This window comes from Pseudomonas sp. B40(2017) (assembly GCF_002112855.1).
GTDB lineage: Bacteria > Pseudomonadota > Gammaproteobacteria > Pseudomonadales > Pseudomonadaceae > Aquipseudomonas > Aquipseudomonas pharyngis.
In genome coordinates this window covers 57672-172521 of record NZ_NEIT01000007.1, presented here as the reverse complement: position 1 = coordinate 172521, position 114850 = coordinate 57672, and the positions used below count along the sequence as shown (strand labels likewise).

Genomic DNA, 114850 nt, shown 5'->3' with positions numbered 1-114850 from the left:
ACTCGCCGGCCACTTCCACGACACCTACGGCCAGGCCATGGCCAACATCTACGCCAGCCTGCTGGAAGGCATCGCGGTGTTCGACAGCTCGATCGCCGGCCTCGGCGGCTGCCCGTACGCCAAAGGCGCCAGCGGTAACGTCGCCACCGAAGACGTGGTGTACCTGCTCAACGGCCTGGACATCGCGACCGGTATCGACCTCGACGCCTTGATTGCCGCCGGCCAGCAGATCAGCGCCGTGCTGGGTCGCCCAACCGGATCGCGCGTGGCCAAGGCTCGCAGCGCACAGTGAGGGACGGTGTTACCGCCGAGCGCGAAACGTGGGCACAAGCGAGTAACACGGAAACAAATTGTCTGGTTTTGCCTGAAGGAAAAATCCTTCAAAAATCTCAAACCATTGATTTTCAAGGGTTTTTAAAAGTTGGCACGGCTTCTGCTATCTCTATGGCATAACAAGAATAAAAAGCAGCAAACCAATAAAAATAAGACGTACCGACTCTGACATAACAAAAACAACACGGCAGAGACGCAGCTAACAGATTTTTTTGGAGAAGGTGTGCTTTTCAGGGTATTCCTCGGAATGACCCGCAACCGGGCAGAGAACAATAAAACTACCTTCAGGTAGCTCCCGAATCGGTTGGATCGCTAGACGAGAAAGCAGATCAGCGCTCAAAAAAATACGTTTGCTCTTGACCCCGGATGGGGGTCGCCAAAAACAGCGGTAAAGGGCCACGGTTGCCAAAAACAACAACAGACCGCCCCTCAATAATAAAAAAGAGCACGCGACGACAAAATTAAAGGGGAGCTTCGGCTCCCCTTTGTGCTTCCTGTGATTTCTGTTTTCACCGCCCCCTTTGTGGGAGCAGGCTTGCTCGCGAATGCGTCAGGTCAGTCAACATGCTTGGTGAATGGCACACTCCATTCGCGAGCAAGCCCGCTCCCACATTCGATCTTTGTCAGGTCTGGTTTTCGCGTAATTCTTCGATACTGATCTCACGCATCCGGAATTTCTGGATCTTGCCCGTCACCGTCATCGGAAACTCCTCCACAAACTTGAAGTAACGCGGCGTCTTGAAGTGGGCGATGCGCTCCTTGCACCACGCTTGCAGCTCTTGCTCGGTGGCGCTGTGGCCGGGATGGAATTTGATCCAGGCGACGATTTCTTCGCCGTAACGCGAGCAGGGAATGCCGATCACCTGCACGTCCGCCACCGCTGGATGGGTGAAGAAGAACTCTTCCAGTTCACGCGGGTAAATGTTTTCGCCGCCACGGATGATCATGTCCTTGTTACGGCCGGCGATGCACACGTAACCCTCGTCGTTCATGCTCGCCAGGTCGCCGGTGTGCATCCAGCCCGCCGCGTCGATGGCTTCGACAGTCGCCTGCGGATTGTTCCAATAGCCGAGCATCACGCTGTAACCACGGGTGCACAGCTCGCCGATGGTGCCGCGTGGTACCGGATTGCCGGCCTCGTCGATGATTTTGCTTTCGAGTTGCGGCTGAGTGCGGCCGACGGTGGTGACGCGCAGTTCCAGTTCGTCGGATGGGCCGGTCTGCAGCGACACCGGGCTGGTTTCGGTCATGCCGTAGGCGATCTGCACTTCGCTCATGTGCATCTCGCTGATGACCCGGCGCATCACCTCAATCGGGCAGGTGGCGCCGGCCATGATCCCGGTGCGCAGGGTCGACAGGTCGAACTCGGCGCGCTGCGGTTGATCGAGCATGGCGATGAACATGGTCGGCACGCCGTACAGTGCGGTGGCCTTTTCTTCGGCGACGGTGTTCAGGGTCAGCAGCGGATCAAAGGCATCGTTGGGATAGATCATGGTGCTGCCGTGGGTGATGCAGCCGAGGTTGCCCATGACCATGCCGAAGCAGTGATACAGCGGCACCGGGATCACCAGGCGATCGGCGGAGGTCAGGTCGAGGCTTTCGCCGACCATGTAACCGTTGTTGAGGATGTTGTAGTGACTGAGGGTCGCGCCCTTGGGAAAACCGGTGGTGCCGGAGGTGTACTGGATGTTGACCGGTTGATCGAAGTGCAGACCGTCGCTGCGTTCACGCAATTGTTCTGGAGAGACACTGGCGGCCAGATCTGCCAGTTGCGACCACGGAAGAAAACCCGAAGGCGCCTGCGGGTCGAGGCTGATCAAGCCGCGCAGCTCCGGCAGACGCTCGCTGCGCAGTTCGCCGATGGATTGCTCGGCCAGTTCCGGCAGCAAGCCTTGCAACATGCCGTGGTAGTTGGAGCTCTTGAACGCACCGGCGCAGACCAGCCATTGGCAACCGGATTGCTTGAGCACGTATTCGAGTTCGGAGCTGCGGTAGGCCGGGTTGATGTTGACCAAGATCACGCCGAGCTTCGCGGTGGCGAACTGTGTGATGCACCACTGCGCGCAATTCGGCGCCCAGATACCCAGCCGGTCACCGGCCTGCAAACCCAACGCCAGCAGCGCTCTGGCATGCACGTCCACCGCGTCGGCCAGTTGCCGCCAGGTGTAACGCAGCTGCTGATGACGCACCACCAGCGCCTCGCCGTCCGGGTACTGCGCGACGGTCTCGTCGAACTTCTGCCCGATGGTCATCGCCAGCAAGGCTTTGTCCTGGGAACCACGGGTGTAGCTGCGCTGCGGGTTTGCACTGGGTTGATCCATGACGACCCCTATTGTCTTTATTAGTGGGTGTTGGACCGGAGCCATTGAGCTCCGACCATTCAGAACTGGCCCTACTCTCGCTCAAGTTGACGTTAACGTAAAGGGTGATTGACAGCCATTCGTCACAGGCTTACGTTAACGTAAAGGTGAGAACTGAAACGCCCTTCTCCCCACCCTACAAAAAAGCCAAAAGGTGACCCATGAGCTACCCATCCCTGAACTTTGCCCTCGGTGAAACCATCGACATGCTGCGCGATCAGGTTCAGTCCTTTGTCGCCAAGGAGATCGCCCCGCGTGCCGCGCAGATCGACAGCGACAACCTGTTCCCGGCTGATCTGTGGCGCAAGTTCGGTGACATGGGCCTGCTCGGGATCACCGTACCGGAAGAGTACGGCGGCGCTGGCCTGGGTTACCTGGCGCACGTGGTGGCGATGGAAGAAATCAGCCGTGGCTCGGCTTCGGTGGCGTTGTCCTACGGCGCCCACTCCAATCTCTGCGTCAACCAGATCAACCGCAACGGCAACCACGAACAGAAAGCCAAATACCTGCCGAAGCTGATCAGCGGCGAACATGTCGGCGCTCTGGCGATGAGCGAGCCGAACGCCGGTTCCGACGTGGTCTCGATGAAACTGCGCGCCGATAAACGCGGCGACCGTTTCGTGCTCAACGGCAGCAAGACCTGGATCACCAACGGTCCCGACGCCAACACTTACGTCATCTACGCCAAGACCGACCTGGAAAAAGGCCCGCACGGCATCACCGCGTTCATCGTCGAACGTGACTGGAAAGGCTTCAGCCGCAGCAACAAGTTCGACAAACTCGGCATGCGCGGCTCCAACACCTGCGAGCTGTTCTTCGATGACGTCGAGGTGCCGGAAGAGAACATCCTCGGCGTCCTCAACGGCGGCGTGAAAGTGCTGATGAGCGGTCTCGATTACGAACGCGTCGTGCTGTCCGGCGGCCCGACCGGGATCATGCAGTCGTGCATGGACCTGATCGTGCCGTACATCCACGACCGCAAGCAGTTCGGCCAGAGCATCGGCGAATTCCAGCTGATCCAGGGCAAAGTCGCCGACATGTACACCCAGCTCAACGCCAGCCGCGCGTACCTTTACGCCGTGGCCCAGGCCTGCGAGCGTAACGAAACCACGCGCAAGGACGCCGCCGGCGTGATCCTCTACACCGCCGAACGCGCCACACAAATGGCTCTGGACGCGATCCAGATTCTCGGCGGCAACGGTTACATCAACGAATTCCCCGCCGGTCGTCTGCTGCGTGACGCCAAGCTGTACGAAATCGGCGCTGGCACCAGTGAGATCCGTCGCATGCTGATCGGTCGCGAACTGTTCAACGAAACCCGCTAAACGGAGCTGTCCATGGCTATCCTGCATACCCAGCTCAACCCTCGTTCAGCGGAGTTCGCCGCCAACAGCGCGGCGATGCTCAAACAGGTCGACGCCCTGCACACCCTGCTCGCCCAAGTGGCCCAGGGCGGCGGCGCGAAAGCTCAGGAACGTCACACCTCGCGCGGCAAACTGCTGCCGCGTGAGCGGATCAACCGCTTGCTCGATCCGGGCTCGCCGTTTCTGGAAATCAGCCAATTGGCCGCTCATGCCGTTTATGGCGAGGACGTGCCGGCCGCTGGCGTGATTGCCGGGATCGGCCGCGTGGAAGGCGTCGAATGCATGATCGTCGCCAACGACGCGACGGTGAAAGGTGGTTCGTACTACCCGCTGACCGTGAAGAAACACTTGCGCGCCCAGACCATCGCCCAGCAAAACCGCTTGCCGTGCATTTATCTGGTGGACTCGGGCGGCGCCAACCTGCCGCGTCAGGACGAAGTGTTCCCGGATCGCGAACACTTCGGGCGGATCTTCTTCAACCAGGCCAACATGAGCGCCATGGGCATTCCGCAGATTGCCGTGGTCATGGGCTCCTGCACCGCCGGCGGCGCCTATGTGCCGGCGATGGCCGACGAAGCGATCATGGTGCGCAATCAGGCGACGATTTTCCTCGCTGGCCCACCGCTGGTGAAAGCCGCGACCGGTGAAGTGGTCAGCGCCGAAGACCTCGGCGGGGCCGATGTGCACTGCAAGACTTCCGGGGTTGCCGACCATTACGCCGAAAGCGACGAGCACGCCCTCGCCCTCGCCCGCCGCAGCGTCGCCAACCTCAACTGGCGCAAACTCGGCGAAGTGCAGCAGCGCGCGCCGATTGCTCCGCTGTACGCCAGCGACGAGTTGTACGGCGTGGTGTCGGCGGACGCCAAGCAGCCGTTCGATGTGCGCGAAGTGATTGCGCGACTGGTCGACGGTTCGGTGTTCGATGAATTCAAAGCGCTGTTCGGGACGACGCTGGTGTGCGGCTTCGCCCATCTGCACGGCTACCCGATCGCGATCCTCGCCAACAACGGCATCCTGTTCGCCGAAGCCGCGCAAAAAGGCGCGCACTTCATCGAACTGGCCTGCCAGCGCGGGATTCCGCTGCTGTTCCTGCAGAACATCACAGGCTTCATGGTTGGCCAGAAATACGAGGCCGGCGGCATCGCCAAGCACGGCGCCAAACTGGTGACCGCCGTGGCGTGCGCCAAGGTGCCGAAATTCACCGTGATCATCGGCGGCAGCTTCGGTGCCGGTAACTACGGCATGTGCGGGCGGGCCTACGATCCGCGGTTCCTGTGGATGTGGCCGAACGCGCGGATCGGCGTGATGGGCGCCGAACAGGCGGCTGGCGTGCTGGTTCAGGTCAAGCGCGAGCAGGCCGAACGCAGCGGTCAGGCGTTCAGCGCCGAGCAGGAAAGGGAGATCAAGCAACCGATTCTCGACCAGTACGAAGAACAGGGTCACCCCTACTACTCCAGCGCACGGCTGTGGGACGACGGCGTCATCGACCCGGCGCAGACCCGCGATGTACTGGCCCTGGCCTTGTCCGCGTCGTTGAACGCGCCTATCGAACCGAGCCGCTTCGGCGTGTTCCGGATGTGATCGGGAGAACCTCATGAGCGACTTCAACACCCTCGAAGTGCAGAGCGATCCACGGGGTTTCGCGACCCTGTGGCTCAGCCGCGAAGAAAAGAACAACGCGTTCAACGCCGAGATGATCCGCGAACTGATCCTGGCGCTGGACAAGATCGCCAGCGATGCCAGCCTGCGTTTCCTGCTGGTGCGCGGACGCGGCAAACACTTCAGCGCTGGCGCGGATCTGGCCTGGATGCAGCAATCGGCCGAACTCGATTACCACACCAACCTCGACGACGCCCGGGAACTGGCGGAGCTGATGTACAACCTCGCCAAACTGAAAATCCCGACCGTGGCCGTGGTGCAAGGCGCGGCGTTCGGCGGCGCGCTGGGTCTGATCAGTTGCTGCGACATGGCGATCGGCGCGGATGACGCGCAGTTCTGCCTGTCGGAAGTGCGCATTGGCCTGGCGCCGGCGGTGATCAGTCCGTTTGTGGTGCAAGCCATCGGCGAGCGCGCGGCGCGGCGTTATGCGCTGACGGCCGAGCGTTTTGGCGGCCAACGGGCGCGTGAGATTGGATTGCTGTCCGAAAGCTATCCGGCGGCCGAGCTTGAACAGAAAGTGGAACAATGGATCGACAACCTCCTGCTCAACAGCCCCGCCGCGATGCGCGCCAGCAAGGACCTGCTGCGTGAAGTCGGCAACGGCGCGCTGACGCCAGCCCTGCGCCGCTACACCGAAAACGCCATCGCCCGCATTCGCGTCAGCCCGGAAGGCCAGGAAGGCTTGCGGGCCTTTTTGCAGAAACGTGCGCCGAGCTGGCAAGCCGCAACCACCACCAAGGAGCCGCGTTGATGAGCGCACCTGTTCTCACCACCCTGCTGGTGGCCAACCGTGGCGAAATCGCTTGCCGGGTCATGCGTACCGCCAAGGCGCTGGGCATGGCCACCGTCGCCGTACACAGCGCCACCGACCGCGAAGCACGGCATAGCCGTGAAGCGGATATCCGTGTGGATCTGGGCGGCAGCAAAGCGGCCGACAGTTACTTGCAAATCGACAAACTGATCGCCGCGGCCAAGACCAGCGGCGCTCAGGCGATTCATCCGGGTTATGGCTTTCTGTCGGAGAACGCCGGTTTTGCTCGCGCCATCGAAGCGGCCGGGCTGATCTTCCTCGGCCCACCCGCCTCGGCCATCGACGCGATGGGCAGCAAATCCGCCGCCAAGGCCCTGATGGAAACGGCTGGCGTGCCGCTGGTGCCGGGTTATCACGGCGAAGCTCAGGATCTGGACACCTTCCGCGATGCTTGCGAGCGCATCGGCTATCCGGTGCTGCTCAAGGCCACCGCTGGCGGTGGCGGTAAAGGCATGAAGGTCGTTGAAGACGTCAGCCAACTGGCTGAAGCGCTGGCTTCGGCCCAGCGTGAAGCACAGTCGTCGTTCGGCGACTCGCGGATGCTGGTGGAGAAATACCTGCTCAAGCCGCGGCACGTAGAAATTCAGGTGTTCGCCGATCAGCATGGCAACTGCCTGTATTTGAATGAGCGCGACTGCTCGATCCAGCGCCGGCACCAGAAGGTCGTCGAAGAGGCGCCGGCACCGGGTTTGAGCCCGGAACTGCGTCGTGCCATGGGCGAGGCGGCTGTGCGTTCGGCGCAAGCCATCGGCTACGTCGGTGCCGGCACGGTGGAGTTTCTGCTGGATGCTCGCGGCGAGTTCTTCTTCATGGAGATGAACACGCGGCTACAGGTCGAACACCCGGTCACCGAAGCCATCACCGGGCTCGATCTGGTGGCCTGGCAGATTCGCGTCGCTCGTGGCGAAGCGTTGCCGATCACTCAGGATCAAGTGCCGTTGAACGGGCATGCGATTGAGGTTCGGCTGTATGCGGAAGATCCGTCGAATGACTTCCTGCCGGCAACCGGACGTCTGGATCTTTATCGCGAATCCGCCGCAGGGCCGGGGCGCCGTGTGGACAGCGGCGTTGAAGAAGGCGACGAGATTTCGCCGTTCTACGATCCGATGCTCGGCAAGCTGATTGCCTGGGGCGAGGATCGTGAACAGGCGCGGTTGCGGCTGCTGAGCATGCTCGATGAGTTTGCGATTGGCGGGCTGAAGACCAACATCAACTTCCTGCGGCGGATCATCGGTCATCCGGCGTTCGCGGCGGCCGAGCTGGATACCGGGTTTATTCCGCGCTATCAGGAGCAGTTGCTGCCAGCGCCTGCTGCGCTGAGCGATGAGTTCTGGGAGGCGGCGGCGCAGGCTTTTGCGCAGAGCCTGCCGGGGATGGCTCGGGCGGATGATCCCGCTTCGCCTTGGGCGCTTCCCAGCGGTTTGCGTGCTGGCCTGCCACGTGAAATCACTTTGCATTTGAGTTGCGAGGGGCAGGACCGGGCGTTGACGCTCGGTGCTGGCGGCAGTGCAAAACTGATCGGCGAGCAACTGATACTCGAGCACGACGGGCTGCGTCGGCAGCTGCGGGCGATTCGTCGTGAAGAGGTGCTGTTTCTGCAATGGGACGGCGAGTTGCGACGCGTTGAAACGTATGACCCGATCAGCGCTGTCGACGCCAGCCACAGCCATCAGGGCGGTCTGACGGCGCCGATGAACGGCAGCATCGTGCGGGTGCTGGTGGAGGCCGGGCAAGCGGTTGAAGCCGGTGCGCAATTGGTGGTACTGGAAGCGATGAAGATGGAGCACAGCATCCGCGCGCCCCATGCCGGGGTGATCAAGGCGCTGTATTGCCAGGAAGGCGAAATGGTCAGCGAAGGCAGCGCGCTGGTCGAACTGGAAGAAGCTTGAAAGGTGGATCGATCCTACGCTTCGCGAGGATCGATCTGACTAGTATTTGGCGGTTGCCTGAACCACGACGCCGATGATTCGGCACTCTTCGGTCAACAAAGCTTTCGGCCAGGTCGGATTGAGCGGCACCAGGTAGCGCTGGCCGCCCTCTTCGATCAGCTTGCGGAAAATCGCCTCGTCGCTGTCCGGCCACTGGGCGATCACCAGTTTGCCGGGCTCGGCTTCCAGCGCCGGGTCCACCAGAATCATCATCCCCTCGCCGATGCTCTGCCCGGTGGGCGCGGTCATCGCATTACCCGTCACCGTCAGCCAGAACGCCGGGCCACGGGCGTGGTAATCCGTCAGTTCGAAACGTCGCTTGTCCTTGGCACTCGAATACGCTGGCTGGCTTTCACGGGCCTCGACCGGCGCATTCCACTCGCTGACCGGATAGCGAAAGTAAGGGTTGTACTTCTGCGCCAGGGGCATTTCGTCGTCCGCATCGATCTGCGGTTCACGAATCACCACCGCGACCTCGAGATACTCCATGCCCAGCGCTTTCAGCACGCGGTTCATCTGCGTGATGCCGGGCTCGCGGCGCTTGTTCAGCCAATGGCCGATACCGCCCTGAGACATGCCGACGCGCTCGCCGAGCTCGACTTGAGTGACGTTGAGTTCACTCATTTTGGCCTTGACCAACTCAATCCATTTATCCATGTGCGGCACCATACGTGGACGCCTGCGGCCGGCAAAACACATATTGTAGTATTTAAATTCTGGTCACAAATACTGATAGTACTATTCTTGGGTCACGGATTTGAATCGACCAAGGAGTGACCTTTCACCATGAATATCACCAGCAAAGACTTGCCCGACCTGCAAATGGACACCACCTTCACCTCCCCGCAAGGGTGTGCCGCTGCGCAACGGGCGTTGGACTATTACTTGAAACCAGCTGTGTCAGAACCGGATGCAGAGGAACGCTTCTTCGGCGTGAACAGCAACCTGAGTGGCGAAGAATCCCTGGTCCACGCCTCCGACCTGCTGCGATGCGCAGCAGCCACGGCGTTCAAGGCTGCGGATGGCTTACAGGGCGTCAATCGGGATCTGGCGTTTTCGGTCGTGCATATGGTGGACATGGCACGAGCGATGGTCGATCACTCGCTCGATGGAGGACTTCGCTGAAGACGGGAGTTCGGACGGACAGGAAAGAACTTTCCAATCGCGCAGATAAAAACATTTGACTTGCAAATGATAATGATTATTATTGCAAGCAGCTGGTCGCGAGATCAGTCGATGGGCCAGAGACCTTAGGTCGGTCTTCTGGACTATCTCCTCATCAGGCTAATCACGGTTTTTGACCCGGCTTTTTGCCGGGTCTTTTTTTTGCCAGTTTTCTGGCTTGTGTCTTCAGGCTAATGAAGTCTGTAGGTGCCGCAAATTCGATGGCGCGGATGATATCAAAAGAATATTGCTTGGCAAGCGGCCCCCGGCCGCATTGGGGCAAAGTAATGCCAACTAGCACTTGAGAATCAATCGCACAGCCACTAAGCTGCATCCGCGTCACGGAAGACGCCCCCCGCCACAACCCGCAATTTCCCTCGGTTTCACCCCTGTCTTGCGTGTAAAGTAGCCGCCATAAAAATCATATTCAGGAACCGATTATGACCGTGGCCAAATCTTCGTTCGACATCAGCGCCAACTTCGACAGCGGCAACATCCAAGTCATCGACATCAGCAATCCGCTCAACCCGGTTCTGGCAATTCGGCCAGATACCCGCAGCGGCCATTTCCAGTGGTTCCACTTCAAGGCCAGCGGCCTGCACGTTCATCAGGAACACTGGTTCCGTCTGGTCAACGCCAGTCAGTCCTCCTACAACAAAGCCTGGACCGGCTATCAGGCGGTCGCCTCTTACGATCACGTCAACTGGTTCCGCATTCCGACCCAATTCGAAGGCGACAGCCTGCGCTTCTGCCTCGAAGCCGAGCAGACCCACGCCTGGTTCGCCTACTTCGAGCCCTACAGCCGTGGCCGTCATGACTGGCTGATCGAGCAGGCGCTGACCAAGGCCGGCACCGAACTGCTGGCCACTGGCAAAAGCGTCGAAGACCGCGACATTCAACTGCTGCGCAAAGGCACTGGCGCCGAAGGTCGCCGCAAGATCTGGATCATCGCCCAGCAGCATCCCGGCGAGCACATGGCCGAGTGGTTCATGGAAGGCGTGATCGAACGCCTGGAACATCATGACGATCCAGTGCTGAACAAACTGCTGGCCAGCGCCGATCTGTACCTGGTGCCGAACATGAACCCGGACGGCGCCTTCCACGGTCACCTGCGCACCAACGCCATGGGCCAGGACCTGAACCGCGCCTGGCAGAACGCCAGTCAGGAAGTCAGCCCCGAAGTACTTTTCGTACAACAGCAAATGGAAAAGTACGGCGTCGATCTGTTCCTCGACGTACACGGCGACGAAGAAATCCCCCACGTGTTCACCGCCGGCTGCGAAGGCAATCCGGGTTACACCCCGCGGATCGAGAAACTCGAAGAACACTTCCGCAGCCACCTCAAGCACACCACCAAAGATTTCCAGACCAAGTATGGCTACACCCGCGATGAACCGGGCCAGGCCAACATGACCCTGGCCTGCAACAGCGTCGGCCAGAAGTTCGACTGCCTGTCACTGACCCTGGAAATGCCGTTCAAGGATCACGATGATGCGCCGAATCCGCTCACCGGCTGGTCGGGCAAGCGCTCGAAGCAACTGGGCAAGGACGTGCTGACCACCATCGCGGACATGGTCGACACCCTGCGCTGATCGCCCCTGAGTTTCGCTTCACAAAAGATCGCAGCCTGTCTGCGATCTTTTTTTTTGCGCCGACTTTTACTCAATCAGGTTGCAAATCAAAACCGGATTACTTACCGTCATTAAAGTTTCAAATTGAAACCTGAAAGGAACCGGGACATGAGAACTGCAACACTCGATAAAGGTGTCGTGCTGCTTTTTGCCATCGCTTGCGGCCTCGCGGTGGGCAACGTGTATTACGCCCAGCCGCTGCTGGATGCGATGGCCGAAGCCTTCGAGATCTCGCCGGGCAGCATCGGCATCGTCATGACCTTGACCCAGGTCGGCTACGGCTTCGGACTGTTATTGCTCGTACCCCTCGGCGATCTGCTCAACCGCCGGCGGCTGATCGTCACGCAAACACTGTTGTCCGCCGCAGCCTTACTGATGATTGCTCTGGCCTCGAACAGCACCTGGCTGCTGATCGGCGTCACCCTGACCGGCCTGCTGGCCGTGGTCACCCAGGTGTTGGTCGCCTACGCCGCAACTCTCGCGGTCCCGGCACAACGCGGAAAGGTAGTCGGCGTGATCACCAGCGGCATCGTCGTCGGCATTCTGCTGGCGCGCACGGTGGCCGGCGGCATGGCTGATCTGGCCGGCTGGCGCTCGATCTATCTGCTGTCAGCGGGATTGACGCTGGTGATGGCTGTGTTGCTGTTTCGGGTGTTGCCCAAGGATGAAGAAGCACGACCGACCACGCATTACGTGGCATTGATCGCCTCAGTGTTCAGCCTGTTTCGTGAAGAACCGGTGCTGCGCCAACGGGCGATCCTCGCCCTGCTCACCTTCGCCAGCGCCATGGTGCTGTGGACGCCGATGGTGTTGCCGCTGGCCGCCCCGCCGCTGTCGCTTTCCCACAGTGAGATCGGATTGTTCGGACTCGCCGGCGCGGCGGGTGCACTCGCCGCCGCCAGAGCCGGACACCTGGCGGATCGAGGATGGGGGCAATGGGTCAGCGGTCTGTCGCTGCTGCTGATGCTGGGCTCGTGGCTGCCAATCGCACTCACCCATTTATCACTATGGGCGCTACTGCTTGGCGTCATCACTCTGGATCTGGGCTTGCAGGCCGTGCACGTCACCAGCCAGAGCCTGATCTACAGCGTCCGCCCGGAGGCGCAGAGCCGACTGACCGCCGGCTACATGCTGTTTTACTCAATTGGCAGCGCCTTGGGCTCAATCGCCTCGACGGCCATGTACGCCTGGGCAGGATGGCCGGGCGTGTGCTGGCTGGGTGCCGCAATCAACACGGTCGCGCTGCTTTATTGGTGGAGCACTGTGGCCAAACAGAAACGTGGCGAGGCGGCTTGCGCCCTCGCCACGTCGGACTGACACACGATCAACCGCGATTGCGTCCCCGCAGCATGCTGTCGAGCACCTCGTCGCGGCGCACCCAGCCATGGAACAGCGCCGCCGCCAGGTGCAGCAGCACGGTCAGGAACAGCAGATACGCCAGATACCCATGAGCCTTGCGCAGCAACGCGAACACCTGCGCATCCGCCGGCACGATCGACGGCAATTGCAGGGACGTGCCGAGCATCACCGGATCCCCCGCCGCGCTGATCATCGCCCAGCCGAGCAGCGGCAATACCAGCATCAGCGCGTACAGCAACAGATGAGAGGCCTTGGCCGCCATCACCTGCCAGCCCGGCAGATCCGCCGGCAGCGGCGGCTGACGAGTGCCCAGTCGCACCAGAATGCGCACGATCACCAAAGCGAGTATCGCGATGCCCAACGGTTTATGCAGGTTGATCAACCATTCATGCCGCGCCGACACCGAGGTCACCATACCGGCGCCGATGAACAACATCGCGATGATCATCAGCGCCATCAACCAGTGCAGCAACCGCGCCAGCGGATTGAAATGAGTCGGTTGCGTGCTCATGGGCGAGCCTCCTTTTTGCCGGTGGGCAGTTGGCTGACTTCGCTGGTGCGACGCAGGTAGGAATCGGCGTAACCGGCCGAGCGCGCGGCGAGCAGCGGATCGTCGGAACCCTGAATGCCGGCCGGCAGCACCAGCGGATCGTAGTTGATGTCACGGCATTCGCCGCTGAGCTGCGGCTGGGTCTTTTCCAGCACCAGGGTGCCGGCGTTCAATACCTTGCGACCGGCGGGCCAGGTCTTGCTCGCATCGTTCACCGGATCGTCGGCATTGGCCAAGGTGATGTTCAACTGAAAACGCAGCGGCCCCTCCGCCAGGCGCTGCACCAGGTCTTTTTCAAGGAAGTCGCTACCTTCAGGCGCGGTCGCACCGGCAGCGTCCTGGGCCAGAGGCGTCATGCTCCAGCGTACCGCCTGCTTCTTGCCGCTGGCATCCACCAGATAGAACGCGTTGACGCTGTTGTAGGTTTCCGTCGCGTAACTGGCCGAGGGCTTCGCGGTTTTTATCCAGGTCAGAAACGGCACGGCTTCCGGATGTGAGGCAAAAAATGCCGGCACCTTGGTCGGATCCGGTTTACCGGTGGCGGGATCCGGCGATTGCGCCTGCTGCAACTGATAGAACGCCTCGGGCGTGCCGACCGGGAACACCGGCATGCTGTTCATCCCGGTGCGCCACTGCTGGCCGTTGGCCTGAGTGAAACGCAGCGCCAGGCTGCGGATCGGTACGGCGCTGTCCGGCGCATACGGACTGCCGGCCGGCAACGCAAAGCGCCCGACCACCGGAGTGCGCGGCTCGTTGAACACTTGCGCGACAGAATACGAGCGAGCCTCGCCGCTGCTCTCGAAATGTCCGATCACGCACACACCTTTGGCGTGATTGCGGCGAAAGCCCGGATGCACGCCGTTGTTCTTTTCCAGCACATCGACCAGCGCTTTTGGCGTCAGGCGTTGTGGGTCAAATGAACCATGAACGTAGGCAAACGCCCCGGCCAGGGCTGCGACTACCACGGCGATTCCGCCAAGACGCAACACCAGGCTCGCGGCACTCAGTGGCGGGCGTTGTGGCCCGCCGGGCGATGAACTGCGATCAACCATGAAGCACTCCAGGGCCATCGGCCACAAGTAGGAAGAATCAGCAAGACGCACACCATCGGGATTTATTCCACGGCCCGGTATTTATTTTTCAGAACGTGGAATAACCTCCAATGCCGGGCGTCTTCCTAGTCCACAGCGTAGCGACTAGCAGAACTTCATGAGCGAATTCGACGAACAACTGCGAGAAATAATCCCCAGATTGCGGCGTTTTGCCGTGTCGTTGACTCGCAACGGCAGCAGCGCCGACGACCTGGTACAGGCCAGTCTGGAGCGCGCGCTGTCGGGTTGGGGTGACAAACGCGCCGACGGTGATCTGCGCGCCTGGCTGTTTTCGATCCTGTACCGGCAGTTTCTCGATGCGCACCGGCGTTCGCGGCGTTATGCGCGGATGCTCGAATTCTTCACCGGACGCGATGACGCCGAGCCCTCGGTGGAACGCACCGTCATTGCCCAATCGACTTTGAAGGCCTTCGACCGACTGCCCACCGAACAGCGCGCGCTGCTGCTGATGGTGTCGGTCGAAGGCCTGACCTATAAGGAGGTCGCCGAGATTCTCGGCGTCCCCACCGGCACCGTGATGTCGCGCCTGTCCCGTGCTCGCCAGGCCCTGCGCCAGCTCAGCGACGGGGAAATCAGCAGCCCTTCCTTGCGGATACTCAAATGATCAGTCTGCCCCCCAACGAACGTGACCTGCACGCCTACGTCGACCATCAGCTCAGCGAATCCGACCGTCATGTGCTGGAAACCTGGCTCGCCAGTCACCCGGACGAAGCGGCGCAGGTTCGCGCCTGGCAACAGGACGCCCAGCACCTGCGCGCCGCCCTCGGCGGCGCCTTGCAACAGCCGGCCAATCCGGACCTCGATCCGGCGCTGATCCGTCAGCGCCTCAAACGCCAATCGCGCCGCCAGTGGGCCAGCGCGGCGGTGCTGCTGATTGCCGTCAGCCTCGGCGGTGTCGGTGGCTGGAAGGCCCGGGACATGACCGTGTTTCATCCCCCGGCACCGATGACGGACGCCTTGCAGGCGTACCGTTTGATCGCCCAGCAAGGGCTTCTGCCGGCGGACTACAAGGTCGATGGCGACGGTGACATCCAGCGCTGGCTCGACCGTTATTTCACTCAGGCCAATCGCCTGCCGGACCTGACGTCGGCCGGTTTTGCACCGGTCAGCGGCCGTCTGCTGAGCACCGATGAAGGCCCGGCGGCGATGGTGATGTATGAAGACCAGAGCGGGCACAAGGTCAGTTTCTATGTGCGTCCACCGGGACCGAAAAATACCTTCCTGCCCCGGGGCAGCCGCCAGGACGGGGATCTGCAGGCCGAGTACTGGTCCGGCAAAGGCTACAACTACGCGATGGTCAGTCCGACCGACACCCCGGCGGCAAAAATGCTCAAGCAATCCCTGAGCTTCTAGCCGGTTCAGAACCCCACATCCAGCACCACATTGTCCAGGTAGGTTCCGGCGGGCGGTGTGGTCTGGTCGGTGTAAATTTTCGCGTTGTAGTTGAAGATCTGGCTGCCGGTGCCCAACCCGTTGCCGGGGTTGACCTCGGCATCGCTGCTGGCCCGGCGAGCCGCGCCGACACTGCCCCAACGGGTGGTCCCGGCACTCTTGAAAATGTCGTAGGCCAGATAGTTGCTGCCGGAAATCATCCGCCGTCGTCCGCCAACGCTCAGCGCATTCTGCCCGTCGTTCAGCCCCACGGTGTAGGCACTGCCCTTGGTGCAGGCGAGGTTGATGGTCTGCCCGGTCACCGGGGTAAACGCGCTGACCACCGGTGCGCTGCCGAAAGCGATGTTCGGCGCGGTGATGGTGCAATCGTTGGACACCGTCAGGTTGACCGTCAGTGTCGTGGTACCGCTGTTGATGTCGCGGCCCAGGCAAAGCCCGCCGACACCGATGCCCGAACAATAATTCCAGTTCCAGAAAATGCTCAGGGTCTCGGTATACACGCCGGCCGCCACGTTGCTGCCGATGGTGGTACCGAAATAGAGCGGAACGGTTTTCGGCACAGTACCGCCGAGCAAACCGAGGGCGTCGATGATGCCGTTACGGGCGAAGTCATAGGCGGTGCCCCGCGTCAGCGGGTAACTGGTGCTGTTGTTGGCGTAGATCGTGTAACCGATCACGTCGCCGGAGGGCCCGAGCAAACCGCTCTGGGTCGAGGTGACGGTGGCCCAGAAATGATCACTGTTGGTCAACAGCGACAGCAGCGAACCGGTGCAACTCAAGCCTCCGTTCAGGGTAGAACTGGGTTGCGAGGTGGTGCGCACGGCGATCGAACTGATGTTGCCGAACCCGGCCGGCGTGGTGGTCACCACCGAACACAGCGCCTGCGCCAGCCCCGGCAGCAGCAACAACAGCCACAGAGCAAGCCGCGCCCGGATCATTGGCACACCAACGGGCCGATCAGCGGCACTTCATCCTGCTGCAGATCGACGCTGAATTGCGCCTGGCAGGCCTTGCCGTCCGCGAGAGTCACCCGCAGCGAATTCTGCGCCTGGAGGTTTTCCAGGTAGACCAGTCCGTCCCAGCCGACCACCGTCCGCGTGCCGCTCTGTTCGTGCAGCACGCCACTGCCCAGCGGCAACTCCTTTTGCTGCGCATCCACCAGCACGATGCTCGCGGCAATCACCCGGCTCAGCGGAAACTCCAGCAGATAGCCGCTGCCCCGGCGCACGGCAACGCGCTGTTCGACATTCGGGCTGCGCACGTTGGCCGGCAGGTTCAACGGATCGATTTCGTACTTGCCGCGGTAATGGGCACTGCTCCACGGCACCAGCAAATGGCCGTTGCGGTCGGTCTGGCCGACCTGCTGGTTCTCGTAACGCACCGGAATGTCCGCGTAGCCGTCGGTGCTGACCACCACGAACGCATCGTCGATGCGGTTGGCGGCGAACACTTGATCGTCCATCCACACCAGCGAGCCGCTGGCATCGGCCCAACGGGTTTCCGCGTCGGACGTGCCATAGACGCCCGCCTGCAATTGCACCGATTGCAGACGCCAGGTCACGTCAGCCTGACGGTAATCGGCGCCGTCGCCCTTGGCGTAGCCGAGATTGAAGCCCACCCCGCCCTCGGACGGCACGGCGCGGCTGTAGTTGACTCGTTGCTGCGTCTGCCCGGTCTTGCTGCGTTCGCTGCTGATGGCCAGGCTGCCGCGCAGGTCGAACGGAATCACCAGTTGCGCCTGCACCGCCCAGTTGCTGTCGCCGATTTCGCGGTTGGCCGACAGGTAGAAACTGCTGTTGCGCCACAGCGGTTTGCTCCAGCTCAGATTGAGCAACCGCGTGCGGGTTTCGTCTGCCGCGCGAATATCGAAATAACCGACGCCGAGACTGCCCCAGCGTTCGAGGTTGAGGCTCAGGGTCGCCTGCTCGCTGCGCTTGCTGAGTGTGGTGTAAGGGCTGTCGACCACGGTCAGGTCGGCGTAACGGTCGCGGCGTTGCAGGCGCTGATAGGAAAAGCTGTAGCGCTGCCCGCTGTATTGATAGCCGAGGCTGAGTTGCTGACCGCCGTCGCCGTCGAAACGGCTCTGACTGATCGCACTGTTGAGCACTCCGAAATTGCCCAGCCGCAAGTTACCGCCCAGTCCCCCAAGGGTCAGGGAATCCGCCGCCTCGGCGTGACTCTCCAGAGTAAACGTGTCGCTGACGCCGTAGCGCAGACTGCCCGAGGTCACGCCCGGTCCGTAGCTGAAGTCCTTCAGGCCATAATCCCGGCGCAACGTACCGGTAGCCACCGAAAAATCGCTCAGACCCTTTTGCAACAGGCTGCTGGTGACGTAGAACGGCACCGTGGTCGACACCTGACGGCCCAGCGCATCAGTGGTCACCACCACCGCCTCGCCCGCGCCGTTGATGAACGGAATGTTGGTCAGGGTGTACGGCCCCGGTTGCAGGTCGGTGCTGCTGGACTTGTAGCCGTTGATAAAAAGATCCACCGAGGACGGCACCGCCGCTTCCCCGGCGAACTGCGGCAGCGGATAGGTCACCAGATCCGGACGCACCGCAAAATCCCTTGAGAACTGCACACCGCCCAGCCGTACCGAACTGCTCCAGGGCAAGGCGCCGCTGACCACGTCCCCGGCCTCGTAGGTCAGCATCCGTTCATCATCGGAGTAGCGCCAGGTGGTGTCGTAACGCAGATAGCCGTTGTCCAGCGTGCTGACCGCATCCCCCGACAACGTACGGCGATATTGCCCGGTGTTCGACAACGTGCCCCAGCTGTCGAACAGCCGCACCTCGTTCCACGCCGCCAGGTAAGTGCCGGCGTCGTCGGTGTCATTGAGGTAAAGGTCATAGTTGAACAACGCGCCGAAACTGCTCAGCGCCGGGGTGCGCGGATAGACTTCGCGGTTGCCGATGAACTGCTCCGGCAGCCAGTCCGGCGGCACGTCGAGCAGCAAGCGTTGGCTGACGCTGTCGTAATCGCTGTGCAGGCCCGGCTGGCCGTCGAGATCGACTTCGGCACCGGCCTCTGCCGGCAGCTTCATGCCGGTGTCGCGTAATACGCTGGCCGGCAGGAACAGGCGCCCGCCGCGTTGCTCCACCGCCACTACATGGCCGGTATTCATCTGGTTGACCACCAGTTCCAGAAACAACTGTGCATCACTCACGGCCTCCATGCCGCTGGGAGGCGGCGGCAGTTCACCGGCCCCGGATGGATGAATGAACATCAGGCACCACGCGCCGGTCATGAGCCACAACGGACGCTGAATACGTCGAGCCCATCCTGGACTCATTAGCGTGTTACGTCCGTCAATGGACTGATTCCTCCTGAAACCGCTGGCGCCGAAGCCTGATCACTTCGACATGACTCGCTATGGCTATCGCGCCGGTGGAATGCTCTGCACCTTGGCCGCGCCATTGATCCGTCCCGCCAGCTCTCCCGCCACCGGCCCCGGTGCCGGCCAGCGCATCACCGCGCCGGGCAACACGTAACCGAGCAGGCCCTCGGCCAACGGTTTGCTTTGACCACCCTGCTTGATGGCGACATCAGTCAGCCGCGCATGAACTGCGCCCTGATTGCGCACTTCCACATAAGGACGGCCCTCCACCGCCACCGTGCGCCAGCTCAATTGCGGCAGGCCGATACCCTTGGGGTCACGCTGGCGGGCGCTGTCCTCCTTGCTCCACAAACCCGCGCCATAGGCGAACAGCGGTACCGAGTAGCGCATCTGGAAGCGGATCGCCGCAGCGGTCTTGCCGTCTTCGGCGACGGGCGGCTGAGCCGAGGGGATTTCATCGATGATGATCCGATACGCCAGCTCCTGGCCTGGCGGCACGTCCTTGGTACGGGTCAGGCGCACCAGTTGCTTCTGTCCCGGCTCGATCTTCGCCACCGGCGGGCTGCCGATCACCTCCCGCTGATTGCGGTACTGCTCTTCGAAACCGCTCTGGCTCCAGCCGAACACGCGGATCTGCAGGTTGGCGGTTTCCGTGCCGCGATTTTCCAGCCACAGCGCACTGGCCTGCTGATCGGCCTCCAATACCGGGTCGATCGGCCAGATCAGCACCGAACTGGCAGCCTGGGCCTTGAGCGTCCCGAACATGACCAGCGCCAGCACGGCGCAACACGCGAACGAATAGCGTGACGTGAAAAACCCCATAAACCTGCTCCTTGTCATTTCACATCACCACGACAGCTGCACCTGCAACACATCGCTGTATGTCCCCCCGGGTTGATTGCCCGGCAATTGCACCTGCCCGTAGATCGGCAGACTGATGTTGTTCGCATCGCTGTAGGCCACCGCCACACTCTGGCCGATGCCCAGGCTCTGGCTGTACGCCGCATCGCGAAACAGCGCATAGGCCACCTTCGCGCTGCCTCCGCTGATCTGCATGCGTCGCCCGCCGCTGTTGTATTGGCCGCCATCGACCGTCATGTTCAGCGCCACCCCCGGCGTGCATTGCAGCGTCACGCCACCGGTCAACGCGACCTGTACCGTGCCGGTGGCCAGCGCCGACCGCGAACCGAAATTCAGCCCGCCATAGTTCGATACGCCCCCCACCACCAGACAGCCCGGTGTCACCGTGGCACTGACCTGAAAACTCTGACTGGTGACCGCCGCCAACGGCAGCGGCAAGCTGCCCGCACACAGCAGCAACAGCCCCGCACAGCCATGCCGGCCCATGGCGCTAAAACGTCAGTTCAACGGAAATCGTGTCGGTGTAAGTACCCGCCGGCAGCCCGGCCTTGCCGACCGCCTGACCGTAGATGTTCACGGTCTGCGCCACACCGGTGCTGGCCGCGAGGTTGATCACCCCGTCGATGGCCAGCAATTGCGAGTGCCCGGCGTCGGTGTACAGGTCATACGGCACGTAATTGGCCACTCCGTCATACAACGCGCGAGTGCCGCCCGGCGAGAGCCCGTCATGGGCGCCCGCCCGGACCTTGACCGTCGGCGTGGTGCCAGCCGAGCACAGGATCGACAGCGCCCCGCCCCCGCCGCCCAGCACCTGTCCGGTCGCCGTGGTGAACAGGCTGTTGGCGGTGCCGAAGTTCAACGCACCGAAGTTCAGCCCGGTAGAACCGCCGGAACCGTTGACCTGGCAACTGCTGATCAGGGTCAGGCTGGAGGTGATCTGGCCGGTGACCGTGGTGGCGGCATTGACGCTGGAAGCGAGCGTCAGGCCGAGCAACGACAAAGCTATCCTTGATGCAATCGTACGCATGGTGTCCGTCCTCTACGGGGTTACCAGTCGAGCGTCACCGTCAGGGTGTCGGTATAGACACCGGCCGGTACCGCACGGGTGTTCGCCACCACCGAGCCAAATACCGGAATGGGTATCTGTGCGCCGCTGGTGACAGCGAAATTGTGTTGTTGACCAATGCTGTAGCTCTGGCTGCCGGAGGCATCGAGAAACAGCTGATAGGGAAGTGTCTGGCGCCCGTTGCTCAGGCGGCGTGTGGTGCCGTCGCCATGGGTGCCGCCGTCGATGGTCACGGTGAACCCGGTGACCGAAGGGTTACAGGCGACATTGAGCTGGCCGCTGCCCGCTTCGCTGAGGCTGGCCTTGATCGGTGCATTCCAGGTCGGGCCCTGCTGGCCGAAATCGAGTGAGCCCAGCCCGTCTACCGGGCCGGCGGGGCTGGAGGCGTTGGTCACTTCGCAGCCGGCAATCAACGTCAGCCGCGCGACGATCTGCCCACTGACTGCCGCTGGCGCGACCTCGGTGAACATCAGCAGCGTGGCTATGGCGATTACCCGCCCGTGTTTGTCCATCATTGAGCGCCTACTCCTTCAGGATCACTCGAACATTGCGCTCATCACTGAACGCCCTTCCCTGCGCCACCCGGATCCAGCGGATGGCTGAAAAAACGCCGCGATCACCAGGTGACCGTCACCTTCACCAGATCCGAATACCGGCTGACCCAAGGCACTTCTGCCATCCGTTCGATCCGCCCGTATAGCGGCAAGTCCACCGTGCCGCTGTCCGGCACCCGGCCACTGACCGGCACATCCACCACCAGCGGCACCCGCCGCGCAGGGTCCTGATACAGGCGATAGGGAATCGGCTTGCTGCCGGCCTCTCCCGCCATATAACGCACCTCGCCGACGCCACCGTGCAGGCCGCCATCGACACGCAACTGGTACGGGGTGTCCGGGTTGCATTCCAGACGCGGCAGGCGCGAATTCGTCAGCGCCGCACCGAGTAGCCCGTCCCGGTCGCCGAGCCGCGCCGTGGTGCCGAAGTCGAGTACGCCCAGTTGTTCGATACCGGCCTCGCGTTGCTGGCCAATCAACTGGCAACCGCGCTGCACATCGACCCGCACCTCGACCTGAAGATCGGCGGCGTGGGCCGGTGCCGCGAGCCCGCTCAGCAATGCCCAGACCATCCCTGCTTTCACCGCCCGCTCCTTGATCGCGACGGCGTATCTGCCGTTACAGTGTTTCAGGTTAGCAACGGACGCCGATTGCGCCAGTCGATTGGATCCAGGCAACCGCCGGGATTTGTTTCGAAAGGTTGGCAACAGGTCGATTCATAATGTTGAAAAAACCTGTACATGCCGCAGATTAATGTCCGGGAAAACGATAAAGCGCAGTGGAAGCAAAACTACCCGTCTGGTTACACTACGCCGCCGCGCTCGCGGGGAGCCGGCCCGATGATGACGGAGTGATTGCAGTGCCCGCCCGACCGCCCGAACGTTCGCGTCTGACCCATCGCTGGTCAGCCTTGCGCCGCCTCCTCGGCAAACGCTCCAGTACCGCTGCGGGCCAGTGCGCTGCCAGCGCGCAATCGGTCCGCGACTACTTCCGGCAAAAGGCCCACGGCCAGGGCTACACCCTCAGCCACAGCCAGCAGCGGGTCATCGACTGCATGGCGCAGCAGGCCGGCCTGTTGTTCGGCACCCCTGCGCAAACCCCGCCCAGCCTGTATCTGCACGGGGCGGTCGGGCGCGGCAAAAGCTGGCTGCTGGACGGATTCTTCGAGGCGTTGCCGATTGCGCAAAAGCGCCGTCTGCACTTCCATGGGTTCTTCGCCCAGTTGCACCAAGGCATGTTCGAGCATCGTGACTGCGACGATGCCTTGGCCGTTACCCTCGATGCGCTGCTGCTGGACTGTCGGGTGCTGTGTTTCGATGAATTTCATGTGCATGACATCGGCGATGCAATGCTCATCACCCGCTTGTTCAAGGCGCTGTTCAAGCGCGGGATCCTGCTGTTGGTGACTTCCAACTACCCGCCCGAAGGCTTGCTGCCCAACCCGCTGTACCACGCGCGGTTCAAACCGGTGATCGACCTGATCAATGCGCGCATGCAGGTCATGGAAGTCGGCGGCCCGCACGATTACCGCAGCCAGGCGCGTCGGCATGCGCATCAGGTGTTCACCCAAGGCTATTACGTCTGGCCGGCCACCCCGGCGCAGCGCCAGGCTTTGAAGCTGCCGCCACTCGGCACCACGCCGTTGCCATTGGCAGTCGGCAGCCGCCATTTGCAGGCGCGGCTGTGCGAAGACCGGCGTGTCGGGTTTACCTTCAACGACCTCTGCGAACAGCCCACCGCCGTGATGGACTATCTGGAACTGTGCCGGCGCTTCGACCACTGGATCATCGATGAGCTGCCGGAGTTGGGCGAGTGTTCGATCGCCGCCCAGCAACGCTTCATCAATCTGATCGACGTGCTCTACGACCAGGACAAACACCTGACCCTGCTCGGCCAGCTCCCGTTGCGTGAAAGCCTCGGCGGCCAGGCGATCGATCTGGCCCGCACCCGCAGCAGGCTCGGGCAATTGCGCGAAGTGCACGAACCGGGCTGATTTGCCGTTATCATGCCGCCCATTTCCGGCGCTCTGTCGCCTTCCAGATAGCGATCCTTTTCATGCACACCCTTGCACAACTGCGCGCCGGCGAACTGTCGGGCATCACCCGGCTCGACCTGGCTGAAGGCCTGACTGAATTTCCGGCGGAGATTTTCAACCTCGCCGACACGCTGGAAGTGCTCAACCTCAGCGGCAATGCCCTGAGCAGCTTGCCGGACGACTTGCACCGCCTGACACGCCTGCGCGTGCTGTTCTGCTCGGACAATCAGTTCACCCGGTTGCCGGCGTGCCTGGGCCAGTGTCAGGCGCTGACGATGATCGGTTTCAAGGCCAACCGGATCACCCAGGTGCCCGGCGCGGCGCTGCCGCCGCAGTTGCGCTGGCTGATCCTGACCGACAACGCCATCGAAACCCTGCCCACCGAACTGGGCGAACGTCCGCTGTTGCAAAAGCTCATGCTCGCCGGCAATCGCCTGCGCACGCTGCCGCCGTCACTGAGCCAGTGCCATCGGCTGGAACTGATCCGTATTGCCGCCAACCAGTTGACCGAGCTGCCGCAATGGCTGCTGACCTTGCCGAGCCTGACCTGGCTGGCCTACGCCGGCAATCCGCTGGAAACCGAAGCCGATGCCGACGCGCTCAACAACGCGCCCCTGATCGACTGGTCGGCGCTGCAGCTGGAGCAACGGCTGGGCGAAGGCGCTTCCGGGGTGATTTACCGGGCGCAGTGGCAGTCTGCGGACCAGTCGGCCACGCCGGTGGCGGTCAAGTTGTACAAGGGTGAGATGACCAGCGACGGCTCGCCGCTGCATGAAATGAACGCGTGCATCACCGCCGGGATGCACCCGAACCTGATCCGCGTCGAAGGCCGCATCGACCAGCATCCCGATGGTCAGCAAGGCCTGGTGATGCAACTGATCGATTCGAGTTACCGCAACCTGGCCGGACTGCCGAGCCTGGCGTCCTGTTCACGGGATGTGTATGCCGATGATTGCCGTTTCAGTGCCGACGTCGCCCTGCGTATTGCCCGGGGCATTGCCTCGGTCGCCGGGCATCTGCACCGTCACGGCATCACCCATGGCGATCTCTACGGACACAACATTCTGTTGAACGATCAGGGCGATTGTCTGCTGGGGGATTTTGGCGCGGCATCATTCCATGCCACGGCGGACACGCCTGAAACCCGTGCACTGCAGCGCCTCGAAGTGCGGGCGTTCGGGATTTTGCTGGGGGAACTGCTGGCACGCATCGACTCGGGGTTGAGCGATGAACAACGTCAGGCGCTGGAGGCCCTGGAACAGCAGTGCTGTCAGCCGGACGTGCTGGCACGGCCGGGGTTCGGCGAGATCGTTGAGGTGCTGCAACAGTAATGACCGCTGCGCGATCAATCGCGAGCAGGCTCGCTGCCACAATCGACTTGTATCACCCCTGTAAAGGGTCACTGATCAAATGTGGGAGCGAGCCTGCTCGCGATTGCAGCGTTACTGACTCGAAAAATCAGCCGGCCAGACCGACGAACATGTCCTGCACATCGTCATGGTTGTCCAGGCCTTCGAGGAACGCCTCGACTTCAGCCATCTGCTCGTCGCTCAGACCGCTGACCGGGTTCTTCGGCTGGTAGCCGAGTTTGGCCGACAGCACGGTGAAGCCTTGTTCCGGCAGGGCTTTCTGCACGGCATCGAGGTCGGTCGGATCGGTCAGGAACAGGGTCGCACCCTCTTCGCCCGCTTCGAAATCCTGCGCGCCGGCTTCGATCGCGGCCATTTCCGGATCGGCGTCCGGGGTGTCCGGCGACGCTTCGATCATGCCGACATGGTTGAAGTCCCAGGCAACGGAACCGGAAGCACCCAGTTGACCCTTGCGGAACGCCACGCGGATTTCCGCCACGGTGCGGTTGATATTGTCGGTCACGCACTCGACGATCAGCGGCACCTGATGCGGTGCGAAGCCTTCGTAGGTAACGCGATGGTATTGCACGGTTTCGCCCAGCAGCCCAGCACCCTTCTTGATGGCACGGTCCAGGGTTTCCTTGGGCATCGAGGCTTTCTTGGCCTGTTCGACCACCAGACGCAGGTGTGCGTTGGTGGCGGTATCGGCACCGTTACGCGCAGCAATGGTGATTTCCTTCACCAGTTTGCCGAAGATCTTGCCCTTGGCGTTGGCTGCCGCTTCTTTGTGTTTAACCTTCCACTGTGCGCCCATTACTCACTCTCTTGATCTGTGGCGCCGAGACATCTATTGGCCGACGCATGGCGGCAAGTTTATACGGCCTAAAGTCGGCAATCGACCAAAAAATCCGCTGCGGATCGACATCTTCTACGCGCCTTGTAGGGCGATTCTGAAAAACCGGTTTGCCATGTCCAATCAACGTCGCGTTTTCGTACCCTCTGTCGCCCGTATTGCCAGAACAGAGCCTGCCCGAATGCTCAATGACAAGGAAAGTCCGTTTTCACTGACCCTGGCCGAAGGCGGGATAAGCCTGCCGGTGCTGCGCTTCAGCGGTCATGAAGCGCTGAATCAGCCTTATCGGTTTGAAATCGAGGTCATGGGCCTGGCGCCCGCCTGGTCACCCGGCACGCTGCTGCATCAGGCGGCGTTTCTGCATCTGGACGACGACCACGGAGTTCACGGCGTCATTCAAAGTGCCAGCTGCGAACATCGCGCAACGCACCGGATCGCCTACCAACTGGTGCTGATGCCGCATCTGCAAGCGCTGGAGCAACATCCCGTACGCCGGGTCTTCACGCAACTGAGCGTGCCGGCCATCCTTGAGCAACTGTTGATCGAACATCACCTGCCCGCCCACAGCTACCGGATCGAGATGACCGTCGGCCACTATCCGCCGCGTCCGTTCTGCATTCAGTACGACGAAACCGATTTGGCCCTGTTGCAACGGCTTTGCGAAGAGGAAGGCATTCACTACCACTTCGAACATCAGCCGGACGGCCATGTGGTGGTGTTCGCCGATGACAGCCTGAGCCTGCCACAGCAACTGACGGCGATTCCTTTCAACACCCAGCTCGATGCGCCAACCAGCGGCCTCAGCAGCCTGTTCCAGCGGCATGAGGCGGTACTGCCTCCGATGCCTGCCGGCGTACGAGAGCGAGGGCGACCGATCAAGGGTCAGGAGGCCGCCAATCACACGCTGGGCAGTGCCGTCGCCCCACAGGAGTCTCTGCCAACTGCGCAACGTCACGCCACCCAGCGCAGTCGCCGTCTGCTCGAGCGCCAACGCTGCCGGTCGCGCTCGATTCAGGGCCGCAGCGATTGTCTGCGCCTGCTCAGCGGGCGCCTGTTGCAAGTCACGGAGCACCCGGTAAACGCCTTCAACGAGCAGTGGCTGATCACCGAGGTGCGTCATCAAGGCCAGCAACCTTCGATTCTCGACCCAGTGCCGACGGTTCGCCGCTATCACAACGACTTCACGGCGCTGCCCTGGTCGACCCCGTTTCGCCCGCCGCCGAAACAACCGCGTCCGCGCATTCCGGGGTATCACCCGGCGCAATTGCTCGGTGCGCCGGGGCAACCGGCGCAGGTGGACGATCAGGGACGCATGGCCGTCCGGTTATGGCCGGAGCATTCACGTAACGGTGCAAGCGAAGGGCTGTGGCTGCCGTTGGTCATGCCCCATGCCGACGCCTGCGTGCCTCGGGAAAATCTTCCCTGCGCCGGCAGCGAAGTCTGGGTCAGTTTTCTCGACAGCGATCCCGACCGACCGATCCTCTGCCTCGACGCCTGCCGGCCCCAACCGGCACAACCGAGAGAAACCGAGCCCGACGAGGACCTGTTGCTCGACTGGCTGCTCAACCGCTCCACCCCGCCGCGCTGACGCTCACGCCTTGTCGGCCTTGCCCGCCGCCGCCGCGAATTTCGCCAGACGCACGTCAAGGTGCCGGGGTCGCCGACCGTGATCCTCGGCGCGCTCCTTGCGGCGAATGGCGTTGCGCACCATCAGCGAGCCAAGGTAGCGGATCGGCTCCGGCGGAAAGTAACCCAGCGGCCCGTTGACCAGCGGCGAGCGTGTCCATGGGTTGTCGAGGCCCTGCACCAGCGAAGCGAGGATCTGCCCGCCCATGTGGCACGGCCCGACGCCGCTGCCGGAATAACCGAAACCGTAGAACACATTCCCGCTGGCACTCATCCGGCCGAAGAACGGCAGGCCGGTGACCGAGCGATCCGAGGGGCCGTTCCAGGTTGCGTCGACTTTCACATCGGCAAAGGCCGGGAAGAAGTCGTCGAGGCTGCGCTTGAGCAACCCGGTATAGGGCGAGGGCTGGTCGAACACCGGCAACATCCGCCCGCCGTAAGCGAAGGTATTGCCGCCCTTGCCGAGCATGATCCGGCCGTCCGGGGTGTTGTGGTAGTAGTGCACGAAAATCCGCGAATCGAGCACGGTCACGCCGCTGGTCAAACCGATTTCCTGCAACAGATCCGGACGCGGTTCGGTGATCAGCATGTCGCTGGAGACGATCGCCACACTGCGCTCGAACTGCGGGAACGCGCGGGCCATCCACGCGTTCATCGCCAGCACCACGCGGTCGGCGGTCACCCGGCCGCGCGCCGTGTGAAGGCGCGCCGGACGGCCCTCCTCCAGCCCGGTCATTGCCGTGCCTTCATGAATCCGCACGCCCAACTGCAACGCCACCTGGCGCAAGCCGCGCACCAGTTTGCCCGGCTGCACGCTGGCGGCGGACGGCGAGAACCAGCCTTCCAGGTGTTTTGCCGATCCGGCCATGCGCTGTACATCAGCGACCGGCCGCTGGGTAAACGAGTTGATGCCGTTGCGCTCCAGCGCCGCAATCACCGCATCGGTCGAGCCGCATTGCGCGCGGTTGGTCGCGGTGTAAAGCGTGCCGTCGAGGCGGTAATCGGCGTCGATGCCGTACTGCTCGCAGAACTCGCCGATGGCGTGGATGCTGCGCTCGGATTCCTTGACCAGCCGCACCGCCTCTTCGACGCCGAACAGTCGTTCCAGAGTGAAGTACTTCGCCGACCACGACAGCGCACAGCCGCCGTTGCGCCCACTGGCGCCGGCGCCGCAAATGTCGGCTTCGATCAGCAACACATCGAGTTCGGGGTTCTGCTGCTTGAGCATGATCGCCGTCCACAACCCGGTGTAACCGCCGCCGACGATGCACACGTCGGTGCGCACATCGCATTGCAGCGGCGGGCAAGGTTCGGACGTGTCGAGCTGCAAAGCCTGCTCCAGCCAAAACGGTCTCATGAAAATTCTCCAGTCAGTCGGCCACGGCACAGCCTGCCGCGAATGCCGCAGCAGGCCGCGAGGTGAGGGTTTTCAGTTACGCAGGGGTTTGATGGTCAGGGCGCGGTTGGGCACGTAGGCACGTGGTTCCATGACGCCGACCGGGCGGCTGTTCCAGTGCGGAATCAGCACCAGCGCCGAAAACAGCGCGCAACCGGCGAACACGATGAACACCGTCACCGAGTCGAAGTAACCCGGCAGCAAACCACCGAGCACAGCACCGACCGAGCCGCAGCCGTTGACGAATCCCGCCGCCGTGGCGCCGGCCCTGGCCTTGCCGAAATCGATCGCGGCCGCGCCGCTGATCATCGAGTCCGGGCCGTACAGGGTCAGGCCCATCACAAACAACAATGCGACCACCAGCATCACGCTGCCGGTGTGCAAGGCGCCCATGAACAGCGCGAGGGTCACGGTCAGCGCCAGCAGACTCAACACGCAGGCCGGCATGCGTCGGGCGCCGAACAGTTTGTCCGAGGCCAGGCCGATCATGATCGGACCCAGCAGGCCCGCCAGTTCAAATGCCGTTGGAATGATCGCCGCACCGACCTTGCCGACCGAAGGCATCTGCTCGAACACAATCACCGGGCCCCACAGCAGAATCGCGTAACGCGCCGGTTTCAGCAGGAAATACGCCAGACCCAGCACCAGCACCGTGCGGTTACGGAGGATTTCCTTGAGTGGCTCCCAGACGCTGAGTTTGCTGTTGGCTTCGGCCTCTTCGGCGCTGATCACCGGCTCCGGCTCCACGGCGGGCAGGCCGACGTCTTCCGGTTTGTCGCGCTGAAAGATGAAGAACAACACCGCCACCACCGCGACCACTGCCGCACTGGAAATGAACGCCGCATGCCACGATCCAATCAGCGTGTACGCCCACCAGCCGGCGAACGGCGACGCCACCAGACCGCCGAATGCATAGCAGGAACTCCACAACCCGAGCACGCGCCCGCGTTGTTCGGAAGGGAAGAAACTGCCGAGGTTCTTGCACAACCCCGACCAGCCGGTGGACTGCGCCAGCCCCTGAATCAGCATGCAGGTGGCGAAGATCGGCAAGGTCGCGAAACTGCCCATCACCAGCGCCGCAGCGGCGGAAATCAGCAAACCGCCAAGGACAACAACCCGAGGACCGAAGCGGTCGGCGAGCATGCCCCAGGTGAACTGGCCGATGGCGTAGGCCGCCAGGTAAATCGCGTCGAGATTGGCCATGGCCATTTTGTCGAGGGTGAAGCTGGGGTCTTCGGCGATGCCCAGTTTGGCCACCGAAAAGGCTTTGCGGGTGAAATAGAACGCGGCGTAAGCGAGCCAGGTGACAGCGAAGATCTGCATGCGCCAACGCGCAAGGGTGCCGATGTGCTTGTTCATTGTGGTTCTGACCTCAGGGTGTGAGTGTGCCGGCAGAATCGATAAGTAAACGCCTGTGTTTTTTATTGTTGAGCACTGCGATATCACCCCGTCCCTTCGGCGATACCGGTCAGATGAGTCCTGGTGTTGCACGCACAGGCTCATGGCCAGCGTCGCTGCCCGACCGGGCAGTCAGCGTTGGCGTGAGCCGATCAAAGCAATTACTGTTTAATAAATAAAATCGATTTATCGTATTTCACACATAAGCTCAGCTTGTTACTGGAGTCAGAACATGTCGGTTTCCCATGCCCAGCTCAAAGCCTTTCACGCCGTGGCCGTGCACGGAAGCTTCACCAAGGCCGCCGAGCGGCTTTATCTGACGCAGCCGGCGATTTCCGACCAGGTGCGCAAGCTGGAAGAACGCTTCGGTGTGTTGCTGTTCCATCGCAACAAGCGCTCGGTGCGCCTGACCGATTTGGGCGAACGCTTGCTGGCGATCACCCAGCGTCTGTTTGTGGTCGAGGCCGAAGCTCAGGAGCTGTTGCAGGAGTCTCAGGCGTTGCAGACCGGCAGCCTGATTCTGGCGGTGGATGCCCCGGTGCATGTGCTGCCGCAGATCGCCCGGTTTTGTGAGCGCTATCCGGGGATCAGCGTGAAGATCGAGACCGGGAATACCGATGAATCGCTGTTTCGACTGTTCAACTATCAGGCGGATCTGGCGTTGCTTGGGCGCGACGTCAGCGATGAACGTCTGCTGTGCGTGCCGCTGCGCAACGATCCGATGGTGGCGTTCGTCTCGCGCCATCACCCGTGGGCCGAGCGTGAATCGATCTGTCTGGAAGATCTGGACGACACGCCGCTGGTGCTGCGCGAACACGGCTCGGTGACCCGCCAGACCCTGGAAGAAGAAATGGCGCGCGCCGGTTTCCGCATCCGCCCGGCGATTCAGGTCGAAGGCCGGGAAGCGGCGCGGGAGGCGGTGGTGGTGGGGATTGGCGTGGGGGTGGTGTCGGCGGCGGAGTTTGGTGCGGACTCACGGGTTTGCGCACTGCCGATCACCGATTGCACCCGGCGCTTGACCGAGACACTGGTGTGCCTGCGCGAACAGAGTTCGCGGCGGGTGGTGGCGACGTTTCTCGAAATGGTGCGCGAAAGCCTCGTCTAGATCGTTCCCACGTCGAGGCGTCGAACCGTCCGCGTGGGAACGATCTGGTGGGTATCAGTTGCGGGCCAATCCGAAAAACGCCTGAATCAACCGCAATTCCCGCCGGCGCTCCACGCAGCCGATCATGTGCCGGTTCACCAGCCCTTCTCCGGCAATGGGAATCGCGACGACACGGGGGTCATGGCTGACCTCAACCGACGACACCACCCCAACCCCCAACTCAGCCGCCACCGCTTCCGTCACCGCCTCGCGACTGTCCAGTTCGAGCAACACCCGTGGGCTGACCGATGCCTGCGCACAGGCCTGATCAAACGTGCGCCGGGTAATCGAACTCGGCTCGCGCAAGACCATGATCACCTGATCCAGCTCCTTGAGCCTGACCTCGCCACTGCGTGAAGACCATGGATGCCCCGCCGGCACCAGCGCGCAGATCCGCGATTCACTCAATGCTTGCAGATGTAGCCCTTTGCGCGGCTCGACCTCGGTCAGCACCGCCACATCGGCATGCTCGGACAACAACGCCGCCAACGTTTCCTGAGCGTTGCCCAACCGCAGATTCACCGTGATCCCCGGATAGCGCGCCCGCAGGCTGGCCAGCATCGGCATGACCATGTGCGGACCGTCCGCCGCCACCTCAAGGCGTCCGGTCAGCAACTGCCGATTGGCTTCCAGCAACGCTTGGGCCTCTTCGGCCATGCCGAACATCGCCCGGGTGATCGCCGCCAGTTTGGTGCCCTCCTCGGTCAGCTCGACCCGTCGCGCCGTGCGTCGCAACAGGGTGATCTGGTAATGCTCCTCCAGCGCCTTGATATGTCCGGTGACCGCCGGCTGGCTGATGAACAACCGCGCGGCGGCACGGGTGAAGCTGCCTTCACGGGCCACGGCGTCGAAGGCGCGGAGCTGGAACAGGTTCATGAATAACCCTCACTGATGGCTGGCATAACAACAAACAATTTGATTGATGATCCGCCCAATTGCAACGTAGGCGCCGTAGCTTCATCCCACAGCGCAATCGCGAGGACACACGAATGAGTACTGCCGCACCCATCCTGCTCACTCCCGGCCCGTTGACCACTTCGGCCCGCACCCGCCAGGCGATGATGGTCGACTGGGGTTCATGGGATGACCGCTTCAACCAACTGACTGCCAGCCTGTGCGAACAACTGCTGGCGATCCTCAACGGCGCCGCCACCCACCACTGCGTACCGTTGCAGGGCAGCGGAACATTCGCCGTCGAAGCCGCGATCGGCACCCTTGTCCCTCGCGACGGTAAGGTGCTGGTACTGATCAACGGCGCCTACGGCAAGCGTCTGGCGAAAATCTGCGAAGTGCTCGGCCGCTCGTTCAGCACCTTTGAAACCGCTGAAGACGAACCGACCACCGCCGCCGACGTCGACCGCCTGTTGTGCGCCGACAGCGACATTACCCACGTAGCGCTGATCCACTGCGAAACCAGCACCGGCATCCTCAACCCGCTGCCGGAAATCGCTCAGGTCGTCGAACAACACGGCAAACGCCTGATCATTGATGCAATGAGCTCGTTCGGCGCGTTACCGGTGGATGCACAGAAAATCCCGTTCGACGCGCTGATCGCCGCCTCCGGCAAATGCCTGGAAGGCGTGCCGGGCATGGGTTTCGTTTTTGCCCGCAAGGACTCGCTGGCCGCAGCCGCCGGCAATTCGCATTCGCTGGCGATGGACCTGTTCGATCAGCACAGCTACATGAAGAAGACCGGCCAATGGCGCTTCACCCCGCCGACCCACGTGGTCGCCGCGCTGCACGAGGCGCTGCTGCAATACAACGAAGAAGGCGGCCTGCCCGCGCGGCATGCGCGTTACGCCGCCAACTGCCAGGCGCTGATGGAAGAGATGGGCAAACTCGGCTTGCGCAGTTTCCTGCCTGCTGCGATTCAGGCGCCGATCATCGCGACCTTCCACGCACCGAAAGATCCGCGCTACCAGTTCAAGGACTTCTACGAACGGGTCAAGGCCAAGGGTTACATCCTCTACCCCGGCAAGCTGACCCAGGTCGAAACCTTCCGTGTCGGCTGCATCGGCCACGTCACCCCGGCGCAGATGCGCGAAGCCGTCGCGGCGGTGGGTGAAGTGCTGCGCGAGATGGAAGTCCTGGAAATTTAAGCAACACCACAAATCCCCTGTGAGAGCGGGCTTGCTCCCACAGGTACACCGAACGCCCAAACAACTCATTCCTGCAGGATTTCTCCATGAACTACAACAACCCTACCCAGCTGCAAGCCGCCATCCTCGACTGGGCCGGCACCGTGGTCGACTTCGGTTCCTTCGCACCGACCCAGATTTTTGTCGAAGCCTTCGCCGAGTTCGACGTCCAGGTTTCCATCGAAGAAGCCCGGGGCCCGATGGGCATGGGCAAATGGGATCACATCCGCACCCTGTGCGATCAGCCGCAGGTTGCCGAGCGCTATCGCAAGGTGTTCGGCCGCACCCCGACCGACGATGATGTCACCGCGATCTACAACCGCTTCATGCCGCTGCAGATCGAGAAAATCGCCGAGCACTCGGCGCTGATTCCCGGCGCACTGGAGACCATCGCCCACCTGCGTCAGCAAGGGATCAAGATCGGTTCCTGCTCGGGTTATCCGAAGCAAGTGATGGACAAGGTCGTGGCACTGGCCGCCACCAACGGCTACGTCGCCGACCACGTCGTCGCCACCGACGAAGTGCCGAACGGCCGCCCATGGCCTGCGCAAGCGCTGGCCAACGTGATTGCACTGGGCATCGACGATGTCGCCGCCTGCGTGAAGATCGACGACACCGTGCCGGGGATTCTCGAAGGTCGTCGCGCCGGGATGTGGACCGTGGCGCTGATCTGCTCCGGCAATGCGCTGGGCCTGGATTACGCAGGTTACCGCGCACTGGGCATCGACGCGCTGGCCAGCGAACGCAAGCGCATTCACGCGCTGTTCGAAGGTTCGCGCCCGCACTACATGATCGACACCATCAGCGATCTGCCGGAAGTGATCGCCGACATCAACAAGCGCCTGGCCAACGGCGAGATGCCGCAAAGCAGCTGATTGCATCCATCGCGGCAAACAAAAACGCCAGTGTCTGCCCGACACTGGCGTTTTTTCATGAGTGTTTTCAGCTAAATCGCTGACTCAGCTCAGTGAAAGCTTTTTTAGCCTCGGGCAAACGCGCCAAAGGGGATTACAGTTAAGGCATGCCGTCGCAGAACGGCACGCTTGAGCCCTGAACCGTGAGGAACGCCGTATGCCGTGGACAAACTCCGAGTCACGTTACAGCACCGTGTCGATCCTGTTGCACTGGCTGATGCTGGTGCTGTTGGTGCTGGTGTACGCCAGCATGGAATTGCGCGGGCTGTTTCCCAAGGGCAGTGGTGGTCGCACGCTGATCCGCGAAGTGCATTACATGCTCGGGCTGACTGTGTTCGTGCTGGTGTGGTTTCGCCTGTTCGCTCGCAGCCTGGGGCCTGCGCCGAAAATCTTTCCGGCTTCGCCACAATGGCAAACCACCCTCGCACGCTTGATGCACTGGGCCTTGTACCTGTTCATGATCAGCATGCCGATCCTCGGCTGGCTGATCACCAGCGCCGAGGGCCATCAGGTGATGTTCTACGGTTTCGACCTGCCGCTGCTGGTGAGTGAGGACAAGGCCTACGCCAAACAGGTTGAATACTGGCACGTACTGATCAGCACGATTGGCTATTGGCTGATCGGCCTGCATGCGCTGGCGGGCATCTATCACCATTACGTGGTTCGCGATAACACGCTGCTGCGGATGATGCCCAAGCGCGGCCAGGGTTAACCGTCGAATCCGCGCCGGCCCTGCAAACCGCCGGTGTGGATGAAGATCAAGCGTGAACCCCGGGCAAAGCGGCCCGCCTCGATCTGTTGTTTGAGCGCCAGCAAGGCCTTGCCGGTGTACAGCGGTTCGAGGGGAATGCCGCTGGCTTGCTCGGATTGCGCGATGAACTCAAGCAACGTCGGATCGACCTTGGCGAAACCGCCACGGCTGGCGTCGATCAGCTCAAAGCCTCCGGTGTCACCGACAATCGCCTCGACATTGGCCGCGACGCCGTGATCGTCGGGCACAGCCATTGCGCCATACACCGCACGTTGGCCTGCCTCGGCCAACACCAATCCCGCTAGCGTGGTGCCCGTGCCGCAGGCCAGCCACCAACCGTGGTAGTCGTCCCAGCCGAGCTTGCCGAGTTGTTGACTGACCTGATCCTTCAATGACGCGCAACCCTGCGCCCCCGGCAAACCGCCGCCACCTTCAGGCACCGGATGCAGCGTCTGATATTGCTCTCGCCACGGCTGCCAGAACCCCGGCTCGTGCCGCGCCCGATAACCGCCGTAACCGAGCCAGTGCAACTGCATGCCGAAATCCTGCAGATCCCTGACCGTCGGGGTGTCCTGCGGATGCCCGCGCAACAGCCCGACCGTTGTGAATCCCAGGCGTTTGCCCGCAGCCGCCAGCGCATGCAGATGATTGGAGTGCGCACCGCCCAGGCTGATGATGCCTTCGGCACCCGCGCGGTCGGCGGCTTTCAGGTGTTCGACGAGCTTGAACCACTTGTTGCCGCTGATCAGCGGATCGATGCGGTCTAGACGCAGGATCGCGACTTCAATGCCGGCGGCAGTGAGCCAGTCCAGATGAAAGGGATCGAGGGGGGCTTGAGGTAGCCAGTCGGTGGGAGGCAGAAACATGAAGGCCGGCTCTGTGCAAAGAGCCGGCATTCTAGGGTGGATCAGAGCTCGGCGGCCAGACGCGAGCCCTGATTGATCGCACGCTTGGCATCCAGCTCGGCCGCCACATCGGCGCCGCCGATCAGGTGCACGTTCTGCCCGGCTGCTACCAGCCCGTCGTGCAGCTCGCGCAGCGGATCCTGGCCGGCGCAGATGACGATGTTGTCCACCGGCAGCACTTGCGGCTCGCCGGCTTCGCCGATGCGGATGTGCAGGCCTTCGTCGTCGATCTTCAGGTATTCGACGCTGTTGAGCATCTGCACCTGCTTGTTCTTCAGACCGGTGCGGTGAATCCAGCCGGTGGTCTTGCCCAGACCGTCGCCGACTTTGGACTTCTTGCGTTGCAGCAGGAACACGTCACGGGCCGGTGCGTGCGGTGCAGCCTTGATCCCGGCCACGCCACCACGGGCTTCCAGATTCGTGTCGATGCCCCACTCTTTCCAGAACGCAGCGCGATCCTGACTGGTGGCCACACCTTCATGGACGAGGAATTCCGAGACGTCGAAACCGATACCGCCAGCGCCGATCACCGCCACACGCTTGCCGACCGGTTTGCGCTCGAGCAGCACATCCAGGTAGCTCAGCACTTTGGCGTTATCGACACCCGGAATCGCTGGCAGACGCGGCGCAATACCGGTCGCCAGAATGACTTCGTCGTAACCGCCCTCGACCAGTTTCGCCACGTCGACGCGGGTGTTCAGGCACACCTCGACGTTGGTGGTCTGCAGTTTGCGTTTGAAGTAACGCAGGGTTTCGTAGAACTCTTCCTTGCCCGGTACACGTTTGGCGACGTTGAACTGGCCGCCAATCTCGCTGGCCGAATCGAACAGCGTTACCTGATGCCCGCGCTCGGCGGCCACGGTGGCAGCGGACAGACCGGCAGGACCGGCACCGACCACGGCGATCTTCTTGATCTGCTTGACCGGCAGGTAGTTGAGCTCGGTCTCGTGGCAGGCACGCGGGTTGACCAGGCAACTGGTGAGCTTGCCGCCGAAGGTGTGATCGAGGCAGGCCTGGTTGCAGCCGATGCAGGTGTTGATTTCGTCGGCGCGACCTTCGGCGGCCTTGTTGACGAAGTCCGGGTCGGCGAGAAATGGCCGCGCCATCGAGACCATGTCGGCATCGCCTTCAGCCAGAATCTGCTCGGCGATTTCCGGGGTGTTGATGCGGTTGGTGGTGATCAGCGGAATATTCACCGAGCCACGCAGCTTGGCCGTGACCTTGCTGAACGCCGCACGCGGCACTTTGGTGGCGATGGTCGGGATCCGCGCTTCGTGCCAGCCGATGCCGGTATTGATGAGGGTTGCGCCGGCCTGCTCGATGGCTTTGGCCAGGGTGACGATTTCTTCCCAGGTGCTGCCGCCCTCCACCAGATCGAGCATCGACAGACGGAAGATGATGATGAAGTTCGGGCCGACCGCTTCACGTACGCGGCGAACGATTTCCACCGGCAGGCGCATGCGGTTTTCATAGCTGCCGCCCCAACGGTCAGTGCGGTGGTTGGTGTGGGCCGCGAGGAACTGGTTAATGAAATAACCCTCCGAGCCCATGATCTCCACGCCGTCGTACTCGGCAGTCTGGGCCAGTACCGAGCAAGTGACGAAATCGCGGATCTGTTTCTCGATGCCTTCCTCGTCCAGCTCTTTGGGCTTGAACGGGTTGATCGGCGCCTGAATGGCGCTCGGTGCGACCTGTTTCGGGCTGTAGGCATAACGGCCGGCGTGGAGGATCTGCATGCAGATCTTGCCGCCCGCATCATGCACGGCGCGGGTGACGATGCGGTGCTTGAGCGCTTCTTCCTCGGTGGTCAGCTTGGCCGCGCCGGAATACACACCGCCCTCGTCGTTCGGGCCGATACCGCCGGTGACCATCAGGCCGACGCCGCCGCGGGCACGCTCGGCGAAATACGCCGCCATGCGTTCGAAACCACCCGGTTTCTCTTCCAAGCCAGTGTGCATCGAGCCCATCAGGGTGCGGTTGCGCAAGGTGGTGAATCCCAGGTCCAGCGGGGCCAACAGGTGCGGGTATTGAGTGGCGGTCATCGTTAACTCCACAGCAAGCAATCACGGAAAATGCGGGAGCTCTGCGTCCCCCGTCAGTCATGTTCGACAGATTAGGAGTCGCCTCGCTGTCACTCAATGACCGTAACTGACAAGTTATTGATCCAAATGCGCAGCGCCTCTTGGCAAGCCGGGGCTGGCGCCCTACCCTGTCCGCACACCCTGTACCCGGTTGTTGTTGGATTTCATGCGCAAACTTCTGTACCTGACTTTTTCCATGGCGCTCATCGCCGCGCTCACCTTCTACGCCATGTGGGCGGCTGACCGGCCGGCCGGTCATTACCTGTCGGACCTGCGGATCAAACTCGCGGTCGATCAGGGCACCCCCGCCGACCGTGGCAACCTGCTGGGCATCCAGCCCGAGCTGTTTCCCACCGACTACCAAAGCCCCGAACGCCTGCACCGCAAGCTCGCCGCCTATTTGCAGCAGGCGCAGGATCAGGGGCTGTTGAATGAAAAAACCGTGGTCATCCTGCCGGAGCATGTCGGCACCTGGCTGATGATCAGCGGCGAGAAAGATGAGCTGTACCAGGCCGCCACCCTCGCCGAAGCGATGAACTGGCTGGCGGCGAGCAACCCGGTGCAGTTTGCTCGCGCCTGGCTCACCGCCAAGGGCAGCAGCCGTCTGGATGACGCGCACCTGCGCATGAAGTCCCGGGACATGGCCAAGGACTATCAGGCTCTGTTCGGTGGATTGGCCAAGGAGTTCCACATCACCCTGGTGGCCGGCTCGATCGTGTTGCCTGATCCGAACATCACCGACGGCCGGCTCAAGGCCGGCAGCGGCGCGCTGTACAACAGCACGGTGGTCTTCGGGCGTGACGGCGCCCCCCTCGGCCAGCCACAGCGGCAGATGCGTCCGGTCTTCGATCACGATGACTCCGGCACCCGCGAAGCTTCGCGGATCAATGTGATCGACACCCCGGCCGGACGCCTCGGCGTGTTGATCGGCAACGACAGCTGGTACCCGGACAACTACCGCAAACTCGACGAGCAAGGCGCGCAGCTGATCGCGGTGCCCGCGTTTGTCGTCGGTCATGGCGTGTGGGATCAACCCTGGAAGGGTTACAAAGGCTCGAGCGTGCCGGACTCGGTCAGCCTGAAACCGGGAGCAGTCAGTGTAGGCCAGGCCTGGCACCAACTGACCCTGACCGCGCAACCGCCGGCCAGCAAGGCGCTGGCCGGTATGAGTGTGTTTCTGCGCGGGCAGTTCTGGGACAAGCCGAGCGCCGGGCAAAGTTTCCTCAGTAGCAACGGCCAGCAATTCGCCGACAGCGAAGCCCGCGGCGCGCGCCTGCTGAACCTCTGGTTGTAAACCGTGAAGCCGCTGCCGATGCGTCTCGGGGATCTGTCGGTGGGCTTCGTCCACAGCCTGGCCGATGCCGTGCGCAGCCATGACGTCGATCCCCTGCCATTGCTCGAACAGTACGGCCTGGATGCCGCACGGCTGGCCGAAGCCGGGGCGCGCCTGTCGATCCCGCGCTACATGCGCCTGGGGCATGGCGCGATTCAGCTGACCGGCGACCCGGCACTGGGTTTGCGCATGGGCCGGCTCAGTCGCCTGAGTCAGGCCGGGCTGGCCGGTGTGACCGCCGCGCAGGCGCCGACCGTGCGCGAAGCCGCTCGCTGCCTGACTCGTTTCGAACCGTTGTACGGCTCCAACTATCGCGGCCAGTCGAGTTTCCACGAGGACGCCAGCGGCGCGTGGCTGCGGTTCTACTCGATCAGCCCGTACAACGCCTACAACCGCTTTGTGGTGGATTCGATCATTGCCGGCTGGCTGCATCAGCTGTCGAGCGTCAGCCCTGAGCCCTTGCGCGCCGAACGGATCGAGATCGAATTCGACAGTCCGGATTATCGCGACGCTTATGCCGTACTCGGCGAATGCCCGATCCAATTCGGCGCTGAACACAATCAACTGCGCCTGAGCCTCACCAGCCTGGCCCAACGCAACCCGGAGCATTGCCCCAGCACCTGGAAACATTTGCTCGGTTTGTGTGAACGGGAACTGGAACAACTGACTCGCACCCGCAGCCTGCGCGAACGCATCACGCAATTGCTCGGGCCGTTGCTCAATGGTGGCCGGGAACCCGACCTGGAAGAAGTGGCGACACGCCTGAAGCTGCCGACCTGGACGTTACGGCGCAAACTGGCCGAGGAAGGCACGCAGTTTCGCGCGATCCTCAATGACACCCGCCGTGACTTGGCAATGACCTACATCCGCGACACCGAACTGGCATTCGGTGAAATTGCCTACCTGCTGGGCTTTGCCTCGGCCGAAGCTTTCCAGCGCGCCTTCAAGCGCTGGAACGGCCAGACACCGGGCGAATTTCGCCGCAGTCACCGCAAGACAGGCTGACGCCTTACAGCTCGGTGGCGTCTTCCGCAGGCTCTGGTGAATCCAGCTCAAAGGCCTGGAATTCGAGCAGTTCTTCTTGATAGTCATCCATTGCGTAATCCCCCCTGACGCTTGCTTGAAAATGGCCTGGAACAAATGACCAGTGCCTCGAGCATAAAGTGCCCGTGTGAAGGAAAAATGAAACACGGCCTTCATGAAATAAACGTAGCAGGCGGTCAGGAATTTATCGCGGGAAATTTTGAGAAGGATTCATCCACATAGCACTGTGGGAGCGAGCCTGCTCGCGATAGCGAACTTTCCGACACATTGATATTGATTGTGCCGACGCTATCGCGAGCAGGCTCGCTCCCACAGGTTTACTGCCCGGAGGCAGGCATGGCCGGAATCGGCTCGGAGGGCGGCGGGATGTCCGTCGGATTGGCCGGTGGCGTGATGGTTTCCGTGGCGGGCGCAGGCTCGGTAACCGGTGCCGGGGTAATCGGCGCCGCTTCCGCTGGCGGCGCTACCGGCTCGGAACTGGCCGGGGTCGCTTCTGCAGGCGCTGGCGCAGGTGCTGCAGCGGGCTCGGCGGCCGGTGCTGGGGCCGGGGTCGGTTCAGCCGCGGGGGCTGGAACCAGCGGAGCCGGTGCCGCTTTGGCTTCCGGCACACCCAGGTCGGTCTTCGGTTTTTCGGTGATGTGCGCGGCCTTCTTCGCTTCGGCCGGCAGGAACAGCTCGACCAGCGTGAAGAAGCGCTCGTAGAACTTCTGCGACGACACGGTTTCACTGGCGACCTTGACCATCGAATCGTCAGACGAGCCGATCGGCATCGAAACCGAGCCCAACACGCCGACACCGAGGCTGGCCGAGTTGTTGGTCTTCTTCAGCGCGTAGCGGTCCTGCAGGGCATTGGCGAACACGGTGGCGTGATGGCCGGCGCTGCCATCATCGGCGCATACCACGTTGAAGCTGATCTCCAGGTGGGTTTCGCCGGTCTGCTGGAAGCTCTTGTGTCCGCTGACCAGTTTCGGGTCATTGCTGGTAATGATGTAGCCCTGGCTGAGCAACGCTCGGCGGGCCGCTTCGCAACTGGCGGTGTCGGTCACCGGGTAATTGCGCGAAAAGGTGCCGGAGTCGTCGAAATTCTCATGCTCGTAGATGGGCTTGTCCTTGGAGCAGCCGGCAGCGGCGGTCAGCAACAACGCCAACCCGATGAAACGCACGGGAATAGAATTCAACATTAAACATCCTGAGGGAAAACGGTCCGGGGCGTATTGTGCAACAGATCGCTGCCCCGCGGCGTATGGATTAGTGTCTTAAAACAGTTACAACTCTATCGACCTTCAGTGGCAGGAAAAAGTCGCGCCGATAAATGATCGATGAACACCCGCAACTTGGCGGTTGCATGCCGGCTCGACGGCCACAGCACCCAGAACTGTCCGACGTGCTCCAGATGCTCATCCAGCACGCGCTGCAGGCGACCCTGCTGCTGCGCCTCGAAGATCATGAAGTCCGGCAGACAAGCGATGCCCATGCCCGCCAGCGCTGCATGCCGCACGGCTTCGATCGACGTACTGACCAGGCGTGTCGGCAAGGTCGGCTCGGGAGCGCCCTCCTCGCGTTTGAACGGCCAGGACTCCAGTTTGCCGGTGGCGTGAAACGTATGGCGCAGGCAGGCGTGCTCCGCCAGATCGGCCGGGGTCAGCGGCTCGCCGCACTCGCGCAGATACGCGGGGCTGGCCACCAACACCATGTGAAACTCGCCCAACGGTCGTGCCATGAGTCGCGAGTCTCGCGGTTTACCCGTTCGGATCACCGCATCGAAGCCCTCCTCAACGACGTCGACCATGCGATCAGTCAGGTCCAGATCCAGTTCGATCTGCGGGTACAGCGCCATGAATTCGTTCATGACCGGCATCACCAGGTCATGCACCTGCGGCAGGCTGACCCGCAATTTGCCGTGAGGCGCCGCTGCGGCATCGCACAGTTCAAATTCCGCCGCCTCCACTTCGGCGAGGATCTTGCGGCAACGTTCAAGAAACAGCGCGCCTTCACTGGTCAGCGTGATGCTGCGAGTGGTGCGGTGAAACAACCGCACATTGAGTCGTGCCTCCAGTCGGGCAATGCTTTTGCCGACCGCCGACGAAGACACGCCCTGCAAGCGGCCGGCCTCGGTAAAGCTGCGGGTTTCCGCCACCTGCACAAACACTGAAATACTGCCCAGGCTGTCCATTCATCCCTCCCTGATTCACGACATTCTTGTCCGAGATGTTCGGAACCCTAACCTGTTTTTCCCGAATGTGCAGCGCCCTACCCTATGGCCTTCGTCTTTCTCGGCAAAAGGGATGCTGGTTCATGAACGATGCGCAACTCACCTCTACACCGCTGACCAATAGCGTCCAGCACGATGAACGACTACCGCTGGGCGCACTGCTAGCGCTGGCCACCGCCGGCTTCATCACCGTGCTGACCGAGGCGATGCCCGCCGGCCTGCTGCCGCAGATGAGCGCGGGGCTTGATGTCTCTCAGGCACTGATCGGGCAACTGGTCACGCTGTACGCCATCGGTTCGATGCTGGCGGCGATTCCCCTCACCATCGCCACCCGAGGCTGGCGTCGACGTCCGCTGTTGCTGGCGGCCATTGGTGGGTTTGCCATCGCCAACAGCATCACTGCACTGTCGGAACTGTACTGGCTGACCCTGATTGCACGCTTGATCGCAGGCGTGTTCGCCGGGCTGCTCTGGGCTCTGCTGGCCGGGTACGCGAGCCGGATGGTCGCACCTCATTTGCAGGGCCGGGCGATTACGGTGGCCATGCTCGGGGCGCCGCTTGCGCTGTCGCTGGGCATTCCGGCCGGGACGCTGCTGGGCACGGCGGTCGGCTGGCGTCTGAGCTTTGCGATCATGACCGGGCTGACGTTGCTGCTGGTGATCTGGGTGCGCTGGCAAGTGCCGGATTTCGCCGGTGAACGCGCCGGAAAACGTCTGCCACTGCGTCAGGTGTTTATCTTGCCGGGCGTGCGATCGGTGTTGTTTGTAACTTTGACCTACGTCGTCGCGCACAACCTTCTGTACACCTACATCGCGCCATTTCTTGAACCGTCGGGACTTGGCGGAGAAATCGACCGGGTGTTGCTGGTATTCGGTCTGGCGTCGGTACTGAGCCTGTGGATCGTCGGCAGCCTGATTGATCGCTGGCTGCGTCAATTGGTTCTGGTCAGTGCCACGCTGTTCCTGCTGTCGGCGATTGCACTGGGTCTTTGGCGCGAATGGCCGGGCGTGGTCTACACCGCCATCGCCGTCTGGGGGCTGGCATTCGGCGCGATGCCCTCGCTGTTGCAGACGGCCCTGGCGAAAACCGCCAGGGAGGCTGCCGACACCGCGCAATCGATGCTGGTGACCCTGTGGAATGTCGGAATTGCCGGCGGCGGGCTTGCGGGAGGCCTGCTGCTGAACAACCTGGGCGTCGGGAGTTACCCGTGGATTGTCGCGGGCCTATTGCTGTTGACCCTGTATGCGACCGTCAATGCCCGGAGCCATGGCTTCCCGAACGCCGGATAGCGCGCATAAAAAAGCCCCGGATTTTCATCCGGGGCTCGGGTCTTGCGGCTCAGCCAGGCATCAGAAACGCTTGATGTCGGCTTCGGCTTCGAGCTGCTTGCGGTACGCCGCGAAGTCTTGCTGGCCCACACGCGAGGCGAGGAAGCGACGGTACTGCGCTTTCTCTTCATCGGTCGGAGCCGCTGCTTCGTTCACGCCGTTAAGGCGCACGATGGTCAGGCTACCGTCCGCCAGCGTCACGCTGGTGAAGGTCGGCTTGTCCTTGGCGGCCGGTTTCGGCATGCGGAACAACGCTTGCAGCACCGCTGGATCAACGCCTTCCTGAGCGCGGTTCGCCGCTTCAGTGACTTTCCAGCTCTGACCGTCCACCGCTTTGTCCAGCGGGGTCTTGCCATCACGCAGACTGGCGATCAGTTGCTCCGCCTTGGTCTTGGCAGCCGCGCTGGCATGCTCTTTGGTCAACTGGGTGCGAATGGCGGTGGCCACGCTTTCCAGCGGCAATTGAGTCGGCTTGAGGTGCTCCTTGGCGCGCAGCACGATCACGGTTTCCGGATCCAGCTCGATGGCGGTGCTGTTGGCCCCCTCTTCCAGCACTTCGGTGCTGAACGCGGCCGTCACAACGGCACGGTTGGCTGCAACGCCTTCGCCACCTTCACGGCCGAACGGCTTGGAAGTGTGCACGGTCAGTTTCAGATCCTGCGCCGGCTGGGCCAGGTCGGATGCTTCGAACGAAGAGTCTTCCAGTTGCTTGGTCGCCTCGACGAAACGCTGCTCGACCTGCTGGGTTTTCAGCTCGCGGGTCAGCTTGTCCTTCAGGCTGGCCAGAGTCGGTACTTCAGGCGCCTCGACACCCAGCAGCTTGATCAGGTGGAAACCGAAGTCGGTGCGAACCGGCTCGGAAACCTGATCCTTGTTCAGCGAATACAGGGCTTTCTCAAAGGCTGGATCGTAAACGCCAGGACCGGCATAACCGAGGTCACCGCCATTGTTGGCCGAACCCGGATCCTGCGAGAACTCCTTGGCCAGCGCTTCGAACTTCTCACCCTTGGCCAGACGCGCCTGGACTTCTTCGATCTTCGCCTTGGCCTGAGCTTCGGTAGTCTTGTCGTTGACTTCGATCAGAATGTGCGCCGCACGACGCTGTTCCGACAGGTTGGCGATCTCTTTCTGATACGCCGCCTGCAGGTCTTCGTCCTTGACGGCGACCTGATCGAAGAACGAAGCCTTCTTCAACTCCAGGTAATCGATGACCACTTGATCCGGGGTCATGAACTCCTTGGCGTGCTCGTCGTAGTAAGCCTTGACCTCGTCATCGGTCAGCTTCACGGTCGAAGGGTCAGCCTTGATGCTCAGCGTGGCGAAGTCGCGGGTCTGTTTTTCCAGACGGGCGAAGGCCAGCACCTGAGCGTCGGTCACGAAACCGCTGCCCGCCACACCGGCGCGCAGTTGGCCGATGAGCATCTCCTGAGCCAGCATCTGGCGGAACTGCATGCGGCTGTAGCCCAGTTGACGGATCACCTGATCGAAACGGTCGGAGCTGAACTTGCCGTCGACCTGAAATTCAGGCGTCTGCAGGATCACTTGGTCCAGGGCCGCTTCGGAGAAAGCGAATTTCGATTGTTCTGCGCCTTGCAGCAGCAGTTTGCGATCGATCAGACCCTTGAGGGCCGATTCGCGCAGCATTTTTTCGTCCAGCAAGGAAGCGTCGAAGTCCTTGCCCAGTTGTTGCATCAGCTGACGGCGTTGCATATCCACCGCCTGGCTCAGCTCGTTCTGGCTGATTTCTTCGCCGTTGACTTTGGCCGCCTCATTCTTGTGAGTCGTGGCCTGGAAAATGGCGTCGAAACCGGTCAGAGCCATCAGTGCAACGATGACCCCGATAATGGTCTTGGCAATCCAGCCTTGTGAATTGTCCCTGATATTCTGCAGCATGCGTCCCCCAGAAACGGTTGAACTTCAAAATTAGGCAACCGTGGAGCGTGGGTAGAATCCGGATAGAAGAAAGGCGCATCCGAGGATGCGCCTTCTCGTAACTGGCGGAGCGGACAGGGCTCGAACCCTCGATCCCGGTGTGACAGGCAGCTATTCCAACCGCCTGCTCTACCGCTCCGCTGCCAAGTCAGGCATGACCCCGACCCGGATGGGTAAAAACCTGAATCAAACTTAGTTGACGGCTTCTTTCAGGGCTTTACCGGCTTTGAAACCTGGTTTTTTGGCTGCCGCGATTTCCAGAGTCTTGCCGGTCTGTGGGTTACGACCGATGCGAGCTGGACGATCAGTCACGGAGAAAGTACCGAAACCAACCAGAACAACGGAGTCGCCAGCCTTGAGAGCGCCAGTGACGGATTCGATTACAGCGTCCAGCGCACGGCCAGCAGCAGCTTTCGGGATATCAGCGGATGCAGCGATAGCATCAATCAGTTCCGACTTGTTCACTCTAAGTCCCCTTATATCTATTTGAGTATGATTCTAAGTTTTTTGGTGAAAGCAAAAACGAGTGCTGAATGGCCTACAGACACTTAAGAGCCGCTTTATAACAAGGGCTCTAAAAAGCTGTCAAGGAAGCCCCCCAGGCAAAAGCGTATTAATGCGTGCTAATTCTTTCCTTAGAGTCAGACTCACGTTTTTCGTCCTTGGCAACTATCTCCGGAGCCACATCCGGCAAGGGCTCCGGCGCGTATTGCAGCGCAATTTGCAGGACCTCGTCAATCCATTTAACCGGTTTGATCTGCAGATCCTGCTTGATATTGTCAGGAATCTCCTTCAGATCGCGCACGTTCTCTTCCGGAATAATCACTGTCTTGATTCCGCCACGGTGAGCGGCCAGCAGTTTTTCCTTCAGACCGCCAATGGCGAGAACTTGACCACGCAGGGTGATCTCGCCGGTCATGGCGACATCGGCGCGCACAGGAATACCCGTCAAAGCCGACACCAGTGCGGTACACATGCCTACACCAGCGCTCGGGCCGTCTTTCGGCGTAGCACCTTCCGGCATGTGGATGTGCGTGTCGCGCTTCTCGTGGAAGTCCAGGGGGATACCCAGGCTCTTGGCACGGCTGCGCACCACAGTCAGGGCCGCAGTGATCGATTCGACCATTACGTCACCCAGCGAACCGGTCTTGATCAGTTGACCTTTGCCCGGCACCACAGCGGCTTCGATGGTCAGCAATTCGCCGCCCACCTGAGTCCAGGCCAAGCCGGTGACTTGTCCGATCTGATCCTGCTGCTCGGCCAGACCGTAGCGGAACTTGCGAACGCCGAGGAAATGCTCCAGCAGATCAGCTGTCACTTTTACCGAGAAGCGCTTTTCCAGCGCGTGCTCTTTGACCGCCTTGCGGCAGACTTTGGCAATCTGCCGCTCGAGGCCACGCACACCGGCTTCGCGGGTGTAGTAACGGATGATGTCGCGGATCGCTTCTTCGTCGAATTCCAGCTCGCCCTTCTTCAGGCCGTTGGCTGCAACCTGCTTGGGCGACAGGTACTTGACCGCGATGTTGATCTTCTCGTCCTCGGTGTAGCCCGGCAGACGGATGACTTCCATCCGGTCCAGCAGCGCCGGTGGAATGTTCATCGAGTTCGAGGTGCACAGGAACATCACATCCGAGAGGTCGTAATCGACTTCCAGATAGTGGTCGTTGAAGTTGTGGTTCTGCTCAGGATCGAGCACTTCCAGCAACGCCGACGCCGGGTCACCACGCATGTCGCTGCCCATTTTGTCGATTTCATCGAGCAGGAACAGCGGGTTGCGGACACCCACTTTTGTCATCTTTTGAATCAATCTTCCTGGCATCGAACCGATGTAGGTCCGACGATGACCACGGATTTCCGCTTCGTCACGCACGCCACCGAGGGCCATGCGCACGAATTTGCGGTTGGTGGCATGGGCGATCGACTCGGCCAGCGAGGTTTTACCCACGCCCGGAGGACCGACCAGGCACAACACCGGGCCACGGATTTTCTTCACGCGCTTCTGCACGGCGAGGTATTCAAGGATGCGTTCCTTGACCTCTTCGAGGCCGTAGTGATCGGCGTCGAGAATGTCTTCGGCACGGGCCAGGTCCAGACGTACCTTGCTCTGGGCCTTCCACGGCACTTGAACCAGCCAGTCGATGTACGAGCGCACCACAGTGGCTTCAGCGGACATCGGCGACATTTGCTTGAGCTTGTTCAGCTCGGCAGTGGCCTTGGCCAGCGCGTCTTTCGGCAGACCGGCAGCGTCGATGCGCTTCTTCAGGTCTTCGATTTCGTTGTGGCCTTCGTCGCTGTCGCCGAGTTCTTTCTGAATGGCCTTCATCTGCTCGTTCAGGTAGTACTCGCGCTGACTGCGCTCCATTTGCTTTTTGACGCGGCCACGAATGCGTTTTTCGACTTGCAGCAGGTCGATCTCGGCGTCCAGCAAGGCCAGAACGTGCTCGACGCGGGCCGACAAATCGATGATTTCGAGGATTTCCTGCTTCTGCTCGATCTTCAGCGCCATGTGCGCGGCCATGGTGTCTACCAGGCGGCCAGGCTCGTCGATGCTGTTGAGCGACGACAGGACTTCAGCCGGGACTTTCTTGCCCAACTGCACATATTGTTCGAACTGCGACAACAGGCTGCGCACAAACACTTCGGATTCGCGCTCGGCGGCGTCGACCTCGTCGATCAGCGAGACTTCGGCACGGCAGTGGCCATCGACTTCGCTGAAGCGCTCGACAGCGCCACGCTGTTCGCCTTCGACCAGAACCTTGACGGTGCCGTCCGGCAGTTTCAGCAGCTGCAGAACGGTGGCGATAGTACCTACGCGATAGAGAGCTTCTTCACCGGGATCATCGTCAGCCGGGTTTCTCTGGGCCAGCAGCAGGATCTGCTTGTCGCCCGTCATCGCGGCCTCGAGGGCTTCGATGGATTTCTCGCGCCCCACGAACAGCGGGATAACCATGTGCGGATACACAACGACATCACGCAATGGCAGGAGAGGCAATTCGATGGTGGTCTTCATGATTTCGCCTCTACGGCGGCCATATGGCCGTAATCAGATGGAATTAAGCTTGAAACCAAGATGGGGGTTGCCTTGAAAAAAAACAAGCGCAAAGCGGATGTAAAAAACGACATAAAAAAAAAGAGGCCCGAAGGCCCCTTCCTTGTTCCGGCAGGCCGGGCGCTTACGCGTCCGGTGCAGCCTTGGCAGCCGGCTCACTGTTTTCGTAGACATACAGTGGCTTGGACGTGCCTTCGATCACGCTTTCATCGATCACGACTTTGCTCACCTCGGACTGCGAGGGGATTTCATACATCGTGTCGAGCAGCACACCTTCGAGAATCGAACGCAGGCCACGGGCACCGGTTTTACGCTCCAGGGCACGCTTGGCGACCGATTTCAGCGCGTCGGAACGGAATTCCAGATCCACGCCTTCCATCTCGAACAGCTTGGCATACTGTTTGGTCAGGGCATTTTTCGGCTCGGTGAGAATCTGCATCAAAGCAGCCTCATCCAGCTCGTCCAGCGTCGCCAGGACCGGCAGACGACCGACGAATTCCGGGATCAGACCGAACTTGACCAGATCGTCAGGCTCGACTTCACGCAGGGATTCACCGACTTTCTTGCCTTCTTCCTTGCTGCGCACTTCTGCGTTGAAACCGATGCCACCCTTGGTGGAACGGTTCTGAATGACCTTCTCCAGACCGGAGAATGCGCCACCGCAGATGAACAGGATGTTACGGGTATCAACCTGAAGGAATTCCTGCTGCGGATGCTTGCGGCCACCTTGTGGTGGTACGGAAGCGACCGTGCCTTCGATCAGCTTGAGCAAGGCCTGCTGCACGCCTTCACCGGAAACGTCCCGGGTGATCGACGGGTTGTCGGACTTGCGCGAAATCTTGTCGATTTCGTCGATGTAGACAATACCCATCTGGGCTTTCTCTACGTCGTAATCACACTTCTGCAGCAGCTTCTGAATGATGTTCTCGACGTCTTCACCCACGTAACCCGCCTCGGTGAGGGTGGTTGCGTCGGCGATGGTGAACGGAACGTTCAGCAAGCGGGCCAGGGTTTCGGCCAGCAGGGTTTTACCGGAGCCTGTCGGGCCGATCAGCAGGATGTTGCTCTTGCCGAGTTCGACGTCGTCAGCCTTTTTGTCACGCTGGTTCAGACGCTTGTAGTGGTTGTACACCGCTACTGCCAGAACCTTCTTGGCACGCTCCTGACCAATGACATATTGATCAAGGATGCCGCTGATTTCTTTAGGCGAAGGCAATTTATGCGCGCTGCTTTCGGCCTGTGCTTCCTGCACCTCCTCGCGGATGATGTCATTGCACAGGTCGACGCACTCGTCGCAGATAAAGACCGAGGGGCCGGCAATCAATTTGCGTACTTCATGCTGGCTTTTGCCACAGAAGGAGCAATAGAGCAGCTTGCCGTTGTCCTCGCCGTTGCGGGTGTCAGTCATTCGTTCGATCCAAATCCGATAGGCTTGCAACACAAGATGAAGGCTATTGCGGGCTTTTTCAAGCCCGCCGCTGATCAGACGCGCCGACCAAGCCTATTTTGAGCTGCTTATTTTTAAGCTGGGCGCTGGTTGATCACTTCGTCGATCAGACCATATTCCTTCGCAGCTTCTGCACTCATGAAGTTGTCGCGGTTGGTGTCGCGCTCGATTTCTTCAAGCGTACGGCCGCTGTGCTTGGCCATCAGCGTGTTCAGACGCTCGCGGATGAAGAGGATTTCCTTGGCATGGATTTCGATGTCCGATGCCTGGCCCTGGAAACCGCCCAGTGGCTGGTGAATCATCACGCGCGAGTTCGGCAGGCAGAAACGCTTGCCAGGTGCACCGGCCGTCAGCAGGAATGCGCCCATGCTGCACGCCTGACCGATACAGGTAGTCGATACGTTTGGCTTGATGAACTGCATGGTGTCGTAGATCGACATGCCCGCTGTCACCGAACCGCCCGGGGAGTTGATATAAAGATGGATGTCCTTGTCCGGGTTTTCCGCTTCAAGGAACAGCAATTGCGCGCAAATCAGGTTGGCCATGTAGTCCTCTACCGGCCCCACCAGAAAGATTACTCGTTCCTTGAGAAGACGCGAGTAGATGTCATAAGCGCGCTCGCCACGAGCAGATTGCTCGACAACCATCGGGACCAGGCCGCCGGCGGCCTGAATATCAGAGTTCTGCTGAATATAGGAATTACGGAACATGCTCTGCAGTCACTCCCAAATAGTCATGTCTTGAATACGCATAAGCCAGCTCGAAGGCTGGCTTATGGTGTGTGCTTCTAACGCAAAAACAATCAGTCGGCTTTTGGAGCTTCTACCGGCTTGACCGCTTCTTCGTAAGAGACCGATTTGTCGGTCACGCTAGCTTTCTGCAGAACAGTATCCACAACTTGTTCTTCCAGCACAACCGAACGAACTTCGTTCAGTTGCTGGTCGTTCTTGTAGTACCAGGACACGACCTGCTCAGGCTCCTGGTAAGCCGAAGCCATTTCCTGAATCATTTCGCGAACGCGGGCTTCGTCTGGCTTCAGGTCGAACTGCTTGACCACTTCGGCCACGATCAGACCCAGGACAACGCGACGCTTGGCTTGTTCTTCGAACAGCTCGGCCGGCAGTTGGTCTGGCTTGATGTTGCCGCCGAACTGCTGAACAGCCTGCACGCGCAGACGGTCAACTTCGTTGGACAGCAGAGCCTTAGGCACTTCGATCGGGTTGGTGGCCAGCAGACCGTCCATTACCTGATTCTTGACCTTGGATTTGATCGCCTGACGCAGTTCACGCTCCATGTTCTTGCGAACTTCGGTGCGGAAACCGTCGATGCCGCTTTCCTTGATGCCGAATTGAGCGAAGAACTCTTCGTTCAGCTCTGGCAGCTTTGGCTCGGAAACGGTGTTTACAGTCACAGTGAACTCGGCGGTTTTGCCAGCCAGGTCCAGGTTCTGATAGTCCTCTGGGAAGGTCAGGTTCAGAACGCGCTCTTCGCCGGCTTTAGCGCCGACCAGGCCTTCTTCGAAGCCAGGGATCATGCGGCCGGAACCCAGTACCAGCTGAGTGCCCTTGGCGGAACCGCCAGCGAACACTTCGCCGTCAACCTTGCCAACGAAATCGATGTTCAGCTGGTCTTCGTTCTGGGCAGCACGATCGGCCACTTCGAAACGGGTGTTCTGCTTGCGCAGGATGTCCAGCATCTTGTCCAGATCGGCGTCAGCCACGTCAGCGCTCAGACGCTCAACGGTGATGCCTTCGAAGCCGGCAACGGTGAACTCAGGGAACACTTCGAATACGGCTACGTATTCCAGGTCCTTGCCAGCTTCGAGCGATTTTGGCTCGATCGATGGCGAACCGGCCGGGTTCAGCTTCTGCTCAACCACAGCTTCGTAGAAGGAGGACTGGATCACGTCGCCGATCGCTTCCTGGCGCGCATCAGCACCGAAACGGCGCTTGATTTCGCTCATTGGCACTTTGCCTGGACGGAAGCCAGCAATCTTGGCCTTTTGGGCAGTCTGCTGCAGACGCTTGTTGACCTGAGTCTCGATGCGCTCAGCCGGCACGGTGATGCTCATGCGGCGCTCAAGAGCAGAAGTATTTTCAACAGAAACTTGCATGGATATTCCTCGTTGCACAGACGTTAGCCGGCCGTTTCCGACCCAAGAATCAAGGGCAAGCATTCTAGTAGGTCAAACTCAAGAAGTCACCCTACTGAAAACGGGTAAAAAAACAGCAGGCCATTTGAAGGCGGGGACAAGCGGTTGCGCCTCGCCTTGTTAGCAAATACAGCCAATTCAAGCCAGGGCTCTGCGCCAACCTCTTCTATATATAGAGGCGGTTGAATCATCTCCCTGACAGCCGACCTCGCAAGCAAGGCCGGCGGACAGCGCAGCATCATCGAACAACATTAATACGACGAAGCACCCTGCCCTGCGACCCGAAACCTGCAGCCGCCGAAATGCGAAACCGTAAAACAAAAAAGGCGCCAGACTGTTAAATCTGGCGCCTTTCGGAATATGGGGTGGACGATGGGGATCGAACCCACGACAACGGGAGTCACAATCCCGTGCTCTACCAACTGAGCTACGCCCACCATATTGCGTGCCAAAGAAGCCAAACAACTTCTTTGTAGAACTTCACCCGGCCAGTGGCATGAATGAAGCTTTGATTGGTGCGGATGAAGAGACTCGAACTCTTACGCCTCGCGGCGCTGGAACCTAAATCCAGTGTGTCTACCAATTCCACCACATCCGCAGATGAAGCTTTTAAAGCAAAGGCGCCAGACTGTTACATCTGGCGCCTTTCGAAATATGGGGTGGACGATGGGGATCGAACCCACGACAACGGGAGTCACAATCCCGTGCTCTACCAACTGAGCTACGCCCACCATATCGCGTTACTTGTGCCAATGCTGCCTAATGGCGCACCCGGCAGGACTCGAACCTGCGACCATCCGCTTAGAAGGCGGATGCTCTATCCAGCTGAGCTACGGGCGCCTTGTTAGCTGTACCCTTGGAGGACTACAAACTAAGTGCTTTCCAGCCTCGCAAAACGTTGATTTCGCTCGACCTTCTTAACCAGTGCTAGGCTGTGCCCGACAAGTGCGACGAATAGTATAGAGCGACCTGAAGGTCGTCAAATCCTTTTTGAAAAAAAATTCATTTAATTAAAGGGCTTAGGGGAATTTGCTGACCAAGCGCCTTTGCCCTCACCGTTTGACATGCGAGAATGCGTTCTCTTTTTTTCCCCTCTCGATGGTTAATCACGCGCAATGACTGCACAACTAATCGACGGCAAATCGATCGCCGCCAGCCTGCGCCAGCAGATCGCCCAACGGGTTGCCGAACGTCGCCAGCAAGGTCTGCGCACGCCAGGCCTCGCGGTGATCCTGGTCGGCAGCGATCCTGCCTCTCAGGTTTATGTCTCGCACAAGCGTAAAGACTGTGAAGAGGTCGGCTTCCTCTCTCAAGCGTACGACCTGCCTTCCGAAACCACTCAAGAAGCGCTGACCGATCTGATCGATCGACTGAACGACGACCCGGCAATCGACGGCGTTCTGCTTCAACTTCCTCTGCCAGAGCACCTGGACGCCTCCAAATTGCTGGAACGCATCCGCCCGGACAAGGACGTCGACGGTTTCCATCCTTATAACGTCGGTCGTCTGGCCCAGCGTATTCCGCTGCTGCGCCCCTGCACCCCGAAGGGCATCATGACCCTGCTGGAAAGCACCGGTGCCGATCTGTACGGGATGGACGCGGTGGTTGTTGGCGCATCCAACATCGTCGGTCGTCCGATGGCGATGGAGCTGCTGCTGGCCGGTTGCACCGTAACCGTTACCCACCGCTTCACCAAGGATCTGGCCGGACACGTCGGCCGCGCAGACCTGGTGGTCGTGGCCGCCGGCAAGCCGGGCCTGGTCAAGGGCGAGTGGATCAAGGAAGGCGCGATCGTGATCGACGTCGGCATCAACCGCCAGGAAGACGGCAAACTGGTGGGTGATGTGGTCTACGAGACCGCCCTGCCCCGCGCCGGCTGGATCACTCCGGTACCCGGCGGCGTCGGCCCGATGACCCGCGCCTGCCTGCTGGAAAACACCCTCTACGCGGCAGAAACCCTGCACGCCTGAGTCGCGTTTTCCGCGCTCCGAGAACCCCGCCTTGTGCGGGGTTTTTCATGCCCTCGAAAAAACCTTTACCGTTCGCCGGAAACCCCTATTTTTACAGGGCTTTTCACGACTTTTTCATGCCTTGCGGACAACCATCGACAGTTCTTCAACCATACTCCTACAATGCGTCGTTTTTACGACACAGGCCGTTACAAAGAACGGCATTTCCAACCTTCATGAGTTCGCCCGCGTGAATATTCGTCTGTCCATCCTGAGCCTGGTTTTTGCATTTTCAGGCACGCTCCTCACGCCAACGGTCAACGCCGCCGAAACCACCGCCGCCCCTCGAGACGCTTCGCAATTGAAGATTGCCTCCGGCAGCGCCCTGCTGATGGATCTGCAGACCAACAAAGTCATTTATTCCAGCAACCCGGACGTGGTGGTGCCCATCGCTTCCGTGAGCAAATTGATGACCGGTTTGGTAGTGGTCGAAGCGCACCAGAACATGGACGAATGGATTGACGTCGACATCAGCCACACGCCGGAAATGAAAGGCGTGTTTTCCCGCGTCAAGCTGCGCAGCGAACTGCCCCGCCGGGAGATGCTGCTGATTGCCCTGATGTCCTCGGAAAACCGCGCCGCCGCCAGCCTGGCTCACCACTACCCGGGCGGTTACGCGGCATTCATCGCAGCGATGAACGCCAAGGCCAAGGCGCTGGGCATGACCAGCACACATTTTGTGGAGCCCACCGGCCTGTCCGAGCGCAACGTCTCCACCGCCCGCGACCTGAGCAAGTTGCTGGTGGCTGCGCACAAACAGCCGCTGCTCATCGAACTGACCACCACCAAGGAAAAGACCGTTTCGTTCCGCAAACCCAATTACACCCTGGGTTTCCGTAACACCGATCACCTGGTCAACAAGGCCGACTGGGATATCCGCATCACCAAGACCGGTTTCACCAACCCTGCCGGTCACTGTCTGGTGTTGGTGACCCGCATGGCCAACCGCCCGGTCGCCCTGGTGATTCTCGACGCGTTCGGCAAATACACCCACTTCGCCGATGCCAGCCGCATCCGCAGTTGGGTGGAAACCGGCAAGAGCGCTAACGTTCCCGCCGTGGCTCAGCAATACAAGGCCGACAAGAATCTCAAGAGTCGCCAGAGCGGCGTGATCGAAGCGTCCAAGTAATCCGTCCCCCCATGAAAAAGCCCCGAATCGTCGGGGCTTTTTCATTTATGCACTCAGTCGTTGGGCAACGGCATCTTGTCGTCAGCGGGAATGCCGTCACCAGCGCTCGGGTCGCGGGAATGCTCCGGCGTCACCACCGCCGGACGCGCCAGCGGATCGCGCAGAGGGCTCTCAGGATCCAGCACCGGATCAACTTCCGGCTCAGGCGTGGTGGGCACACTGTCAGGCTTGTGGTCGTCGAAACTCGAATCGGTACTCATACGCACCTCGCTTCAAGGCTTGAGATCAGCCAAGGGATCGTAAGGCTTGGCCGGACGCTTGGGATCATCGTCCGGCTGCACATCCTTCGGCGCCTTCGCCGGGCCAATGGGATCGACTTGCGGATCGTCCAGATCAGGCGAGTCCGGATCGAAGCCCAGGTCGTCGCCGCTGCCATGCTCGGAAGAATGCGGCCCGCTGGGTGAAGTTGGAATTGCCATGTTCGCCTCCTGATACTGGCCCGTAAAACACGGGACGCTACAGTTCAGAAGCGCATCCTCCGCCAGGGTGCCCGACAGGCGACGAACGGAACCTCAATGCGCCGCCAGCGCCTTCCTCGCCTGCGCCGCTTCCCGCTCCTGCCCGGCTTGCGCCAGTGCGTCGGCAGCCTTGAGCCAGCGCTGTTGATCGACCGCCGCCGGAATCTGCGTCGGCTTCTGGATCAACACTGCCCAGCCGCCGGATTTTTCCAGGGCCGACTCGAACGAGCTGAAGCTCATCAATTCACGGCGATTCATCCCGGCGCGCAGCAGCACCTTCTGCTTCAAGCGATCGTAGCCGGACAGGATCGCGTAACGCGGCTCCGCCCAAAACGCCGAACCCTCGCTGAAACGCACCATCACCGGATACCCGGCCGCCACCTGAGTCAGCAGCGCCGGCAGGTTGCTGTCCAGCGGATACACGACCATGCCGTATTCACGGGCAAGGTTCTGCAGATTCTGTTGCAACTTGTCCTCGGCGCCCGGCAAATGCAGCGGTTTTTCCAGCAAACCCGGGGTGATCACGATGCCCTGCTGCGACAGCAGGCTGGCCAGCACTTGCGGCCCGCTTTGATAGGCCTCACCGCGATAGAACGTACCACTAAGCTCGACCCGCTCCGGCAGGCGCTTGACCTCCGGCGCCACACTGCCCGCACACCCCACCAATGCTGTCACGCAACCGGCCACCAGCAGCGCCGCGCGAATCCGGGAAAATAGCTGCACCATCGTCACTCTCTTGATCAGTTACCGGTCATCGTGTTCCGGCTTGGTCGAGGATCATAGGACGGCGCCACGCTGCGGTATAGCCCAAAGCGGCAGATGCGTCGGCTGCATAGAGCGAACTGATTGGTCACCACCGACCTTCGGTCAATAGCTTGAAACACACCAGCGACTAGACTGTCATTCAGACAAGAGCCAAAGAAAGCGCGCCCGACGCAGGGCAAAGAGGAGGCACAGATGAGCCTGACCATGACCATCGTAATGCTGATTGCCGGCTGGCTGGCCGTTGCCGCCGCCATGCTGTGGGGCGTGTTGCGGATTTCCCGCCGCCATCACCACCCGGTTCAACCTGCACCGAACAGGAAGATCGATAAACACGACGCCCGTCACGCCACCGCGCACTGATTTTCCGTAACCGACTCCAACAAAAAGGCCGCCTGGACTCTCGCAAGTTCAGGCGGCCTTTGGTTTTCCAGCGATTACGCTTCGGCAGTCAGTTTCTTCTGCTTGGCGCGGCGCGACATCATGTTCAGCACTTCAATCGCAGCCGAGAACGCCATGGCGGCATACACATAACCTTTCGGTACGTGGGCGCCAAAGCCTTCGGCGATCAGCGTCATGCCGATCATGATCAGGAAGCCCAGAGCCAGCATGACCACCGTCGGGTTGTCGTTGATGAACTTGGCCAGCGGATCAGCCGCAAACAGCATCACCAGCACCGAGACCACAACCGCAATCACCATGATCGGCAAGTGTTCGGTCATGCCGACAGCGGTAATGATGCTGTCGATCGAGAACACCATGTCCAGCATCAGGATCTGCCCGATGGCGGCGGCGAAGCCCAGGGTCACCTTCGACGTCGCGGTCTTCGGATCTTCCGGTGCCGGGTCCATGCTGTGATGGATCTCTGTCGTCGCCTTCCACAACAGGAACAGGCCGCCGGCGATCAGGATCATGTCCTTCCAGGAGAACGCGTGGCCGAGGATCTCGATGACCGGCGCGGTCAGCTGAACGATGAACGCGATGGTGCTCAACAGGGCCAGACGCATGATCAGCGCCATGCCGATCCCCAGACGACGAGCCTTCTGCCGGTACTGCTCGGGCAGTTTGTTGGTCAGGATCGAGATGAAGATCAGGTTATCGATGCCGAGCACGATTTCCATCACCACGAGTGTGGCCAAAGCAATCCATGCGGTCGGGCTGGAAGCGAGTTCTAACAGGTATTCCATGGGTCAGTCCTGACTCTGTGTAAGACGGTTTAGATTTCCTGGGAGGACGATTCGGATTTTTCTTCGTCGTCTTTCGGTTCTTTCTTGCTGATCAGATTGCCGGTGGCATCGCTGAGCGCCTCTTCGGCAGCTTTATGCGTGTCGTCGATGGCTTGTTTGGCCGCCTCGGCCGCCTGCCCCATCAGTTGCTGCGCGCTCTTTTCGGCCTGGTCGCAACCGGCCAGTACCAGTAAAGACGCGATCAATAACGCCGTAGTTTTTAGTTTCATGATGCTTCCCTCGATAGAACAGACAGCGCCGTACAGGCCGGCCGTCAATGGTTGGGCATTCTAGGGAGACAAACACTTCAGGAAAATTCGTATTTTTAGCGGCTATACTTCGATTTATACGAACTGTATTGGACGGACCGAACCCCATGCTCAATTACCGACAACTGCATTACTTCTGGGTGGTGGCCAAGACCGGCAGCATCGTGCGCGCCTGCGAGCAACTGAACCTGACGCCGCAGACCATCAGCGGGCAGATTTCCCTGCTCGAACAAACCTACGGTATCGAGTTGTTTCAACGGGTCGGCCGGCAACTGGAACTCACCGAAGCCGGGCGTCAAGCACTGCCCTACGCCGAACAGATGTTCCAGCTCGGCGGCGAACTGGAGCTGATGCTGCGCGCCCAGCCCAATGAGCAGCAGATCCTGTTCCGGGTTGGTGTGGCAGACGTGGTGCCCAAATCCATCGTCTATCGCCTGATCGCGCCGACCATGGAATTGAGCGAACCGCTGCGCATCACCTGCCGCGAAGACAAGCTCGAACGCCTGCTGGCAGACCTGGCAATCCAGCGCCTGGACTTGGTGATTTCCGACAGCCCGATGCCCTCGCACCTGGACATCAAGGGCTACAGCCAGAAGCTCGGGGAATGCGGGATCAGTTTCTTTGCCACCGCCGAACTGGCCGCGAAATACGGTCAGGATTTCCCCCGCAGCCTGCACGGTGCGCCGCTGTTGATCCCCGGCGCGGAAACCGTGGTGCGCAGCCGTCTACAGCGCTGGTTCGCCGAGCAGCAGATTCAGCCGAGGATTGTCGGGGAGTTCGATGACAGCGCCCTGATGCAGGCGTTCGGCCAGTCCGGCAGCGGGATTTTCATCGGCCCGAGCGTGATTGCCGATGAGGTGAAGCGCCAGTACGGCGTCGAGTTGATCGGCCAGACCGATGCGGTGAGCGAGTCGTTCTACGCGATCTCGGTGGAGCGCAAGGTCAAGCACCCCGGCATCAAAGCGATTACCGAAGGTGCCCGACGCGAGCTGTTTACAGCCTTTTAAGCCGGCGCGCAGACGTCGCGCGGCTTGAGCACCATCAGCACCATGGCGAGGAAAATCGACAGCAGGATGAACCCGGCGGCGGCGAAACCCACAAAGCCCAGACCAGCGCTGTCGATCACCCGACCACCAATGATCGCGCCCAGACCAATCCCGAGGTTGGCCCCGGCGATGTTCAGCGACGCGGCGAAGGCCGGCGCTTCAGGAGCCGCTTTCATCAAGCGCACGTGGCTGACCAGAAACAGCGCCGCCTGGGTCACGCCCCAGATGCCCATCGCCGCCGCCAGACCCAGCGACGAATTGATGTTCGGCACCAGCGCCACCATCCCCGGAATCATGAACGCGCAGAACATCACCGAAGCCATCAGCGGATGACGATCCACCGCACGACCGCCCAGCGAGTTGCCGATCAGGCCGACCGCGCCAAAGCCCATCAGGCACCAGCCGACCACGGTGCCATTGAAGCCGGCCAGCCTTTCGAGAATATCCGCCAGATAGGTGTAGGCGGTGAACATGCCGCTGAACACCAGGATCGACAGCAGCACATGACCCAGCATCAGCGGGCTGCGCAGGATCTTGAACTGCGAAGCGAAACTGACCTGATGCTGGTGCAGGCTGGTTTTCGGCAGATAGACAAACAGCAGCAACGCCTTGGCGAACGCGATCACCGCCAGAATGGCGAACGCGCTGCGCCAGCCGAACGCATCGGAAATCAACGTACCGACCGGAATTCCGAACACGGTGGCGCAGACAATGCCGAAGCCGATCTTGGCGATCGCGCGACCGGCGAAGTCCGGGCCGACGATATCCACCGCCGTTTCGCTGGCCAGCGCCCAGAACACCGGCAACCCCAACGCCGGGATCAACCGGGCAATGGCCATCACCCAGATGTTCGGCGCCAATGCCGCCACGGTATTGGCCAGGCCGAACATGATCAGGATGGTGATGAACAGCTTGCGTCGCTCGAAGCGGGCGAAATACGCGGTCAAGAAAGGACCGAACATGGCCACGGTAAAAGCGAACAGCGTCACCAGCAGCCCGGCTTGCGGGATGGTGACAGCAAGATCGCGGGCAATCGCCGGCAGCAGGCCGACGATGACGAACTCCGTGGTCAGCACCGTAAACCCGGCGGCAGACAACAGAAGGATGGGCAACAGCATGAGGAACTCCAGCAAAACGACGACACCAGCGTTGACCCGAGGGCCCGCTGGCAGAACTTGAAAATAAGGATGCGCAATCTTAACAGAGTGTTTCCCGAGTGACTTGCACAAACCTGTCTAAGTTGTAGATGGATCCGGTGGCAGATCGTCACAGGCCTGAAGGAATCGGACGACCCTGTGATAAAGTCCGCGCCCTGCAAAACGTACACCCTGTTCAACCACCCGTTTAACGGCGTGGCTGGCGCGTCAGTCCTTTCGGTTTGCGTCCGTGGCCTGCCCCCGATCAATCGCCCGGATCACGCAACCTTGCACCCTATAAAAAACAGAGATGCCGTTCATGACCGCTTCATCCCCTTCTCTATTGCAACGTCTTAAAAGCCTCAGCCTGGTCACCCAGATCCTGATCGGCCTGATTGCCGGCATCGCCCTGGCGCTGTTCGCGCCGGAAGCGGCCAAAGGCACGGCCTTCATCGGCAAAGTGTTCGTCTCGGCCCTGAAAGCCGTGGCGCCGATCCTGGTGTTCGTGCTGGTCATGGCCTCGATCGCCAACCACAAGCACGGCCAGGAAACCCACATCCGGCCGATTCTGTTTCTGTATCTGCTGGGCACCTTCGCCGCTGCCGTGGTCGCGGTGATTGCCAGCATGATGTTCCCGTCGCATCTGGTGCTGTCCACCGACAACATCGCCGTAAGCGCGCCGGGCGGCATCAGTGAAGTGCTGCAAAGCCTGTTGCTGAGCGTGGTCGACAACCCGGTGAGCGCACTGATGAACGCCAACTTCATCGGCATTCTGGCCTGGGCCATCGGCATGGGCGTGGCGATCCGGCACGCCGGCGACACCACCCGCGAAGTGGTCAGCGACCTGTCCAACGGCGTGACCCTGATCGTGCGCGTAGTGATCCGCTTCGCGCCGCTGGGGATTTTCGGTCTGGTAGCGTCGACCCTGGCCACCTCCGGGTTTGGCGCATTGATCGGTTATGCGCACCTGCTGGCGGTACTGCTCGGCTGCATGCTGTTCGTGGCGCTGGTGATGAACCCGCTGATCGTGTTCTGGAAGCTGCGCCGCAACCCGTACCCGCTGACGCTCCAGTGCCTGCGTGAAAGCGGCATCACTGCGTTTTTCACCCGCAGCTCGGCGGCGAACATTCCGGTCAATCTGGAACTGAGCAAGCGCCTGGGCCTGCATGAAGACACCTACTCGGTATCGATCCCGCTCGGCGCCACCATCAACATGGCCGGCGCGGCGATCACCATCACCGTGCTGACCCTCGCCGCCGTGCACACCTTGGGTATCGCCGTGGACATCCCGACCGCGATCCTGCTCAGCGTCGTCGCTGCAATCTGCGCCTGCGGTGCCTCGGGCGTGGCCGGTGGTTCGCTGCTGTTGATCCCGCTGGCGTGCAGCCTGTTCGGCATCCCGAGCGAAATCGCCATGCAGGTGGTGGCCGTCGGTTTCATCATCGGCGTGCTGCAGGATTCGGCCGAAACGGCGCTGAACTCCTCCACCGACGTGCTGTTCACCGCCGCCGCGTGCCTGGGCGAAGAGCAGAAAGCCCAGCGCCCGGCGTAAAAAACCAGCGCAACAAAAAGCCCGCCAAGGCGCAAACCTTGGCGGGCTTTTTGTTGCAGAACGTTTTAGAACGCGCCCATGTAATCGCGCTTGCCCACTTCCACCCCGTTGTGACGCAGCAGTGCGTAGGTGGTGGTGACGTGGAAGAAGAACTGCGGCAGACCGTAGCTCAGCAGATAAGCCTGGCCGCTGAAGCGCTTCTCTTTCGGGGTGCCCGGGCGAGTCACGATCTCGATGCCTTCCTTGCCATTGATTTGCTCTGGCTTGATCTCGCCGATGAAGGCCAGAACCTTGGCGATCAGCGCTTGCAGCTCGGCGAAGGTGGTTTCGGTGTCGTCATATTTCGGAATTTCGATTTCGGCCAGACGCGAGGAAACGCCTTTGGCGAAGTCCACGGCGATCTGCACCTGACGCACCAGCGGGAACATGTCCGGGTACAGACGCGCTTGCAGGAAGGCGTTCGGGTCGATGTTTTTCTCGGTGGCGTGGGCTTCAGCCTTCTTCAACACATCGCTCACGGCGTTGAGCATTTGTTGAAAAACCGGGACGGATGCGGCGTACAGGGAAATGGTCATGGCAGTCTCACGTGGTGGCTGGTTGAATCGTGGGGGCGATTATAGCCATGCTCGCATGGCGGCGCGGCTTGTCTTTTATCCAGCAAGGATTAGGCTAGGCGCCTTCGACTGCAGAGGGAACGCGCGATGACCACAGAATTTGAAACCCGCTCCGACGAACCACGGCTCAACGCCACGGAAATCCGCATTCTGGGCTCGTTGATCGAGAAACAGGCCACCAGCCCGGAAACCTACCCGTTGACCCTCAACGCACTGGTGCTGGCCTGCAACCAGAAAACCAGCCGGGAGCCAGTGATGAACCTGACTCAGGGCCAGGTCGGCCAGAGCCTGCGCGCCCTCGAAAGCCGCGGCTTCACCAAACTGGTGATGGGCAGCCGCGCCGACCGCTGGGAGCATAAGGTCGACAAGGCGCTGGAGCTGGTGCCGGCGCAATTGATCCTGACCGGGTTAATGTTCCTGCGCGGCCCGCAGACCGTCAACGAACTGCTGACCCGCAGCGGTCGCATGCATGAGTTCGAAGATGCCGAACAAGTGGTGCATCAGCTGGAACGCCTGATCGCCCGGGACTTGGCGGTGTTGATTCCACGTCAGGCCGGCCAGCGCGAAGATCGTTATACCCACGCGCTGGGCGATCCGGCGGACATCGAGGCGATTATCGCGGCGCGGCAGAACCAGAGTGATCGCGGCGCTGCCAGCGGCGTGTCAGTGGAGCGCATCGAAGAGCTGGAAGCGCGGATTGCGGCGCTCGAAGAGCGTCTGGCCCGTCTCGAAGAATAAGTGCACCGGGGACGGTGTTATTCGCCGTCCCAGTAATCCACCCCGTCCGCCTGCCGCGCCACCGCCACGAAGCCCGAGGCATTGCCTTCGGCATCGACGCTGAAGTTGTCCATCACCGCGTATTTGTTGGAATCCGGGTACTCGCAGATTTCCGGTTGCTGCTGGGTGCTGACCGCCAGATAGCGCAGTTCCGCAGCACTGGTGTTGATGATCTGATGCGCCACTTCCGGGCCGCCCGGCGGGCAGGCGATCACGTCGCCGGCGCGAATCGGGAAACGCTCGGCGCCCAGGCGCACCTCCCCTTCCCCGGCCACCACGTAGAACATTTCCTCATTCACCCGATGGCTGTGAAACGGACTGCCACGCATGCCTGGTGGCAACGCATACAAGCGGTAACCGAGTTTCTGCGCGCCCAGTTGCTGGCCGACCCGGGCCAGACGCTGCTGATAACGCCCGGCGGTTTCGCCTTCGGGCGACAGGGCTTCGGGGAGCGGTTCGAGTTCGACGTCATTCAGATTGAGAATGGGCGGATGCATGCAAACCTCGGCTTTTTTTTGTGATGGGCAAGTCTGTGCTTGCCGAGCCGGCAGTATAGGCAAACTGTTCGGATCAAAAACCATGTCGCGGCCTTCGCGAGCAAGCCCGCTCCCACAGGGGAAATGCATTTCAATGTGGGAGCGGGCTTGCTCGCGAAAAGGCCCGGTCAGGCACCGCACGACCCAAGCTCTTTAGCTGCGGGCAAACGCCACCGCCGCATCGAACTGCTCGACCGTCGGCCGCACGCCGGTGTACAGCACGAACTGCTCCAGCGCCTGGATCGCGATGACTTCCAGCCCGGTGATCACCTTTTTACCTTCGGCACGACCGCGCACGATCAGCGGGGTTTCCGAGGGGATCGCCACCACATCGAACACGATGTCGGCAGACTTGATCACATCCACCTCAAACGACAGTTGACCCGCTTCCGGGCCACCGTCCATGCCGACAGGGGTCACGTTGATCAGCATCTGCGGGCGCTCGTCGCCCAGTTCCGCCTGCCAGCGATACCCCAGGGAGTCCGCCAGCGCACGCCCGGCGCGCTCGTTGCGAGCGACGATCAAACCGTTTTTGTAACCGCCATCGCGCAAGGCACTGGCCACAGCCTTGGCCATGCCGCCGCTGCCGCGCAGGGCGAAAGTCGAGTCCTTCGGCACCGCGTGGGTTTCCAGCAACTGGGCGATGGCGATGTAATCGGTGTTGTAGGCCTTGAGATGGCCGTTGGTGTTGACGATGGTGTTGATCGACTGGATCGCCGCCGCCGAGGCGTCCAGTTCATCAACCAGCGCAATGCTCGCTTCCTTGAACGGCATCGACACGCCGCAACCGCGAATCCCCAGCGCGCGGATCCCGCCGACCGCACCGGGCAGGTCCTGGCTGCTGAACGCCTTATAGTAGAAATTCAGGCCCAGTTGTTCATACAAATGGTTATGAAAACGCAGACCGAAATTCCCGGGACGCCCAGACAGGGACATGCACAATTGGGTGTCTTTGTTGGGGTTCATCTGCATGGGAGGCTCCTTCGTATGCACTTTCGGATGGACGGGATTAGCCAGGCCATCGGGTTCTGAACGATCATAAGGCGGTCTGTTCCGGGCATCACAGTCGATGCCGCAAGCTCGGTAAACAAACCGGTACAGACCTTACACAAAATTTACCCAGCGGCCGTGCTGTTTTTCAAAATGTTGCTGTCTTAGAAGTATCCCCGCGCCATCCCGAGCCTGTTGCAGGCCCGGACGCCGGGTCGAAGAACCGAGGAATTATCATGATTCGTAAACTCCCCATCGTGGCCTTGTTGATTGGTGCATTCGCGATCACGGGTCAGGCAGAAGCCCACGGCGGTGGCTGGCAGGGCCCGGCGGTATTTGGTGCGATCGTCGGCTCGGCCATCATCGGCTCGGCGCTCATTAACCAGGATCGGCCGGTGTATGTCCAACAGCCTGTTTACGCTCAACCGGCTCCGGTCTACGTGCAGCAACCGCCGCCACCGGTCTACTATCAGCCGGCCCCGGTTTATGTGCAGCAACCGGTCTACGTCCAACCGGCCCCGGTGTATTACGGCCCACCGCGCGGTTATTACGGCCGGCCACACTACTACGGTGGCCCGCGCTGGTAACCGGCACGAGAAGCCCCGCTTGATAGCGGGGCTTTTTATTGCCCGCAGATTATTGCCCGCAGAAAAACCAACCGTCCGTCGGCCAGGGTCTGAAAAAATCTCGCCAAGGTCGCTGTGAGGACAGTTTGAACCGCTAAAGTCGGCATGATGGACTCGACCGTCGGGGGCAACACACAAACGGTCATCTATTTGTCATGACGGAACCGCACTCTGAATCCGTCCGCAAACAACAGGTTGATAACAACAAGGACGACTTGAATGCCTACACAGAATCCGCACCGCATCGTCGGTTTATGCACCTCGAGCAAGGTCTACAACGCCCTGACCGAACTCAAGCACCTGGAAGGCCACCGCACGGCGAAGTTTCTCTCGTTGCTGGCGGAAAACCTGGTGCGCAAGGGTTTTCTCAACGAACACGAGATCGTGCACATGCTCGATCAAGTGGTGGATTGAGCCAGCCCTCAGCGGCGTCAATGACCACTATCGAAAGCGTTGATTGTCCCTGAAACGGCCAATTCCCTAAGGTAGCTCCACAGATTGATGGAGGTACTTTTCATGGCTCAGGTTCAAATCATGTCCGTTGTCGGCAGCGCCGTTCCCGCATCGCTCAGAGAGCTGGGGCTGCTCGCCTGCTGGTATCTGGTGCGCGACGGCGAGCCGGTCAGCGGCCCGCTCACGTCCTTGCCGGCGGCTCAAGCGCTGTCGCAACAACTGCTCAGCGGCCCGTTCAAGGCTTAAGGCAGCTGCACTTTCGGTTTGCTTTCGATGAACAACGCCCAGCTCGACATGAACAGGGCCGCGATCAGCGGCCCGATCACAAAGCCGTTCAGCCCGAACACCGCCAATCCGCCCAGGGTCGAGATCAGGATCATGTAGTCCGGCATCCGGGTGTCCTTGCCCACCAGGATCGGGCGCAGCAGGTTGTCCACCAGACCGATCACGAACACCCCGAACAGCCCCAGCACCACGCCCTGCCAGATCATCCCGCTGAGCAGGAAGTAAACCGCGACCGGCACCCAGACAATCCCCGCCCCCACCGCCGGCAGCAACGACAGAAACGCCATCAATACCGCCCAGAGCAACGCACTGGGAATGTCGAGAAACCAGAAAATCGCCCCGCCCAGCGCACCCTGCGTGATCGCCACCAGCAGATTGCCCTTCACCGTGGCGCGCACCACGCGATTGAATTTCAACTGCAAGCGACGCTTGTGATGCTCCTCCAGCGGTATCGCTGTGCGCACCTTGCGCGCCAGTTCGGCGCCGTCGCGCAGGAAGAAAAACAGCAAGTACAGCATGATGAAAAAACTCACCACGAACTCGAACGTGCCCTGGCCGAAACTGAACGCCTGGCTCGCCAGCGCCTGACTGCCCTGCATGGCGGTCTTGACGATCTTCTCGCGCAAGGCATTGAGCTCGCCCATGCCGAAGCGGTCGAGCAGGTGCTGAAAGTAAGGCGGCAGGCTGTGCTTGAACTGCGCCAGATAAGCGCCGATATCGAGCTTGCCGCTTTCGATATTGTCGTAAAGCATCGCCCCTTCCTGCACCAGCAGCACACTGAGGACGATCACCGGCAAGATCGCAATCACCAGGCAGATGCTCAAGGTACACAGTGATGTGAGGTTGCGTTGCCAGCCGAATTTCAGTTGCAACTGGCGCTGCATCGGTGCGAACAGGATGCCGAGGATCACCGCCCAGAACACCGCACCGTAGAACGGCAGCAGGATCCAGATGAAGGCGACCGTCACCAGAAACAACAGCACGGTAAGGGATTTGAATTGCAGACTCTTTTGGTTCATGTCCGGTCCAGGTCAGTCAGGCGCCACCCGCGCCCGTCCCGTTTAGTCAGCCAGCGTCAGCGCGAGTGCCCTGTTTCTTCATTGAGCATAGATCCAGATCAATAAACCCTCGGCGCAACTGCTCTACCCTGCCGCGCTTTTGCGACCGACGCCGCCATGACGACCTCCTTCCCCCCCGAACTGCTCGCCCCCGCCGGCACCCTGAAAAACATGCGTTACGCCTTCGCCTATGGGGCCGATGCGGTGTACGCCGGCCAGCCACGCTACAGCCTGCGGGTGCGCAACAACGAGTTCGATCATGCCAACCTGGCGCTTGGCATTCGTGAAGCCCAGGCCCAGGGCAAGCGCTTCTACGTGGTGGTCAACATCGCGCCGCACAACGCCAAACTGAAGACCTTCCTCAAGGACCTGGCGCCGGTGATCGAGATGGCGCCGGACGCGCTGATCATGTCCGACCCCGGCCTGATCATGCTGGTGCGCCGGCACTTCCCGCAGATGCCAATTCACCTCTCGGTGCAGACCAACACGGTGAACTGGGCGAGTGTCGAATTCTGGCAACAGCAGGGCTTGAGTCGGATCATCCTGTCCCGTGAATTGTCGCTGGAAGAGATCGGCGAAATCCGCGAGCAAGTGCCCGGCATGGAACTGGAAGTGTTCGTCCACGGCGCGCTGTGCATGGCCTATTCCGGCCGCTGCCTGCTCTCGGGTTACATGAACAAACGCGACGCCAATCAGGGCACCTGCACCAACGCCTGCCGCTGGAAATACTCGGCGCAGGAGGCCAGCGAAAACCAGCTCGGCGAAATCGTGCAGACCTTCGAACCGCAACCGACCCTCGGCCTCGGCGCCCCCACCGATCAGGTGTTCCTGCTGCAGGAAGCCAACCGACCCGGCGAGCTGATGCCGGCCTTCGAAGACGAGCACGGCACCTACATCATGAACGCCAAGGACCTGCGTGCGGTGCAGCACGTCGAGCGCCTGACCCGCATGGGCGTGCACTCACTGAAGATCGAAGGCCGGACCAAATCGCACTTCTATTGCGCGCGCACCACCCAGGTCTATCGCCGGGCTATCGACGATGCTGTGGCCGGTCGCGAATTCGACCGCAGCCTGATGACCGATCTGGAATCCCTCGCCCAGCGCGGCTACACCGAAGGCTTCCTGCGCCGGCACGTGCATGACGAATACCAGAACTATCAGAACGGCAGCTCGGTGTCGGAGCGTCAGCAGTTTGTGGGCGAGTTGACCGGCGAACGTCGGGATCGTCTGGCCGAGGTCAAGGTTAAGAACCGTTTTGCACTGGGCGATCACCTGGAACTGATGACGCCCAAGGGCAATTTCCATTTTGATCTGCATGAACTGCAGAACCTCAAGGGCGAAGCCATCGATGTGGCACCGGGGGACGGGCACACGGTGTATCTGCCGATTCCGGATGCGGTGGATTTGCGGTTTGGGTTGTTGATGCGCGATCTCGGCGCTGTTTAGAAGCAGCAAAAAAACCCGGCCAATCAGCCGGGTTTTGTTCAGCGCCTGTCATCGGACAGCGGTGTCGGCTCATCAGCCGGCGGTATGTCTTCATCGGACGAAGGATCCTTCCAGTCTTCCGGCCGGTCGGCATCGCTCAACGGGTCGCGCCCGGGCATGACGCCCGGCGGCATCTCGTGATCGGCCAGCGTCGGCTCATCCGTACCGGGGACTTTGCGGGTAGGGTCGGTTGGGGCCGTGCCTCCCTGAAACAGCGTATCGTCAGCCATCATTGCACCTCAGAGCATGAGGCCCGGAAGATCCGGGTCGTACTCGTTGGAAGTGCCGCCGCACCGGGCGTGCTATCGAACAGACCAGCGGCATTCAGCTCGTGGCTGAAAACCGGTCTCGACTGTTGGTCAGGTGCAACCACATTGCCGCGCGCGCGGCGTCCGGGTCCTGACGTTTGATGGCGTTGAAGATCGCCTCATGCTCAAGATTCGCCAGTTGCCCGAGCTTGCTCAAATCCACCGCGCCGCGCTCGGCCGCATTGACCCGGGTGCGCGGGATCATCGCGCTACCCAGGTGCTGCATGATTTCGGTGAAGCAGACATTGCCGGTGGCTTCGGCAATCAGCAGGTGAAAGCGCCGGTCGGCTTCGACGCAACTGTCGTTGTTGGCCAATAGACGCTGATAGTCGTCCAGCGCCTGACGCATCTGCATCAGTTGTTGCTCGGTGCGGCGCTGCGCGGCCAGTGCCGCGGCTTGCGTCTCCAGGCCCATGCGCAGCTCGAGAATGCTGCGCACCCCCAGCGCGGTGTCGACATTCAGCCGCAGCCCCTGCTCCGCTGCGCGTTCGATCACGAAGGTGCCGATACCGTGTCGCGTCTCCACCAGCCCTGACGCCTGCAACTTGGAAATCGCCTCACGCACGACGGTGCGACTGACGCCGTGTTCCTGAACGATCGAGTTTTCCGACGGCAACTTGTCACCGGGCAGCATCTGACCGAGCAGGATGCTCTGGGTCAGTTTTTCCACCAGGTCGTGGGCCAGGTTGTGCGCGCGTTTACGGGCGGGGGCGTCGAAGTCGTCTTGCATGGTCGGTTCCGGTGATCGGGGCAAACCGATCGTAGCATTGGCGGCAATGACTTGTATGAGCTCCTATGAATTCCGGGATCCAGCTTGTATGACAACACTCAATTTTAGCTAGAAAATCTTCCACTGCGCCGAGCAGTCGCCCCACTTGCACTGGAACAAAACGCTCTACTACGCGTACCACCCCCCCTACAAAAGCCAACAAACACGGCGCATAAAATCTGAAAAAGCATAAAAACCCTTTCCCGTAGACAAATTTGATTGAGCACTCCCGCTTGTAGGACAAAAAAATCTAGTTGTATGATGTCTATCAACAACGCAACACCAGCCACACCCCGCATAAAAATAACGAGTGGGAGAAAACCAAGTGAAATCGTCCATTGCCGGGATGAACGAGGGCGCCGATTCGGTGCTGTCCTCCGCCATTGCCAAAGTCAAACGCCACGTCCTGCCGCTGTTCGTCATCATGTTCATCGTCAATTACATTGACCGGGTGAACATCGGCTTCGTCCGTACCCACATGGAACACGACCTCGGCATCGGTGCCGCGGCCTACGGTTTCGGTGCCGGTCTGTTCTTCATCGGTTACGCGCTGTTCGAAGTCCCTTCCAACATGTTGCTGCAAAAGGTCGGCGCGCGAATCTGGCTGACCCGCATCATGCTCACCTGGGGTCTGGTGGCCGCCGGCATGGCGTTCATCCAGAACGAAACCCACTTCTACATCCTGCGATTTCTGCTCGGCGTGGCCGAGGCCGGGTTCTTTCCCGGGGTGATCTACTACTTCACTCGCTGGTTGCCGGGAGCCGAGCGCGGCAAGGCGATTGCAATTTTCTTGAGCGGTTCGGCCGTGGCCTCGCTGATTTCCGGCCCGCTGTCGGGCTTGTTGTTACAGATCGAAGGTCTGGGCATGCACGGCTGGCAGTGGATGTATTTCATTGAGGGGATGTTCTCGGTCGGCCTGTGCGTGTTCGTCTGGTTCTGGCTCGACGCCAAGCCCCACGATGCCAAGTGGCTGACCCGCGCCGAGCAGGATGCGCTGGTCAAAGCCATCGACGATGAACAGAAGGCACGCGAAGCCGCGACCCCGATCCGGCCGTCGCTGGGCAAACTGCTCAAGGATCGCCAGATCATCCTGTTCTGCCTGATCTACTTCTTCATTCAATTGACGATCTACGCCGCAACGTTCTGGCTGCCGAGCATCATCAAGAAGATGGGCGAGATGAGCGACTTCCAGGTCGGCCTGTTCAACTCGATTCCGTGGTTGCTGTCGATCATCGGCATGTATGCGTTCGCCTCGTTCTCGGCGAAGTGGAAACACCAGCAGGCATGGGTAGCCACTGCATTGCTGATCGCCGCGGCGGGGATGTTCATGTCCACCACCGGCGGGCCGATTTTTGCTTTCGTCGCGATCTGCTTTGCTGCGCTGGGTTTCAAATCCGCGTCGTCGCTGTTCTGGCCGATCCCGCAGGCCTATCTCGATGCGCGGATCGCCGCTGCCGTGATCGCGTTGATCAACTCGGTAGGCAACCTCGGCGGCTTCGTCGCTCCCACCACTTTCGGTTTGCTCGAGCAACACACCGGTTCGATCCAGGGCGGCCTCTATGGCCTGGCCGCGACCTCGATCATTGCCGCAATCATCGTGTTCGCCGCCCGCATGACACCCAAATCCGCACCTGACGTCGCCGTGGCCGATGCCGCGCCGAAGCACGCTTGAAAGGACAATCAAAAATGACCGCACACGACATCGCCAAAGCTCCAATCATCACCGAGATGCAAGTCATCCCGGTGGCCGGCCACGACGGCATGCTGCTCAACCTGAGCGGCGCCCACGGGCCGTTTTTCACCCGCAACATCGTCATCCTCAAGGACAACGCCGGCCATACCGGCGTCGGCGAAGTGCCCGGCGGCGAACGCATCCGCCAGACCCTCGAAGACGCCCGCAACCTGGTGGTCGGCAGCCCGATCGGCACGTATCAGAAGATCCTCAACCAGGTTCGCCAGACGTTCGCTGACCGTGATGCCGGCGGCCGTGGCCTGCAGACCTTCGACCTGCGCATCACCATTCACGCCGTCACCGGGCTCGAAGCCGCCCTGCTCGACCTGCTCGGCCAGCACCTCGACGTGCCGGTGGCGGCATTGCTCGGCGAAGGTCAGCAACGTGATGAAGTGAAGATGCTTGGCTACCTGTTCTACGTGGGCGATCGCCGGGAAACCGACCTCGCCTACCGCAGCGAACCGGATGCCGACAACGACTGGTTCCGCGTGCGTCACGAGAAAGCCATGACCGCCGAAGCCGTGGTGCGTCTGGCCGAGGCTGCGCACGCGCGTTATGGTTTCAAGGACTTCAAGCTCAAGGGCGGCGTACTCAGCGGCGATGCCGAAATCGAAGCAGTGACCGCACTGGCCGAGCGCTTCCCTGACGCCCGCATTACCCTCGATCCGAACGGCGCGTGGTCACTGAAAGAAGCGATCCGTCTGTGCCGCGACCAGCATCATGTGCTGGCCTACGCCGAAGACCCGTGCGGTGCAGAGAATGGTTATTCGGGCCGCGAAGTGATGGCTGAATTCCGCCGCGCCACCGGCTTGAAAACCGCCACCAACATGATCGCCACCGACTGGCGCGAAATGGGCCACGCGATCCAGTTGCAGTCAGTCGACATTCCGCTGGCCGACCCGCACTTCTGGACCATGCAGGGTTCGGTGCGCGTGGCGCAGATGTGCCACGAATGGGGCCTGACCTGGGGCTCGCACTCCAACAACCATTTCGACATTTCCCTGGCGATGTTCACCCACGTCGCGGCCGCCGCACCGGGCGACATCACCGCCATCGACACCCACTGGATCTGGCAGGACGGCCAGCGCCTGACCAAGGCACCGCTGCAAATCGTCGACGGCTGCGTGCAGGTGCCGAAGAAACCGGGGCTGGGCGTGGAACTGGACATGGATCAGGTGGCCAAGGCCCACGAACTCTATAAAGGCATGGGACTCGGCGCGCGGGATGACAGCGTGGCGATGCAGTTTCTGATTCCGGGCTGGACGTTCGATAACAAGAAGCCGTGTCTGGTGCGTTAAACCTGCGCAGCCTCCAGCAACCAGTGTTTGAACGCCGCCATCGCTGACGTCTCCGGCCGAGACTGCAACCGCGTCAGCCAATAGCTGCCGGTGCTGATTTCGATGGCAAAGGGTTGGCGGATCAGGTCCGCCGCCAGTTGCCGGGCAAACATCAACGGCGGCGCCAATGCCACCCCGCCGCCCTGCAACGCCGCTTCCATCATCGCCAGCGACGAGTCGAACACGATGCTCTGGGGCGGCGCAGCATGGGTCGCCAGACCCGCCGCGTGAAACCATTCCGGCCACTCATCGGTGCGATAGGAGCGCAGCAAACGCTGCTGCAGAAGATCCCCCGGCGTGTGCAGTTGCCGGGCGATTTCCGGCACGCAGAGCACCGACAATGGCGCCTCCAGCAAACGGGTCGCCTCGATACCGTGCCATGCCCCGGCACCGAAGCGGATCGCGTAATCCAGCCCTTCGGCGGCGACGTCCACCCGGTTGTTGTTGGTCGACAGTCGCAAATCTATGAGCGGATGTTTCGCCTGAAAGTCTGCCAGCCTCGGCAACAGCCATCCCACCGCGAAGGTGCCCACCGCGCCGACCGTGAGCATTTCCCGATATTGCCCGCCCGCCAGACGCTCGAGCATCTGCGCGATATGATCGAACGACGTGGTCAGCACCGGCAGCAGGGTTTCGCCCTCGCCGGTCAGCATCAGCCCACGGGGCAGGCGTTTGAACAGGATCACGCCGAGTTGCGCCTCCAGGCTTTTGACCTGATGGCTGACGGCCGCCTGAGTTACACACAACTCCACGGCGGCGCGGGTGAAGCTCAAATGACGCGCAGAGGCCTCGAAGGCGCGCAATGCATTCAAAGGCAATTGAGGTCGAATCATGCCAAATCCCAAATTTTTCTAATGGCTCGTCCGAGTTTTCATCGTTTGTCGAAAGACGCCGGACTGCCTAGATTTGGCGGCGCCGATCAGCCGGCCCGACGGAAAACGCTCGCAGTGTAGCGGGATAACACCATCAACACTCATGGAGAGTGGTTCAAGCATGTCATCGATCAACCTGAACAAACTCAAGTCCTACAGCGCTTTAGGACTTTTCTTCAGCACCGCCACTTGCTTGGCCGCCCCGCCAACCGACGATCAGTTGCAGGCGCTGGTCAAGGCCACCGTGACCCCGGTCATGCAGCAACAGGACATCGCAGGCCTCGCCGTGGCCGTGACAGTCGATGGCAAGGCGCATTACTTTAATTACGGTGTCGCCGACAAAAGCACCGGGCAAGCGGTAAGTGAAAACACCCTGTTCGAAATCGGTTCGGTGAGCAAAACCTTCACCGCGACCCTCGCCGCCTACGCCCAGGCCAGCGGCAAACTGCAATTCTCCGACAAGGCCAGCCAGCACTGGCCCGAACTCAAAGGCAGCGCCTTCGACCACATCAGCCTGCTGCAACTGGGCACTTACAGCGCGGGCGGCCTGCCGCTGCAATTTCCGGATGCTGCGGACTCTTCCGACAAGATGCTCGGCTATTACCAACAGTGGAAACCGACCTTTCCGGCCGGCAGCCAGCGCCTGTATTCCAATCCAAGCATTGGTCTGTTCGGTTACCTGGCCGCAAAAAGCCTCGGCCAGCCGTTCAATCAGGTCATGACCGAAACCCTTCTGCCGAAACTCGGGCTCAAGCACACCTTCCTGTCAGTGCCGGCGTCTGAACAAAAGCTCTACGCCCAAGGCTATGACAAGAACAACAAACCGGTTCGAGTCAGCCCCGGCGCCCTCGACTCCGAAGCCTACGGCGTGAAAACCAGCGCCGCCGACCTGCTGCAATACGTCGAGGCCAACCTCGACACCGCCAAACTCGAAATGCCGCTGCAAAAAGCCATCGCCCTCACCCACACCGGCTACTACACGGTCGGCGACATGACCCAGGGCCTGGGCTGGGAACGCTACACCTACCCGATCAGCCTCGACCGCCTGCTGAACGGCAACTCGACGCCAATGGCCATGGAGACGCACAAGGTCAAATGGCTGAATCCGCCACAGCCTGAACCGGCGAACGTGCTGCTGAACAAGACCGGTTCCACCGCAGGCTACGGCGCCTACGTCGCGTTCGTGCCATCGAAAAAAATCGGGATCGTGATTCTGGCGAACCGCAATTATCCAAATGGAGAGCGGGTGAAGATTGCGCACAGGATTCTGGAGGGATTGACCCGGTAATCACGCCATAAAAAACGGGCGACCTGAGAAGGTCGCCCATTTTTTCTTTTCTGATCAGCCCTGAATCAGAACATCAATCATCCGGCATTTCCGGCGGCTTGGTCGGCTTGGCCGGTTTTGTCCCTTTCGCCCCCTTGGCCGGCGCCGGTTCTGCAGCAGCCGGCGCCGTCACCACGGTGGAAGTGGCTTCTTTTTCAGCGGCAGGCAACGCATCAATGGTGTCGAAAATCTTCTTCAAATCGACCGCCGCCGCTTCATCCCCCGAAGCCGTCAGTTTGGTCTCGCCATCCTTGCCCACCAGAAATACCTTCGGATACGCCCCCGCACCCAGCTTCAGCGAGCGCAGCAGCGCCATGGTTTGCTGCTGCTCGAGGCTTTTGCCATCGACCTGACCGCTCATGCTCAGGATGGTGTAAACCCTGATCTTGCGGTCGGCGATGCCTTGTTTGTTGGCCGGGTCATCCAGCGCTTTTTTCAGGCTGACCCAATAAGAATCGACTGTGCTGGAAGCGATCACGATCAATGGGCGGTTAATGCCCTTGTCGACGTCCAGAGGGGAATCGCCGTCGGCGGCGAACAGGGGGCCGGCAATCGCCAGCAAGAGTGTCAGGGTCAGTGACCTGATGAGCATGCGCATCTCCTTTTGATATCCACGCTCTAATGATTGCGCATCGCGGCGATTGTTCCGGGGGCTGCCCGGCAAAAGTGTTTCGCCTTGCCCAAAGCTTAGGTCAGCACCGGTTTTGCGCAACCGGATGGGCGCGTCCCTGCGCCCATTTGTTTACCTTTCATGCCGCGTCAGCTGACGCTCGAGCCTTCGGGGTCATGGATGCTCGCCGATCAGAACGCCAGCTTGTAACCGATCAACACCAGCATCGTCGCCAGGCACGGGCGCAGCAGTTCATCGGAGACCCGACCGGTCAGGTGGCTGCCGAGCCAGATGCCCGGCAGCGAGCCGACCAGCAGAAAACCCAGCACGCCCCAGTCCATGTTGCCCATGCTCGCGTGGCCGAGGCCGGCGACCAGGGTCAGCGGGACGGCGTGGGCGATTTCGGTGCCGACCAGACGGCGGGTCGGCAGCAGCGGATAGAGGATGAACAGTGCGACAGTGCCGAGGGCGCCGGCGCCGATGGAGGTCAGGGCGACCATGGTGCCGAGGATCAGACCGGTGATCACGGTCATGCCATTCAGGCGCGCACCGCTGGGGTTGTAGTTGCCGCCAGCACGTTTGTGGGCGAATTCCAGCAGGCGCTTCTTGAACAGAATCGCCAGCGCCGTGGCGAACAGCACGAAGCCCAGCGCTTGCTTGATGATGGCGTTCATCGCGTCCGGGGCGGTGTGCAAGGTGCTGAGGAACCACAAGGTCATCGCCACCGCCGGGACACTGCCCAGGGTCAGCCAGCCAGTGATGGCCCAGTCGATGTTCTTGTTCTTCCTGTGCACCAGCACGCCACTGGATTTGGTGATGGCCGCGTACAGCAGATCCGTGCCCACCGCCGTGGCCGGATTGATGCCGAACCACAGCAGGATCGGCGTCATCAACGAACCGCCGCCGACACCGGTCATGCCGACGATGAACCCCACCACCAGCCCGGCAATCACCAGGCCGAAATTTGCCAATTCCATTAAGACGTCCAGACAAACCACAGGAAAATCCGGCCCGCAGCATAACCAGTTTTCTTATAACGCCCTATATCGATCGGATCTATCGTTATGCCATTTCACTGCACTGGCAAAAAATTCAAAAACAGCAGGCTCTGGGCGTAATTCAGTCCAATGCGCCGGTAGCGCTCGTCGAGCATCTGGGTCAGCAGATCCAGACGCGCCACGACTTTGCCGAACTCCGTGGCGAAACTCAGGTTGCTGCCCTCCTCGGAAATCTCGTTGGAAAACAGCAGCGGCTGGCCATCCTTGTTCTGCCGCTGGGCGAGGATCCAAGTGGCTTTCTCGATGTTGCGCGCGGCGTTGTTGACGAAGGTCGGGTTGATCGCATCGGTCATGTAGAACTCGGTGCGATTGCCGTGGGCGGTGACCAGCATGCTGCCGATCGCATAGATGAACGCGCCGACCCGGTCGCCGAGGAATTCCGGGCTCATGGCATAGCTCAGCGCTGCCAGATCCTTTTTGCCGCCGAGGGTTGGCAAGGGTTGCTGTTGCTCGATGGCCAGTCGCACCTGCTTGACCGCCGTGCGAATGTCGAGAAAACCGGATTTGCGCAGTTCCTCCGGGTTACGCAAATACAACTTGCCCATCAAGCGGTAGAGGCTGTCGAGGTTGTCACGCATCGCCAGAGTTGCCATGCGATCGACGCTGGTCTGGAGAAATTCCTGAGGCCTGCCCTCGCGCATCTGGGTGATGAAATTGTTGCCGTCCTGATGGCTGCAACCGCCGAGCAGCAGCGTCGACAGGCAGGCCAGCAGCAGGCACGGGCGATGAATGAATGCAGCGATGGGGTGCAAAACTCTCGGCATGAATTCTTTGACGGACACGTTCCTGTGCGGCGGAAGTCACCGCACCCTGGCCATGGATAGAGCCGGGGATTTCGCAAAAGTGCAGTGCCGGCGTGGATTCCCGACCTTCGGCGCCCTTGGTTCAATCAATTTAGTCCGACTTTATTTTTGCATTAATCGTTTAATCCGCTATAAATCCTCACTCAAGCATTAATTAGCATGACTATTTAAAGATTTTCAAAACAACAACAAAAAGGAAGGTCAACCCATGCTTCAATCCCGACACTCACTCTGCGGCCTCGGACTGTCCCTGATGATCGCCACCCTCTCCGCCCAGGCCGCCGGCCTGTCCAGTGAACACAAAGCCTTCGGCCAAACCAATGACGGCACGCCGGTCGAGCAATACATCCTGCGCAACAGCCACGGCATGCAAGCCACGGTCATCACCTACGGCGCGACCTTGCAGGCGCTGCAAGTGCCGGACAAGCACGGCAAGCTCGACGACATCGTCCTCGGTTTCGATGATGTGCAGGGTTATCAGAAAGGCACCGCGTACTTCGGCGCAACCATCGGCCGTTTCGGCAATCGCCTGGCCGACGGTGCGTTCGAGCTCGACGGCAAACGCTACCAGGTGCCGCAGAACGACAAGACCAACGCCTTGCACGGCGGCACTCAGGGCTTCGACAAAAAGGTCTGGAAGGCGAAGGAAACCAAAGACAAGGATTCGGTCGGCGTGACCCTCACCTATCTGTCGGCGGATGGTGAAATGGGTTTCCCCGGCAACCTCACCACCGAGGTGACCTACCGCCTTACCGACTCTAACGAGCTGCGCATCGACTACAAGGCCAGCACCGACAAACCCACTGTGCTCAACCTGACCAACCACAGCTACTTCAACCTTGCCGGCGCCGGCAATGGCGACATCCTCAAGCAAGTCGCCACCCTGCACGCCAGCCATTACACCCCGGTCACCGCCAAGCTGATCCCGACCGGCGAACTGGCGCCCGTGGCCGGCACACCGATGGACTTCACCAAACCGACCGCCATCGGCCAGCACATCAAGGCCGACCATCCGCAGTTGAAATTCGCTGAGGAGAAACAAGGCGGCTTCGATTTCAACTGGGCGCTGGACACCAAGGGTGACGTCAGCAAACTCGCCGCCGAAGTCAGCGACCCGCAATCCGGTCGCCACTTGCAGCTGTACACCAACGAACCGGGCGTGCAGTTCTACACCAGCAACTTCCTCGACGGCACGGTCAAGGGCAAGGGTGGCAAGGTCTATCCGCACTGGGGCGCGTTCACTCTGGAAACCCAGCATTATCCGGACTCGCCGAACCAGCCGAACTTCCCGAGTACCCGCCTCGATCCCGGCCAGACCTACACCCAGAGCGTGGTGTTGAAGTTCTCCGCCAAGTAAGCACCTGACCTCCTTTCTGGAACCGGACGGAACCCGTGGGCTATTCTGCTGCCCACCCAAGGTATCGACCCTTTCAGAAAGGAGGTTTGAATGCGTACCCTCGAATTGGCTGGCGTGCAGGTGCCGGTGATTGGTCAGGGCACCTGGCGCATGGGCGAAGACCGCTCGGCGCACACGCGTGAAGTGGCGGCCCTGCGCAGTGGCATCGAACTGGGGATGACCTTGATCGACACTGCGGAAATGTACGGTGAAGGCGGTGCCGAAACCGTCGTCGGCGAAGCCATTGCCGGCCTGCGCGATCAAGTGTTCCTGGTGAGCAAGGTCTACCCGCACAACGCCAGCCGCAAAGGCATTCCCCAGGCCTGCGAGCGCAGTCTGCGCCGGCTCGACACCGATTACATCGACCTTTATCTGCTGCATTGGCGCGGCCAGTATCCGCTGGAAGAAACCGTCGAGGCTTTCGAGCGTCTGCGCGAGGACGGCAAGATCGGTCGCTGGGGCGTGTCGAATTTCGACGTCGATGATCTCGAGGAACTGTCGAGTTCGGCCTGCGCGACCAATCAGGTGCTGTACAACCTGGAAGAGCGCGGCATCGAATTCGACCTGCTGCCGTGGTGCCAACAGCAGCGCATGCCGCTGATGGCGTACTGCCCGATCGGCCAAGGTGGCGCGATGCTTGCCGAGCCGGTGTTGAAACAGATTGCCGCTCGTCACGGCGTGACCCCGGCACAGGTTTCGCTGGCGTGGATTCTGCGTCAGGATGGGCTGATCGCGATTCCCAAGGCCGTGCGCCCGGAACACGTGCAGCTCAATGCACAGGCGGCGCAGCTGCATCTCGAGGCCGGGGATCTGGCGGCGCTGGACCAGGCGTTTCACGCGCCACAACGCAAGCAGCGGCTGGCCATGGTCTGAGCCACCGCCGACTGACAGAGGGCTTCGCCATGAGAAGCACTGATCAGGACGATCCATTCAACCTGCAACGCTTCGTGCTCGCCCAGGACCCGGTGTTCGAACGGGTCCAGCGCGAGCTCGGCGAGGGCCGCAAGCGCAGCCACTGGATGTGGTTCGTGTTCCCGCAGTTCGCCGGGCTCGGCGGCAGCGAGATGTCGCGGCGGTTCGCAATTGGCTCGGCCGGTGAGGCCAAGGCCTATCTGGCCCATGATCTGCTCGGCGCCCGGCTGCGGACCTGCACGCAGTTGGTGCTGAACGTGCAGCAGCGTTCGATTGCCGAGATTTTCGGCCATCCGGACGACCTGAAATTCCACTCATCAATGACCCTGTTCGCCCAGTTCGCTGTCGACGACAGCCCTTGGCATCAGGCGCTGGAGCGTTTCTTCCACGGCATTCAGGACGAGTGGACCCTGCAACTGCTGGACTCAAAACAAGCCCAATTGCCCCCCGATCAGGGTTGAGAAATCGTCGTCGACAAACGGCAGGATCGCATCCGCCACCGGTTGCAGCTGGCGAGTGATGTAGTGGTCGTAGTCGATGGCCGCGCGGCGCACTTCCAGCGGTTCGGGCCCGGCGAGGGTGATGACGTAGCTGATCCAGCCACCGTTCTGATACTGGCGTGGGCGCCCGTGCTGCGCGTTGTAATCGTCCGCCAGCCGCGCGGCCCGCACGTGGGGCGGCACGTTGCGTTCGTAGTCATCGAGGGTGCGGCGCAGGCGCTTGCGGTAGACCAGTCGCTCGTCGAACTCGCCGGCCAGGGTCTTGCGCACGTACTCGCGCACGTAACCCTGATACGGCTTGCGCTGGAAGATCCGCTCGTACAGCTCCTGCTGAAATTGCCGGGCCAGCAGCGACCAGTCGGTGCGCACGGTTTCCAGGCCTTTGTAGACCATTTCCTCGCTGCCGTCGGCGCGGGTCACCAGACCGGCGTAGCGCTTTTTGCTGCCCTCCTCGGCGCCACGGATAGTCGGCATCAGGAAGCGTTTGTAGTGGGTTTCAAACTGCAATTCGAGGGCGCTTTCCAGCCCGTACTGCTCACGCACATGCTCGCGCCACCAGTCGTTGACGTGTTGCACCAGCGCCCGGCCGATGGTCGCCGCCTCTTCCTGACCGTGGGGGCGACGCAGCCAGACGAACGTCGAGTCGGTATCGCCATAAATCACCGCGTGGCCCTGGGCTTCGATCAACTGCCGGGTGCGCAGCATGATTTCGTGGCCACGCAGGGTGATCGAAGACGCCAGCCGCGTATCGAAAAACCGGCAACCGCTGGAACCGAGCACGCCGTAAAAGGCGTTCATGATGATCTTCAGCGCCTGGGACAGCGGCGCGTTGTGCTCGCGCTTGGCGGTCTCGCGGCCCTCGGCGACCCGAGCGACGATGGACGGCAGGCAATGCCGGGTGCGGGAGAAACGAGCGCCACGAAAACCCGGTACCGAGTCGCTGTCATCCGGATGCTGCAAGCCTTCGATCAACCCCACCGGATCAATCAGAAAGGTACGAATGATCGACGGGTAAAGACTCTTGTAGTCGAGCACCAGCACCGATTCGTACAGCCCCGGTTGCGAGTCCATGACAAACCCGCCGGGGCTGGCCTGCGGCGGATTGGTGCCAAGGTTCGGCGCCACAAAACCCTGGCGGTGCATCAGCGGCATGTACAAATGGGTGAACGCAGCTACCGAACCACCGCTGCGATCCGCCGGCAGGCCGGTGACGCTGGCGCGCTCCAGCAAAAATTTCAGCAGCTCGGTCTTGGCAAAGATCCGCGTGACCAGCTCGCAGTCCTTGAGGTTGTACTTGGCCAGCGCCGGTTTGTCCTCGGCGAACATGCGGTTGATCTCGTCCATGCGCTGGTACGGGTTGTCGATGGACTTGCCTTCGCCAAGCAGGGTCTGGGCGACGTTTTCCAGGCTGAACGAGGGAAAGCTCCAGGTCGCCGAACGCAGGGATTCGATGCCGTCGATGATCAACCGTCCCGCCGCTGCAGCGAAGTAGTGATTGCGGCTGCCGTGTTCGCGCCACTGCATTTCCTCGCCGCCACGCCCGAGCTTGAGCGGCACGCCGAGGCGCCGGGCGTGTTCGTGGAGGATGCGCAGGTCGAACTGCACGAGGTTCCAGCCGATGATCGCGTCGGGGTCGTGGCGGGCGAACCAGTCGTTGAGCTTCTTGAGGATCAGGGTCCGCGACTCGCAGTACTCGAGATCGAAGTCGACAAGGCTGTCATCGCCGTTCGGTGCGCCGAGCATGTATACCTGGCGCTCGCCGCAGCCTTCCAGGGCGATGGAGTACAACTCGCCCTGCTCGGTGGTTTCGATGTCCAGCGAGACCAGCCGCAGTTGCGGGCGATAGTCAGGTGAAGGTTTGAGGTGGGCGTCGAGCAACACGCCGTCGGCATCGGGCGTGCCGCTGAACCAGACGGGCGCGGTGATGAAACGCTCCATCAGGTAGCGCTCGGGCGGTCGCACGTCGGCTTCGAAGACATCGACACTGTGCCGGTTGAGCGCGGTTTCGAGGCGCATCAACTGACCATGCTGCTGGCAATACAGCCCGAGCACCGGGCGATGCTCGAAATCCTGCAGGGCCAAGGGGCGCAGCTCGACGCTCTTTTCGTCCGCCAATACCCGCTCGGCCTGCTCACGCTGCGCAGCCGGGATGAACGCCACCGACGGCTGATGCGGCAGGCGCACACGGCGCGGCCCGGCGTCGGTCGCCAGCCAGAACTCGACTTCGGTGCCGGCCGGGGTGTCGCGCCAATGCCGGGTCAGGACGAAGCCCTGCTGTAAATCCACCACTGCAACCTCAGGAATTGATTCAGACGGGCATTCTACGCGGCATTGCCGCCACCCGTGACAAAGGCCTCGCCATGAAAAACCCGGTCAAATGACGTTTTTTGCGTGTTATCTGCCGTTTTGCGGCCTTGCCCTGCGCGCCTGCGTCTACGATGCTTGGAGAACAACGACAACACCTGAGTAACCGCCATGAAAACCGTCGCCCAGCTGCTCAAGCTCAAAGATCCGAAAAATCAGGAAGTGCACCAGATCAAACCCGATCACATGGTGCTCGAAGCGCTGATGAAAATGGCCGAGAAGAACGTCGGCGCCTTGCTCGTGGTGGAAGACGACAACGTGGTGGGCATCATCAGCGAGCGCGATTACGCACGCAAACTGGTGCTGCACGGGCGCTCTTCGGTGGGCACCCCGGTGCGCGACATCATGGTGGCGAACGTGATCACGGTGGACACCCACCAGACCGTCGACACTTGCCTTGGCATCATGTCCGACAAACGCCTGCGTCACTTGCCGGTGGTGGAGAACGGCAAGCTGATCGGCCTGCTGTCGATCGGCGACCTGGTCAAGGAAGCGATTGCCGAACAGGCCGAACTGATCAAGCAGCTGGAGCAGTACATTCGCGGGGAGTGATCAGCCGGGCCAATGCCGCGCAAAGACCGGCGCCAGCACCGGGTGCCGGTCGATGCGCTGCAGCCACGCATGGAAACCGGGTCGGGCCTGGCGCAGGTGTTCGCGGGCACCGGCCCAGCGCGTGACCACTGCCGCCAGCACATCCAGTGCGCCCGGTGTTTCATCGTCCAGGTACAGCTCGGCCGAGAACTGATCGGCGAACACCTCCCAGCTCCAGTGCAGTCGTTCCCGCGCACCCGTCATCAGATTCTGTCGCGAGGCCTCGTCCGGCATCACCAGCCAGCGTTCCGGGTAATCAATGATCCCGATGGCCGCATAGCAATTGCTGACGATGTACACCAGGCCCCGAATCGCCTGATCGCGGTCAGCGCCGTTGGCCGGCAGCAGGCCGGATTGCGCAAAGCTTTGCCCCAGATGAATCAGGATCGCCGCACTTTCGGTGATGACACTACCGTCCGGCAGTTGCAGGGTCGGGATCTGTTTGAGCGGATTGAGCCGCGCCAGCTCCTGCGCCGCTTCCGCACTGGCCTCGATATCGATGAAGCGGTAAGCCACCTGGCACAGCTCGAGCGCCGCCTCGATGGCCGCTGCTCCTGAGTTGCGGTGTCCGTAGAGCTGATACATATCCCCTCCTCCACTGCGAAAGGCATCCCGCCTGGCCCTATTTATAGCCGTTGTATCGAATTTGGCACGGATTGCGCATTCATCGGCAGCTTGCGAATCCCTGATCTCGCAAAACAGCGCTGGCGGTGCCCATCCCGCACCAAGAGCAATCAGCGAACGCTATCCGCGTTCTTGTAAGGTGCGATACCGAACCAAAAGTTCGCGTATCCGAGCTGGCAACAAGGAGTTCACCGCGTGAATCTTCATCTGCTGCGCCACCCTCTTCTCTCCGTGCCCGTTTACCTGCGCCGCGTTCGCCCGCCGAACAGTCCGTGCATTCCTTTTATTACCTGAACACCTTCACTATTTATTTTTTAAATAGCACGCAAGCAGTCATTGCGTGCGCGCTGCATTAATGAATGCCAAAACAGATTGTTCGACAATAACTTTCAGACAGCACACCCGTACAACTTTTGCTGTTTGGAGTTGATGCTCGAAGCGCACCAAAACTGCACTTCCAGTCATTACATCGTTCATGCGGAACGACCGACTTTACTTAAACAAGAACAAGGAACATCGCCTGTGACCCGCTAAAACCCTGACCCGCACCAAATCAGTCCGCCACGCACCATCACGCGCCCTGGCCGACACGAGAACAGCCGCTCTATCTCGCTGAACAGCGCGATACCGCGCCAGAGCTGTCTCGCCCTGAAAAAAGCTCTGCAAACAGGGCTGTCGGGAGGTCATGCGCCCAGGAAAACCGGCCTGTTTAATGAAACTTATATAAATGCGACATACGTATCACCCATGAAATAACCGATACACATTTGGTCACTCTTTGGCACAGCGGTTGCTATTGCATCAACCATGAGGGCAAGAATGATGTTCGCCACTCAATTGCACACTCACTTATAAAAGAACAGCCACGGACCGGATCAATGAACCATCGAAGTCGACATTACTGAAGCAATAAGCTGCACAAGCCCTGCTCAATAGATAGTTCAACTATCGGCTTCTGCACACCTGTATGAAAGTTGCGACCACTCACTCGAACAACGCTGTGTTGTTCGAACGGCACCTTATTGCCCTTCATCCACCCGAGGGAGCTTTAATGAACGATGCGGTAAAGCACAGAACGCCGCCGGGGCCATTGCCGAACGCAGCGCTTGCGTCGGTGGCGGGTCGGCCCGTCTACAAGGCCAACACTTCGCAGCCCGGCGGCCTGAACAAACAGCAGATGCTGTTGCTGGTGGCGGTGTCGGCGCTGATACACGGCGGCGCCTGGTGGTTTTTCCAGCAGGCGCGGGCCGAGCCGCTGCCCACGCCACCGGAAATTCCGGAAATGACCGTCGAGCTGACCAGCCCGACACCTCCGGCCCCGCCGACACCGGAGCCGCCTCCACCCCCGCCGCCCCCTCCCGAACCGGAACAGCCGGTGGAAGACGAGGACGCGGTCAAGCCGCCGCCCAAACCGGTGGAGAAACCCAAGCCGATCGAAAAACCGAAACCGATCGAGAAACCCAAACCGGTGAAAAAGGCCGAGCCGCCGAAAGCGCCGCCCGCCCCTGCGCAACCGGCAGCGCCTGCCGCCCCGGCCACCCCGAGCGCGCCTCCGGCACCTGCTGCGGCACCGGGCCCGGTGAAAGAGTCGGCGGCGATTTCCGGCCTCGCCAGCCTCGGCAACCCGCCGCCGGAATACCCGTCGCTGGCCCTGCGGCGCAACTGGGAAGGCAGCGTGGTGCTGCGGATTCAGGTGCTGGCCAACGGTCGCGCCGGTTCGGTGACGGTGACCAAGTCCAGCGGCAAGCCGCAACTGGATGACGCGGCGGTCGCGGCGGTGAAGGCCTGGAAGTTCATCCCGGCCAAGCGCGGCGACACACCGATCGACGGCTTCGCCACCCAGACCATCGATTTCAAATTGCCGCAATGACGGCACAACAACCGAACTCACAACCGATTAACGCAAGCGAGGTGTAGCCATGAACGATTCTCTGTCTTCGATGATTGTCCCCGGCGTGCTCTGGGGGCTGGTGCTGTTTTCCGTGGTCAGTTGGGCGATCCTGCTGGTCAAGTCGGCGCAATACCTGCGCCAGAAAACCCAGAACAAGCAGTTCAGCAAAGCCTTCTGGGGCGCGCCGGACCTGCTCACCGCTGCCGAACACGCCAGCCAGTATCCGGGCTCCCTGGCGCGGATCGCCAGCAGCGGTTTCGAAGCCTTGCTGGTGGAAGAATCCCCTCGCACCACCCAGCAACTGGCGCACACCATCAACCGTGCCGACCGCCTGGAGCGCAACCTGCGCCAGCAGATCCAGAAGGAACGTCGCTCGCTGGAAAACGGCCAGGCGATCCTCGCCAGTATCGGCAGCACCGCGCCGTTCATTGGTCTGTTCGGCACCGTGTGGGGAATCATGGAAGCCCTGCAAAGCATCGGCGCCAGCGGTTCGGCCAGCCTGGAAACCGTGGCCGGGCCGATCGGCCACGCGCTGATCGCCACCGGTGTGGGGATTGCCGTCGCGGTACCGGCGGTGCTGATTTACAACTTCTTCCTGCGGCGCCTGAAACTGGCGTCGGCGGACATGGATGACTTCGCCCACGACTTCGACGCCCTCGCCTCGCGCAGCGCTTTCTCCATCAGCCGCCAGGCCATCGCCAAAACCACGGCCGCCGTGCGGGAGGCCAGCTGATGTCCTTTTCCACTCAAGACAGCGATGAAGTGCTCAGCGAAATGAACGTCACGCCGCTGGTGGACGTGATGCTCGTGCTGCTGGTGGTGTTCATCGTCACCGCGCCGCTGATGACCAACGCGATCAAGGTCAACCTGCCAAAAACCGACGCCGTCGCTCCCGCCGAAAAGAAGGATCCGGTGGTGGTCAGCGTCGATCAGGACGGCAAGTTCTTCCTGGCCAAGACCGAGCTGGCGCCGGAATCACTGGAGGCCAGCCTCAAGGAGGTCAAGGCCAAGGATGCTGACGTGCGCGTGCAGCTGCAGGCCGACTCCGCCGTGAATTACGGCCAGGTCGCCAAAGCCATGGCGTCCATCGAGCGCTCGGGCATCACCAAGATATCGGTGATGACCACCCGCTGACGGCGGTGCCGGGCGCGCAGTGAGGGACGCGCCCGGCACCGTTCGTTGAATCCCGTCGCAATCGGCCGACCGAAAAACGCAGCGCGTCTTCGGAGGGGATCGGCTTGCTTGAAGAAAGTGGTTTTCGCGGCGCGGCACCACCGTGCTCCGTGCAAAGAGGGCTCACAAGGCCATTTCGATAAACGTCTAACAAAGTCGGAAACAACCATGCTGATGAACACTCCACGCTTCACGCTCAAACCCTTGGTGGCGACGATTTCCCGCCACCGTTTCGTTCCGTTGTACCTGGTGGCCATGGGGATGGGCGCCGGGGTTCAGGCCGCCGAGGACGACAACAGCGTCCCGGCCGCCGCGGCGGTGGTCGCGCCGACCACGCAACTGCAACGGGTCGAAGTGACCGGTTCGGCGATCCGTCGGGTCGACGCGGAAACGGCGGTGCCGATCACCGTGCTCAAGGCCGATGAACTGCGCAAACAGGGCGTGACCACCACCGCCGAACTGGTGCAGCGCATCACCGGCAGCCAGTCGATCAACAACAGCGCAGGCTCGGTCGGCGCGGCCACCGGCGGCGCCTCGTTCGCCGACATGCGCGGCATCGGCGCGAACAAGACGCTGGTGCTGCTCAACGGTCGCCGACTGGCCAACAACGCCCTGTCGGGCACCAACTCGGCCGGCGGCGCGGTGGATCTGAACATGATCCCGTTTGCCGCGATCGAGCGCGTGGAAGTGCTGCGCGACGGCGCCTCGGCCCTGTACGGCACCGACGCCATCGGCGGCGTGATCAACTTCATCACCAAGAAATCCATGACCGACGGCCAGCTCACCCTCGGCGGCGAAACCCCGACCCACAGCGGCGGCGGTGCGACCAAGGACATGAGCGCCAGCTGGGGCTACGGCGACCTGGAGCAGGACCGCTTCAACGTGCTCGGCGTGTTCAACTACAACAAGCAGCAGAACCTCGACGCCAACGACCGCTCCTTCGCCCGCGACTATGTGCCCGGCCGTGGCCTGGACCAGACCTCCGGCACCGCGTTCCCCGGCAACTACAGCCAGAACGGCAACGCCACCAACCCGCTGGCCAACAGCAATTGCAACGGCCCCAACCTCGTGGCCCGCGACGGCCTCTGCCGCTTCAGCACCCGGGAATTCATCGACCTGGTGCCGCAGACCGAGAAAACGTCGTTCTTCGGCAAGACCACCGGAAAACTGGCCGACGACCACAACGTCAACCTCGAATACTTCTGGTCGCGCAACAACAACGCCACTGCTATAGGCCCGGCGCCATTGACCGGCCTGAGCCTGGATTCGTCCTCGCCCTACTACCCCGGCAACGGCATCACCCCGGCGCCCACCGATTTTGCCCTCGACCCGACGCAACCGGTGGACGTGAACTGGCGCGAAACAGCCGCCGGCCCGCGTGAATCGAAAGACCAGAACACCAGCCAGCGCTTTTTGCTGAGCTTCGACGGTCTGGTTGGCGGCTGGGACTACAACGTCGGCGCCTCGTACAACCAGAACAAGATCGTCTCCAGCGTCACCAGCGGCTACGTCAGCGATCAGGCGATGATCGACGGTCTGGCCAGCGGTCTGCTCAACCCGTTCGGCCCGCAGAGCAGCGCCGGTCAGCAGTACATCGATCAGGCCGCGTACCACGGCGCCTATTCCACGGCGGTCGGTCGGGTCGCCGGTTTCGACGGGCGGATCAGCCGCGAAATCGGTGACTGGTTTGGTGCCGGTCCGTCCGGCCTGGCCCTGGGCGGCGAGTACCGCAAAGAGAAATTCCACCAGGACTTCGAAGCCTTTGCCGGCGACATCCAGAGCCTGGGCATCGACCCGGCCGGCAGCGTCGAAGGCGACCGCAGCGTGAAAGCCGCCTACGCGGAAATCAACGTACCGGTGCTCGACAGCCTGGAATTGTCCGCCGCCGTGCGGCACGACAAATACAGCGACTTCGGCAGCACCACCAACCCGAAATACTCGTTCCGTTATCAGCCGCTCAAGGAGCTGGTGGTGCGCGGCGCCTACAGCGAAGGCTTCCGCGCGCCGTCGCTGTATGAGTTGTATTCCCCGCGCAGCATCACCTTCACCCAGGGCTACTACAACGACCCGGTGCTGTGTACCGGCGGCGTGGTACAACCGGGCGGCAACGGCGGGCGCGATTGCGGTCAGCAGTTCCTCAACCAGATCGGCGGTAACGAAGACCTGGCCCCGGAGAAAGCGCGCAACGTGACGCTGGGCTTTGTCTATCAGCCGGTCAGCAATCTGTCCGTGGGCCTGGATTTCTGGTGGATTCACATCTCCAACCAGATCCAGCCGTTCCCGGAATCCACCGTGTTCGATCAGGCCGGCAGCTACCCTGACCGCTTCGTGCGCAACGCCGACGGCACGCTCAATTACATCGTCACCGGCAACGCCAACCTCGGCATCGTCGAAACCAACGGCGTTGATGTGTCGCTGGACTATCGCTTCCCGAACACGCCGTACGGTCAGTTCGGTCTGGGCCTGCAAGGCACCTATGTCGACGAGTACGACTTCCAGAGCACCATCAAGGGTCCGTTCACCGACAAGGTCGGCGACTTCCGGGGTGACGGAGTGATCGCCCGCTGGAAACACAACCTGACCGGTTCCTGGACCTTCGGTGCCGCCCGCGCGGCGCTGACCAACCGCTTCACCACCGGCTACAACGACTACGACCGCGAGACCAACGCGCGGGTCGCGTCGTATTCGGTGTGGGACCTGTCGGCCGGCTACACCTTCGACAAGGTGCTGGACGTCGATGCCGGGGTGAAGAACCTGTTCGACCGCGATCCGCCGTTCTCCAACCAGGCCTACAACTTCCAGAGCGGTTATGACCCGCGCTACACCGATCCGCTGGGCCGCACGCTGTTTGCGCGCATGACGTACCACTTCTAACCGGAAACAGAACACATCTCACCTTGTGGGAGCGAGCCTGCTCGCGAATGCGGTGTGTCAGCGAAGGATGTGTTGACTGACAAGACGCCATCGCGAGCAGGCTCGCTCCCACAGGGAGTCCGTTTCCATTCAGGATTTGGGGGATTTACTTCATGACATTCATGCGCAACATGGCCGGCCTGCTGCTCGGCAGCGCGCTGCTGTGCAACGCGGCATCTGCGCTGGCCGGCGGCAGCTACGCGATGACGGTGTACGGCGAGGCGCCGAAATACCCCGCCGGTTTCCAGCACTTTGATTTCGTCAATCCCGACGCCCCCAAGGGCGGCTCGCTCAGCCGCGCTTCGATGGAGATCGGTCAGTACAACTACATTACCCCGTATGCCGATCAGGGCATTTCCGTGGTGCAGGTCAACGACTGGGTGTATTCGCCGCTGGCGTTCCGCTCGCTGGACGAGCCCTACACCGTCTACGGTCTGGTGGCGCAAACCATGGAGCGCGATCCCGGCGGCCTGTGGGTGCGTTTCAACCTGAACCCCGAGGCGCGTTTCGCCGACGGCACGCCGATCACCGCCGAGGACGTGCGCTACACCTTCGAGCTGTTGATGACCAAGGGCAGCCTGAGTTATCGCCAGCAATACGCCGACGTGCAGGATGTACTGATCGAAGGCCCGCGACAGATTCGCTTCACCTTCAAGAACAACCTCAACCGCACCCTGGCGCTGGATCTGGCGTCGCTGCGACCGGTGCCCGAGCACTGGTGGAAGACCCGCGACTTCGCCAACGGCGGCGGCTTCGAGCCTCCGCTGGGCAGCGGCCCGTACCGAGTGAGCAAGGTCGATGCGGGACGCAGCATCAGTTTCCAGCGTGACCCGCAGTGGTGGGGCAAAAACCTGCCGGTCAGTCGCGGGATGTACAACTTCGACAGCCTGACCGTGAATTTCTACGGCGACACCGACGTCGCCCGGCAACTGCTGCAGGCCGGCGCGTTCGACTACAACCGCGAGTTTTCCTCGTCCGGTTACGTGGTCGGCTACGACAGCCCGGCCCTGCACGACGGTCGCCTGCAACAGGCAATTCTCGCCCCGGACAAACCGACCTGCGCCCAGGGTTTCGTGTTCAACCTGCAGAATCCGCTGTTCAAGGATCGCCGCGTGCGTCAGGCGCTGAGCCTGCTGTGGGATTTCGAGTGGACCAACAAGCAGATGATGCGCGGCTTCTACGTGCGCCAGAACAGCTACTGGCCGAAGAGTGAAATGGCCGCCACCGCACTGCCCGACGCCGAAGAACTGGCGATCCTCGAACCGCTGCGCGGACAGATTCCGGACGAGGTTTTCAGCCGGGTCTATCAGGCACCGAAAACCGACGGCAGCGGCTACATCCGCGACAAGCAGTTGCAGGCCCTGAAGCTGCTGGCCGAGGCCGGATGGACACCGAAAAACAATCGGCTGGTGAACGCCGCCGGCGAGCCCTTCGAATTCACCTTCCTCGACGGCCAGGGCGGTTTCGACCGCATGCTGCTGCCGTACAAACGCACCCTGGCGCAGATCGGCATCACCCTCAATCTGCGACGCATCGATTCAGCGCAGTACATCAACCGGCTCAACGCCCGGGACTACGACATGATCGTCACCAGTTTCCCGCGCAGCGGCGATCCGATCGTCTCGCCGGGCCGCGAGTTGTACAGCCTGTACGCCTCGCAGAGCGCCACGCAGGTCGGCAGTTCCAATTCGATGGTGCTGGCGGACCCTGCGGTGGACCGGCTGATCGACGGCCTGGTCCAGGCCAATACCCGCGACGCCATGGTGCGTTACGCCCGCGCCCTCGACCGGGTGCTGCAATGGGGTGACTACATGATTCCCAACTACTACTCCAAAGGCACGCCGACGGTGTTTCAGAACCGCTTCGGCAGGCCGGCGGTGCAACCGATCTACAGCGAAGGCCTCGACACCTGGTGGGAGGTTTCGGCCAAGCCGCTGACCAACCAGCAGATGAGCGCCCTGCGCCAGCTCGCGGGGGGCCAGTGACATGTGGCGTTATCTGAGTCGACGTCTGTTGCTGATCATCCCGACGCTGCTGTGCATTCTGGTGGTCAACTTCGTCATTGTGCAGGCCGCGCCCGGCGGCCCGGTGGAACAGGCCATCGCCCGCCTGCAAGGCTTCGGCGGGCACAGCATGGGCGGCGCCAGCGAAGTAACGGCAATCGGCGGTGCCGGGCGCAGCAGCCGAGGCCTGGACCCGGCGCTGATCGAAGAGATCAAGCACCACTACGGTTTCGACAAGCCGATGCACGAACGCCTGTGGTTGATGCTCAAGAATTACGTGCAACTGGACCTGGGCAGCAGTTTCTTTCGCGGTGCCAAGGTCACCGATCTGATCGTGCAGAAGCTGCCGGTGTCGCTGTCCCTCGGCCTGTGGGCGACCTTGATCACCTACCTGATTTCGATCCCGCTGGGCATTCGCAAGGCAATCAAAAACGGCAGCGCGTTCGATGTCTGGAGCAGCACGGCGATCATCGTCGGTTACGCGATGCCGGCGTTTCTGTTCGCGATCCTGTTGATCGTGGTGTTCGCCGGGGGCAGCTACGTCAACTGGTTTCCGGTACAGGGTCTGGTCTCGGACAACTTCGCCAGCCTGAGCCTGTGGGGCAAGGTCGGTGACTACCTCTGGCACCTGGTGTTGCCGGTGACGGCGCTGGTGATCGGCGGTTTTGCGACGCTGACGATCCTGACAAAGAACAGCTTCCTCAACGAGATCAGCCGCCAGTACGTGATCACCGCGCGCGCCAAGGGCCTGACCGAAAGGCGCGTGCTCTACGGCCATGTGTTTCGCAACGCGATGCTGCTGGTGGTGGCCGGTGTGCCGTCGGCGTTGATCGAGGTGTTTTTCGCCGGCTCGCTGCTGATCGAAACCATCTTCAACCTCGACGGCCTCGGGCGCATGAGCTACGAAGCGGCGGTTTCACGGGACTACCCGGTGGTGTTCGGCACGCTGTTTCTGTTCACCCTGTTCGGCCTGTTGATCAAGCTGATCGGCGACCTCTGCTACACCCTGCTCGACCCGCGCATCGACTTCTCGGCGAGGACTGCCTGATGTTCACACTCTCCCCTCTGGGCCGGCGGCGCATCGCCCAATTCAAGGCCAACCGGCGCGGGCGCTGGTCGCTGTGGCTGTTCATCGGGCTGTGCCTGATCTGCCTCGGCGGCGAACTGATCGCCAACGACAAGCCGCTGGTGATCCGCTACCACCACGCCTTTTACTTCCCGATCCTCAGCGATTATCTGGAAACCGATTTCGGCGGCGAGCTGCCGTTCCAACCGGATTACGCCAGCAATTACGTGCACAAACTGATCGAGGATCAGGGCGGCTGGATGCTGTTCCCGCCGATCCCGTTCAGCTACGACACGGTCAATTACGACCTCACGGAACCGGCACCGAGCCCGCCGTCCTCGAGCAACTGGCTGGGCACCGACGATCAGGCCCGGGACGTATTGGCACGGGTGATTTTCGGCACGCGGATTTCGATCCTGTTCGCGCTGATTCTCACCGCGGTCAGTGCGCTGATCGGCATCGTCGCCGGAGCGTTGCAGGGTTATTACGGCGGCTGGGTCGACTTGCTCGGGCAACGGGTGCTGGAGATCTGGTCGGGGCTGCCGGTGCTGTACCTGCTGATCATCTTGTCGGGGTTCGTCTCGCCGAGCTTCTGGTGGCTGCTGGGGATCATGGCGCTGTTTTCCTGGCTGGCACTGGTGGACGTGGTGCGCGCCGAGTTCCTGCGCGGGCGCAGCCTGGAATACGTCAAGGCCGCGCGGGCGCTGGGCCTGACGGACAGCGAACTGATGCGCCGGCACATTCTGCCCAACGCCATGACCTCCACCCTCACCTACCTGCCGTTCATTCTGACCGGCGCCATCGCCACCCTCACCGCGCTGGATTTTCTCGGCTTCGGCATGCCCGCCGGCACCGCATCGCTGGGTGAACTGATCGGCCAGGCCAAGCGCAATCTGCAAGCGCCGTGGCTGGGGCTGACGGCGTTTTTTGCCCTGGCGCTGATTCTGTCCTTGCTGGTGTTTATCGGCGAAGCCTGCCGTGACGCGTTCGATCCGCGATCCTGATCCCCGGAGCTGAAATGACCGACAACCTGATTGAAATCCGCGACCTGCGTGTCGCCTTCGCCGGGCACGAAGTGGTGCACGGCGTGAACCTCGACATCCGCCGTGGCGAGTGCCTGGCACTGGTCGGTGAATCCGGCTCGGGCAAGTCGGTGACGGCGCACTCGATCCTGCGTTTGCTGCCGGCCAAAACCGTCAGCAGCACAGGCAGCATCCGCTACAACGGCGTGGACTTGCTGCACGCCAGCGAACAGCAGCTGCGCAGCTTGCGCGGCAACCGCATCGCGATGATTTTCCAGGAGCCGATGACTTCGCTGAACCCGTTGCACACGGTGGAAAAACAGATCAGCGAAGTGCTGGAAATCCACAAGGGACTCAAGGGCCGCGCCGCGCGCCAGCGCACGCTGGAGCTGCTGGAACTGGTCGGCATTCGCCAGCCGTTGCAGCGTTTGAAGGCCTATCCGCACCAGCTATCGGGCGGCCAGCGGCAACGGGTGATGATCGCCATGGCGCTGGCCAACGAGCCGCAGTTGCTGATCGCCGATGAGCCGACCACGGCGCTGGACGTAACCGTGCAGCAGAAAATTCTCGAGCTGTTGATCGAGTTGCAGCAACGCCTCGGCATGTCGCTGCTGCTGATCAGTCACGACCTCAATCTGGTGCGGCGCATCGCCCAGCGGGTGTGCGTGATGCGCCATGGGGAAATCGTCGAACAGGCCGATTGCGAAACGCTGTTCCGCGCCCCGCAGCATCCTTACAGCCGCCTGCTGATCGAGGCGGAACCGTCGGGCGCGCCGGTGCCGAGTCGCTACGATCACAACCTGCTGGAAGTGGACGATCTGAAAGTCTGGTTCCCGCTGCCCAAGGCGTTGTTCAGCCGCACCCAGCAATACATCAAGGCTGTGGACGGCGTGAGTTTCCGTCTGCAACGGGGCAAGACCCTGGGGATTGTCGGCGAGTCCGGCTCGGGCAAGTCGACGCTGGGCCAGGCGATTCTGCGACTGGTGGAATCCGAGGGCGATATTCGCTTCGGCAACAAGCATTTGAGCCTGCTCAATCAGCGCTTGATGCGCCCGTTGCGCCGGCAGATCCAGGTGGTGTTCCAGGACCCGTTCGGCAGCCTCAGCCCGCGAATGTCGGTACAGCAGATCATTGCCGAAGGCCTGCTGACCCACGGCATCGGCACGCCCGAAGAACGTGAGGCAGCGGTGATCCGCGTGCTGGAGGAAGTCGGCCTCGACCCGCAGAGCCGCCATCGCTATCCCCACGAATTCTCCGGCGGCCAGCGCCAGCGCATTTCCATCGCCCGGGCGCTGGTACTGGAACCGGCGCTGATTCTGCTCGACGAACCGACCTCGGCGCTGGATCGCACGGTGCAGAAACAGGTGGTGGAGTTGTTGCGGCAGTTGCAGATCCGCCATGGCTTGACGTACCTGTTCATCAGCCATGACCTGGCGGTGGTGCATGCACTGGCGCACGACTTGATGGTGATCAAGGACGGCAAGGTGGTGGAACAGGGAGCGTCGCGCCAGATTTTTGCGGCGCCGCAGCATGCCTATACCCAGGAACTGCTGAAAGCGTCCGGCCTGGCCTTGGCAAAAACCGGGAAGGAGCTGGTTACAACAATCTGACTTTCAGTGCTTTCAGATTTATTTTCCGGCCACTGCATCCAAATGCCTCCGTCACGGGTAGTCCCTGTAACAGCCCTCTTTCGGCTGTCAGCGGTTTACCCTTTTTCGGAGAAACACTGATGAACATCACTCAACTGATTGGCCTCACCGGTTTGCTCGCCGTCGCCTCTTCGAGCTTTGCCCAAAGCAGTTATCCCGATGCGATCAAGGTGCCGGACGGCCACAAGATCGCGATGGAAACCACCGGGGTCGGCGAGATCACCTACGAATGCCGGGACAAGGCCAATGCCGCCGGCCAGACCGAGTGGGTGTTCGTCGGCCCGAAAGCGGTGCTCAACGATCGCAGCGGCAAACAGGTCGGTACCTACTTCGGCCCGCCCGCCACCTGGCAGGCGCAGGACGGTTCGAAAGTCACCGGCACACAGCTGGCCGTTGCGCCGTCGAGCCCGGGCAACCTGCCCTATCAACTGGTCAAGGCCAACCCCGCCGAGGGCAAAGGCGCGATGAGCGGCGTGAGCTACATCCAGCGCGTCGCGCTCAAGGGTGGCGTGGCGCCGGGCAGCGAATGCACGGCGGCGAACAAGGGCAAACAGGAAGTGGTGAAGTATCAGGCCGACTACATTTTCTGGGCGGCGAACTGAGCCTGACTGGACGTTTGGCCGATGCTTGCTAGATTGCAGGACATGCCATTGCCCGAAACCGCGTTCGATTATGAAGCCCGCCTCGCCGCCTGTGCCCGCGGCGAGCGCGGGGCCCTGCGCGAATTGTATGTGCAGGAAAGCCCGCGGCTGCTGGGTGTCGCCCGGCGTCTGGTGCGTGACACGGCACTGGCCGAAGACATCGTTCACGATGCGTTCCTGAAGATCTGGGCCGGCGCGGCGGGTTTCGATCCGGCGCGCGGTTCGGCCCGGGGCTGGATGTTCAGCGTGACCCGGCATCTGGCGCTGAATGTGTTGCGCAATCACCATCAGGAAACGCCGCTGAACGACAGCAACGAATCTCTGGCGATTGATGACGGGTTCGATGCGCTGGCGCAATCGACCCGCATCCATCGCTGCCTGCATCAACTGGAACCGCAACGCCGCCGCTGCATCCTTCACGCCTACGTCGACGGTTACAGCCACGCGCAGATCGCCCAACGCCTCGACACGCCGCTGGGCACCGTCAAAGCCTGGATCAAACGCAGCCTCAATGCGTTGCGGGAGTGCATGGGATGACCACCGAATCGGCGCAGGAACGCGATGAACTGGCCAGCGAATACGTGCTCGGCACCCTCTCGGCCGAAGCGCGCGCCGAAGTGCAACGACGCTTGCCCAACGAACCGGAACTGCAAGCCGCCGTGGATGCCTGGGAGCGGCGTCTGCTGGAGCTGACCGACCTCGCCCCGGCGCATCAGCCTTCGTCGCAGCTGTGGCAACGCATCGAACGCAGTGTCGGGCAACTCACCCACAAGAGGGCGCCAGAGGTTTCCTGGTGGAACCGCCTGTCGCTGTGGCGCGGCTTGAGCGCTGCCGGGCTGGCCGCGACCTTGTTGCTGGGCTCGATCCTGCTGACCCAGACCACACCGAAACCGAGCTTTCTGGTGGTGCTGGTCGCCCCGCAGGACAAGGCGCCGGGCTGGGTGATCCAGGCCAGCAGTCCACGGGAGATTCAGCTGATTCCGCTGGGCGTGGTCGAAGTGCCGGCCGACAAGGCGCTGGAGTTCTGGACCAAGGCCGACGGCTGGCAAGGGCCGGTGTCGCTGGGGCTGGTCAAACCGGGGCAAGCGCTGTCGATCCCGCTGGACAAGCTGCCGCCGCTGCAACCGAATCAGTTGTTCGAGCTGACGCTGGAGGGCGCCAACGGTTCGCCGATCGGCAAACCCACCGGGCCTATCCAGGCGATTGGCCGCGCAGTGAAGGTGCTATGACAAACCATCATCGGCGTCGATGTTCACCATCACGTCAATGAAGTTCTCTTAAAAAATCCCGGGCGTAACATCCGCTCCATACCAAACAAACAACACCCCCGGAGCAAAAATCATGAAACGCCAAGTCATCCTCAGCATTGCCCTCTCGGTTCTGGCCTTCAACGCATTTGCCGCCAAACCGGCTCACACCATGATCGCCGAAGGCGGCTCGGATCGTCTGATCGAACGTCGCGTTGCTGAAGGTGGTTCGGATCGTCTGATCGAACGTCGCGTTGCCGAAGGTGGTTCGGATCGTCTGATCGAACGCCGCGTCGCTGAAGGTGGTTCGGATCGTCTGATTGAACGCCGCGTCGCTGAAGGTGGTTCGGATCGTCTGATTGAACGTCGCGTTGCTGAAGGTGGCTCGGATCGTCTGATTGAACGTCGCGTTGCCTGAATGAATGGCTTGACCGCAACAACCCAGAAAAAACCCGGCTCCCGTCAGCCGGGTTTTTTTATTCCCTTTTGATCGTCCTCAGCCCTTGGCCATGCAGCGCCGATAGCGCTCGTCGACCCGTTTGGCAAACCACGCCGTGGTCAGTTTGCGGGTGATCTTCGGGCTCTGCAGCACAATGCCCGGCAGCACCGCACGTGGCAGTGACTTGCCTTCCGCACGCTCCGCCAGTTCGAAGACCCGTTGATACAGTTTGGTCTCCTCGAAGGCCAGGCTATCGCCCTTCTCCAGTTGATCGCGGATCACCGGATTGCGCATGCCCAGGGATTTGCCGAGGGTGCGCACCGCCAGTTCAGTGCTGCCCGGCATGATCGCGCCCGGGCGGATCAGGTCGCCATCCAGCGCCAGCGGAATGCCCGACGCCCGGCTGACCGCGTTCTGAAACGCCGCGTTGCGACTGGCGTACCAGCCGGCGTTGAAATCGGCGAAGCGGTACAAAGGCTCGCGGTAACTCACCGGATAACCCAGCAAATGGGCGATGCCGAAGTACATGCCGCCCCGACGGCTGAACACCTCGCGACGAATGGTCCCGTCCACCGGGTACGGATAGTCCTTGGCGTGCTGCTCGGCGAATTCGATGCTGACCTGCATCGGCCCGCCGGTGTGCACCGGGTTGAAACCGCTGAACAGCGTACGACCCATCGGCACCGAGCCGATGAAGTCGTCGAAGATCGCGCTCAATTCCTTTTCGCTGCGGGCGGCGCTCAGGCGTTCGCTGTAGGTCTTGCCGTTCGGCGAGCGCACCTGCAAGGCGCCGCTGACCAACAGGCTCGGGATGTGCACCTTGGCGGCGCGGCGGTCGATTTCGTCACGGGCGATCTTGCCCAGGCCCGGCACTGGCGGATCGACCTGAAAGGTGGATTCCTGCTCGGTGACGGCCAGCACCGAACACAGATTCTGCGTGGTCGGGCTGATGCCCTGAGCGGCGAAAGCAGCGTAGATGTCAGTGGCCCAGCCCTGGCGGTCGGCGGTTTTTGCCGGCAGCAGGCGCACAATCTGCGCCTTGACCTCGGCGGGCGGGCGCGGCGCCGGTTCTTCGCTGCGTTGACCGGCGCAACCGGCCAGCACCAGCAGCGCGGCGAGGCTGACGAATAATCGAGGGGTGTGCATACGCTTCATCCAGTCCGTTGAGCCGGGTTAACCCTACGCTCAATCGCAGGGTGCAGGATAGGACTGCGGGCCGGCGGCGCTGTTCCATCGTCCCGTTTGGCAGGCCGACTGGCCGCCCTCGCCGTCTGATCCATACTTGCTGCTGCAGTGGCAAGTCTCGGATCAGGACACGCGAGGAGGACAGACCATGAACCGCAGTGATGTTCTGATCATCGGCGCGGGCCCCACCGGACTGGTGTTGGCCCTGTGGCTGAGCAAACTGGGCGTGCGCGTGCGCATCATCGACAAGGCTTCCGCGCCGGGCACCACCTCGCGGGCGCTGGCGGTGCAGGCGCGGACCCTTGAGCTGTACCGGCAACTGGATCTGGCCGATACGGTGGTGCGCAACGGTCATCGGGTGGCCGCGGCGAATTTCTGGGTCAAGGGCAAACCGGTGGCGCAGTTGCCGTTGAACCGGATCGGCGAAGGCCTGACGCCCTATGCCTTTCTGGAAATGTACCCGCAGGACGAACACGAGCGGCTGTTGATCGACCGACTCGAAGACTACGACGTGACCGTCGAGCGCAACACGACGCTGGAGAGCTTCACGGAAAACGGTGACGGCCTCACCGCACATTTGCGCCTGCCGGATGGCGAGCAGGAAATCTGTCAGGCCTGCTATCTGGCCGGGTGCGACGGCGCTCGTTCAATCGTGCGCAAGACCCTCGACACCGGTTTTCCCGGCGGCACCTATCAGCAGATTTTCTATGTCGCCGATGTGCGGGCCAGCGGCCCGGCGCTCAACGGCGAGTTGCATCTGGATCTGGATGAAGCGGATTTTCTGGCGGTGTTCCCGCTGGCCGGCGAAGGCCGCGCGCGGTTGATTGGCACGGTGCGCGACGAGCGTGCGGAGCGTGCCGAAACCCTCGAGTTTTCCGACGTCAGCAATCGCGCTATCGAACATCTGAACGTGCACATCGAGGACGTCAACTGGTTCTCCACCTACCGCGTGCATCACCGGGTGGCTGATCACTTTCGCAAGGGCCGGGCGTTTCTGCTCGGCGATGCGGCGCACGTGCACAGCCCGGCCGGCGGTCAGGGCATGAACACCGGCATCGGCGATGCGATCAACCTGGCGTGGAAACTCGCGGCAGTGCTCGGCGGCGCGGCCACGCCCGGGCTGCTCGACAGCTACGAAACCGAACGCATCGCCTTCGCCCGGCGACTGGTGTCGACCACCGACAAGGTCTTCAGCTTCGTCACCGCCGAAGGCCGCATGGCCGATTTGTTGCGCACACGGCTGGCGCCGTTCCTGATTCCGAAAATGGCCTCATTCGAGAGCAGCCGCGAATTCCTGTTTCGCACGGTGTCGCAGATCACCCTCAACTATCGGGGCATGGCGTTGAGCGAAGGCGTGGCCGGGCACGTCCACGGCGGCGACCGCTTGCCGTGGGCCCATGATGGCGAGGGGGACAATTACGAGCCGTTGCGCCAGCCGTGCTGGCAGGTGCATGTTTACGGCGACACCAGCGACGAGATGATCGCCTGGTGCAATGAACATCACTTGCCGCTGCACGTGTTCGACTGGCGTCCGGCGTTTGAAACGGCGGGCCTGGGGCGCAACGGCTTTTACCTGCTGCGCCCGGATACCTACGTGGCGATTGCCGACAACAGCGCGGATCCGAAGGTGATCGAACGGTACTTTCGTGATCACGGGATCCGGCCGTTTTTCAATTGCCCCTGACGGATCAGATCCCGGCCAGGGCCAGGTCCATCGCAAAGTAGGTGAAGATCAGATCCGCACCCGCGCGCTTGATCGCGCCGAGGCTTTCGCGCACCACGCGATCTTCGTCGATGGCCCCGGCCTGGGCGCCGAACTTGATCATCGCGTACTCGCCGCTGACCTGATACGCCGCCAGCGGCAGGTTCGAGGCTTCGCGGATGTCGCGGATGATGTCCAGGTACGCGCCGGCCGGTTTGACCATCAGCGCGTCGGCGCCTTCCTGTTCATCGAGCAACGATTCGCGCAGGGCTTCGCGGCGGTTCATCGGGTTCATCTGATAGCTTTTGCGATCGCCCTTCAGCGCGCTGCCGCCGGCCTCGCGGAACGGGCCGTAGAGCGCCGAGGCGAATTTGGTCGAGTAGGCCATGATCGGAATCTGCGTGAAGCCGGCATCGTCCAGCGCACGGCGAATCGCCCGCACCTGACCGTCCATTGCCGCCGACGGCGCGATCACGTCGGCGCCGGCACGGGCTGCTGCAACTGCCTGTTTGCCGAGGTTGATCAGGGTCTGGTCGTTGTCGACTTCATGGTTGTGCATCACGCCGCAATGGCCGTGGTCGGTGTACTCGCAGAAGCAGGTGTCGGACATCACGATCATTTCCGGCACGGCGTCCTTGGCGATCCGCGACATGCGCGACACCAGGCCGTTTTCGCGCCAGGTGTCGCTGCCGTTGGCGTCCAGATGATGGGACACGCCGAAGGTCATCACCGACTTGATCCCGGCCCGAGCGTAACGCTCGATTTCGCCGGCCAGTTTGCGCTCGGGAATGCGCATCACGCCGGGCATGCTCTTGATCGGCACAAAATCGTCGATCTCTTCTTCGACGAAGATCGGCAGCACCAGATCGTTGAGGGAAAACTCGGTTTCCTGGAACAGGCTGCGCAGGCTCGCATTGCGGCGCAGACGGCGTGGACGTGCTTCGGGGAACTGACTGGACATGGGGCCTTTCCTGAAAACAGCGGATGAGACGAAAGTCGTAGGGGGCGAAGCTTATGCCTTGCGGGGATCGGGGTACAAACCTGGATCAATCAACAGTGCGTTACCGGGCACGCAACAATCTGCGCGCCCGGTTCCCGCCGGGTCAGGAAGGAATGGTCAGGCCGCGCACAACCGCCGGCCGCGCGAGGAAGCGCTCCAGCACCCGGGTGACGTTCGGGAAGTTGTCGATGCCGACCAGATCGCCCGCCTCGTAGAAGCCGATCAGGTTGCGCACCCACGGGAACGTGGCGATGTCGGCGATGGTGTAGCGCTCGCCCATGATCCAGTCGCGCCCTTCCAGGCGGGTGTTCAGGACGCTGAGCAGGCGGCGGCTTTCTTCGACGTAGCGGTCACGGGGACGCTTGTCTTCGTAGTCCTTGCCGGCGAATTTGTTGAAGAAACCGAGCTGGCCGAACATCGGCCCGATCCCGCCCATCTGGAACATCAGCCACTGGAGGGTTTCGTAGCGCAGCGCGCCTTCCTGGGCCAGCAACTGGCCGCTTTTGTCGGCGAGGTAGATCAGGATCGCGCCGGACTCGAACAACGGCAGCGGTTTGTCCTCTGGACCGTGGGGATCGATGATCGCCGGAATCTTGTTGTTCGGGTTCAGCGACAGAAATTCCGGAGACATCTGGTCGTTGGTGTCGAAGCCCACGCGGTGCGGCTCGTAGGGCAGGCCGATCTCTTCAAGCATGATCGAGACCTTGACGCCGTTGGGGGTCGGCAGGGAATAGAGCTGAATCCAGTCAGGGTACTGCGCCGGCCATTTCTGGGTGATCGGGAACGCGGACAGATCAGTCATGTGTAGCATCCAGTCACAAAATGAAAGGCCTGAGCATAATCCACGATCAGCGCTCTGGCTCGGGTTCTTTACACACTCGCCCGCCGGCTTACTTAAATCCGCAACATCCTGTGGTTAACCTTTCCTCCAACCGCACAGCCTCAACGGTAAAGTGCGGCGCACTCAAGCGGATCGAACCAAACGGGCCTCAGGGGGCTCCAAGCAAGCCAGTGATGACAGGGAAAACAGCCGGCGCGCATGCACCGGTGCAGAGGTTTGTCAGCCTTAACCGAACAGACTGAAGACTCCTTATCCCATGACGAACTTGATGAAAGTCGCCAACCGCTTCAAACATCGCGCCTATGTGGCCCTGCCCACCCTGCTGGCAGTCAGCGCGCTGTTCCTGTCGCTGGAATCCAGCGAAAGCCGTGCGCAACCGGTGGACGGCACCCAGACCCTGGTGTTCCTGCGCCATGCCGAGAAACCGGCCGGTGGTCTCGGCCAGCTCAACTGCCAGGGCCTGAACCGGGCCATCGACCTGTCGACCCTGCTGCCGGAAAAATTCGGCAAGGCCGACTACGTGTTCGCCGCCAACCCGACGCGCAACGTCGAGGAAGGCGAACTGGACAACTCCTACAGCTACATCCGCCCGCTGATGACCATCAGCCCCGCCGCGATCAAACTCGGCCTGCCGGTGAACATCGAGTTCTCGGCCAACGACACCAGTGATCTGGCCCGGGAGCTGATCGACGACAAGTACCACAACTCGACCATCTACACCGCGTGGTCCCATGGCTACCTGCCGGAGCTGATCAACAAGGTGGCGGACAAGGCGGTCGGCGGGAAGCAGAAGATCACAGAGGATTGGGAATCCAGCGATTACGACTCGCTGTATGTGCTGACCCTGACCTGGCACAACGGCAAGGCCAGCCTGCAGAGCCACAGCTACAAACAGGGACTGGATAACGGCCAGGAAAGCTGTCCGACCTGAGTTTGTCCGGGGCCCGCTCGGGTCCCGTCAGGCCTTGGGTTTGACCCGCTCACGCAGGTACTCGATAACGGCCTGCCGCTCCCCCGCAAACTCGATCCGCCCGCCCTTCTTCTCGCGCTGAAACACATACATCGGGTCGTAATACTCACGCAGCAAACCTTCGATCCACGCGCGATGCAACTCCACCGCCCCGCTGCGGCCCTGCTCCGCCAGCGCCTCTTCCATCAACACCCGCATCCGTCGATGCCGCTCGCCGCCCAAGCGCTTGTGCACGTTGTCGAGGCTTTCCAGCAAGCGCTCGCAAAACCGCCCGAAACCCTCGTCGCCATGCACGGCCTGAAACTCGGCAGACAAATCCACCACGTAATCGCGCAGGATCCGCTCGACGCGCTGCTCGAAACGATCTTCGAGCCAGACCATCGGGTACTGCTGCATGCCCTGATACAACGGCAAGGGCAGCGCGCAGCTGCCGACCACCCGGCTCTCATCCTCCAGCACAAATTGATCGATGCCGGCCGCACGCTTTTTCAGGAAGTCGATGGCCAGCCGGTTCTCGAAATCGATGTTCGACGGCTGACCGGTGGCGCGCTTGCCGAAACTCGAGCCCCGGTGATTGGCATGGCCTTCCAGATCCACACTGTTGCGCAGTTGCACCAGCACTTCGGTCTTGCCGGTGCCGGTCATGCCGCCCAGCAGCACGAAATCACACTCGTCCATAGCCGATTCGAGGGTGTCGATCAGAAAACCTCGCAGCGCCTTGTAGCCACCGCCGATACGCGGATAGTCGATGCCGGCTTCCGACTTCAGCCACTGCTGGACGATTTGCGAACGCAGGCCGCCACGAAAGCAATACAGATAACCCTCGGGATGCGTCCGGGCAAACGCCGCCCAGGCCTGGAGACGCTCGGACTTCACCGCGCCGGAGACCAGTTGATGGCCCAGTTCGATGGCGGCCTGCTGACCGTGATGTTTGTAGCAAGTGCCGACCCGCTGCCGCTCGATGTCGTTCATCAGCGGCAGATTGACCGCCCCGGGAAACGCGCCCTTGTGAAACTCGACCGGCGCACGGGCGTCCATCAGCGGGCGGTCGTTGAGGAAGATGTCGCGGTAGTCGGTGAAGTCGGCGGTCATCAATTCACCTCGACCGCGTGGCTCTGTCGCGCGATCAACTCACCGATCGGCTCAAGCGCGAGGCCCAGTTCGGCAGCGACGGCGAGGAATTCGGCATTGCCTTCGGGGGTCACGGCCACCAGCAGCCCGCCGCTGGTCTGCGGGTCGCAGAGCACGCGCTTGTGCAATTCCTGCACTCGCCCGACGCGGTTTGAATAACTGTCGAAGTTGCGCAAGGTGCCGCCGGGCACGCAGCCCTTTTCGAGGTAGTACTCGATGCTCGAAAGCCGCGGTACCCGGTCATAAAAAACCCGTGCCGTCAGGTGACTGCCGTCGGCCATTTCCACCAGATGCCCGAGCAGCCCGAACCCGGTGACATCGGTCATCGCGGTGACCCCGGCCAGTTTGCCAAAACGGCTGCCGGGCTTGTTCAGCGTACACATCCAGTCCCGGGCCACGCCGATGTCGTCGGGGCGCAGCTTGCCCTTCTTCTCGGCGGTGGTGAGGATGCCGATGCCCAACGGTTTGGTCAGGTACAGCAGGCAACCGGCAGTGGCGGTGTCGTTGCGTTTCATGAAGCGCTTTTCCACCAGCCCGGTGACAGCCAGACCGAAGATCGGCTCCGGCGAATCGATCGAATGCCCGCCGGCCAGCGGAATCCCCGCCGCATCGCACACCGCACGTCCGCCGCGAATTACGTCTCGCGCCACTTCCGGCGCCAGCACATTGACCGGCCAGCCGAGGATCGCAATCGCCATCAACGGATCACCGCCCATGGCGTAGATGTCGCTGATGGCATTGGTGGCGGCGATCCGGCCGAAGTCGAACGGGTCGTCGACGATCGGCATGAAGAAATCCGTGGTCGACACCACCCCGCGCTCGGCATCGATTTCATACACCGCCGCATCATCGCGCGACGCGTTGCCGACCCACAGTTTCGGATCAAGGTTCTGCGCCCCGCTGCCGGCCAGAATCACCTCCAGCACCTTGGGCGAAATCTTGCAGCCACAACCCGCGCCGTGGCTGTATTGGGTCAGACGGATGGGCTCGGTCATGGGGGCAGTCTCCGGGAGGCAGTGGGGCAAATACTAGCAGAGGGGATGGGAAGCACGTTTTTGCCGCTCAATGCAATCACCACCCTACGTCTCTACTGCCCCCGGAACTAGCGCTGCACCTCGGCAAAGATCTCGGTGATCGGCCGACGCGGCTGGCGCTTTTGCAGTTCGCGTACCTGCTCACTCAGCCGCAGCAACTCTTCACTTGGTTTGGCCCATTGATCTTCCGGCAGCGGTTCCGACCATTTGCGCATGGCTTCGGGCAGTGCCTGTTTGCCGATCCGTTCGAGACGGCGTACTTCCCATTCGACGAGGTGGTTGGGAATCGTCCACAAGGTCATGACGTGGTACAGGTACCAGAAAAACCCGGACATTCGCGTGCGTGAACCTTCACGGATCTGTTGGTGCATGCGTGCGCGGGCGTTGCGGAAGGTGTGCAGGCCTTCGTGGGGTGGGTCGTCGGGGCCTTGCAGGTCTTGCAGATCCTGGATCGATTTGAGGTCGTGGATTTCGTATTCCATGTAGCCGCGAATGGCTTCCCAATGGCTGATGGCGATTGGCAGGCCGGCGCATTGGAATTCGAGGCTGGTGAGGGTTTCGCCGTGGTAGAAACCGATGCCCATGCCGTATTGCCGGTGGATGCCGTATTGGGTGGCGCCTTGAGCTTCGATGATCCAGGCGGTAAGGGATTCCCAAGGAACAAAGACCGGTTCGGTGGCGCCTTCGGGCATGAAGCAGACTTCGCGGCGTTGGCGGTTGAAGCGGGTCGGGATGATTGAGGCGCGTTTTTTGTGGTTGTGGTGCCAGACGCCGAGGGTGATGAGCAGCATTAGAAAACAGGTTTCAATGGCAAGTCCTCTTGTCTCTTGAAAAATTCCTTCTATGTAACTCCAGATTTCGTCCCAACTATCTCCAAACATCAGCCCGAGAAAGCCGCCGACCAATGGAAAGAGAAAAGCGACTGAGAAAGACACGCTGAATGGCCCGCCCAAAGTCATTTGCCACATAAAAACCTCTGGCTTCCCCAACCCAAAATCCATGCAAACATCATTCAGCTCACCAATATGTGGACCATAAGGTGGAGTCAGTGTTGGTAAGGGTATTGGGGACAGATAGGTGACCTTACCACTCGGAAACGGCTCGACATCTCCTGCTTTTCGAGGTGTCTCGACTTGCGGAATAACTCCCGGCTCGACGTGATTATTCAGCATGAGCGGCCTGCTCCAGTAATTGGGTTTCAACTAGCAAAATCGATGGTTTCTCTTTCACCAGTTGCGGAGCAACCACCGCAAAATGTCCCTCCCCCCGTGGATCGATATGAATGACACGAGTGCGCGATGTCCATTCACCTTTGTCGTTCAAGTTCTGAACACAAACGGCCAACTCCAGAGTTTCCTTCGCTGGCGTGAATTCGGCCCCCATGCGCTGTTTGGGAAAACAATTCATGCGCGGCGCTTACCCGTAGATGCCATACGCTGCACCTCGGCAAAGATCTCGGTGATCGGTCGATGCGGCTGACGTTTTTGCATTTGGCGTACTTGCTCACTGAGTCGCAGCAACTCTTCACTCGGCTTGGCCCACTGCTCTTTCGGCAGCGGTTCCGACCATTGGCGCATGGCTTCGGGCAGTGCCTGTTTGCCGATTCTTTCGAGGCGGCGCACTTCCCATTCGACGAGGTGGTTGGGAATCGTCCACAGCGTCATGACGTGGTACAGGTACCAGAAAAACCCGGACATTCGCGTGCGTGAACCTTCACGGATCTGTTGGTGCATGCGTGCGCGGGCGTTGCGGAAGGTGTGCAGGCCTTCGTGGGGTGGGTCGTCGGGGCCTTGCAGGTCTTGAAGGTCTTGAATCGATTTGAGGTCGTGGATTTCGTATTCCATGTAGCCGCGAATGGCCTCCCAATGGCTGATCGCGAGGGGCAGGCCGGCGCATTGGAATTCGAGGCTGGTGAGGGTTTCGCCCTGGTAGAAGCCGATGCCCATGCCGTATTGCCGGTGGATGCCGTATTGGGTCGCGCCTTGGGCTTCGATGATCCAGGCGGAGAGGGATTCCCAAGGGACAAAGACCGGTTCGGTGGCGCCTTCGGGCATGAAGCAGACTTCACGGCGTTGGCGGTTGAAGCGGGTTGGGATGATTGAGGCGCGTTTTTTGTGAACGTGGTGCCAGACCGCGAGACCAATGAGCAAAATAAGGGGGTCTACCATTAGCGAGTTTTCATAGCCTGTTTCGAACATGCCCACCATTGACTCCCATATAGCCTCCTGTCCATACCCAAAACTAATCCCCATCAGTCCGGTAATTAGCGGGAATAAAAATATAACCAAGACAGACAAGCTCAATGGCCCGCCCAAAGTCATCTGCCACATAAATACTTGTGGTGACCCCAGCCCAAAGTCCATATGAACATCATTCAACTCACCAATATGTGGGCCGTAGGGTGGAATCGGTGCAGGCAAGGGTAATGGGGCTAGATAGGTGACCTTACCGCCCGGAAACGGCTCGACATCTCCTGCTTTTCGAGGTGTCTCGACTTGCGGAATAACTCCCGGCTCGACGTGATTATTCAGCATGAGCGGCCTGCTCCAGAAGTTGGGTTTCAACCAGTAGAACCGGTGGTTTCTTTTTGACCAGTTGTGGAGCAACCACTGCAAAATGCCCTTCTCCCCTTGGGTCGATATGAATGACACGGGTGCGAGATGTCCATTCACCTTTGTCGTTCAAGTTCTGAACACAAACGGCCAACTCCAATGTTTCTTTGGCTGGGGTGAATTCGGAATCGGGATCTACCGGGTACTGGAGGCATAGCACCAAGCCTTCCGCTGATGATTTGACGATGCGCAGGCTACGGAGGATCTCTTCGCTGACCACATCCTTGCGCTCTCGTGGGGTTCCACGACTGTGAAGCGGCATCGAAATACGGTGGGCGCCGATGCCCAATAGGTGAGTAGCTTTTCCGCCGAGAGGCGGCAATAGATCACCCAAAGTCAGTCTGGGTAACACGAGGTGGATATCGCTGGGTCTGGCTTTGAACAGCAGGTTCTTCAGCCAGGAATCATAAGGATTGGGTCCCAGTTGGGCGTAAGGCGCGTGGATCAGAAAAGCCAGATAGCTCTGATAGTCTTCCAGCGAGTGGTTCCCGCGCATTTCGGCATCCCGGCTCCAGGGAGTGATTTTCAGCCATTTGTCATGGGCACTGAGGTTGTAACGGTTGAACAACCAGGTACCACTGAGCTCCAGCACTGTGAACAAGGCGCCGGCAAGATTGAAGCGAAAAAACACGGTGGAAAGACGTGTGCCAGCAGCGGCCCATGCGGCTGTTCGCGCTGCTTTGTCGGTTGCGGAGATTACGGTATAACCAGCGTATAAGGTCTGTCCCAGACCATATGCATTAATGGTCGTCATTCCGCCCGCACCCAATGTGGCTAGCACGGCCGCCCCCTGCGCCAATTGATTTCCGCTGCGAACCGCCTCCTGCCAATTTTGGTTTTGGTTTTTAAAACTGGTAAAAGAAACTCTCAAGCCCAAACCATACGTAAAGATGCCAAGCCCAATATGTAATTTGCCCACTTGCACATGCACGTGCTGTAAGGCTTGAGGTTGAAGCGCAACTATTAGCGCTGTGCTACGAGCTTTCATCGCCGTATCCGCAAGACTTTGCGCCGCAGTAAACCCGGCCGCTCCCGTCGCAGCCAAAGCAGCAAAAAAGTCCGCCCGCTTCTTCTTGTCTCGGGTCTGCTTCATCAACTCCCTATAAGCCCCCACCAAATTCACCACCTGCACCAAAACCACCACCAACCCCATCCCTTCCGTCTTCACCAGACTCCCCGCCGACACCCCGCCCAATCCCGCCCGGATATTCCCCAACAACCCGCGCAGTTCCTGCTGCTGCGCCGGCGGAAATACCACCGTCACCCCTGCCCTCGCAGGCGTCGCGCCGTACAACCGGGCCGAGCGATCCGGCAGTTCTTCAATCGGGCTTAACGCTGCCGCCAATCGCCCTTCGATCTGCGTCAGTTGCGCCCGCACCCGCACGATCTCTTCCTGCAGCTCCACCGCTCTCGCCGTCTTGTGCCCCTGACGATTCTTGTTGTGGGTGATCTGGTTGCGCTCACGGTTGAGGGTCTTGAGATATTCGCGTTCGCGCAGAACCTCCTTGATCACCGTTTGCAGCGCGGACTGCTCAGCCGGGCTGGCGACGGTGAAGGTCACGCCGCTGGTTTTTGCCGCGTCGAACAGGCGCAGGCGCAGTGCTTTGGGCAGGCGCTGGAACAGTTCATCGAGGTCGGGGATTTTCTCGGCCGAGAGGTCGAAGCCTTCCAGCACGCGGTTCAGGCCCAGATTCAGTGCCGGGCTGTAAGTGTCCTGCACCGCCGCCGCGACGACGCGGGTGTGTTCGGGCATTTCATCGAGGGCCGGCAGTTGCGGTTGTTCGATCTTTTTCAGCTTGGCCAGCCAGTCCGGCAGGTTGTTGAACGTGGCCATGAGGGCGTTGAACAGCGTTGAGTATTGCCCGCTCTGCTCCGATTGCAGGCGCAGCGGCAAGGTGTAGAAGACGGTTCGGGTCAGTTCCGGATGTTCCTCCAGATAACCGAGCATTTTTTCGCTGGCTTCGTCGCTGCGGCACAGGTCCTTGAGGCAGGCGTATTCGGCGCTGAGGGCCTGATGGAGTTGCGCCGCCACTTGCGCGTCGTAGTACCAGGCTGAACGATGGAAGCGTCCGCCGACCAGCAGTTGCGTGCGGTCGGCGGTGATGCGTTCGAGCATGCGGTTCCAGCGACCGAGGTCGTCACGCAGGAGGTTCAGTCGCTCGTCCATCGCCGGGCGGTCGATCAGATCGTTGATACCGCGTTTACCGCTGAGTAGCGGGCCATCGAGCACGTCTTTGATGCGCCGATCCTGATCCTTGCCGAGGCGGATCAGCGTCTCCAGATGCAGTTCGACAAAGTCCTGGGGAGCGACGGCTTCGAAGTACTGGCGCGTGTAAAAACGCCGATCCACCTCAGCCGTAGGGGCCAGACGATTCTGTCCCATGCCGTCATCAAAACCCTGAGCGCGCAGTTTTTGCAGTTCGGGAGGCGCCGGCGCATCGGCCTGGACATCCCCGCCCTTGTTCAAATAATCGAGCAACGCCTTGCGCGTATTCTCGCGATCCGGCTCGGGCAACTGTTCCAGATCGGCAAACAGGGCTTTGGCCTGCGGCTGTTCGCTGGTCTTGGCCAATCCGTCGACATCGGTCTCGCTCAGTTGGCTCAGCGACTCGATATAGCTGGCGAGCAGATAATCGCGAGCGTTGTTGCCGGTGTTGCTCCAGTCATCGACCCAGCCGACCACGGTGTCCTGATACTCGGCCAGATCGCGCATCACACCCAGATCGTCGTTGACCAGCAGAAACAGCGTGTCGTCCTGATAGGGCCCGCGCACCCGGCCGAGGAATTCGCCGATGTGCGCTGGGCGAAAACGCCGCGGTTGCTCCCACAGATAAGGTTCGCGTTCGTGCTCGGGAGCGTCGCTGACCTGTACGGTTGGCATCCGCGTCGCGTCAACCTCCGCGACAGGTTCCGCGCCGGCGGCCACCTCCGCCAACCACTGTCTGGTCTGCTCCACGGTGAGTAAATGCTCGCCACCGGTCAGACAATTCACCGCTGCAAGATCGACCGCCTGCATGAAGTACTCGCGCTCTTCGCGGCTGTCCAGCACCTGATGGCACTTGCCCGCCGTCCACTGCACCTCGGCCAAGGTCACGTACAACGTACTTCGCCGGGGAAAGATCAGCGCCGGATGCGCTTCAATCGCTGCGCGCTGATCCTCGCTGACCTGTTTGCCCTGGTGCAGCAGGGCCGTGACGATACCGTCGAGCATTCGGTATTCGTACAACTCGCCGCTGAGGCTGTCGATGATGTACAGCCAGCCATCGCGCAGCCGGCGAATGCCCAGCGGGCGGGCGGTCAAGGTGTACGGCAATTTCAATTCGGTGCCCGGATCGAACGCTCTTTCCACCAGGCCGTAGCTCAACGGCAGCAGTTGCACATGGGTTTGTTGCAGCGGGCAAGCCGCGGGCGCAACGATGGGGGCTTTCGAGGCGGCGGCAGCGTCGAGGATGGCGGGATGGGTCATGGGCGTTCCCTTTGACTGGCCCAACGCTGCGCCACATCAACGGCCAGCGTGAGGCGCTCGTCCGGTGATTGCAGAGAAGGCGTGTGGAACAAGTGGTGGATTTGCGGGTGTTGGGCGATATCGCGGCTGTCGAGCAACGCCAACAGGTTGGCGAAGTTGAACAACTCAGATCGGCTGCTCAGGCCAAGCGCGCTGGCCTGGGCTTCCATTTGCTGCAGCGTTGGCCAGCGCTGGGTCAGGGTTTCTCCGACATGAAATCGGGAAAAGTGCTTCAACAGATGCGCATCCAGATCCAGCAACGCTCGGCGCCGATCCACCTGATCCAGCGCCGCGTTCTGTTCCGGGTTCAGGCAATAAGGGACAGGCAGCACCGGACACTCGGCCTGCCGCGGCCGATGAACGTGCCAGACATCGTTGACGCAGTCCGCCGTTGCCACACAGGTCAAGGGCCCGAACAAGCGCTGATCGCCACTGGCATACAGCGCATGCACCACCCCGGCATCGGCCAGCCGCAACAACGCCGATTGCCCGGCCGGCAATTCGACACTCAGCAGTTTGCGCAGGTGTTCACCAACGCTGTGCATCGGCGCGCAGCTGAACAACAGCACGCCCCACTCTTGCGCTGCGTGTTGCAGGAAGAACCGTGCCAATGGCTCGTCAGCCCGCTCGATGGCCACGAGCAGAGGCGATAGATCGCGCAGTGCCGCGAAGGGTGGCTGGTCATACAGAGCAAATGTGCTGACCGAAGGGCTAATCTGCTTCAACCGCGTTGGCAGATCACTGATCGTCGCCCCATCCAGCAGCAAAAAGGCCTGGTGTCGGGTCCATGGCAAATCGTCGGGCAGATCGGTCGAAAGGCTCACGCGCGGGCAGCCTCGCAGATCAGACAACGCGAAGTGCGCGTAGACACCAGGGCGTGGCGTTGCTGAACCGGATCAAATGCCACTTTCAACAACGGCAACGCCCCCGGCACCAGCGGTTGCGCCGCCATTCCCGGCGCAGGCGCGCCGCCCTGAAGAATCGGCACGCTGCTGCAAATGCCTTCGGGCCCCAGCGTCAACCAATGCCCGCCGGCCTTGATCGTCACATGGGTGCCGCCGTCGATGACCACCTGCTGACCGGCCCCGAGGTGGATTTGCTGACCGGCGCTGAGCCGTTGGCTGGCGACCCGAATGTGGCGGTCGCCATGCACCCACAGGTGATCTTCCTGTTTGAGTTCGGTCAGGCGATTGCCGTGGGTCAGATGGTGTTCGTCGCTGTGCAGCTCATGACTGGCAATGCCGCCAACGACCACGGTGCGTTGATTGTCGACCTGGACTCGCTGGTCATTGAGCACAAGCTGGACAAGGTCACGTTGCGCGCGGATGGCGATCTCTTCGGCGCCTTTTTTGTCCTCGATGCGCAACTCGTTGTAACCGCCACCACCGGGGCTGCTCTGGCTGCGCCAGATACTGCGGGTCTGCTCTGCTGGCAGATCCAGCGGCACTGGTGTCACGGCGTTGGGCAGGCAACCCAGCACGAACGGCTTGTCCGGATCCCCCTCGGTGAACCCGACCAGCACTTCCATGCCGACGCGCGGAATCTGCACGCTGCCGTATTGGTCATGAGCCCAGCCTGTGGCTACGCGCAACCAGCAACTGGATTGTTCATTGAGCTGGCCTTCGCGGTCCCACAGCAGTTGGACTTTCACCCGGCCGTAGGCATCGCAGTAAATCTCTTCGCCGGGCGGCCCGGTCACCACGGCATGTTGGTTGCCGTTGATTCGGGGTTTACGGTGTTCGAGGGCGGGGCGAAAAATGACGTCCCAGGGCGTCGCGACGAAGTGGTTGCGATAGCCCTGAGTGAAGTCGTCTGCGGTAGCAAGATCGGTCGCCGACTCTTCCAGCACTTGCGGCTGTCGGCCAAGATGATCGACGCGGGTCAGCAGCCATAAACCGTTGTAATCGTCGCGTGGGTGCTCCCTGATGTCGACGAAGCTGCCACTGCGCAGCAGGCTCTGATCGCTGCGCCCCTGTGCTTGACGGTAATCGGCGCGATGCCGCTCAAGGGCGCGTTGACTGAGATGTCTACCCTGATCGCGATGAGTGAACTGACCGGGAAAGCGGTAATCTTCAAGCACTGGAAGCCGCATTTCTTTGGCTTCGGCGTCCAGTTGCACGGTTGGCTTTTCGAAGTGGTAATCACGGCGACTGACGTGCGTGGTGCGGGTTTCCAGGCGGACGTTGAAGCGGTCTATGACCGCAGTTTCGGCAACCATGCCGCTGCCTTGTGCATAAGCCGTCGGTGCAGCCGGCGTGGGGAAAGCGCTCTGATCATCACCGAATACCAACAGGTGCCCGTCGCGACTGTGCTGAAAATGAAAGTGCAGTCCCTCCTCCTCACACAAGCGCTGGATGAAGAACAAGTCCGTCTCTTCAAATTGCACGCAATACAGGCGAGGCCGGTAATCGGCGCTGAGCTGGAAACGCCAGGCATCCGGCTGCATGCCATGGTCGCTCAACACGCGGGCGATGATTTGCGGCACGCTCTGATGCTGGAAAATTCGTTGGTTATGACGATGGGCGAGGTATGCCAGATGGGGCACCAGAACAATCTGGTAGCGGGTCAAGCGTGTGCCCGAATC

At 61.2% G+C, this 114850-nt stretch carries 106 protein-coding genes and 4 tRNA genes (2 of these 110 only partly in view); 51 read left to right on the top strand and 59 right to left on the bottom strand.

What is annotated here, in order from left to right; translation table 11 throughout:
* Positions 1-292: the end of a hydroxymethylglutaryl-CoA lyase gene (locus tag CAF76_RS20735; protein ID WP_085648262.1), read on the top strand. The gene continues 608 nt to the left of window position 1, outside the view; the window shows 292 of its 900 coding nt (coding positions 609-900); its start codon lies beyond the left edge, outside the window; the stop codon is at positions 290-292.
* A gap of 664 nt (positions 293-956) precedes the next feature.
* Here CAF76_RS20735 and CAF76_RS20730 read toward each other — a convergent pair.
* Positions 957-2654, bottom strand: coding sequence for an AMP-binding protein (locus CAF76_RS20730; protein WP_085648261.1), 1698 nt, complete (start codon positions 2652-2654; stop codon positions 957-959).
* A 200-nt stretch (positions 2655-2854) separates the two neighbouring features.
* Here CAF76_RS20730 and CAF76_RS20725 point away from each other — a divergent pair, with 200 nt between their 5' ends.
* The 4 genes from CAF76_RS20725 to CAF76_RS20710 are packed head-to-tail and all read left to right on the top strand — an operon-like array spanning position 2855 to position 8416.
* Complete coding sequence (locus CAF76_RS20725; RefSeq protein WP_039767508.1) at positions 2855-4018, top strand: isovaleryl-CoA dehydrogenase; 1164 nt, start codon at positions 2855-2857, stop codon at positions 4016-4018.
* Positions 4019-4030: 12 nt separating this feature from the next.
* Positions 4031-5638 (top strand): carboxyl transferase domain-containing protein, encoded by a 1608-nt coding sequence (locus CAF76_RS20720; protein WP_085648260.1) that lies wholly within the window; start codon positions 4031-4033, stop codon positions 5636-5638.
* Positions 5639-5651: 13 nt separating this feature from the next.
* Positions 5652-6467 carry a gamma-carboxygeranoyl-CoA hydratase gene (locus tag CAF76_RS20715; protein ID WP_085648259.1) on the top strand — a complete coding sequence of 272 codons (816 nt, stop codon included), beginning with the start codon at positions 5652-5654 and terminating at the stop codon, positions 6465-6467.
* A complete protein-coding gene (locus CAF76_RS20710) occupies positions 6467-8416 on the top strand; it encodes an acetyl/propionyl/methylcrotonyl-CoA carboxylase subunit alpha (RefSeq protein ID WP_085648258.1) in 1950 nt (649 codons plus the stop codon). Before CAF76_RS20715 ends, CAF76_RS20710 begins: the two co-directional genes overlap by 1 nt.
* Positions 8417-8455: 39 nt before the next feature.
* On the opposite strand, the gene CAF76_RS20705 is transcribed toward CAF76_RS20710, so the two are convergent.
* A complete protein-coding gene (locus tag CAF76_RS20705; protein WP_085648459.1) occupies positions 8456-9112 on the bottom strand; it encodes a LexA family transcriptional regulator in 657 nt (218 codons plus the stop codon).
* A 129-nt stretch (positions 9113-9241) separates the two neighbouring features.
* On the opposite strand from CAF76_RS20705, the gene CAF76_RS20700 reads away from it, so the two are divergent.
* A complete protein-coding gene (locus tag CAF76_RS20700) occupies positions 9242-9580 on the top strand; it encodes a DUF6124 family protein (RefSeq protein WP_085648257.1) in 339 nt (112 codons plus the stop codon).
* A 163-nt stretch (positions 9581-9743) separates the two neighbouring features.
* Here CAF76_RS20700 and CAF76_RS28525 read toward each other — a convergent pair whose 3' ends face one another.
* Positions 9744-9962 (bottom strand): hypothetical protein, encoded by a 219-nt coding sequence (locus CAF76_RS28525; protein WP_143491832.1) that lies wholly within the window; start codon positions 9960-9962, stop codon positions 9744-9746.
* Between the two features lie 97 nt (positions 9963-10059).
* Between CAF76_RS28525 and CAF76_RS20695 the strand changes: the two genes are divergently transcribed.
* Both CAF76_RS20695 and CAF76_RS20690 read left to right on the top strand, forming a co-directional pair.
* Positions 10060-11211 carry a M14-type cytosolic carboxypeptidase gene (locus tag CAF76_RS20695; protein ID WP_085648256.1) on the top strand — a complete coding sequence of 384 codons (1152 nt, stop codon included), beginning with the start codon at positions 10060-10062 and terminating at the stop codon, positions 11209-11211.
* A 147-nt stretch (positions 11212-11358) separates the two neighbouring features.
* Positions 11359-12567, top strand: a complete 1209-nt coding sequence (locus CAF76_RS20690; RefSeq protein WP_085648255.1) for an MFS transporter — start codon at positions 11359-11361, stop codon at positions 12565-12567.
* A gap of 7 nt (positions 12568-12574) precedes the next feature.
* On the opposite strand, the gene CAF76_RS20685 is transcribed toward CAF76_RS20690, so the two are convergent.
* Together CAF76_RS20685 and CAF76_RS20680 are read right to left on the bottom strand one after the other, a co-directional pair.
* Positions 12575-13120, bottom strand: a complete 546-nt coding sequence (locus CAF76_RS20685; RefSeq protein WP_011335009.1) for a cytochrome b — start codon at positions 13118-13120, stop codon at positions 12575-12577.
* Complete coding sequence (locus CAF76_RS20680) at positions 13117-14211, bottom strand: catalase family peroxidase (RefSeq protein WP_064597803.1); 1095 nt, start codon at positions 14209-14211, stop codon at positions 13117-13119. Before CAF76_RS20680 ends, CAF76_RS20685 begins: the two co-directional genes overlap by 4 nt.
* Positions 14212-14368: 157 nt before the next feature.
* Between CAF76_RS20680 and CAF76_RS20675 the strand changes: the two genes are divergently transcribed.
* Both CAF76_RS20675 and CAF76_RS20670 read left to right on the top strand, forming a co-directional pair.
* The gene (locus CAF76_RS20675; protein ID WP_085612697.1) at positions 14369-14875 is read left to right on the top strand and encodes an RNA polymerase sigma factor; all 507 of its coding nucleotides are present in this window, start codon (positions 14369-14371) and stop codon (positions 14873-14875) included.
* Positions 14872-15624, top strand: a complete 753-nt coding sequence (locus CAF76_RS20670) for an anti-sigma factor (protein WP_085612698.1) — start codon at positions 14872-14874, stop codon at positions 15622-15624. Before CAF76_RS20675 ends, CAF76_RS20670 begins: the two co-directional genes overlap by 4 nt.
* A 5-nt stretch (positions 15625-15629) precedes the next feature.
* Here CAF76_RS20670 and CAF76_RS20665 read toward each other — a convergent pair whose 3' ends face one another.
* The 7 genes from CAF76_RS20665 to CAF76_RS20635 form a co-directional block, all read right to left on the bottom strand.
* The gene (locus tag CAF76_RS20665) at positions 15630-16601 is read right to left on the bottom strand and encodes a spore coat U domain-containing protein (protein ID WP_085648254.1); all 972 of its coding nucleotides are present in this window, start codon (positions 16599-16601) and stop codon (positions 15630-15632) included.
* Positions 16598-18955: a fimbria/pilus outer membrane usher protein gene (locus CAF76_RS20660; RefSeq protein WP_085648253.1), complete on the bottom strand. Its 2358-nt coding sequence runs from the start codon at positions 18953-18955 to the stop codon at positions 16598-16600. Before CAF76_RS20660 ends, CAF76_RS20665 begins: the two co-directional genes overlap by 4 nt.
* An 84-nt stretch (positions 18956-19039) precedes the next feature.
* A complete protein-coding gene (locus tag CAF76_RS20655) occupies positions 19040-19822 on the bottom strand; it encodes a molecular chaperone (protein ID WP_039767533.1) in 783 nt (260 codons plus the stop codon).
* A gap of 24 nt (positions 19823-19846) precedes the next feature.
* Positions 19847-20347: a spore coat U domain-containing protein gene (locus CAF76_RS20650; protein ID WP_064597816.1), complete on the bottom strand. Its 501-nt coding sequence runs from the start codon at positions 20345-20347 to the stop codon at positions 19847-19849.
* 4 nt (positions 20348-20351) lie between these two features.
* Complete coding sequence (locus CAF76_RS20645) at positions 20352-20888, bottom strand: spore coat protein U domain-containing protein (protein WP_064597818.1); 537 nt, start codon at positions 20886-20888, stop codon at positions 20352-20354.
* A 20-nt stretch (positions 20889-20908) separates the two neighbouring features.
* Positions 20909-21442 (bottom strand): spore coat U domain-containing protein, encoded by a 534-nt coding sequence (locus CAF76_RS20640; protein WP_085648252.1) that lies wholly within the window; start codon positions 21440-21442, stop codon positions 20909-20911.
* Between the two features lie 101 nt (positions 21443-21543).
* A complete protein-coding gene (locus CAF76_RS20635) occupies positions 21544-22053 on the bottom strand; it encodes a spore coat U domain-containing protein (protein ID WP_085648251.1) in 510 nt (169 codons plus the stop codon).
* A 287-nt stretch (positions 22054-22340) separates the two neighbouring features.
* Here CAF76_RS20635 and zapE point away from each other — a divergent pair, with 287 nt between their 5' ends.
* Entirely contained in the window at positions 22341-23474 is a 1134-nt protein-coding gene (gene zapE / locus CAF76_RS20630; RefSeq protein WP_064597824.1) for a cell division protein ZapE, read from the top strand.
* A 62-nt stretch (positions 23475-23536) separates the two neighbouring features.
* Positions 23537-24847, top strand: a complete 1311-nt coding sequence (locus tag CAF76_RS20625; RefSeq protein ID WP_085648250.1) for a leucine-rich repeat-containing protein kinase family protein — start codon at positions 23537-23539, stop codon at positions 24845-24847.
* A 127-nt stretch (positions 24848-24974) separates the two neighbouring features.
* Here CAF76_RS20625 and CAF76_RS20620 read toward each other — a convergent pair whose 3' ends face one another.
* Positions 24975-25679: a YebC/PmpR family DNA-binding transcriptional regulator gene (locus CAF76_RS20620; RefSeq protein WP_011335021.1), complete on the bottom strand. Its 705-nt coding sequence runs from the start codon at positions 25677-25679 to the stop codon at positions 24975-24977.
* Between the two features lie 220 nt (positions 25680-25899).
* Between CAF76_RS20620 and CAF76_RS20615 the strand changes: the two genes are divergently transcribed.
* Complete coding sequence (locus tag CAF76_RS20615; RefSeq protein WP_085648249.1) at positions 25900-27306, top strand: type VI secretion system Vgr family protein; 1407 nt, start codon at positions 25900-25902, stop codon at positions 27304-27306.
* A gap of 3 nt (positions 27307-27309) precedes the next feature.
* Here CAF76_RS20615 and CAF76_RS20610 read toward each other — a convergent pair whose 3' ends face one another.
* Both CAF76_RS20610 and CAF76_RS20605 read right to left on the bottom strand, forming a co-directional pair.
* Complete coding sequence (locus CAF76_RS20610) at positions 27310-28707, bottom strand: FAD-dependent oxidoreductase (protein ID WP_178076191.1); 1398 nt, start codon at positions 28705-28707, stop codon at positions 27310-27312.
* 66 nt (positions 28708-28773) lie between these two features.
* On the bottom strand, positions 28774-30099 hold the full coding sequence (locus tag CAF76_RS20605; protein WP_085648247.1) for an MFS transporter: 1326 nt from the start codon (positions 30097-30099) through the stop codon (positions 28774-28776).
* A 271-nt stretch (positions 30100-30370) separates the two neighbouring features.
* On the opposite strand from CAF76_RS20605, the gene CAF76_RS20600 reads away from it, so the two are divergent.
* Positions 30371-31243 carry a LysR family transcriptional regulator gene (locus CAF76_RS20600; RefSeq protein ID WP_064380790.1) on the top strand — a complete coding sequence of 291 codons (873 nt, stop codon included), beginning with the start codon at positions 30371-30373 and terminating at the stop codon, positions 31241-31243.
* 54 nt (positions 31244-31297) lie between these two features.
* On the opposite strand, the gene CAF76_RS20595 is transcribed toward CAF76_RS20600, so the two are convergent.
* The gene (locus CAF76_RS20595; RefSeq protein ID WP_085648246.1) at positions 31298-32158 is read right to left on the bottom strand and encodes a LysR substrate-binding domain-containing protein; all 861 of its coding nucleotides are present in this window, start codon (positions 32156-32158) and stop codon (positions 31298-31300) included.
* Positions 32159-32271: 113 nt separating this feature from the next.
* On the opposite strand from CAF76_RS20595, the gene CAF76_RS20590 reads away from it, so the two are divergent.
* The 3 genes from CAF76_RS20590 (at position 32272) to CAF76_RS20580 (ending at position 35046) form a co-directional block, all read left to right on the top strand.
* Complete coding sequence (locus CAF76_RS20590) at positions 32272-33381, top strand: 2-aminoethylphosphonate--pyruvate transaminase (RefSeq protein WP_085648245.1); 1110 nt, start codon at positions 32272-32274, stop codon at positions 33379-33381.
* An 86-nt stretch (positions 33382-33467) separates the two neighbouring features.
* Positions 33468-34295, top strand: a complete 828-nt coding sequence (gene phnX / locus CAF76_RS20585) for a phosphonoacetaldehyde hydrolase (protein ID WP_085648244.1) — start codon at positions 33468-33470, stop codon at positions 34293-34295.
* A 196-nt stretch (positions 34296-34491) separates the two neighbouring features.
* Positions 34492-35046 (top strand): cytochrome b, encoded by a 555-nt coding sequence (locus CAF76_RS20580; RefSeq protein ID WP_085648243.1) that lies wholly within the window; start codon positions 34492-34494, stop codon positions 35044-35046.
* Here CAF76_RS20580 and CAF76_RS20575 read toward each other — a convergent pair.
* Positions 35043-35951, bottom strand: a complete 909-nt coding sequence (locus tag CAF76_RS20575) for a 1-aminocyclopropane-1-carboxylate deaminase/D-cysteine desulfhydrase (RefSeq protein ID WP_085648242.1) — start codon at positions 35949-35951, stop codon at positions 35043-35045. The genes CAF76_RS20580 and CAF76_RS20575 overlap by 4 nt on opposite strands.
* 41 nt (positions 35952-35992) lie before the next feature.
* Positions 35993-38032, bottom strand: a complete 2040-nt coding sequence (locus tag CAF76_RS20570) for an NADPH-dependent 2,4-dienoyl-CoA reductase (RefSeq protein ID WP_085648241.1) — start codon at positions 38030-38032, stop codon at positions 35993-35995.
* 205 nt (positions 38033-38237) lie between these two features.
* Here CAF76_RS20570 and CAF76_RS20565 point away from each other — a divergent pair, with 205 nt between their 5' ends.
* Both CAF76_RS20565 and CAF76_RS20560 read left to right on the top strand, forming a co-directional pair.
* Complete coding sequence (locus tag CAF76_RS20565; RefSeq protein ID WP_085648240.1) at positions 38238-39365, top strand: nitrilase-related carbon-nitrogen hydrolase; 1128 nt, start codon at positions 38238-38240, stop codon at positions 39363-39365.
* Positions 39366-39368: 3 nt separating this feature from the next.
* A complete protein-coding gene (locus CAF76_RS20560; protein ID WP_085648239.1) occupies positions 39369-40409 on the top strand; it encodes an AraC family transcriptional regulator in 1041 nt (346 codons plus the stop codon).
* A 356-nt stretch (positions 40410-40765) separates the two neighbouring features.
* Here CAF76_RS20560 and CAF76_RS20555 read toward each other — a convergent pair whose 3' ends face one another.
* Positions 40766-41629: a DUF2242 domain-containing protein gene (locus CAF76_RS20555; protein ID WP_085648238.1), complete on the bottom strand. Its 864-nt coding sequence runs from the start codon at positions 41627-41629 to the stop codon at positions 40766-40768.
* 92 nt (positions 41630-41721) lie between these two features.
* The gene (locus CAF76_RS20550; RefSeq protein ID WP_085648237.1) at positions 41722-42621 is read right to left on the bottom strand and encodes a LysR family transcriptional regulator; all 900 of its coding nucleotides are present in this window, start codon (positions 42619-42621) and stop codon (positions 41722-41724) included.
* Positions 42622-42743: 122 nt separating this feature from the next.
* Between CAF76_RS20550 and CAF76_RS20545 the strand changes: the two genes are divergently transcribed.
* Positions 42744-43949 (top strand): MFS transporter, encoded by a 1206-nt coding sequence (locus tag CAF76_RS20545; RefSeq protein WP_085648236.1) that lies wholly within the window; start codon positions 42744-42746, stop codon positions 43947-43949.
* Positions 43950-44009: 60 nt separating this feature from the next.
* Here the strand turns inward: CAF76_RS20545 and CAF76_RS20540 are convergent, their stop codons facing one another.
* The 10 genes from CAF76_RS20540 to CAF76_RS20495 all read right to left on the bottom strand — a co-directional run bounded on the left by CAF76_RS20540 (position 44010) and on the right by CAF76_RS20495 (position 53408).
* Positions 44010-45881: a SurA N-terminal domain-containing protein gene (locus CAF76_RS20540; RefSeq protein WP_085648235.1), complete on the bottom strand. Its 1872-nt coding sequence runs from the start codon at positions 45879-45881 to the stop codon at positions 44010-44012.
* Between the two features lie 231 nt (positions 45882-46112).
* The gene (locus CAF76_RS20535) at positions 46113-46385 is read right to left on the bottom strand and encodes an HU family DNA-binding protein (RefSeq protein ID WP_002552737.1); all 273 of its coding nucleotides are present in this window, start codon (positions 46383-46385) and stop codon (positions 46113-46115) included.
* Between the two features lie 148 nt (positions 46386-46533).
* Positions 46534-48930, bottom strand: coding sequence for an endopeptidase La (gene lon / locus CAF76_RS20530; protein ID WP_039767614.1), 2397 nt, complete (start codon positions 48928-48930; stop codon positions 46534-46536).
* A 163-nt stretch (positions 48931-49093) separates the two neighbouring features.
* Positions 49094-50377 carry an ATP-dependent Clp protease ATP-binding subunit ClpX gene (gene clpX / locus CAF76_RS20525; protein WP_064597867.1) on the bottom strand — a complete coding sequence of 428 codons (1284 nt, stop codon included), beginning with the start codon at positions 50375-50377 and terminating at the stop codon, positions 49094-49096.
* A 113-nt stretch (positions 50378-50490) separates the two neighbouring features.
* The gene (gene clpP / locus CAF76_RS20520) at positions 50491-51126 is read right to left on the bottom strand and encodes an ATP-dependent Clp endopeptidase proteolytic subunit ClpP (protein WP_007951559.1); all 636 of its coding nucleotides are present in this window, start codon (positions 51124-51126) and stop codon (positions 50491-50493) included.
* Positions 51127-51218: 92 nt separating this feature from the next.
* Positions 51219-52529 (bottom strand): trigger factor, encoded by a 1311-nt coding sequence (tig, locus tag CAF76_RS20515; RefSeq protein WP_085648234.1) that lies wholly within the window; start codon positions 52527-52529, stop codon positions 51219-51221.
* Positions 52530-52929: 400 nt separating this feature from the next.
* A tRNA-His gene (locus tag CAF76_RS20510) sits at positions 52930-53005 on the bottom strand.
* A gap of 76 nt (positions 53006-53081) precedes the next feature.
* Positions 53082-53166: transfer RNA gene (locus CAF76_RS20505), tRNA-Leu, on the bottom strand.
* Positions 53167-53223: 57 nt separating this feature from the next.
* Positions 53224-53299: transfer RNA gene (locus CAF76_RS20500), tRNA-His, on the bottom strand.
* 32 nt (positions 53300-53331) lie between these two features.
* A tRNA-Arg gene (locus CAF76_RS20495) sits at positions 53332-53408 on the bottom strand.
* 275 nt (positions 53409-53683) lie between these two features.
* Here CAF76_RS20495 and folD point away from each other — a divergent pair.
* Together folD and pbpG are read left to right on the top strand one after the other, a co-directional pair.
* Positions 53684-54538 carry a bifunctional methylenetetrahydrofolate dehydrogenase/methenyltetrahydrofolate cyclohydrolase FolD gene (gene folD / locus CAF76_RS20490; protein ID WP_011335038.1) on the top strand — a complete coding sequence of 285 codons (855 nt, stop codon included), beginning with the start codon at positions 53684-53686 and terminating at the stop codon, positions 54536-54538.
* A 229-nt stretch (positions 54539-54767) separates the two neighbouring features.
* On the top strand, positions 54768-55706 hold the full coding sequence (gene pbpG, locus CAF76_RS20485; protein WP_011335039.1) for a D-alanyl-D-alanine endopeptidase: 939 nt from the start codon (positions 54768-54770) through the stop codon (positions 55704-55706).
* A 53-nt stretch (positions 55707-55759) separates the two neighbouring features.
* On the opposite strand, the gene CAF76_RS20480 is transcribed toward pbpG, so the two are convergent.
* The 3 genes from CAF76_RS20480 to CAF76_RS20470 all read right to left on the bottom strand — a co-directional run bounded on the left by CAF76_RS20480 (position 55760) and on the right by CAF76_RS20470 (position 56950).
* Positions 55760-55966 (bottom strand): hypothetical protein, encoded by a 207-nt coding sequence (locus CAF76_RS20480; RefSeq protein ID WP_085648233.1) that lies wholly within the window; start codon positions 55964-55966, stop codon positions 55760-55762.
* Between the two features lie 12 nt (positions 55967-55978).
* Positions 55979-56185 carry a DUF6021 family protein gene (locus tag CAF76_RS20475; protein WP_085648232.1) on the bottom strand — a complete coding sequence of 69 codons (207 nt, stop codon included), beginning with the start codon at positions 56183-56185 and terminating at the stop codon, positions 55979-55981.
* 93 nt (positions 56186-56278) lie between these two features.
* Complete coding sequence (locus CAF76_RS20470; RefSeq protein WP_085648231.1) at positions 56279-56950, bottom strand: peptidase C39 family protein; 672 nt, start codon at positions 56948-56950, stop codon at positions 56279-56281.
* 231 nt (positions 56951-57181) lie between these two features.
* Between CAF76_RS20470 and CAF76_RS28760 the strand changes: the two genes are divergently transcribed.
* A complete protein-coding gene (locus tag CAF76_RS28760; RefSeq protein ID WP_172829492.1) occupies positions 57182-57349 on the top strand; it encodes a hypothetical protein in 168 nt (55 codons plus the stop codon).
* Positions 57350-57423: 74 nt separating this feature from the next.
* On the opposite strand, the gene CAF76_RS20465 is transcribed toward CAF76_RS28760, so the two are convergent.
* Entirely contained in the window at positions 57424-58173 is a 750-nt protein-coding gene (locus CAF76_RS20465; RefSeq protein WP_039767626.1) for a TerC family protein, read from the bottom strand.
* A gap of 29 nt (positions 58174-58202) precedes the next feature.
* Entirely contained in the window at positions 58203-58442 is a 240-nt protein-coding gene (locus tag CAF76_RS20460) for a hypothetical protein (RefSeq protein WP_007951568.1), read from the bottom strand.
* A 146-nt stretch (positions 58443-58588) separates the two neighbouring features.
* On the opposite strand from CAF76_RS20460, the gene nhaR reads away from it, so the two are divergent.
* Positions 58589-59488 (top strand): transcriptional activator NhaR, encoded by a 900-nt coding sequence (gene nhaR, locus CAF76_RS20455; protein ID WP_085648230.1) that lies wholly within the window; start codon positions 58589-58591, stop codon positions 59486-59488.
* On the opposite strand, the gene CAF76_RS20450 is transcribed toward nhaR, so the two are convergent.
* Positions 59485-60645, bottom strand: coding sequence for an MFS transporter (locus CAF76_RS20450; RefSeq protein WP_007951570.1), 1161 nt, complete (start codon positions 60643-60645; stop codon positions 59485-59487). The two genes, nhaR and CAF76_RS20450, sit on opposite strands and share 4 nt — an antisense overlap.
* Before the next feature lie 337 nt (positions 60646-60982).
* On the opposite strand from CAF76_RS20450, the gene sstT reads away from it, so the two are divergent.
* Positions 60983-62215, top strand: a complete 1233-nt coding sequence (gene sstT / locus CAF76_RS20445; protein ID WP_085648458.1) for a serine/threonine transporter SstT — start codon at positions 60983-60985, stop codon at positions 62213-62215.
* Between the two features lie 65 nt (positions 62216-62280).
* Here sstT and CAF76_RS20440 read toward each other — a convergent pair whose 3' ends face one another.
* Positions 62281-62790, bottom strand: a complete 510-nt coding sequence (locus tag CAF76_RS20440; RefSeq protein WP_007951572.1) for a DUF1993 family protein — start codon at positions 62788-62790, stop codon at positions 62281-62283.
* A 126-nt stretch (positions 62791-62916) separates the two neighbouring features.
* On the opposite strand from CAF76_RS20440, the gene CAF76_RS20435 reads away from it, so the two are divergent.
* Entirely contained in the window at positions 62917-63567 is a 651-nt protein-coding gene (locus tag CAF76_RS20435; protein WP_085648229.1) for a YceH family protein, read from the top strand.
* Between the two features lie 17 nt (positions 63568-63584).
* Here the strand turns inward: CAF76_RS20435 and CAF76_RS20430 are convergent, their stop codons facing one another.
* Both CAF76_RS20430 and CAF76_RS20425 read right to left on the bottom strand, forming a co-directional pair.
* Positions 63585-64103, bottom strand: a complete 519-nt coding sequence (locus CAF76_RS20430) for a cupin domain-containing protein (protein ID WP_085648228.1) — start codon at positions 64101-64103, stop codon at positions 63585-63587.
* Between the two features lie 192 nt (positions 64104-64295).
* On the bottom strand, positions 64296-65114 hold the full coding sequence (locus CAF76_RS20425) for a shikimate 5-dehydrogenase (protein ID WP_085648227.1): 819 nt from the start codon (positions 65112-65114) through the stop codon (positions 64296-64298).
* A gap of 254 nt (positions 65115-65368) precedes the next feature.
* On the opposite strand from CAF76_RS20425, the gene CAF76_RS20420 reads away from it, so the two are divergent.
* The 3 genes from CAF76_RS20420 to CAF76_RS20410 all read left to right on the top strand — a co-directional run bounded on the left by CAF76_RS20420 (position 65369) and on the right by CAF76_RS20410 (position 66457).
* Positions 65369-65719 (top strand): hypothetical protein, encoded by a 351-nt coding sequence (locus tag CAF76_RS20420; protein ID WP_007951578.1) that lies wholly within the window; start codon positions 65369-65371, stop codon positions 65717-65719.
* Between the two features lie 258 nt (positions 65720-65977).
* The gene (locus CAF76_RS20415) at positions 65978-66172 is read left to right on the top strand and encodes a hypothetical protein (RefSeq protein WP_007951579.1); all 195 of its coding nucleotides are present in this window, start codon (positions 65978-65980) and stop codon (positions 66170-66172) included.
* Between the two features lie 102 nt (positions 66173-66274).
* Positions 66275-66457 (top strand): hypothetical protein, encoded by a 183-nt coding sequence (locus CAF76_RS20410; RefSeq protein WP_064597883.1) that lies wholly within the window; start codon positions 66275-66277, stop codon positions 66455-66457.
* On the opposite strand, the gene CAF76_RS20405 is transcribed toward CAF76_RS20410, so the two are convergent.
* Positions 66454-67515, bottom strand: a complete 1062-nt coding sequence (locus CAF76_RS20405) for an AI-2E family transporter (protein ID WP_085648226.1) — start codon at positions 67513-67515, stop codon at positions 66454-66456. The genes CAF76_RS20410 and CAF76_RS20405 overlap by 4 nt on opposite strands.
* 156 nt (positions 67516-67671) lie before the next feature.
* Between CAF76_RS20405 and yegQ the strand changes: the two genes are divergently transcribed.
* Complete coding sequence (gene yegQ / locus CAF76_RS20400; protein WP_085648225.1) at positions 67672-69000, top strand: tRNA 5-hydroxyuridine modification protein YegQ; 1329 nt, start codon at positions 67672-67674, stop codon at positions 68998-69000.
* Between the two features lie 38 nt (positions 69001-69038).
* On the opposite strand, the gene CAF76_RS20395 is transcribed toward yegQ, so the two are convergent.
* Together CAF76_RS20395 and CAF76_RS20390 are read right to left on the bottom strand one after the other, a co-directional pair.
* Positions 69039-69269 (bottom strand): hypothetical protein, encoded by a 231-nt coding sequence (locus CAF76_RS20395; RefSeq protein ID WP_064597887.1) that lies wholly within the window; start codon positions 69267-69269, stop codon positions 69039-69041.
* Positions 69270-69363: 94 nt separating this feature from the next.
* Positions 69364-70077: a FadR/GntR family transcriptional regulator gene (locus CAF76_RS20390; protein ID WP_085648224.1), complete on the bottom strand. Its 714-nt coding sequence runs from the start codon at positions 70075-70077 to the stop codon at positions 69364-69366.
* 364 nt (positions 70078-70441) lie between these two features.
* Between CAF76_RS20390 and CAF76_RS20385 the strand changes: the two genes are divergently transcribed.
* Both CAF76_RS20385 and gudD read left to right on the top strand, forming a co-directional pair.
* Positions 70442-71788 (top strand): MFS transporter, encoded by a 1347-nt coding sequence (locus tag CAF76_RS20385; protein WP_011335053.1) that lies wholly within the window; start codon positions 70442-70444, stop codon positions 71786-71788.
* Positions 71789-71802: 14 nt separating this feature from the next.
* Complete coding sequence (gudD, locus tag CAF76_RS20380; protein ID WP_085648223.1) at positions 71803-73146, top strand: glucarate dehydratase; 1344 nt, start codon at positions 71803-71805, stop codon at positions 73144-73146.
* On the opposite strand, the gene CAF76_RS20375 is transcribed toward gudD, so the two are convergent.
* Complete coding sequence (locus CAF76_RS20375) at positions 73143-74018, bottom strand: LysR family transcriptional regulator (RefSeq protein ID WP_085648222.1); 876 nt, start codon at positions 74016-74018, stop codon at positions 73143-73145. The two genes, gudD and CAF76_RS20375, sit on opposite strands and share 4 nt — an antisense overlap.
* Before the next feature lie 160 nt (positions 74019-74178).
* Here CAF76_RS20375 and ampC point away from each other — a divergent pair, with 160 nt between their 5' ends.
* Entirely contained in the window at positions 74179-75345 is a 1167-nt protein-coding gene (gene ampC / locus CAF76_RS20370) for a class C beta-lactamase (RefSeq protein WP_085648221.1), read from the top strand.
* Between the two features lie 73 nt (positions 75346-75418).
* On the opposite strand, the gene CAF76_RS20365 is transcribed toward ampC, so the two are convergent.
* The 3 genes from CAF76_RS20365 to CAF76_RS20355 form a co-directional block, all read right to left on the bottom strand.
* The gene (locus CAF76_RS20365) at positions 75419-75976 is read right to left on the bottom strand and encodes a DUF4174 domain-containing protein (protein WP_085648220.1); all 558 of its coding nucleotides are present in this window, start codon (positions 75974-75976) and stop codon (positions 75419-75421) included.
* A gap of 209 nt (positions 75977-76185) precedes the next feature.
* Positions 76186-76971 (bottom strand): sulfite exporter TauE/SafE family protein, encoded by a 786-nt coding sequence (locus tag CAF76_RS20360; protein WP_039767649.1) that lies wholly within the window; start codon positions 76969-76971, stop codon positions 76186-76188.
* A gap of 95 nt (positions 76972-77066) precedes the next feature.
* Complete coding sequence (locus CAF76_RS20355) at positions 77067-77816, bottom strand: hypothetical protein (RefSeq protein WP_039767696.1); 750 nt, start codon at positions 77814-77816, stop codon at positions 77067-77069.
* A gap of 247 nt (positions 77817-78063) precedes the next feature.
* Between CAF76_RS20355 and CAF76_RS20350 the strand changes: the two genes are divergently transcribed.
* The 3 genes from CAF76_RS20350 to CAF76_RS20340 all read left to right on the top strand — a co-directional run bounded on the left by CAF76_RS20350 (position 78064) and on the right by CAF76_RS20340 (position 80624).
* Positions 78064-79212: an aldose epimerase family protein gene (locus tag CAF76_RS20350; RefSeq protein WP_085648219.1), complete on the top strand. Its 1149-nt coding sequence runs from the start codon at positions 78064-78066 to the stop codon at positions 79210-79212.
* 90 nt (positions 79213-79302) lie between these two features.
* Entirely contained in the window at positions 79303-80124 is an 822-nt protein-coding gene (locus tag CAF76_RS20345) for an aldo/keto reductase (protein ID WP_085648218.1), read from the top strand.
* A gap of 29 nt (positions 80125-80153) precedes the next feature.
* Positions 80154-80624, top strand: a complete 471-nt coding sequence (locus CAF76_RS20340; protein WP_064597910.1) for a DUF1810 domain-containing protein — start codon at positions 80154-80156, stop codon at positions 80622-80624.
* On the opposite strand, the gene CAF76_RS20335 is transcribed toward CAF76_RS20340, so the two are convergent.
* On the bottom strand, positions 80589-82949 hold the full coding sequence (locus tag CAF76_RS20335) for a DNA polymerase II (RefSeq protein WP_178076189.1): 2361 nt from the start codon (positions 82947-82949) through the stop codon (positions 80589-80591). The genes CAF76_RS20340 and CAF76_RS20335 overlap by 36 nt on opposite strands.
* Before the next feature lie 189 nt (positions 82950-83138).
* Here CAF76_RS20335 and CAF76_RS20330 point away from each other — a divergent pair, with 189 nt between their 5' ends.
* Positions 83139-83579: a CBS domain-containing protein gene (locus tag CAF76_RS20330; protein ID WP_011335068.1), complete on the top strand. Its 441-nt coding sequence runs from the start codon at positions 83139-83141 to the stop codon at positions 83577-83579.
* On the opposite strand, the gene CAF76_RS20325 is transcribed toward CAF76_RS20330, so the two are convergent.
* Entirely contained in the window at positions 83580-84203 is a 624-nt protein-coding gene (locus tag CAF76_RS20325) for a glutathione S-transferase N-terminal domain-containing protein (protein ID WP_085648216.1), read from the bottom strand. It lies immediately after the preceding gene.
* 1090 nt (positions 84204-85293) lie between these two features.
* On the opposite strand from CAF76_RS20325, the gene CAF76_RS20320 reads away from it, so the two are divergent.
* From CAF76_RS20320 to CAF76_RS20265, 12 genes are all read left to right on the top strand, one after another.
* A complete protein-coding gene (locus CAF76_RS20320) occupies positions 85294-86112 on the top strand; it encodes a TonB family protein (RefSeq protein ID WP_085695478.1) in 819 nt (272 codons plus the stop codon).
* Between the two features lie 49 nt (positions 86113-86161).
* Positions 86162-86866 (top strand): MotA/TolQ/ExbB proton channel family protein, encoded by a 705-nt coding sequence (locus CAF76_RS20315; protein WP_039770206.1) that lies wholly within the window; start codon positions 86162-86164, stop codon positions 86864-86866.
* Complete coding sequence (locus CAF76_RS20310; RefSeq protein WP_011335072.1) at positions 86866-87267, top strand: biopolymer transporter ExbD; 402 nt, start codon at positions 86866-86868, stop codon at positions 87265-87267. The genes CAF76_RS20315 and CAF76_RS20310 overlap by 1 nt, the downstream gene beginning before the upstream one ends.
* A gap of 207 nt (positions 87268-87474) precedes the next feature.
* Entirely contained in the window at positions 87475-90180 is a 2706-nt protein-coding gene (locus CAF76_RS20305; protein WP_085648215.1) for a TonB-dependent receptor, read from the top strand.
* A gap of 152 nt (positions 90181-90332) precedes the next feature.
* Positions 90333-92204 carry an extracellular solute-binding protein gene (locus CAF76_RS20300; protein WP_085648214.1) on the top strand — a complete coding sequence of 624 codons (1872 nt, stop codon included), beginning with the start codon at positions 90333-90335 and terminating at the stop codon, positions 92202-92204.
* 1 nt (position 92205) lies between these two features.
* The gene (locus CAF76_RS20295; protein WP_085648213.1) at positions 92206-93270 is read left to right on the top strand and encodes a microcin C ABC transporter permease YejB; all 1065 of its coding nucleotides are present in this window, start codon (positions 92206-92208) and stop codon (positions 93268-93270) included.
* Positions 93270-94292 (top strand): ABC transporter permease, encoded by a 1023-nt coding sequence (locus tag CAF76_RS20290; RefSeq protein ID WP_085648212.1) that lies wholly within the window; start codon positions 93270-93272, stop codon positions 94290-94292. The genes CAF76_RS20295 and CAF76_RS20290 overlap by 1 nt, the downstream gene beginning before the upstream one ends.
* A 14-nt stretch (positions 94293-94306) precedes the next feature.
* Positions 94307-95920, top strand: a complete 1614-nt coding sequence (locus tag CAF76_RS20285) for an ABC transporter ATP-binding protein (RefSeq protein WP_085648211.1) — start codon at positions 94307-94309, stop codon at positions 95918-95920.
* 119 nt (positions 95921-96039) lie between these two features.
* A complete protein-coding gene (locus CAF76_RS20280) occupies positions 96040-96561 on the top strand; it encodes a DUF3455 domain-containing protein (protein WP_085648210.1) in 522 nt (173 codons plus the stop codon).
* A gap of 42 nt (positions 96562-96603) precedes the next feature.
* On the top strand, positions 96604-97137 hold the full coding sequence (locus tag CAF76_RS20275; RefSeq protein ID WP_178076190.1) for a sigma-70 family RNA polymerase sigma factor: 534 nt from the start codon (positions 96604-96606) through the stop codon (positions 97135-97137).
* Entirely contained in the window at positions 97134-97829 is a 696-nt protein-coding gene (locus tag CAF76_RS20270; RefSeq protein WP_085648208.1) for an anti-sigma factor domain-containing protein, read from the top strand. Before CAF76_RS20275 ends, CAF76_RS20270 begins: the two co-directional genes overlap by 4 nt.
* Positions 97830-97941: 112 nt before the next feature.
* The gene (locus CAF76_RS20265) at positions 97942-98265 is read left to right on the top strand and encodes a hypothetical protein (RefSeq protein WP_064597933.1); all 324 of its coding nucleotides are present in this window, start codon (positions 97942-97944) and stop codon (positions 98263-98265) included.
* 78 nt (positions 98266-98343) lie between these two features.
* Here CAF76_RS20265 and CAF76_RS20260 read toward each other — a convergent pair whose 3' ends face one another.
* A complete protein-coding gene (locus tag CAF76_RS20260) occupies positions 98344-99432 on the bottom strand; it encodes a DUF1615 domain-containing protein (protein WP_085648207.1) in 1089 nt (362 codons plus the stop codon).
* A 187-nt stretch (positions 99433-99619) separates the two neighbouring features.
* Here CAF76_RS20260 and CAF76_RS20255 point away from each other — a divergent pair, with 187 nt between their 5' ends.
* Entirely contained in the window at positions 99620-101155 is a 1536-nt protein-coding gene (locus tag CAF76_RS20255; RefSeq protein ID WP_085648206.1) for an FAD-dependent oxidoreductase, read from the top strand.
* A 4-nt stretch (positions 101156-101159) separates the two neighbouring features.
* On the opposite strand, the gene hemB is transcribed toward CAF76_RS20255, so the two are convergent.
* On the bottom strand, positions 101160-102134 hold the full coding sequence (gene hemB / locus CAF76_RS20250) for a porphobilinogen synthase (RefSeq protein ID WP_085648205.1): 975 nt from the start codon (positions 102132-102134) through the stop codon (positions 101160-101162).
* 142 nt (positions 102135-102276) lie between these two features.
* Positions 102277-102975 (bottom strand): glutathione S-transferase family protein, encoded by a 699-nt coding sequence (locus CAF76_RS20245; RefSeq protein WP_085648204.1) that lies wholly within the window; start codon positions 102973-102975, stop codon positions 102277-102279.
* A gap of 295 nt (positions 102976-103270) precedes the next feature.
* On the opposite strand from CAF76_RS20245, the gene CAF76_RS20240 reads away from it, so the two are divergent.
* A complete protein-coding gene (locus tag CAF76_RS20240) occupies positions 103271-103945 on the top strand; it encodes a hypothetical protein (protein ID WP_039770232.1) in 675 nt (224 codons plus the stop codon).
* Between the two features lie 27 nt (positions 103946-103972).
* Here CAF76_RS20240 and mnmH read toward each other — a convergent pair whose 3' ends face one another.
* The 8 genes from mnmH to CAF76_RS20205 form a co-directional block, all read right to left on the bottom strand.
* Complete coding sequence (gene mnmH / locus CAF76_RS20235; RefSeq protein ID WP_085648203.1) at positions 103973-105076, bottom strand: tRNA 2-selenouridine(34) synthase MnmH; 1104 nt, start codon at positions 105074-105076, stop codon at positions 103973-103975.
* The gene (selD, locus tag CAF76_RS20230) at positions 105076-106110 is read right to left on the bottom strand and encodes a selenide, water dikinase SelD (protein ID WP_085648202.1); all 1035 of its coding nucleotides are present in this window, start codon (positions 106108-106110) and stop codon (positions 105076-105078) included. The genes mnmH and selD overlap by 1 nt, the downstream gene beginning before the upstream one ends.
* 107 nt (positions 106111-106217) lie before the next feature.
* Positions 106218-106940, bottom strand: coding sequence for a hypothetical protein (locus tag CAF76_RS20225; protein ID WP_256579641.1), 723 nt, complete (start codon positions 106938-106940; stop codon positions 106218-106220).
* A 370-nt stretch (positions 106941-107310) separates the two neighbouring features.
* Entirely contained in the window at positions 107311-107556 is a 246-nt protein-coding gene (locus CAF76_RS28520; protein WP_143491862.1) for a hypothetical protein, read from the bottom strand.
* On the bottom strand, positions 107553-108683 hold the full coding sequence (locus CAF76_RS20220) for a hypothetical protein (RefSeq protein WP_178076187.1): 1131 nt from the start codon (positions 108681-108683) through the stop codon (positions 107553-107555). The genes CAF76_RS28520 and CAF76_RS20220 overlap by 4 nt, the downstream gene beginning before the upstream one ends.
* Positions 108673-112227, bottom strand: a complete 3555-nt coding sequence (locus tag CAF76_RS20215; protein ID WP_085648200.1) for a toxin VasX — start codon at positions 112225-112227, stop codon at positions 108673-108675. Before CAF76_RS20215 ends, CAF76_RS20220 begins: the two co-directional genes overlap by 11 nt.
* Positions 112224-113090: a DUF4123 domain-containing protein gene (locus tag CAF76_RS20210; RefSeq protein ID WP_085648199.1), complete on the bottom strand. Its 867-nt coding sequence runs from the start codon at positions 113088-113090 to the stop codon at positions 112224-112226. The genes CAF76_RS20215 and CAF76_RS20210 overlap by 4 nt, the downstream gene beginning before the upstream one ends.
* On the bottom strand, positions 113087-114850 hold the 3' portion of the coding sequence (locus tag CAF76_RS20205) for a type VI secretion system tip protein VgrG (RefSeq protein WP_085648198.1). 240 nt of this gene lie beyond the right edge of the window; only the last 1764 of its 2004 coding nucleotides appear in the window; its start codon lies beyond the right edge, outside the window — the gene reads right to left on this strand; the stop codon is at positions 113087-113089. Before CAF76_RS20205 ends, CAF76_RS20210 begins: the two co-directional genes overlap by 4 nt.

Coding starts and splice junctions, on each gene's coding strand:
- CAF76_RS20220 (WP_178076187.1), bottom strand. CDS start 108,683: ATGCTGAATAATCACGTCGAGCCGGGAGTTATTCCGCAAGTCGAGACA.
- clpX (WP_064597867.1), bottom strand. CDS start 50,377: ATGACTGACACCCGCAACGGCGAGGACAACGGCAAGCTGCTCTATTGC.
- CAF76_RS20255 (WP_085648206.1), top strand. CDS start 99,620: ATGAACCGCAGTGATGTTCTGATCATCGGCGCGGGCCCCACCGGACTG.
- CAF76_RS20480 (WP_085648233.1), bottom strand. CDS start 55,966: ATGAGTACCGATTCGAGTTTCGACGACCACAAGCCTGACAGTGTGCCC.
- CAF76_RS20390 (WP_085648224.1), bottom strand. CDS start 70,077: ATGCAAGACGACTTCGACGCCCCCGCCCGTAAACGCGCGCACAACCTG.
- CAF76_RS20470 (WP_085648231.1), bottom strand. CDS start 56,950: ATGGTGCAGCTATTTTCCCGGATTCGCGCGGCGCTGCTGGTGGCCGGT.
- CAF76_RS28760 (WP_172829492.1), top strand. CDS start 57,182: ATGAGCCTGACCATGACCATCGTAATGCTGATTGCCGGCTGGCTGGCC.
- CAF76_RS20425 (WP_085648227.1), bottom strand. CDS start 65,114: ATGCAGATGAACCCCAACAAAGACACCCAATTGTGCATGTCCCTGTCT.
- CAF76_RS20305 (WP_085648215.1), top strand. CDS start 87,475: ATGCTGATGAACACTCCACGCTTCACGCTCAAACCCTTGGTGGCGACG.
- sstT (WP_085648458.1), top strand. CDS start 60,983: ATGACCGCTTCATCCCCTTCTCTATTGCAACGTCTTAAAAGCCTCAGC.
- yegQ (WP_085648225.1), top strand. CDS start 67,672: ATGACGACCTCCTTCCCCCCCGAACTGCTCGCCCCCGCCGGCACCCTG.
- CAF76_RS20300 (WP_085648214.1), top strand. CDS start 90,333: ATGACATTCATGCGCAACATGGCCGGCCTGCTGCTCGGCAGCGCGCTG.
- CAF76_RS20685 (WP_011335009.1), bottom strand. CDS start 13,120: ATGAGCACGCAACCGACTCATTTCAATCCGCTGGCGCGGTTGCTGCAC.
- CAF76_RS20715 (WP_085648259.1), top strand. CDS start 5,652: ATGAGCGACTTCAACACCCTCGAAGTGCAGAGCGATCCACGGGGTTTC.
- CAF76_RS20565 (WP_085648240.1), top strand. CDS start 38,238: ATGCGCAAACTTCTGTACCTGACTTTTTCCATGGCGCTCATCGCCGCG.
- CAF76_RS20295 (WP_085648213.1), top strand. CDS start 92,206: ATGTGGCGTTATCTGAGTCGACGTCTGTTGCTGATCATCCCGACGCTG.
- CAF76_RS20415 (WP_007951579.1), top strand. CDS start 65,978: ATGCCTACACAGAATCCGCACCGCATCGTCGGTTTATGCACCTCGAGC.
- CAF76_RS20615 (WP_085648249.1), top strand. CDS start 25,900: ATGCTCAATGACAAGGAAAGTCCGTTTTCACTGACCCTGGCCGAAGGC.
- CAF76_RS20690 (WP_085648255.1), top strand. CDS start 11,359: ATGAGAACTGCAACACTCGATAAAGGTGTCGTGCTGCTTTTTGCCATC.
- CAF76_RS20270 (WP_085648208.1), top strand. CDS start 97,134: ATGACCACCGAATCGGCGCAGGAACGCGATGAACTGGCCAGCGAATAC.
- mnmH (WP_085648203.1), bottom strand. CDS start 105,076: ATGACCGCCGACTTCACCGACTACCGCGACATCTTCCTCAACGACCGC.
- CAF76_RS20650 (WP_064597816.1), bottom strand. CDS start 20,347: ATGGGCCGGCATGGCTGTGCGGGGCTGTTGCTGCTGTGTGCGGGCAGC.
- nhaR (WP_085648230.1), top strand. CDS start 58,589: ATGCTCAATTACCGACAACTGCATTACTTCTGGGTGGTGGCCAAGACC.
- CAF76_RS20580 (WP_085648243.1), top strand. CDS start 34,492: ATGCCGTGGACAAACTCCGAGTCACGTTACAGCACCGTGTCGATCCTG.
- CAF76_RS20710 (WP_085648258.1), top strand. CDS start 6,467: ATGAGCGCACCTGTTCTCACCACCCTGCTGGTGGCCAACCGTGGCGAA.
- CAF76_RS20725 (WP_039767508.1), top strand. CDS start 2,855: ATGAGCTACCCATCCCTGAACTTTGCCCTCGGTGAAACCATCGACATG.
- CAF76_RS20625 (WP_085648250.1), top strand. CDS start 23,537: ATGCACACCCTTGCACAACTGCGCGCCGGCGAACTGTCGGGCATCACC.
- folD (WP_011335038.1), top strand. CDS start 53,684: ATGACTGCACAACTAATCGACGGCAAATCGATCGCCGCCAGCCTGCGC.
- CAF76_RS20680 (WP_064597803.1), bottom strand. CDS start 14,211: ATGGTTGATCGCAGTTCATCGCCCGGCGGGCCACAACGCCCGCCACTG.
- CAF76_RS20705 (WP_085648459.1), bottom strand. CDS start 9,112: ATGGATAAATGGATTGAGTTGGTCAAGGCCAAAATGAGTGAACTCAAC.
- clpP (WP_007951559.1), bottom strand. CDS start 51,126: ATGTTCCGTAATTCCTATATTCAGCAGAACTCTGATATTCAGGCCGCC.
- CAF76_RS20660 (WP_085648253.1), bottom strand. CDS start 18,955: ATGAGTCCAGGATGGGCTCGACGTATTCAGCGTCCGTTGTGGCTCATG.
- hemB (WP_085648205.1), bottom strand. CDS start 102,134: ATGTCCAGTCAGTTCCCCGAAGCACGTCCACGCCGTCTGCGCCGCAAT.
- CAF76_RS20700 (WP_085648257.1), top strand. CDS start 9,242: ATGAATATCACCAGCAAAGACTTGCCCGACCTGCAAATGGACACCACC.
- tig (WP_085648234.1), bottom strand. CDS start 52,529: ATGCAAGTTTCTGTTGAAAATACTTCTGCTCTTGAGCGCCGCATGAGC.
- CAF76_RS20275 (WP_178076190.1), top strand. CDS start 96,604: ATGCCATTGCCCGAAACCGCGTTCGATTATGAAGCCCGCCTCGCCGCC.
- CAF76_RS20345 (WP_085648218.1), top strand. CDS start 79,303: ATGCGTACCCTCGAATTGGCTGGCGTGCAGGTGCCGGTGATTGGTCAG.
- CAF76_RS20695 (WP_085648256.1), top strand. CDS start 10,060: ATGACCGTGGCCAAATCTTCGTTCGACATCAGCGCCAACTTCGACAGC.
- CAF76_RS20375 (WP_085648222.1), bottom strand. CDS start 74,018: ATGATTCGACCTCAATTGCCTTTGAATGCATTGCGCGCCTTCGAGGCC.
- CAF76_RS20475 (WP_085648232.1), bottom strand. CDS start 56,185: ATGGCAATTCCAACTTCACCCAGCGGGCCGCATTCTTCCGAGCATGGC.
- CAF76_RS20225 (WP_256579641.1), bottom strand. CDS start 106,940: ATGCTGCTCATCACCCTCGGCGTCTGGCACCACAACCACAAAAAACGC.
- CAF76_RS20355 (WP_039767696.1), bottom strand. CDS start 77,816: ATGCCGAGAGTTTTGCACCCCATCGCTGCATTCATTCATCGCCCGTGC.
- CAF76_RS20675 (WP_085612697.1), top strand. CDS start 14,369: ATGAGCGAATTCGACGAACAACTGCGAGAAATAATCCCCAGATTGCGG.
- CAF76_RS20215 (WP_085648200.1), bottom strand. CDS start 112,227: ATGACCCATCCCGCCATCCTCGACGCTGCCGCCGCCTCGAAAGCCCCC.
- CAF76_RS20620 (WP_011335021.1), bottom strand. CDS start 25,679: ATGGGCGCACAGTGGAAGGTTAAACACAAAGAAGCGGCAGCCAACGCC.
- gudD (WP_085648223.1), top strand. CDS start 71,803: ATGACCGCACACGACATCGCCAAAGCTCCAATCATCACCGAGATGCAA.
- CAF76_RS20310 (WP_011335072.1), top strand. CDS start 86,866: ATGTCCTTTTCCACTCAAGACAGCGATGAAGTGCTCAGCGAAATGAAC.
- CAF76_RS20555 (WP_085648238.1), bottom strand. CDS start 41,629: ATGTTGAATTCTATTCCCGTGCGTTTCATCGGGTTGGCGTTGTTGCTG.
- CAF76_RS20670 (WP_085612698.1), top strand. CDS start 14,872: ATGATCAGTCTGCCCCCCAACGAACGTGACCTGCACGCCTACGTCGAC.
- CAF76_RS20460 (WP_007951568.1), bottom strand. CDS start 58,442: ATGAAACTAAAAACTACGGCGTTATTGATCGCGTCTTTACTGGTACTG.
- CAF76_RS20365 (WP_085648220.1), bottom strand. CDS start 75,976: ATGCTCATCAGGTCACTGACCCTGACACTCTTGCTGGCGATTGCCGGC.
- CAF76_RS20595 (WP_085648246.1), bottom strand. CDS start 32,158: ATGAACCTGTTCCAGCTCCGCGCCTTCGACGCCGTGGCCCGTGAAGGC.
- CAF76_RS20545 (WP_085648236.1), top strand. CDS start 42,744: ATGAACGATGCGCAACTCACCTCTACACCGCTGACCAATAGCGTCCAG.
- CAF76_RS20280 (WP_085648210.1), top strand. CDS start 96,040: ATGAACATCACTCAACTGATTGGCCTCACCGGTTTGCTCGCCGTCGCC.
- CAF76_RS20330 (WP_011335068.1), top strand. CDS start 83,139: ATGAAAACCGTCGCCCAGCTGCTCAAGCTCAAAGATCCGAAAAATCAG.
- CAF76_RS20350 (WP_085648219.1), top strand. CDS start 78,064: ATGCTTCAATCCCGACACTCACTCTGCGGCCTCGGACTGTCCCTGATG.
- CAF76_RS20570 (WP_085648241.1), bottom strand. CDS start 38,032: ATGACCGCCACTCAATACCCGCACCTGTTGGCCCCGCTGGACCTGGGA.
- CAF76_RS20550 (WP_085648237.1), bottom strand. CDS start 42,621: ATGGACAGCCTGGGCAGTATTTCAGTGTTTGTGCAGGTGGCGGAAACC.
- CAF76_RS20285 (WP_085648211.1), top strand. CDS start 94,307: ATGACCGACAACCTGATTGAAATCCGCGACCTGCGTGTCGCCTTCGCC.
- CAF76_RS20720 (WP_085648260.1), top strand. CDS start 4,031: ATGGCTATCCTGCATACCCAGCTCAACCCTCGTTCAGCGGAGTTCGCC.
- CAF76_RS20465 (WP_039767626.1), bottom strand. CDS start 58,173: ATGGAATACCTGTTAGAACTCGCTTCCAGCCCGACCGCATGGATTGCT.
- CAF76_RS20640 (WP_085648252.1), bottom strand. CDS start 21,442: ATGATGGACAAACACGGGCGGGTAATCGCCATAGCCACGCTGCTGATG.
- CAF76_RS20405 (WP_085648226.1), bottom strand. CDS start 67,515: ATGAACCAAAAGAGTCTGCAATTCAAATCCCTTACCGTGCTGTTGTTT.
- CAF76_RS20645 (WP_064597818.1), bottom strand. CDS start 20,888: ATGCGTACGATTGCATCAAGGATAGCTTTGTCGTTGCTCGGCCTGACG.
- CAF76_RS20730 (WP_085648261.1), bottom strand. CDS start 2,654: ATGGATCAACCCAGTGCAAACCCGCAGCGCAGCTACACCCGTGGTTCC.
- CAF76_RS20395 (WP_064597887.1), bottom strand. CDS start 69,269: ATGGCTGACGATACGCTGTTTCAGGGAGGCACGGCCCCAACCGACCCT.
- CAF76_RS20635 (WP_085648251.1), bottom strand. CDS start 22,053: ATGGTCTGGGCATTGCTGAGCGGGCTCGCGGCACCGGCCCACGCCGCC.
- CAF76_RS20290 (WP_085648212.1), top strand. CDS start 93,270: ATGTTCACACTCTCCCCTCTGGGCCGGCGGCGCATCGCCCAATTCAAG.
- CAF76_RS20245 (WP_085648204.1), bottom strand. CDS start 102,975: ATGACTGATCTGTCCGCGTTCCCGATCACCCAGAAATGGCCGGCGCAG.
- phnX (WP_085648244.1), top strand. CDS start 33,468: ATGAACTACAACAACCCTACCCAGCTGCAAGCCGCCATCCTCGACTGG.
- ampC (WP_085648221.1), top strand. CDS start 74,179: ATGTCATCGATCAACCTGAACAAACTCAAGTCCTACAGCGCTTTAGGA.
- CAF76_RS20655 (WP_039767533.1), bottom strand. CDS start 19,822: ATGGGGTTTTTCACGTCACGCTATTCGTTCGCGTGTTGCGCCGTGCTG.
- selD (WP_085648202.1), bottom strand. CDS start 106,110: ATGACCGAGCCCATCCGTCTGACCCAATACAGCCACGGCGCGGGTTGT.
- CAF76_RS20450 (WP_007951570.1), bottom strand. CDS start 60,645: ATGCTGTTGCCCATCCTTCTGTTGTCTGCCGCCGGGTTTACGGTGCTG.
- CAF76_RS20320 (WP_085695478.1), top strand. CDS start 85,294: ATGAACGATGCGGTAAAGCACAGAACGCCGCCGGGGCCATTGCCGAAC.
- CAF76_RS20315 (WP_039770206.1), top strand. CDS start 86,162: ATGAACGATTCTCTGTCTTCGATGATTGTCCCCGGCGTGCTCTGGGGG.
- CAF76_RS20340 (WP_064597910.1), top strand. CDS start 80,154: ATGAGAAGCACTGATCAGGACGATCCATTCAACCTGCAACGCTTCGTG.
- CAF76_RS20360 (WP_039767649.1), bottom strand. CDS start 76,971: ATGGAATTGGCAAATTTCGGCCTGGTGATTGCCGGGCTGGTGGTGGGG.
- CAF76_RS20240 (WP_039770232.1), top strand. CDS start 103,271: ATGACGAACTTGATGAAAGTCGCCAACCGCTTCAAACATCGCGCCTAT.
- CAF76_RS20435 (WP_085648229.1), top strand. CDS start 62,917: ATGACCACAGAATTTGAAACCCGCTCCGACGAACCACGGCTCAACGCC.
- CAF76_RS20410 (WP_064597883.1), top strand. CDS start 66,275: ATGGCTCAGGTTCAAATCATGTCCGTTGTCGGCAGCGCCGTTCCCGCA.
- CAF76_RS20600 (WP_064380790.1), top strand. CDS start 30,371: ATGTCGGTTTCCCATGCCCAGCTCAAAGCCTTTCACGCCGTGGCCGTG.
- CAF76_RS20665 (WP_085648254.1), bottom strand. CDS start 16,601: ATGATCCGGGCGCGGCTTGCTCTGTGGCTGTTGTTGCTGCTGCCGGGG.
- CAF76_RS20430 (WP_085648228.1), bottom strand. CDS start 64,103: ATGCATCCGCCCATTCTCAATCTGAATGACGTCGAACTCGAACCGCTC.
- CAF76_RS20325 (WP_085648216.1), bottom strand. CDS start 84,203: ATGTATCAGCTCTACGGACACCGCAACTCAGGAGCAGCGGCCATCGAG.
- CAF76_RS20540 (WP_085648235.1), bottom strand. CDS start 45,881: ATGCTGCAGAATATCAGGGACAATTCACAAGGCTGGATTGCCAAGACC.
- CAF76_RS20265 (WP_064597933.1), top strand. CDS start 97,942: ATGAAACGCCAAGTCATCCTCAGCATTGCCCTCTCGGTTCTGGCCTTC.
- CAF76_RS20575 (WP_085648242.1), bottom strand. CDS start 35,951: ATGTTTCTGCCTCCCACCGACTGGCTACCTCAAGCCCCCCTCGATCCC.
- CAF76_RS20440 (WP_007951572.1), bottom strand. CDS start 62,790: ATGACCATTTCCCTGTACGCCGCATCCGTCCCGGTTTTTCAACAAATG.
- CAF76_RS20260 (WP_085648207.1), bottom strand. CDS start 99,432: ATGCACACCCCTCGATTATTCGTCAGCCTCGCCGCGCTGCTGGTGCTG.
- lon (WP_039767614.1), bottom strand. CDS start 48,930: ATGAAGACCACCATCGAATTGCCTCTCCTGCCATTGCGTGATGTCGTT.
- CAF76_RS20420 (WP_007951578.1), top strand. CDS start 65,369: ATGATTCGTAAACTCCCCATCGTGGCCTTGTTGATTGGTGCATTCGCG.
- CAF76_RS20590 (WP_085648245.1), top strand. CDS start 32,272: ATGAGTACTGCCGCACCCATCCTGCTCACTCCCGGCCCGTTGACCACT.
- CAF76_RS20605 (WP_085648247.1), bottom strand. CDS start 30,099: ATGAACAAGCACATCGGCACCCTTGCGCGTTGGCGCATGCAGATCTTC.
- CAF76_RS28520 (WP_143491862.1), bottom strand. CDS start 107,556: ATGAATTGTTTTCCCAAACAGCGCATGGGGGCCGAATTCACGCCAGCG.